The sequence below is a fragment of the Cupriavidus necator genome (assembly GCF_013141915.1).
GTDB classification, from domain to species: Bacteria; Pseudomonadota; Gammaproteobacteria; order Burkholderiales; family Burkholderiaceae; genus Cupriavidus; species Cupriavidus necator_B.
This window is the reverse complement of the sequence record NZ_SROX01000001.1, coordinates 1-112,357: the sequence shown is the minus strand read 5'-3', so window position 1 is coordinate 112,357 and position 112,357 is coordinate 1. Positions and strand designations below refer to the sequence as shown.

Annotated in this window: 105 protein-coding genes, 1 rRNA gene and 1 pseudogene (1 of these 107 cut by a window edge); 67 read left to right on the top strand and 40 right to left on the bottom strand. The window is 69.0% G+C overall.

What is annotated here, in order from left to right:
- Both E5S69_RS00535 and E5S69_RS00530 read left to right on the top strand, forming a co-directional pair.
- Nucleotides 1-215, top strand: the 3' portion of a protein-coding gene (locus E5S69_RS00535) for a metalloregulator ArsR/SmtB family transcription factor (RefSeq protein ID WP_171513075.1). 142 nt of this gene lie to the left of the window's left edge; 215 of the gene's 357 nt are visible here — the last part of the coding sequence; its start codon lies off the left edge, out of view; it ends in the stop codon at nt 213-215.
- Entirely contained in the window at nt 205-690 is a 486-nt protein-coding gene (locus E5S69_RS00530; RefSeq protein WP_171513074.1) for an SRPBCC family protein, read from the top strand. The genes E5S69_RS00535 and E5S69_RS00530 overlap by 11 nt, the downstream gene beginning before the upstream one ends.
- Before the next feature lie 108 nt (nt 691-798).
- Here the strand turns inward: E5S69_RS00530 and E5S69_RS00525 are convergent, their stop codons facing one another.
- The 6 genes from E5S69_RS00525 to E5S69_RS00500 form a co-directional block, all read right to left on the bottom strand.
- Nucleotides 799-1,824: a porin gene (locus tag E5S69_RS00525; RefSeq protein ID WP_171513879.1), complete on the bottom strand. Its 1,026-nt coding sequence runs from the start codon at nt 1,822-1,824 to the stop codon at nt 799-801.
- A gap of 55 nt (nt 1,825-1,879) precedes the next feature.
- Nucleotides 1,880-2,884 carry a Bug family tripartite tricarboxylate transporter substrate binding protein gene (locus E5S69_RS00520; RefSeq protein WP_171513073.1) on the bottom strand — a complete coding sequence of 335 codons (1,005 nt, stop codon included), beginning with the start codon at nt 2,882-2,884 and terminating at the stop codon, nt 1,880-1,882.
- Between the two features lie 97 nt (nt 2,885-2,981).
- The gene (locus tag E5S69_RS00515) at nt 2,982-4,127 is read right to left on the bottom strand and encodes an acyl-CoA dehydrogenase family protein (RefSeq protein ID WP_171513072.1); all 1,146 of its coding nucleotides are present in this window, start codon (nt 4,125-4,127) and stop codon (nt 2,982-2,984) included.
- Nucleotides 4,128-4,170: 43 nt separating this feature from the next.
- Nucleotides 4,171-5,394 carry an acyl-CoA dehydrogenase family protein gene (locus tag E5S69_RS00510; RefSeq protein WP_171513071.1) on the bottom strand — a complete coding sequence of 408 codons (1,224 nt, stop codon included), beginning with the start codon at nt 5,392-5,394 and terminating at the stop codon, nt 4,171-4,173.
- Between the two features lie 12 nt (nt 5,395-5,406).
- Nucleotides 5,407-6,093: an enoyl-CoA hydratase/isomerase family protein gene (locus tag E5S69_RS00505; protein WP_171513070.1), complete on the bottom strand. Its 687-nt coding sequence runs from the start codon at nt 6,091-6,093 to the stop codon at nt 5,407-5,409.
- On the bottom strand, nt 6,090-7,313 hold the full coding sequence (locus E5S69_RS00500; protein ID WP_171513069.1) for a CaiB/BaiF CoA transferase family protein: 1,224 nt from the start codon (nt 7,311-7,313) through the stop codon (nt 6,090-6,092). Before E5S69_RS00500 ends, E5S69_RS00505 begins: the two co-directional genes overlap by 4 nt.
- Nucleotides 7,314-7,511: 198 nt before the next feature.
- On the opposite strand from E5S69_RS00500, the gene E5S69_RS00495 reads away from it, so the two are divergent.
- The 5 genes from E5S69_RS00495 to E5S69_RS00475 all read left to right on the top strand — a co-directional run bounded on the left by E5S69_RS00495 (nt 7,512) and on the right by E5S69_RS00475 (nt 13,557).
- Nucleotides 7,512-8,444: a LysR family transcriptional regulator gene (locus E5S69_RS00495; protein ID WP_171513068.1), complete on the top strand. Its 933-nt coding sequence runs from the start codon at nt 7,512-7,514 to the stop codon at nt 8,442-8,444.
- A gap of 220 nt (nt 8,445-8,664) precedes the next feature.
- Nucleotides 8,665-9,918 carry an alkyl sulfatase dimerization domain-containing protein gene (locus E5S69_RS00490; RefSeq protein ID WP_171513067.1) on the top strand — a complete coding sequence of 418 codons (1,254 nt, stop codon included), beginning with the start codon at nt 8,665-8,667 and terminating at the stop codon, nt 9,916-9,918.
- Nucleotides 9,919-9,927: 9 nt separating this feature from the next.
- Complete coding sequence (locus E5S69_RS00485) at nt 9,928-10,962, top strand: Bug family tripartite tricarboxylate transporter substrate binding protein (protein WP_171513066.1); 1,035 nt, start codon at nt 9,928-9,930, stop codon at nt 10,960-10,962.
- Nucleotides 10,963-11,072: 110 nt separating this feature from the next.
- On the top strand, nt 11,073-11,369 hold the full coding sequence (locus tag E5S69_RS00480; protein ID WP_216621176.1) for a hypothetical protein: 297 nt from the start codon (nt 11,073-11,075) through the stop codon (nt 11,367-11,369).
- A 175-nt stretch (nt 11,370-11,544) separates the two neighbouring features.
- Entirely contained in the window at nt 11,545-13,557 is a 2,013-nt protein-coding gene (locus E5S69_RS00475) for an alkaline phosphatase D family protein (protein WP_171513065.1), read from the top strand.
- Between the two features lie 31 nt (nt 13,558-13,588).
- Here the strand turns inward: E5S69_RS00475 and E5S69_RS00470 are convergent, their stop codons facing one another.
- Nucleotides 13,589-14,518 carry a 2-hydroxyacid dehydrogenase gene (locus E5S69_RS00470; RefSeq protein WP_171513064.1) on the bottom strand — a complete coding sequence of 310 codons (930 nt, stop codon included), beginning with the start codon at nt 14,516-14,518 and terminating at the stop codon, nt 13,589-13,591.
- A gap of 2 nt (nt 14,519-14,520) precedes the next feature.
- Nucleotides 14,521-15,291 (bottom strand): class II aldolase/adducin family protein, encoded by a 771-nt coding sequence (locus tag E5S69_RS00465; protein WP_171513063.1) that lies wholly within the window; start codon nt 15,289-15,291, stop codon nt 14,521-14,523.
- A 145-nt stretch (nt 15,292-15,436) separates the two neighbouring features.
- Between E5S69_RS00465 and E5S69_RS00460 the strand changes: the two genes are divergently transcribed.
- Both E5S69_RS00460 and E5S69_RS00455 read left to right on the top strand, forming a co-directional pair.
- Complete coding sequence (locus tag E5S69_RS00460; RefSeq protein ID WP_171513062.1) at nt 15,437-16,117, top strand: Crp/Fnr family transcriptional regulator; 681 nt, start codon at nt 15,437-15,439, stop codon at nt 16,115-16,117.
- A 140-nt stretch (nt 16,118-16,257) separates the two neighbouring features.
- The gene (locus E5S69_RS00455) at nt 16,258-16,656 is read left to right on the top strand and encodes a hypothetical protein (RefSeq protein WP_171513061.1); all 399 of its coding nucleotides are present in this window, start codon (nt 16,258-16,260) and stop codon (nt 16,654-16,656) included.
- Nucleotides 16,657-16,850: 194 nt separating this feature from the next.
- Here the strand turns inward: E5S69_RS00455 and E5S69_RS00450 are convergent, their stop codons facing one another.
- Nucleotides 16,851-18,155, bottom strand: coding sequence for an MFS transporter (locus E5S69_RS00450; protein WP_171513060.1), 1,305 nt, complete (start codon nt 18,153-18,155; stop codon nt 16,851-16,853).
- Between the two features lie 75 nt (nt 18,156-18,230).
- Complete coding sequence (gene psrA, locus E5S69_RS00445) at nt 18,231-19,322, bottom strand: iron-containing alcohol dehydrogenase PsrA (protein WP_171513059.1); 1,092 nt, start codon at nt 19,320-19,322, stop codon at nt 18,231-18,233.
- A 246-nt stretch (nt 19,323-19,568) separates the two neighbouring features.
- Here psrA and E5S69_RS00440 point away from each other — a divergent pair, with 246 nt between their 5' ends.
- Nucleotides 19,569-20,438, top strand: coding sequence for a LysR substrate-binding domain-containing protein (locus tag E5S69_RS00440; protein ID WP_171513058.1), 870 nt, complete (start codon nt 19,569-19,571; stop codon nt 20,436-20,438).
- Here E5S69_RS00440 and E5S69_RS00435 read toward each other — a convergent pair.
- From E5S69_RS00435 to pedF, 3 genes are all read right to left on the bottom strand, one after another.
- The gene (locus tag E5S69_RS00435) at nt 20,360-21,358 is read right to left on the bottom strand and encodes a YihY/virulence factor BrkB family protein (protein WP_171513057.1); all 999 of its coding nucleotides are present in this window, start codon (nt 21,356-21,358) and stop codon (nt 20,360-20,362) included. The genes E5S69_RS00440 and E5S69_RS00435 overlap by 79 nt on opposite strands.
- 225 nt (nt 21,359-21,583) lie before the next feature.
- A complete protein-coding gene (locus E5S69_RS00430) occupies nt 21,584-22,489 on the bottom strand; it encodes a substrate-binding periplasmic protein (RefSeq protein ID WP_171513056.1) in 906 nt (301 codons plus the stop codon).
- 77 nt (nt 22,490-22,566) lie between these two features.
- Nucleotides 22,567-23,046: a cytochrome c-550 PedF gene (pedF, locus tag E5S69_RS00425; RefSeq protein ID WP_171513055.1), complete on the bottom strand. Its 480-nt coding sequence runs from the start codon at nt 23,044-23,046 to the stop codon at nt 22,567-22,569.
- Nucleotides 23,047-23,317: 271 nt separating this feature from the next.
- Here pedF and E5S69_RS00420 point away from each other — a divergent pair, with 271 nt between their 5' ends.
- The gene (locus tag E5S69_RS00420; RefSeq protein ID WP_171513054.1) at nt 23,318-25,324 is read left to right on the top strand and encodes a sigma-54-dependent Fis family transcriptional regulator; all 2,007 of its coding nucleotides are present in this window, start codon (nt 23,318-23,320) and stop codon (nt 25,322-25,324) included.
- Nucleotides 25,325-25,349: 25 nt separating this feature from the next.
- Here E5S69_RS00420 and E5S69_RS00415 read toward each other — a convergent pair whose 3' ends face one another.
- Complete coding sequence (locus E5S69_RS00415; RefSeq protein WP_171513053.1) at nt 25,350-26,309, bottom strand: MBL fold metallo-hydrolase; 960 nt, start codon at nt 26,307-26,309, stop codon at nt 25,350-25,352.
- Nucleotides 26,309-27,247 (bottom strand): alpha/beta fold hydrolase, encoded by a 939-nt coding sequence (locus tag E5S69_RS00410; protein ID WP_171513052.1) that lies wholly within the window; start codon nt 27,245-27,247, stop codon nt 26,309-26,311. Before E5S69_RS00410 ends, E5S69_RS00415 begins: the two co-directional genes overlap by 1 nt.
- Nucleotides 27,248-27,331: 84 nt before the next feature.
- Here E5S69_RS00410 and pqqA point away from each other — a divergent pair, with 84 nt between their 5' ends.
- The 5 genes from pqqA (at nt 27,332) to pqqE (ending at nt 30,496) form a co-directional block, all read left to right on the top strand.
- Nucleotides 27,332-27,406, top strand: a complete 75-nt coding sequence (gene pqqA / locus E5S69_RS00405) for a pyrroloquinoline quinone precursor peptide PqqA (protein WP_012355514.1) — start codon at nt 27,332-27,334, stop codon at nt 27,404-27,406.
- 82 nt (nt 27,407-27,488) lie between these two features.
- The gene (gene pqqB / locus E5S69_RS00400) at nt 27,489-28,406 is read left to right on the top strand and encodes a pyrroloquinoline quinone biosynthesis protein PqqB (protein ID WP_171513051.1); all 918 of its coding nucleotides are present in this window, start codon (nt 27,489-27,491) and stop codon (nt 28,404-28,406) included.
- Nucleotides 28,403-29,095, top strand: coding sequence for a pyrroloquinoline-quinone synthase PqqC (pqqC, locus tag E5S69_RS00395; RefSeq protein WP_171513050.1), 693 nt, complete (start codon nt 28,403-28,405; stop codon nt 29,093-29,095). The genes pqqB and pqqC overlap by 4 nt, the downstream gene beginning before the upstream one ends.
- Complete coding sequence (pqqD, locus tag E5S69_RS00390; protein ID WP_171513049.1) at nt 29,092-29,364, top strand: pyrroloquinoline quinone biosynthesis peptide chaperone PqqD; 273 nt, start codon at nt 29,092-29,094, stop codon at nt 29,362-29,364. The genes pqqC and pqqD overlap by 4 nt, the downstream gene beginning before the upstream one ends.
- Complete coding sequence (pqqE, locus tag E5S69_RS00385) at nt 29,336-30,496, top strand: pyrroloquinoline quinone biosynthesis protein PqqE (RefSeq protein WP_171513048.1); 1,161 nt, start codon at nt 29,336-29,338, stop codon at nt 30,494-30,496. Before pqqD ends, pqqE begins: the two co-directional genes overlap by 29 nt.
- Nucleotides 30,497-30,612: 116 nt before the next feature.
- On the opposite strand, the gene E5S69_RS00380 is transcribed toward pqqE, so the two are convergent.
- The 9 genes from E5S69_RS00380 to E5S69_RS00340 form a co-directional block, all read right to left on the bottom strand.
- On the bottom strand, nt 30,613-30,936 hold the full coding sequence (locus E5S69_RS00380) for a c-type cytochrome (protein ID WP_171513047.1): 324 nt from the start codon (nt 30,934-30,936) through the stop codon (nt 30,613-30,615).
- 98 nt (nt 30,937-31,034) lie between these two features.
- Nucleotides 31,035-32,789 carry a PQQ-dependent methanol/ethanol family dehydrogenase gene (locus E5S69_RS00375; RefSeq protein ID WP_171513046.1) on the bottom strand — a complete coding sequence of 585 codons (1,755 nt, stop codon included), beginning with the start codon at nt 32,787-32,789 and terminating at the stop codon, nt 31,035-31,037.
- Between the two features lie 195 nt (nt 32,790-32,984).
- Nucleotides 32,985-33,929: a quinoprotein relay system zinc metallohydrolase 1 gene (locus E5S69_RS00370; RefSeq protein ID WP_171513045.1), complete on the bottom strand. Its 945-nt coding sequence runs from the start codon at nt 33,927-33,929 to the stop codon at nt 32,985-32,987.
- The gene (locus E5S69_RS00365) at nt 33,926-34,726 is read right to left on the bottom strand and encodes a quinoprotein dehydrogenase-associated SoxYZ-like carrier (RefSeq protein ID WP_171513044.1); all 801 of its coding nucleotides are present in this window, start codon (nt 34,724-34,726) and stop codon (nt 33,926-33,928) included. Before E5S69_RS00365 ends, E5S69_RS00370 begins: the two co-directional genes overlap by 4 nt.
- The gene (locus E5S69_RS00360) at nt 34,723-35,535 is read right to left on the bottom strand and encodes an ABC transporter permease (RefSeq protein ID WP_171513043.1); all 813 of its coding nucleotides are present in this window, start codon (nt 35,533-35,535) and stop codon (nt 34,723-34,725) included. The genes E5S69_RS00365 and E5S69_RS00360 overlap by 4 nt, the downstream gene beginning before the upstream one ends.
- Before the next feature lie 19 nt (nt 35,536-35,554).
- Entirely contained in the window at nt 35,555-36,733 is a 1,179-nt protein-coding gene (locus tag E5S69_RS00355) for a branched-chain amino acid ABC transporter substrate-binding protein (protein ID WP_171513042.1), read from the bottom strand.
- Nucleotides 36,726-37,745 (bottom strand): PQQ-dependent catabolism-associated beta-propeller protein, encoded by a 1,020-nt coding sequence (locus E5S69_RS00350; protein ID WP_171513041.1) that lies wholly within the window; start codon nt 37,743-37,745, stop codon nt 36,726-36,728. Before E5S69_RS00350 ends, E5S69_RS00355 begins: the two co-directional genes overlap by 8 nt.
- On the bottom strand, nt 37,742-38,518 hold the full coding sequence (locus E5S69_RS00345) for an ABC transporter ATP-binding protein (protein ID WP_423766605.1): 777 nt from the start codon (nt 38,516-38,518) through the stop codon (nt 37,742-37,744). The genes E5S69_RS00350 and E5S69_RS00345 overlap by 4 nt, the downstream gene beginning before the upstream one ends.
- A gap of 5 nt (nt 38,519-38,523) precedes the next feature.
- Nucleotides 38,524-39,507 (bottom strand): tripartite tricarboxylate transporter substrate binding protein, encoded by a 984-nt coding sequence (locus E5S69_RS00340; RefSeq protein ID WP_171513039.1) that lies wholly within the window; start codon nt 39,505-39,507, stop codon nt 38,524-38,526.
- Nucleotides 39,508-39,877: 370 nt separating this feature from the next.
- On the opposite strand from E5S69_RS00340, the gene E5S69_RS00335 reads away from it, so the two are divergent.
- The 19 genes from E5S69_RS00335 to ccmI all read left to right on the top strand — a co-directional run bounded on the left by E5S69_RS00335 (nt 39,878) and on the right by ccmI (nt 56,487).
- Nucleotides 39,878-42,331: a TonB-dependent receptor gene (locus E5S69_RS00335; protein WP_171513038.1), complete on the top strand. Its 2,454-nt coding sequence runs from the start codon at nt 39,878-39,880 to the stop codon at nt 42,329-42,331.
- Nucleotides 42,332-42,449: 118 nt separating this feature from the next.
- Nucleotides 42,450-42,644, top strand: a complete 195-nt coding sequence (locus tag E5S69_RS00330) for a hypothetical protein (protein WP_171513037.1) — start codon at nt 42,450-42,452, stop codon at nt 42,642-42,644.
- Nucleotides 42,645-42,741: 97 nt separating this feature from the next.
- Entirely contained in the window at nt 42,742-43,269 is a 528-nt protein-coding gene (locus E5S69_RS00325; protein ID WP_171513036.1) for a hypothetical protein, read from the top strand.
- 82 nt (nt 43,270-43,351) lie between these two features.
- A complete protein-coding gene (gene serA, locus E5S69_RS00320) occupies nt 43,352-44,596 on the top strand; it encodes a phosphoglycerate dehydrogenase (protein ID WP_236901145.1) in 1,245 nt (414 codons plus the stop codon).
- Between the two features lie 177 nt (nt 44,597-44,773).
- The gene (locus E5S69_RS00315) at nt 44,774-45,118 is read left to right on the top strand and encodes a hypothetical protein (RefSeq protein WP_171513035.1); all 345 of its coding nucleotides are present in this window, start codon (nt 44,774-44,776) and stop codon (nt 45,116-45,118) included.
- A gap of 222 nt (nt 45,119-45,340) precedes the next feature.
- Nucleotides 45,341-45,505: a periplasmic nitrate reductase, NapE protein gene (napE, locus tag E5S69_RS00310; RefSeq protein ID WP_171513034.1), complete on the top strand. Its 165-nt coding sequence runs from the start codon at nt 45,341-45,343 to the stop codon at nt 45,503-45,505.
- A 103-nt stretch (nt 45,506-45,608) separates the two neighbouring features.
- Nucleotides 45,609-45,923, top strand: coding sequence for a chaperone NapD (locus E5S69_RS00305; protein WP_171513033.1), 315 nt, complete (start codon nt 45,609-45,611; stop codon nt 45,921-45,923).
- Nucleotides 45,920-48,415 (top strand): periplasmic nitrate reductase subunit alpha, encoded by a 2,496-nt coding sequence (gene napA, locus E5S69_RS00300; RefSeq protein WP_171513032.1) that lies wholly within the window; start codon nt 45,920-45,922, stop codon nt 48,413-48,415. Before E5S69_RS00305 ends, napA begins: the two co-directional genes overlap by 4 nt.
- 24 nt (nt 48,416-48,439) lie before the next feature.
- The gene (locus tag E5S69_RS00295) at nt 48,440-48,940 is read left to right on the top strand and encodes a nitrate reductase cytochrome c-type subunit (protein WP_171513031.1); all 501 of its coding nucleotides are present in this window, start codon (nt 48,440-48,442) and stop codon (nt 48,938-48,940) included.
- A gap of 12 nt (nt 48,941-48,952) precedes the next feature.
- Nucleotides 48,953-49,540 carry a NapC/NirT family cytochrome c gene (locus tag E5S69_RS00290; protein WP_171513030.1) on the top strand — a complete coding sequence of 196 codons (588 nt, stop codon included), beginning with the start codon at nt 48,953-48,955 and terminating at the stop codon, nt 49,538-49,540.
- Complete coding sequence (gene ccmA / locus E5S69_RS00285; RefSeq protein WP_171513029.1) at nt 49,537-50,184, top strand: cytochrome c biogenesis heme-transporting ATPase CcmA; 648 nt, start codon at nt 49,537-49,539, stop codon at nt 50,182-50,184. Before E5S69_RS00290 ends, ccmA begins: the two co-directional genes overlap by 4 nt.
- A complete protein-coding gene (gene ccmB / locus E5S69_RS00280; RefSeq protein WP_171513028.1) occupies nt 50,181-50,858 on the top strand; it encodes a heme exporter protein CcmB in 678 nt (225 codons plus the stop codon). The genes ccmA and ccmB overlap by 4 nt, the downstream gene beginning before the upstream one ends.
- Nucleotides 50,855-51,646, top strand: a complete 792-nt coding sequence (locus E5S69_RS00275; RefSeq protein WP_171513027.1) for a heme ABC transporter permease — start codon at nt 50,855-50,857, stop codon at nt 51,644-51,646. The genes ccmB and E5S69_RS00275 overlap by 4 nt, the downstream gene beginning before the upstream one ends.
- Complete coding sequence (gene ccmD / locus E5S69_RS00270) at nt 51,643-51,786, top strand: heme exporter protein CcmD (protein WP_171513026.1); 144 nt, start codon at nt 51,643-51,645, stop codon at nt 51,784-51,786. Before E5S69_RS00275 ends, ccmD begins: the two co-directional genes overlap by 4 nt.
- Nucleotides 51,783-52,256, top strand: coding sequence for a cytochrome c maturation protein CcmE (gene ccmE, locus E5S69_RS00265; protein ID WP_171513025.1), 474 nt, complete (start codon nt 51,783-51,785; stop codon nt 52,254-52,256). The genes ccmD and ccmE overlap by 4 nt, the downstream gene beginning before the upstream one ends.
- A complete protein-coding gene (locus tag E5S69_RS00260; RefSeq protein WP_171513024.1) occupies nt 52,253-54,283 on the top strand; it encodes a heme lyase CcmF/NrfE family subunit in 2,031 nt (676 codons plus the stop codon). The genes ccmE and E5S69_RS00260 overlap by 4 nt, the downstream gene beginning before the upstream one ends.
- Complete coding sequence (locus E5S69_RS00255; protein ID WP_171513023.1) at nt 54,280-54,822, top strand: DsbE family thiol:disulfide interchange protein; 543 nt, start codon at nt 54,280-54,282, stop codon at nt 54,820-54,822. Before E5S69_RS00260 ends, E5S69_RS00255 begins: the two co-directional genes overlap by 4 nt.
- Nucleotides 54,815-55,285, top strand: a complete 471-nt coding sequence (locus tag E5S69_RS00250) for a cytochrome c-type biogenesis protein (RefSeq protein WP_171513022.1) — start codon at nt 54,815-54,817, stop codon at nt 55,283-55,285. Before E5S69_RS00255 ends, E5S69_RS00250 begins: the two co-directional genes overlap by 8 nt.
- Nucleotides 55,282-56,487 carry a c-type cytochrome biogenesis protein CcmI gene (gene ccmI / locus E5S69_RS00245; RefSeq protein WP_171513021.1) on the top strand — a complete coding sequence of 402 codons (1,206 nt, stop codon included), beginning with the start codon at nt 55,282-55,284 and terminating at the stop codon, nt 56,485-56,487. Before E5S69_RS00250 ends, ccmI begins: the two co-directional genes overlap by 4 nt.
- Before the next feature lie 4 nt (nt 56,488-56,491).
- On the opposite strand, the gene E5S69_RS00240 is transcribed toward ccmI, so the two are convergent.
- Nucleotides 56,492-57,448 carry an L-threonine 3-dehydrogenase gene (locus E5S69_RS00240; RefSeq protein ID WP_171513020.1) on the bottom strand — a complete coding sequence of 319 codons (957 nt, stop codon included), beginning with the start codon at nt 57,446-57,448 and terminating at the stop codon, nt 56,492-56,494.
- Nucleotides 57,448-58,647 carry a glycine C-acetyltransferase gene (gene kbl / locus E5S69_RS00235; protein ID WP_171513019.1) on the bottom strand — a complete coding sequence of 400 codons (1,200 nt, stop codon included), beginning with the start codon at nt 58,645-58,647 and terminating at the stop codon, nt 57,448-57,450. The genes E5S69_RS00240 and kbl overlap by 1 nt, the downstream gene beginning before the upstream one ends.
- Nucleotides 58,648-58,751: 104 nt before the next feature.
- Here kbl and E5S69_RS00230 point away from each other — a divergent pair, with 104 nt between their 5' ends.
- The gene (locus E5S69_RS00230) at nt 58,752-59,348 is read left to right on the top strand and encodes a helix-turn-helix domain-containing protein (protein ID WP_171513018.1); all 597 of its coding nucleotides are present in this window, start codon (nt 58,752-58,754) and stop codon (nt 59,346-59,348) included.
- A gap of 35 nt (nt 59,349-59,383) precedes the next feature.
- On the opposite strand, the gene E5S69_RS00225 is transcribed toward E5S69_RS00230, so the two are convergent.
- Genes E5S69_RS00225 through E5S69_RS00190 form a run of 8 tightly spaced genes read right to left on the bottom strand, consistent with a single transcriptional unit; the run spans nt 59,384 to nt 68,111 of the window.
- Entirely contained in the window at nt 59,384-60,553 is a 1,170-nt protein-coding gene (locus tag E5S69_RS00225) for a 2Fe-2S iron-sulfur cluster-binding protein (protein WP_171513017.1), read from the bottom strand.
- A gap of 9 nt (nt 60,554-60,562) precedes the next feature.
- The gene (locus E5S69_RS00220) at nt 60,563-61,390 is read right to left on the bottom strand and encodes an FAD binding domain-containing protein (protein ID WP_171513016.1); all 828 of its coding nucleotides are present in this window, start codon (nt 61,388-61,390) and stop codon (nt 60,563-60,565) included.
- Nucleotides 61,391-61,393: 3 nt separating this feature from the next.
- Entirely contained in the window at nt 61,394-63,790 is a 2,397-nt protein-coding gene (locus tag E5S69_RS00215; RefSeq protein WP_171513015.1) for a xanthine dehydrogenase family protein molybdopterin-binding subunit, read from the bottom strand.
- 46 nt (nt 63,791-63,836) lie between these two features.
- On the bottom strand, nt 63,837-64,463 hold the full coding sequence (locus E5S69_RS00210; RefSeq protein WP_171513014.1) for an isochorismatase family protein: 627 nt from the start codon (nt 64,461-64,463) through the stop codon (nt 63,837-63,839).
- A gap of 2 nt (nt 64,464-64,465) precedes the next feature.
- The gene (locus tag E5S69_RS00205) at nt 64,466-65,521 is read right to left on the bottom strand and encodes a 2,5-dihydroxypyridine 5,6-dioxygenase (protein ID WP_171513013.1); all 1,056 of its coding nucleotides are present in this window, start codon (nt 65,519-65,521) and stop codon (nt 64,466-64,468) included.
- A gap of 16 nt (nt 65,522-65,537) precedes the next feature.
- Entirely contained in the window at nt 65,538-66,365 is an 828-nt protein-coding gene (locus E5S69_RS00200; RefSeq protein ID WP_171513012.1) for an alpha/beta fold hydrolase, read from the bottom strand.
- Between the two features lie 9 nt (nt 66,366-66,374).
- Nucleotides 66,375-67,127 carry a maleate cis-trans isomerase family protein gene (locus E5S69_RS00195; RefSeq protein ID WP_171513011.1) on the bottom strand — a complete coding sequence of 251 codons (753 nt, stop codon included), beginning with the start codon at nt 67,125-67,127 and terminating at the stop codon, nt 66,375-66,377.
- Between the two features lie 21 nt (nt 67,128-67,148).
- Entirely contained in the window at nt 67,149-68,111 is a 963-nt protein-coding gene (locus E5S69_RS00190) for an amidohydrolase family protein (protein ID WP_171513010.1), read from the bottom strand.
- A 440-nt stretch (nt 68,112-68,551) separates the two neighbouring features.
- Between E5S69_RS00190 and E5S69_RS00185 the strand changes: the two genes are divergently transcribed.
- The 10 genes and pseudogenes from E5S69_RS00185 to E5S69_RS00140 all read left to right on the top strand — a co-directional run bounded on the left by E5S69_RS00185 (nt 68,552) and on the right by E5S69_RS00140 (nt 78,568).
- Complete coding sequence (locus E5S69_RS00185; RefSeq protein ID WP_171513009.1) at nt 68,552-70,156, top strand: MFS transporter; 1,605 nt, start codon at nt 68,552-68,554, stop codon at nt 70,154-70,156.
- Between the two features lie 170 nt (nt 70,157-70,326).
- The gene (locus tag E5S69_RS00180) at nt 70,327-71,544 is read left to right on the top strand and encodes an ABC transporter substrate-binding protein (protein ID WP_171513008.1); all 1,218 of its coding nucleotides are present in this window, start codon (nt 70,327-70,329) and stop codon (nt 71,542-71,544) included.
- A gap of 7 nt (nt 71,545-71,551) precedes the next feature.
- Nucleotides 71,552-72,358: an ABC transporter ATP-binding protein gene (locus E5S69_RS00175; protein WP_171513007.1), complete on the top strand. Its 807-nt coding sequence runs from the start codon at nt 71,552-71,554 to the stop codon at nt 72,356-72,358.
- On the top strand, nt 72,355-73,092 hold the full coding sequence (locus E5S69_RS00170; protein ID WP_171513006.1) for an ABC transporter ATP-binding protein: 738 nt from the start codon (nt 72,355-72,357) through the stop codon (nt 73,090-73,092). Before E5S69_RS00175 ends, E5S69_RS00170 begins: the two co-directional genes overlap by 4 nt.
- A gap of 11 nt (nt 73,093-73,103) precedes the next feature.
- The gene (locus tag E5S69_RS00165; protein WP_171513005.1) at nt 73,104-73,988 is read left to right on the top strand and encodes a branched-chain amino acid ABC transporter permease; all 885 of its coding nucleotides are present in this window, start codon (nt 73,104-73,106) and stop codon (nt 73,986-73,988) included.
- The gene (locus tag E5S69_RS00160; protein ID WP_171513877.1) at nt 73,988-75,034 is read left to right on the top strand and encodes a branched-chain amino acid ABC transporter permease; all 1,047 of its coding nucleotides are present in this window, start codon (nt 73,988-73,990) and stop codon (nt 75,032-75,034) included. The genes E5S69_RS00165 and E5S69_RS00160 overlap by 1 nt, the downstream gene beginning before the upstream one ends.
- A gap of 82 nt (nt 75,035-75,116) precedes the next feature.
- On the top strand, nt 75,117-75,422 hold the full coding sequence (locus tag E5S69_RS00155; protein ID WP_171513004.1) for a non-heme iron oxygenase ferredoxin subunit: 306 nt from the start codon (nt 75,117-75,119) through the stop codon (nt 75,420-75,422).
- An 11-nt stretch (nt 75,423-75,433) separates the two neighbouring features.
- On the top strand, nt 75,434-76,714 hold the full coding sequence (locus E5S69_RS00150) for an NAD(P)/FAD-dependent oxidoreductase (RefSeq protein ID WP_171513003.1): 1,281 nt from the start codon (nt 75,434-75,436) through the stop codon (nt 76,712-76,714).
- Nucleotides 76,715-76,726: 12 nt separating this feature from the next.
- Nucleotides 76,727-78,016, top strand: a pseudogene (locus E5S69_RS00145) (aromatic ring-hydroxylating dioxygenase subunit alpha).
- Nucleotides 78,017-78,052: 36 nt separating this feature from the next.
- Nucleotides 78,053-78,568 (top strand): aromatic-ring-hydroxylating dioxygenase subunit beta, encoded by a 516-nt coding sequence (locus E5S69_RS00140; RefSeq protein ID WP_236901144.1) that lies wholly within the window; start codon nt 78,053-78,055, stop codon nt 78,566-78,568.
- A 39-nt stretch (nt 78,569-78,607) separates the two neighbouring features.
- Here E5S69_RS00140 and E5S69_RS00135 read toward each other — a convergent pair whose 3' ends face one another.
- Both E5S69_RS00135 and E5S69_RS00130 read right to left on the bottom strand, forming a co-directional pair.
- Nucleotides 78,608-79,138, bottom strand: a complete 531-nt coding sequence (locus E5S69_RS00135; RefSeq protein WP_216621203.1) for a MarR family winged helix-turn-helix transcriptional regulator — start codon at nt 79,136-79,138, stop codon at nt 78,608-78,610.
- 77 nt (nt 79,139-79,215) lie between these two features.
- Nucleotides 79,216-79,899 carry an ankyrin repeat domain-containing protein gene (locus tag E5S69_RS00130; protein WP_171513876.1) on the bottom strand — a complete coding sequence of 228 codons (684 nt, stop codon included), beginning with the start codon at nt 79,897-79,899 and terminating at the stop codon, nt 79,216-79,218.
- A gap of 244 nt (nt 79,900-80,143) precedes the next feature.
- On the opposite strand from E5S69_RS00130, the gene E5S69_RS00125 reads away from it, so the two are divergent.
- The 11 genes from E5S69_RS00125 to E5S69_RS00075 all read left to right on the top strand — a co-directional run bounded on the left by E5S69_RS00125 (nt 80,144) and on the right by E5S69_RS00075 (nt 94,640).
- The gene (locus E5S69_RS00125) at nt 80,144-80,611 is read left to right on the top strand and encodes a deaminase (RefSeq protein ID WP_171513001.1); all 468 of its coding nucleotides are present in this window, start codon (nt 80,144-80,146) and stop codon (nt 80,609-80,611) included.
- Nucleotides 80,612-80,937: 326 nt separating this feature from the next.
- Complete coding sequence (locus E5S69_RS00120; RefSeq protein ID WP_171513000.1) at nt 80,938-81,147, top strand: hypothetical protein; 210 nt, start codon at nt 80,938-80,940, stop codon at nt 81,145-81,147.
- A 64-nt stretch (nt 81,148-81,211) separates the two neighbouring features.
- The gene (locus tag E5S69_RS00115) at nt 81,212-81,907 is read left to right on the top strand and encodes an intradiol ring-cleavage dioxygenase (RefSeq protein WP_171512999.1); all 696 of its coding nucleotides are present in this window, start codon (nt 81,212-81,214) and stop codon (nt 81,905-81,907) included.
- A gap of 296 nt (nt 81,908-82,203) precedes the next feature.
- Nucleotides 82,204-83,346, top strand: coding sequence for a TRAP transporter substrate-binding protein (locus E5S69_RS00110; protein ID WP_171512998.1), 1,143 nt, complete (start codon nt 82,204-82,206; stop codon nt 83,344-83,346).
- Between the two features lie 18 nt (nt 83,347-83,364).
- Nucleotides 83,365-83,994, top strand: a complete 630-nt coding sequence (locus E5S69_RS00105) for a TRAP transporter small permease subunit (protein WP_171512997.1) — start codon at nt 83,365-83,367, stop codon at nt 83,992-83,994.
- Nucleotides 83,991-85,931, top strand: coding sequence for a TRAP transporter large permease (locus E5S69_RS00100; RefSeq protein WP_171512996.1), 1,941 nt, complete (start codon nt 83,991-83,993; stop codon nt 85,929-85,931). The genes E5S69_RS00105 and E5S69_RS00100 overlap by 4 nt, the downstream gene beginning before the upstream one ends.
- Before the next feature lie 42 nt (nt 85,932-85,973).
- Nucleotides 85,974-87,440: an MFS transporter gene (locus E5S69_RS00095; RefSeq protein ID WP_171512995.1), complete on the top strand. Its 1,467-nt coding sequence runs from the start codon at nt 85,974-85,976 to the stop codon at nt 87,438-87,440.
- A 528-nt stretch (nt 87,441-87,968) separates the two neighbouring features.
- On the top strand, nt 87,969-89,378 hold the full coding sequence (locus tag E5S69_RS00090) for an HlyD family secretion protein (protein WP_171512994.1): 1,410 nt from the start codon (nt 87,969-87,971) through the stop codon (nt 89,376-89,378).
- A gap of 34 nt (nt 89,379-89,412) precedes the next feature.
- Entirely contained in the window at nt 89,413-90,750 is a 1,338-nt protein-coding gene (locus E5S69_RS00085; protein ID WP_236901203.1) for a hypothetical protein, read from the top strand.
- A gap of 2 nt (nt 90,751-90,752) precedes the next feature.
- A complete protein-coding gene (locus tag E5S69_RS00080) occupies nt 90,753-92,714 on the top strand; it encodes a glycosyltransferase (RefSeq protein WP_171512992.1) in 1,962 nt (653 codons plus the stop codon).
- A gap of 36 nt (nt 92,715-92,750) precedes the next feature.
- Complete coding sequence (locus E5S69_RS00075; RefSeq protein ID WP_171512991.1) at nt 92,751-94,640, top strand: efflux transporter outer membrane subunit; 1,890 nt, start codon at nt 92,751-92,753, stop codon at nt 94,638-94,640.
- Nucleotides 94,641-94,668: 28 nt separating this feature from the next.
- Here the strand turns inward: E5S69_RS00075 and E5S69_RS00070 are convergent, their stop codons facing one another.
- Nucleotides 94,669-95,889: a DUF1624 domain-containing protein gene (locus tag E5S69_RS00070; RefSeq protein ID WP_216621175.1), complete on the bottom strand. Its 1,221-nt coding sequence runs from the start codon at nt 95,887-95,889 to the stop codon at nt 94,669-94,671.
- Nucleotides 95,890-95,899: 10 nt separating this feature from the next.
- Nucleotides 95,900-98,023, bottom strand: coding sequence for a TonB-dependent siderophore receptor (locus tag E5S69_RS00065; protein WP_171512990.1), 2,124 nt, complete (start codon nt 98,021-98,023; stop codon nt 95,900-95,902).
- Between the two features lie 99 nt (nt 98,024-98,122).
- On the opposite strand from E5S69_RS00065, the gene E5S69_RS00060 reads away from it, so the two are divergent.
- Together E5S69_RS00060 and E5S69_RS00055 are read left to right on the top strand one after the other, a co-directional pair.
- Nucleotides 98,123-98,545: a Fur family transcriptional regulator gene (locus tag E5S69_RS00060; protein WP_171512989.1), complete on the top strand. Its 423-nt coding sequence runs from the start codon at nt 98,123-98,125 to the stop codon at nt 98,543-98,545.
- Nucleotides 98,546-98,679: 134 nt separating this feature from the next.
- Nucleotides 98,680-99,555 (top strand): EamA family transporter, encoded by an 876-nt coding sequence (locus E5S69_RS00055; RefSeq protein WP_171512988.1) that lies wholly within the window; start codon nt 98,680-98,682, stop codon nt 99,553-99,555.
- Nucleotides 99,556-99,575: 20 nt separating this feature from the next.
- On the opposite strand, the gene E5S69_RS00050 is transcribed toward E5S69_RS00055, so the two are convergent.
- Nucleotides 99,576-100,157 carry a GNAT family N-acetyltransferase gene (locus E5S69_RS00050; protein ID WP_171512987.1) on the bottom strand — a complete coding sequence of 194 codons (582 nt, stop codon included), beginning with the start codon at nt 100,155-100,157 and terminating at the stop codon, nt 99,576-99,578.
- Nucleotides 100,158-100,235: 78 nt separating this feature from the next.
- Between E5S69_RS00050 and E5S69_RS00045 the strand changes: the two genes are divergently transcribed.
- The 8 genes from E5S69_RS00045 to E5S69_RS00010 all read left to right on the top strand — a co-directional run bounded on the left by E5S69_RS00045 (nt 100,236) and on the right by E5S69_RS00010 (nt 112,051).
- Nucleotides 100,236-100,721, top strand: coding sequence for a winged helix-turn-helix transcriptional regulator (locus tag E5S69_RS00045; RefSeq protein WP_171512986.1), 486 nt, complete (start codon nt 100,236-100,238; stop codon nt 100,719-100,721).
- 342 nt (nt 100,722-101,063) lie between these two features.
- Nucleotides 101,064-102,383 (top strand): MFS transporter, encoded by a 1,320-nt coding sequence (locus tag E5S69_RS00040; protein WP_171512985.1) that lies wholly within the window; start codon nt 101,064-101,066, stop codon nt 102,381-102,383.
- Between the two features lie 63 nt (nt 102,384-102,446).
- Nucleotides 102,447-105,008: a nitrite reductase large subunit NirB gene (gene nirB / locus E5S69_RS00035; RefSeq protein ID WP_171512984.1), complete on the top strand. Its 2,562-nt coding sequence runs from the start codon at nt 102,447-102,449 to the stop codon at nt 105,006-105,008.
- A 26-nt stretch (nt 105,009-105,034) separates the two neighbouring features.
- Entirely contained in the window at nt 105,035-105,418 is a 384-nt protein-coding gene (gene nirD / locus E5S69_RS00030; RefSeq protein ID WP_171512983.1) for a nitrite reductase small subunit NirD, read from the top strand.
- 55 nt (nt 105,419-105,473) lie between these two features.
- The gene (locus E5S69_RS00025; RefSeq protein WP_171512982.1) at nt 105,474-106,715 is read left to right on the top strand and encodes an NAD(P)/FAD-dependent oxidoreductase; all 1,242 of its coding nucleotides are present in this window, start codon (nt 105,474-105,476) and stop codon (nt 106,713-106,715) included.
- 41 nt (nt 106,716-106,756) lie between these two features.
- Nucleotides 106,757-109,495, top strand: coding sequence for a molybdopterin-dependent oxidoreductase (locus tag E5S69_RS00020; RefSeq protein WP_171512981.1), 2,739 nt, complete (start codon nt 106,757-106,759; stop codon nt 109,493-109,495).
- A 129-nt stretch (nt 109,496-109,624) separates the two neighbouring features.
- The gene (locus E5S69_RS00015; protein WP_171512980.1) at nt 109,625-110,632 is read left to right on the top strand and encodes a tripartite tricarboxylate transporter substrate-binding protein; all 1,008 of its coding nucleotides are present in this window, start codon (nt 109,625-109,627) and stop codon (nt 110,630-110,632) included.
- A 270-nt stretch (nt 110,633-110,902) separates the two neighbouring features.
- Nucleotides 110,903-112,051 carry an MFS transporter gene (locus E5S69_RS00010; RefSeq protein ID WP_171512979.1) on the top strand — a complete coding sequence of 383 codons (1,149 nt, stop codon included), beginning with the start codon at nt 110,903-110,905 and terminating at the stop codon, nt 112,049-112,051.
- 83 nt (nt 112,052-112,134) lie between these two features.
- On the opposite strand, the gene rrf is transcribed toward E5S69_RS00010, so the two are convergent.
- Nucleotides 112,135-112,247, bottom strand: a 5S ribosomal RNA gene (rrf, locus tag E5S69_RS00005).
- Nucleotides 112,248-112,357 lie beyond the last annotated feature (110 nt).

The window sequence follows — 112,357 nt, the reverse complement described above, 5'->3', positions numbered from 1 at the left end:
CCTCGTTCATGAAGCACCTGCAGGTGCTGGAGCGCAGCGGGCTGATTCGTTCGCGCAAGAGCGGGCGCGTGCGCACCTGCGAACTGGTGCCGCAACCGCTGTCCGACGCGCAGCAATGGCTGGCCGACCAACGCGCCGTGTGGGAGGCCCGTACCGACCGCCTGGCGGCTTTTGTCGAAGCACTTCACCAAGAGGAACCGTCAGATGACGAATGAAAACGCCGCCAGCCCGGAAAGCCAGGACCTGGTCATCTCGCGCCTGCTCAAGGCGCCGCGCGCCAAGGTGTGGCGCGCCTGGAGCGATCCGCAACTGCTCAAGCAATGGTGGTGCCCCAAGCCCTGGACCACCGAGGTCCGTGCCTTCGACATGCGCCCCGGCGGCGCCTTCCATACCTTCATGCAGGGCCCCGACGGCGGCACCAGCGACAACCCGGGTTGTTTCCTCGAGATCGTGCCGATGGAGAAGATTGTCTCCACCTCGGCGCTGCTCGCCGGCTATCGGCCCGCCACGCCGTGGCTGTCGATGACCGCGGTCATCACCATGGCCGATGAGGGCGATGGCACCCGCTACATTGCGCGCGTGATGCATCCGGACGAGGCCACGCGCAAGCAGCATGAGGAGATGGGGTTCTACGAGGGCTGGGGGATCTGCATGACGCAGCTGGAGGAATTTGCGCAGCAGTTGAAGTAGGCTGGGGTCTCTGCATGCTGCCGGTGTGCTCCCCTCTCCCGCGCGCGCGCGAGGGGAGCGAATGCAAGGGGCGGCAGCACTGGCCGAGTTTATCGTCCCCCCTGCGCTTCAAAACCGATGCCGCAACCCCACGCTCACCGACTTCGCATCATCTCCGCTGCCTGGATCGATCACGATGCTGTTGTTGCTGACGCTGCCGCCGGCGCTGTTGTGCACCAGCACCGCGCGCAGGTAAGCGGTGGTGCGCTTGCTTAGGTCGTGGTCCCAGCCCAGCGTCAGCGCCAGCGGCCGCTGGCCGCCGCCGAGGATCTGCCGCTTGAGCGCGACCGCCTTGACGGTGTCGTGCTGCGTCACGGCCCAGCTGAAGGTCACGCCGTAGTGGCGGGCCGAGCGGGTCTCGGGCCGGTCGCTGCTGGCCGCGCTGAACAGCAGGCCGATCTCCACCGGCTTGAAGCGGTAGGACCCGCCGACGAAATGGTTCGATGTCAGCGTCGGCTCCACCGGCACGCTGGCCCCCGAATACATGCCCTGGTAGCTGTAGAAGGCGTAGGCGTTGCCCGCTTCCCAGGTCGCGTTCATGCCGAAGTTCAGTCCCGAGCGCGTCGACCCCGGCACCTCGCCCGGCGCCACCGCCGCGCCGAAGGCAAAGCCGCCCCACTTGGGCGAGAAGTACTGCACCGCGTTGTCGAAGCGCGCGCCATAGGCCACATGTCCCGTGCCCTGCGAAGCCGTCGCGCTGAGCAGGTTGAACGGCGACACCGCGCCATTGAGCAGGAACGGGTCCAGCCGCAGCAGCGCATAGAACGATGGCGTGTACTGCCGCCCCAGCCGGAACTCGCCCCAGCTGCCCGACAGGCCCAGGTAGGCCTGCCGCCCGAACAGCCGGTTGTTGCCGAAGAACTCCGTGCCGGTGTCGATATTGAAACCCGACTCGACCAGGAAGTTGGCCTTGAGCCCGCCGCCGAGGTCTTCGATGCCGCGGATGCCCCACCGCGACGCGGCCTGTTGGCCTTCGCGCATGCGCACCACGCTGTCCGAGCCCTTGGCGTATTCGATCGAGGCGTCGACCACGCCGAACAACTGCATCGTCCCCGCCGCGGCATTGCCCGCGGCCAGCGCCGCGCCCATCACCATCCACTGTCTTGCCTTCACGCGCTCTGTCTCCCGTTTTCGTTGTTGTGGACCCGCCCTACTTCGCCTGCAGCCCCGCGACCTTCACCACCTCGCCCCATGCGGCAAGGTCGGCGCTGACCAGCTTGCCCAGGTCGGCCGGGCTCGACGGCGCCGCCGGCTGCAGGTTCATGGCGGCGAATTTCTCGCGATCGGCCGGCGTCTGCAGGATGCGGTTGACCTCGGCATTGAGCCGGTTGACGATCGGCGCGGGCACGCCCTTGGGCCCGAAGATCGCAACCCAGCTGGCCTGCTGGAACGGCACGCCCTGCTGCGACATGGTGGGCACGTCCGGGGCGGTCAGCAGGCGCTCCGGGCCGGACACCGCAATGCCGCGGATGCGGCCGGACTTCAGGTGCGGCACCGAAGAGATGGCATCGGTAATGCCGATGGTGACGTGGCCGGCGGCCAGGTCGTTGCTGCACTGGGTGGCGGTCTTGTACGGGATATGGCGCAGGTGGATGCCGGCCTTGGCCTTCAGGTATTCCATCGCCAGGTGGCCGCCGGAGCCGACGCCCCACGAGCAGTAGGCCAGTTCCGTCTTGCTGGCCTTGGCATAGGCAATCAGTTCCTGCAGGTTGTGCACCGGCACGCTGGCGCTGACCGCCAGCAGGTTGCCGCCGGGCTGGCTGGGACGCGCGATCGGCGTGAAGTCCTTGACCGGGTCATACGGCAGCGACGGCGTGGTCCACGGGTTCACCGTCATGGTCGCGGCATAGGTGAACAGCAGCGTGTAGCCGTCGGGCGCGGCGCGGGCCACGGTCTCGTTGGCGATGATGCCGTTGGCGCCGTGCCGGTTGTCGATCACCACCGGCTGCCTGAGGGCGGCGGTCAGGCGCTCGGCCACCAGCCGCGCGGTCTGGTCGGTCACGGTGCCTGCGCCCGATGGCAGCACCATGCGGATGGGCTTGCTGGGGTATGGTGCCTCGGCGTGCGCGCTGGCGGCGCCCGCCAGGGTCAGCGCCGCGGCCAGGGCCGTGCGCGTGGCACGCGCCCTGCGGGCGCCAGTGTGCTGGCTGCTCATATTGCTGTCTCCGTTGCGGCGCATTGGCCGCGCATGCCGGTACGTTGCCGGCTTGTCATCTGGGCGCCGGCTGTCAGGGCGCCCGCGCTGAACCGGCTCAGGCTTGCGCCTGCGCCGCGTGATCGAGTGCCGCGAGCCGCTCGTAGTGCCAGTCGGCATCGCCGAACAGGTTGGCATGCGCCGCCAGGCGCTTGTAGCAGTGGCCGACTTCGACCTCGTCGGTCATGCCCACGGCGCCGTGCAGCTGCACCACGTCCTCGCCCAGCGCGCGCCCGGCGTCCGAGACAAAGGCCTTGGCGTGCGACACCGCGCGCATGCGCGCCACCGGCTCGCCCTGCAGCGCCGCGGCCGCGGCTTCGGTAATGGCACGGGCCTGCTCGACGCTGACATACAGGTCCACCAGCCGGTGCCGGATCACCTGGCTGGCGGTCAGCGGCCGGCCGAATTGCTCGCGTGCCGCCAGGTAGTCGCGGGTCAGGTCGAAGGCGCGCGACATGGTGCCGACGGCCTCGGCGCAGGCCATCACGGTGGCGTGGTCGATGGCGGCTTCCAGCAGCGGCCATGCACCGTCGACCGCGCCGATGCGCGCGCGGTCCGGCACGATGGCGCGGCGCAGCGTCACGCTGGCGGTCTGGCGGCCGTCGTAGGTGGGCAGGGCATCGATGCTCACGCCGCGCGTGGCGGCCGGCACCGCGAACAGGGTCAGGCCATGGCGGTCGCGGCGCTGGCCGCTGGTGCGCGCCAGCACCAGCAGCAGGTTGGCGCTGCCGCCGCCCAGCACCAGCGTCTTGCGCCCGTCCAGCGCCCACTGCCCCGCCTCATGCGCATGCGCGCTGGTGCTGACATCGAAGGCGTCATAGCGCCCCTGCGTTTCCCATGCGGCCAGCGCCAGCATGGCGCCGCCCCCGGCCATCGCCGCCGCGCTGGCGGCGTGGACCGGATCGCCGCAGCCAGCCAGCAGCGGCGCGCACAGCGCGGCATTGGCCAGCCACGGCTCGGCGGGCTGGGCGCGGCCCAGTTCCTCGGCCAGCAGCGCCTGGTCCATGGCATCGCCCAGGCCGCCGCAGGCTTCCGGCAAACCCACCGCAAGCCAGCCCATCTCGGCAAACGCCTGCCAGTGCCTGCGCGAGAAGCCTTCCGGCTCGGCCAGCGCCGCGCGGCGCTGGTCGAAGCCGTAGCCGCGCTCGACATAGCGCCGCACGCTGTCCCGCAGCATGCGGCGATCGTCCGTTGCATCGCTCATGTGTTCCTTTCCTTGTCCAGGGTTGCGGCGACAGTCGCGGGCACTACAGGCCCAGCACCTGCTTGGCCAGCAGTTCGTGCTGGATTTCGCTGGAGCCGCCGGCGATGGTGTAGCCGCGGGTGACGAAGCGGCGTGCCGACGCCGCCGCGGCGTAGGCGGACTGGCCCGCCGGCGGCACGGCGGGCTCGAAGTGGGCGGCGCGGTCATAGGCCAGCGTGTCCGGGCCGAGCGCGTCGACCGCCAGGTTTTCGATGTCCTGGATCAGCCGGCTGCCCAGCAGCTTGAGCATGCCGGTCTCGGGCCCCAGCGCCTGCCCCGCGCGCGCCTGCCGCCGGAAACGCAGCACGGTGGCGGCCAGCGCCTCGAGCCGGACCTCCAGCGCGCGCAACCGGCGCGCGAACCACGGCCGCTGCAGCAGCGGCTGGCCGCCCTCCTCCAGCTCCGCGCCGATGGCGCGCACCTTGGCCAGGCGGCGGCGGTTTTCGGCCACGCGCGCCAGGTTCAGCCGCTCGTGCTCGAGCAGCGACTTGGCGATCGACCAGCCGGCGTTCTCGTCGCCGACGCGGTTGGCCACCGGCACTTCCACCTCGTCGAAGAACACCTGGTTGAACAGGTGCCAGCCATGGATGCCGACCAGCGGCCGCACGCTCACGCCGGGGCTGCGCATGTCAATCAGCAGGAAGCTGATGCCCTGCTGCGCGCGCGCCTCGGTATCGGTGCGCACCAGGCAGAAGATCCAGTCGGCGTACTGTGCGTAGGAAGTCCAGATCTTGCTGCCGCTGACCACGTAGACCTCGCTGCCGTCCGGCCGCGTCTTGCGCACCGCGCGCGTCTTCAGCGAGGCCAGGTCCGAGCCGGCATTGGGCTCGGAATAGCCCTGGCACCACCAGTGCTCCTGGTTCAGGATGCGCGGCAAAAAATACTGCTGCTGCGCCGGCGTGCCGTAGCGGATCAGGATCGGCCCGATCATCTCGAAGGTGATGCCGCCGCTCTCGGGCGCGTGCGCCAGCACCAGTTCTTCCTGGAACACGGCGCGGCGCTCCGGGCTCCAGTTGCAGCCCTGCCATGCGGCGGGCCAGTGCGGCACCAGCCAGCCGCGCTCGGCCAGCCGGTGCTGCCAGTCGATCAGCTCCTGCTTGCTGACCTCCAGCCCGAGCCGGACTTTCTCGCGCACGGCATGGGGCAGCGCGCGCGCGACGAACGCCCGCACTTCGGCGCGGAACGCCTGCAGCGAAGCATCGTCGTCGCTGGTGATGGAATCAGTCATGGCGCCTTGCCTTTAAAGAGTGGAGTCGCGCGCGGAGGCCATGCGCGTGGTGGCGGCGCGCATGCCGCCCTTGATCGCGGCCACACCTTCGGCCGGAAAGCCGCCGATGGTGGCGGCCAGCCCGCGCGCGCGGTCCAGCACCGCGGTGTCGTCGACCAGTTCGGTGGCAATGCCCAGGCGCAACAGTTCCGGCGCGGGCACGCGGTCGCCCAGCAGGCACAGCCGCGCGGCCACGGCTTCCGGGTGGCGCAGCGCCAGCCATTCGGCATTGCGCGGCGCGGCCATGCCCAGGCGGATCTCGCCGATCTGCAGGAAGGCCCCGGCGCCGCACACCAGCAGGTCGCCGGCCAGCGCCAGCGCCGCGCCGCCATTGATGGCATGGCGCTCGAGCGCCACCACCCAGGCCTTGCGGCTGTGCCGCAGGCCCTGGTGCACGCGCTCCCACACCGGCGCAAACGCCGCCAGCCCGCCCGCTTCGGCTTGCAGCGCCTGCAGGTCCAGGCCGGAACAGAAGCCGCCATCGGCGCCGCGCAGCAGCACCGCGCGCACGCTGTCGTCGGCGGCCAGGGTCTCGATGGCGTCCCCCAGCGCGCGCGCCAGCGCCATGTCGATGGCATTGCGGCGCGCCGGGCGGTTCAGCACCAGTTCGGCCCAGCCGGCGTGGCGCTGCAGCAGCACGGGCAACTGTGGCGCGCTCATGCCGCCTCCCGCTGCGCTGCTTCCACGCCGATCGCGCGCGCATGGGCCATGGCGCCGATCTCTGCCGTGGTGTAGCCCAGTTCGGCCAGCACCTCGGCCGTATGCTGGCCGAGCCGCGGCACCGCCGGCATGCCGCCCGCGGGCAGGCTGTCCATGGTGAACGGCAGCCCGGGCAGTTCAACCTGGCCGCCCTCGCCGTCGTCAACCGGCCGCAGGATGCCGCTGGCGCGCACGTCGGCGCTGGCGCCGACCTGGTGGTAGTCGCGCACCACGCCCACCACCACCTGGTGGCGTTCCAGCAGCGCGCGCGCGGCATCGCCGCTCAGGTGGCGCAGCGCGTCGTGCAGGATCGCCAGCAGCGCGGCGCGGTTGCACACCCGCAATGCGTTGCTGGCAAAGCGCGCGTCGTGCGCCAGCGCCGGCTGGCCGATGGCCTCGCACAGGCGCGTCCAGTGCTCGTCCAGATAGGCCGACAGCACGATATGGCCGTCCGCCACCGCGATCACGTCGGCGGCCGGCGCGGCCTTGGGCTGGCTGTTGCCGCTGCGCACCGGCAGCGCGCCGGAGCACTGGTACTCGGCCCACAGCTGGGCCTGCAGCTGCACGCCCACCGACAGCAGCGAGGTCTCGATGGTCTCGCCGGCGCCAGTGCGCTCGCGCCGGAACAGCGCGGCCAGGATGGCGTTGCCGGCAGCCAGCGCGGTGGCCGCGTCGATCAGCGCGAAGCCAGCCTTGAGCGGCTGCCCGCCGGCCTCGCCGGTCACCGACATCATGCCGCTCTCGGCCTGCGCGGCAATGTCCAGCCCCGGCCGTGTGCGCGAAGGCCCGCGCGTGCCGAAGCCGCTGATGGAGGCGTGGATCAGGCCGGGGCGCGCCGCGCGCAACGTGGCGGCGTCCAGCCCCAGCGTTTCCATCACGCCGGCGCGGGTGTTGTGCAGCACCACGTCGCTGGCCAGTGCCAGCCGCCGCGCGGCATCCAGCCCGGCGGGCGTGCGCAGGTCCAGCGCGATGCCGCGCTTGCCGCGGTTGTACGCCAGGAACATCGGGCTCTGCGGGCTGGTGCCGTCAAAGCGCCGCGCGCTGTCGCCGCGCAGGGCTTCCACCTTGACCACGTCCGCGCCCAGGTCGGCCAGCATCATGGCCGCGCCCGGCGCCGCGATGAACTGCCCGAACTCCGCCACGCGTATGCCTGCCAGCGGCAGGTCTTGCCGGTTCGCCATGCGGTTTCACTCCTTCGAAGAAGCCGGCGCGGCCGGCGGTTTGCGTCGATGTGGAGCGATCATGCGTTAGCACCGCGCATCACGGCAGATGCCAAAACGGCTGCGGTGCAAACCATGGGTTAGCACCTCGGGTTATCCCGAGGCTCGCGGATTGCCGCTATGCTGTGCGCCCGGGGCATCGTCTGAACGGGACCATCCATGCGTCTGAGCCAACTCCAGGACTTCATCGCCGTAGCCGAGCACGGCAGCATCCGCGCCGGCGCGCGCGCCCGCGACGTGTCGGCGCCGGCACTCACCAAGAGCATCCGCCAGCTCGAGGAAGAGCTGCATGTGCCGCTGCTGACGCGCACCACGCGCGGCGTGGTGCTGTCGCGCTATGGCGAGGCCTTCCTGCGGCGCGCGCGCCTGATCGCCACCGAGGCGCGCAAGGCCAGCGACGAGATGAGCCAGATGCTGGGTGCGCGCAACGGCGTGGTGCGCGTGGGCGCCACCGGGGGCCCGGCGCACCTGCTGCTGCCGTCGGTGCTGACGCGCTTCCGCGCCCAGCATCCCGATGTGCTGGTGTGCATCGACAGCGGGGTCTACCCGACCCACCTCGACAACCTGCGCGCCGGCGTGATGGACATGGCGGTCAGCCCGGTGCCGGACGAGGGCATCGAGCGCGAGTTCACCTGCGAGCCGCTCTACAACAACGATTCGGTCGTGGTGGCGCACCGCGAGCATCCGCTGCGGCATGCGCGCCGGCTGCGCGAGCTGATCGGCTCGGACTGGGTGCTGACCGGCCAGCGCATGCAGGGCCCCGGCGCGGCCATCCTCGACGCGTTCCGCGAGCACGACCTGCCGCTGCCGCGCGTGGCGGTGCGCTGCGACACCATCGGCATGATCCAGTCGCTGCTGCAGGACCGCCACCTGCTGTGCATGCTGCCGCGCCAGCTGGTGCCGGGGCAGCTTGCCGCCGCCGGGCTGGTGCCGCTGCCGATCGAAGACAAGCTGCCCAGCCACCGCGTCAGCCTGATCTACCGCGCCGATTCGCCGATGACGCCGGTGGCCGCGCAGTTCGCCACGCTGCTGCGCCGCGAAGTCCACTACCTGACCCATCTGCCGGACAGCCCGTTGCGCCGGCCCGCCTGAGCGCGCCGCTAGCGCAGTGCGCGGCGCTGGGGAACTCCCGCTGCAGGCACGGTGCTAACCAGCGGTTTCCACCTGAAATTCCTGAACCGCCCCGTTGCCGCGCCGGCGCTGCATTTGCGGGCGGCATGCCGCGGCCCGGCGGGACTTTCCCCAATCCCTGCGCAGCGCCTTCTTGCCCGACAGTGATGCCGACACCAAGCGGAGCACACGGGAGGCAAGCATGCAGGACATCGAAGAGCGGCCATCGGCACTGGTCACGGGCGCGGGGATCGACAGCGCCGGCGACGGCGTATGGCTGCTGCACGGGCAGGGCCAGAGCTTTGTCGCGGACGTCGGCGACGGCCTGCTGGTAGTCGACAGCGGCCCCGGCGGGCGCGTCACGCGCGGCATGATCGAGGCGCTGCGTACGCAGACCGATTTGCCGGTGCTGGCAATCTGCTACAGCCACGGCCATCTGGGCTACAACGCCGGCCTGCAGCAATGGCTGGACCACGCCGCCGCGCGCGGCGAGCCCGCGCCGCGCGTGCTCGCCCACGTCAACGTGCTGGCGCGCCAGGCGCGCTACCGCGAGACCCGGCGCATGCAGGAGCGCATGGCCGAGATCCAGTTCCGCCAGCCGGCCGGCGCGCTGGCGGGCAAGCTGGTCCATGTCGAACCCACCGAGACCTTTGCCGACGGCCTGACGCTGGGCCACGGCGAGCGCCGCGCGGAAATCCTGTGGGCGCCGTCCGAAACCGACGACGCCGTGGCGGTCTGGCTGCCCGGCCGGCGCCTGCTCTATGGCGGCCCGGCGGTGATCGACTCGATCCCGAACATCGGCACGCCCTTCCGCACGATGCGCGACACCGTGCGCTGGGCCGACACGCTGGAGCGCCTGGCGGCGCTTCAGCCGCGCGCGGTGGTGCGCGAGTTCGGCGCCACCGTGCAGGGCGAGGCGGAATGCCAACGCGTGCTGGGCGAGACCGCCAGGGCCTTGCGCTGGCTGCGCGCCGAGGTGGTGCGGCTGATGAACGCCGGCTGCAACGAACGCCAGATGCTGACTGCGCTGCAGCCGCCCGCGGCGCTGTTCGACCAACCCTGGATGCGGCCCACCTACGGCGACCCGACCTATATCGCGCGCGACATCTACCGCTCCGAGAACGGCTGGTGGGACCGCAACGCCACCACGCTGCATCCGGCGCCGCCGCAGCAGGCCGCGGCCGAGATCGCCGCGGCGGTGGCGGACCATGGCGCGCTGATCCGCCACGCACAGGCGCTGGCCGAGCGTGGCGACACGCAACTGGCCTTGCACGTGATCGACGTGCTGGCGCTGGCGCCGGACCAGACCCCGACGGTGCGCGAGGCGCGCGCACTCAAGGCGGCGTGGCTGCGCCAGCGCGCCACGCAGGTCCGCAGCTATGTGTCGCGCAGCCTGTATGGCGCCGCTGCCGATGCGATCGAGAGCGATGCGGTGGACAACTTCGGCCTGCACTAGGAAGACACCATGACAGACACCGTGCCACGCACACCCTTTGCCGCACCGGCCGCCTTGTCGACGGATCCGCGCCGGCGCGCGCTGCTGCGCGGCCTCGCCGCGCTCGGCCTGGGCGCCATGGCGGGCCCGCTTTACGCCGGCAACGCCTGGCCGGCGAGGCCGATCCGGCTGGTGGTGCCGGCGCCGCCGGGCGGCGGCACCGACCTGTTCGCGCGCACGCTGGCGGCATCGCTGGGCAAGGCGCTGGGCCAGACCATCGTGGTCGACAACAAGCCGGGCGCGACCGGCATCATCGGCAATGACACCGTGGCCAAAGCCAGTCCCGACGGCTACACGCTGCTGTTCACCTATGCCGCCGCGGTAGTGATCAACCAGACGCTGCAGCCGAAACTGCCGTATGACGGCCTGCACGACCTGGTCCCGGTGGCGCAGATCGGCTCCGGCGGCAATTTCCTGGTGGTGACGCCGGACTTCCCCGCGCGCACGCTCAGGGAATTTGTCGAACATGTGCGCAAGCGCCCCGATGCCTTCGACTACGGCTCATGGGGCATCGGCTCCGGCGGCCACCTGACCATGGAAGCGCTCAGGATGCAGACCGGCATCAAGCTGCGCCACGTGCCGTACAAGGGCGTGGCGCCAATCCTGGCGGACCTGCAGGGCGGCGTGATCAAGGCCGCCTTTGTCGATACCTCGTCGTCGCTGCCGCTGATCCGCGCCGGCAAGCTACGCGCGCTGGCGGTCAGCGGCACGCGCCGCGCGCCGGCCACGCCGGACGTGCCGACCATGACCGAACAAGGCTATCCGTTCGACACCGACAGCTGGTATGGCCTGTTCGCGCCGGCCGGCACCAGCGCGGCGATCGTGCAGCGGCTCAATGCCGAGGTCAACCGCCTGCTGGCGGATGCGCCGATGCGCGAGCGCTTCCTGCAGCTGAACATGGGCATGGCGCCGGCCAGCAGCCCCGAGCAGTTCGCGCGGACCGTGCGCGCCGACGTGGGCGCGTGGGGCAAGGTGATCGAGGCCAACCACATCACCGTCGACTGAGGCCGGCACACGTGCGGCTGGTGTTGCCCCGGCGCGGCACGCGCGCTGCTGGCGTGTCCGGCGGGGTTCTGCGTGTCGATGGCGGCGCTGCCGCTGGCCGCGGCCTCGCCGTGGCTGCTGCTGCCGGCGCTGATGGTGGCGGCGCGCTCAGCTGGTCGCTCTTGCCCATCGTGCAGAACTTCCTGGTGCGGCAGGCGCCCGCTGGCGCCGATCTCCAGGTCGGCATCAACGTCGCCGCGATGCATGTGGGCGTGGCCGGGGGCCTGGGCCGCGTGATGGTGGCGCGCGGCGCGCTCGCACATGCGCCGTGGCTTGGCAGCGCCATGGTTGCGCTGGCATTCATGCTGGCGCTGGCGGCAGTGCGCGGGCCCAGTTGGCGCGCTGCGTTGCAAGGGCCGGGGGGATAGCCCAACACCCGACTTCCTCCTATATCCATGTCGGAGCCTCACCGACAGCGGGCACACAGTCCAGCCACTAGTATCCATTCAGAAAAACAGCACGCCCCACGACAGCCGGTGCCGCAAGCGGCATCCGGGCGCGGCTGCGCGCTGCATGGACGACAGCAACAACAGGAGGAGCGCCATGGACCGCCGCCAGTTTCTCAAGTGGGGGAGTTTCCTGACCGTCACAGTTGCCACCGGCGGGCTCAGCGCCTGCGGCGGAGGCGGCGACAACCCGGAGCCGGATACCGGCAACCCCGAAAACTTCAATTTCGTGCATGGCGTGGCGTCGGGAGACCCCCGCCCCGACAGCGTGATCGTGTGGACGCGCGTGGAAGGCAGCAACGGCAAGCGGCCGGTGGTGGTGCGGCTGCAGGTGTCGACGCAGCAGGATTTCGCGCCGCCCACGCTGTTGGTGAATCAACCGCTGATGGCGCTGCCGGACTGGGACTACACCATCCGCAACAAGGTCACGGGCCTGAGCCCGGGCACGCGTTACTACTACCGTTTCCTGCTCGGCGACCGCCCCAGCACCACGGGCCGCACGCGCACCGCCGCCGCGGCCGGCACGCCGCTGTCAGAGCTGCGCTTTGCCTTTGTCAGCTGCCAGGACTGGAATGCCAACCACTGGGCCGGCATGGAGGAACTGGTGCAGCAGGACCTGGACTTCATCGTCCATGTCGGCGACTACATCTACGAAGCGGTGCCGGGCGGCTCGCGCGCGGGCAATGTGGAAGACCGCCACACCGCGCTGCAGTTGCCCAACGGCACCGCGCTCTCCGACGGCAGCATCTACGCCACCACGCTGGACGACTACCGCTACCTGTACCGCAGCTATCGCACCGACGCACGCTTGCAGGCACTGCATGCCGCGTTCCCGATGATCGCGATCTGGGACGACCACGAATTCTCGGACAACTGCTGGCAGGACCGCCAGACCTACACCATCACCGACGACCAGACGCCGCGCACCGCGCGCCGGCGCGCCGCCAGCCAGGCCTGGTTCGAGTTCATGCCGGCCGATGTGACGCTGGACCTGAACAACCCGTCGTTTCAGAACATCCAGATCTATCGCTCGTTCACCTTCGGCAATCTCGCCACGCTGCTGATGACCGACGAGCGCCTGTACCGCGCCGACCACGTCATTCCCGAGACCTCGGTGGGTCGCTCGATCGGCAGCCTGTACTTCGTGCCGCAGGCGACGCTGGCCGCGGCCGAGGCGCAGAAGATCGCGGCCGCTGGCAACGTGCTGACGCCGGTGTCGATGCTGGGCGACAACCAGCGCGCATGGTGGCAGGACCGCATCGGCGCCGACGCCACCACCTGGAAGCTGTGGGGCAACCAGCTGTCGCTGCTGCGCATGCAGGTCGACGTAATCCAGGCGGTGGCGCGGCTGATCGCGCGGGCGCTGGTGCTGGCCAACAGTGCACTGTCCTCGCTCGAGACCGCCATCGCCAACGCGCTGGCCGACGACTTGCGCGCGGCGAAGGCGGCCGGCACCTATGTCAACCTGGCCTTCACGGCGCTGCGCAACGTCCTGTCGCAGGTCGGCATCGACAGTGCCAGCTTCGACGCCACCATCAAGCCGCTGATAGAAAGCCGGCTGCCGGCGATCGCGCTGCTCGACCGCTTTATCCTCAATGCCGACCAGTGGGATGGCTTCAACGCCGAGCGCAAGAACCTGATGGCGTTCCTGAAGACCAACGGCATCCGCAACGTGGTGGCGTTGAGCGGGGACATCCACGCCTTCTTCGGCGGGCAGGTGATGGACGACTACGATGCCGCGACGCCGGCGCCGGTGATGGTCGACCTGGTCACCGCCGGGCTGTCGAGCAACACGCTGCTCAGCTCCTTCCGCACCGTGGTCGACAGCGACCCGGCCTTTGCCGCGTTGCGCGAGCTGATCTACAGCGACGTGGGCGGCACCCTCGTCAATACCTTCGATGCCACGCTGCGCGCCTTCAATCCGTGGATGCGGCATGTCGACACCAACGCCGAAGGCTACGCGCTGGTCACGCTGACGTCGCAGAAGCTGAGCTGCACTTTCCACACCATGAAGCCGCTTGCGGGCGGCTCGGCGCCGGCACAGCCGGCCACGGCCAGCACGCGGTTGCTGGAAGTGGCCGCGGGCACCGCGGATGTGACCGTGACCTAGCCGCGCCGTGGGCGGGCCCGGCGGCCTGGCTTCAGTAGCCGGCCTGCCGGTCCACCCGGTTCAGCAGCGGGCGTCCGTCGCGCGCGCGACGCAGGTTTTCGATGCATTGCCGGGCCACCAGCGGGTACGACGGGTCGGCGGCGATATGCGGCGTGGCTTCGATGCGCGGATGGTTCCAGACCGGGTCGTCCGGTGCCGGCGGTTCCTTGGCAAACACGTCCAGCGCGGCGCCGGCCAGGTGGCCTTCATCGATCAGCGCGACCAGGTCGGGCTCGACCACATGCTCGCCCCGGCCGACATTGATGACGTACGCGCCCCGCGGCAGCCGCGACAAAGTGCGCCGGTCGAGCAGGCCCTCGGTGCGCGGCGTCAGCGGCAGCGTGCAGACCAGGATGTCGCTTTGTGCCAGCATGGCTTGCAGGCCGTCGTCGCCGGTGAAGTCGGTCACCCCCGGCAGATGCTTCGCGGCGCGGCTCCAGCCGCTGACCGGGTAGCCGAGGGCGGCAAACATGCGCGCCACCTCGCTGCCGATCTCGCCCAGCCCGAGCACGCCCACGCGGCATTGCGCGGCATCGCGCCCCGGATGGCGCTTCCATTCGCCGCGGCGCTGCTGCTCGGCGTAGAGGGCCAGCGCGCGGGTATGGCGCAGCGCCATCGCCAGCACGAAGCGGGCGATGCCGGCCTGCTGGCCGGGATCGACGATACGCGTGACCGGCACGTGCGCAGGCAGGTCGGGGGCGGCCAGCAGCTTGTCGACCCCGGCGGTGGCGGCGCAGACCAGACGCAGGTTCGGATAGGCCGGCACCACGCCGGGCTTGAGGCCCCACGCAATGATGGCTTCTACCTGTTCCGCGACCGCGGCCTCGCGGCCGTTCCACACGGTGATATCCGGCGCCGCTTCGCGCAGCAGCGCGGTAATGGGAACCGCCATGAACGACGGCAGGTGAACGAGGATGGCCATGGTCAGTTGCGGTAGTCGGGGTTGATGCGGTCGAGACGGCGCAGCAGGCCCGGCCAGGCCAGGTTCGAACCCTTGCCCTTGGTGGCCTGGCGCGCTTGCTGGCCCATGTTGGCGCTGGCGGCTTCCGGCACCAGCGTCAGCGCCGTGCCGCCGCTTTGCGCCAGGATCTGGATGCGGCACGCCGACTCCAGCGTGTACATCGTGAGGAACGCATCCGGCACCGTGCGCCCGCAGGTAAGCAGGCCGTGGTTGCGCAGGATCATCTGCTTGCAGCGGCCCAGGTCCGCCACCAGCCGCGCCTTTTCATCCTCGCGCAGCGCCACGCCCTCATAGTCGTGATAGGCCAGCCCGGTCAGCGCGAACATCGCCTGCTGCGAGATCGGCAGCAGGCCGTCCTGCTGCGCGGACACGGCGACCCCATGCGAAGTATGCGTGTGCATCACGCAGCCGACTTCCGGGCGCGCCTCATGCACGGCGCTGTGGATGATGAAGCCGGCCGGGTTGACGTCATACGGCGTTTCCAGCACGGGCTGCCCGTCGTGATCGACCTTGACCAGGCTCGATGCCGTGATCTCGTCGAACATCATGCCGTAAGGATTGATCAGGAACTGGTCCGGCGCATCGGGCACGCGCGCCGAGATATGCGTGAAGATCAGGTCGTCCCAGCCAAAGTGGGCCACCAGCCGGTACGCGGCCGCCAGGTCCACGCGCATCTGCCATTCTGCGTCGGAGACGCGGTCTTTTACGGATTCGACTAGCTGGACTTGCGCCATGCGGGGCCTCCGGGGGGTAAATGAGTCATTGGATCGCTGCATTGTCCCGGCGTGCCGCGCCAAAGTCTGTTAAGTGGTGGACAATCTCGGCTCCGGCAAGGAGAGCAATGTGAAGGGTCAGGCGAAGGGTCGGCACAAGGATGCCTTGAAAGCGGTCGAACCCGCGCGCACGCTGCCGCGCGGCGTGCTGGCCAGCGGCTGGCTGCGCAACGCGCCGCCGCGCGTGCTCGATGCCGTGGCGCATGCCGCACGCCGCCAGCGCTTTGGCGACGGCGAGATGATCTTCGCGCGCGGCGATCCGCCCACGTATTTCTGCATGGTGGTGTCCGGGCGCGTGCGCATGAGCCGGGTCAGCAGCGGCGGGCGCGAGTCGGTGTACGCGGTGATCGGGCGCGGACGCTGGTTCGGCGAGATCTCGCTGCTCGACGGCAAGCCGCGCACGCATGACGCCTTTGCCGTCGGCAACACCGAGCTGCTGGTACTGGGGCAGCGCGATTTCCACCGCATCCTGGCGACCCACCCGGAAGGCATGCAGCTGATCGTGCAGCAGATCTGCGCGCGGCTGCGGGTGGCCTTCGACCACGCGCAAAGCGCGGCGCAGGCGCCGATCGACGCGCGCATGGCGGCACGCCTGCTGGAACTGGCCGATCGCACCGACCCGGTCGTGCGCATCAGCGCGGAGGACCTCGGCGACATGGTCAACCGCTCGCGCCAGACCGTGGCCAAGTACCTGCAGGCGTGGGAAGACGCGGGCCTGATCCGCCGCGAGTACCGGCAGATCGAACTGCTCGATGCCGCGGCGCTCAAGCGCCTGGCCCGGCGCTGACCGACGCGCGCGCATTTAACCGGTGCTGGCCTGGATGGCAAGACTGGTTAACGACCGTTGCAAAAACAAACAGAATGTCAGGTGCCCCGGCGCTACAGTGGCCTTTCCCTTGCCTGTAGGCGTTTCTTGGAGGTACACGAATGAAGCAACATCTGGCGAAATCCCTGGTCCTGGCTGGCGCGATGATCGCGTCGTATCCGCTGTTCGCACAGCAGTCCCAGCCCCTGCAGCCGGGCCAGCCGATGACGCAGCCGATGCAGCCGATGCAGTCCGCCCAGCCGATCCAGTCCGCCCAGCCCGTGCAAGCCATGCCCGCGGCAGCGCCCTCGGCGCAGATGGCCCCGGCAGCCCCGGCCGCCGGCGGCAGCTATGCGCAGGCCCCGGTGCCGCCGGCCCAGCCCGGCATGGCGCCCGCGCCCGCCGATCCGTCGCTGGCAGGCGGCGCGGTCCCGGCCGCGGACTCCGCCAGCATGAGCCTGGCGCCCGATGCGCTCGGCACGCGCCTGGGCCAGCGCAGCGCGTTCCTCGACGGCGCCTGAGCGCCACCGGCGCGGGCCCGCAGCGCGCGGGCCGCGCGCCCGCACGCATCACGCCCCCCCTTTTCCGGCAGGCGCGCTCCGCTTCAGTCTTGCGCGGCCGCCTCGCCCTGCTGCCGCAGCCATTCCAGGAAGGCGCGCAAGTGCAGCGGCTTGTCCGCATCGCGCGCTGCCGGCGCGTGGCCGGCCCGCGGGGTTCAGCGGCGGATAAAGGCGGCGATCATGGCGCTGATGATGCAGCTGGTCGCCACGATCGGGAACACCAGCGAGGTATTGCCCGAGTGGTCCAGCATGCGGCCGATCAGCGGCTCGCCCAGGCCGGCGAGCAGGTAGGAAAAGAAATTCAGGATGCCGGTGGCGGTCCCCGCGCGCTGTGCCCCGACCAGGTCCGGGCACAGCGCCCAGAACGACGACGCCGGGCCGTAGACGAAGAAGCCGGCCAGGAACAGCGCGACGATGGCACCCATGCCGGTGGGCAGCCTGAACATGACCATCGAGGCCACGGCACCCAGCACCATGTAGAGCATGATCGCCTTGCTGCGGCTGGAGCCGAACAGCCGGTCAGAGATCCAGCCATTGGACAGTGCGCCGAGCGCCATGCCGACCGGCAGCGCCACCGAGATCCAGGCCGGGTCGATCAGCGTGTCGGCGTGCTTCCAGTCCTTGCCCAGGAAGTGCACCGGCACCCAGACGATCAGGCCGTAGCGCGCCGCATTCTGGAATCCGATCGACAGCCCCGCGATGATCAGGCGCGGATTGCGCAGCACCGCCTTGTAGCGCGACCATGAGCTTTCGTCAGCGTCAGTTTCGATGGCGGTGGCCTGGTCGGCGTCGTCGCGATGGGCCACGCCCGTGTCCGGCGACTTGAAGCCAAGCTCTTCAGGACGCTCGCGCACGACCAGGTAGAAGGTGATGCCGCCCAGCAGCATCAACAGCACCGGCAGGCGGAAGATCCAGCGCCAGTCCAGGTGCAGGATGTTCACCACCACGATGGAAGTCACGAACGACAGCACCGAGGCGCAGCCGGCCGCAAACACATAGAAGCCGTAGACCTTGCCGCGCTCGCCGGCGCCCCACCAGTTCGACAGCAGCCGGCTGCCGGGCGCCCAGCCCAGCGCCTGGAAGTAGCCGTTGATGCCCCATGGAATCGCCAGGCTCTTGAAGCCCACGGCGAAACTCACCACCCAGTTGGCCGCGCATGACAGGATCGCGCCGGCGGTCATCACGCGGCGCCCGCCGAATTTGTCGCCGAGGTTGCCGTTGATGGCCTGCCCGATGGCGTAGCACCACAGCAGGCAGGTGGAGGCCCAGCCCAGCACTTCCTTGGACAGGCCGAATTCATGCTGGATGCCGGGAATGGCGAAGCCGAAGGTCTGCCGCCCGGTGTAGAAGAAGAAATAGCAGAACATGGCGGCCAGCAGCATGCGCCACTGCGCGCGCCGGAACGATTGCTCGGCCGGGGCGACGAACGCCCCCACCTGGATGCGGTCAGCTGTTTCCATGGTTGTCTCCTTTTGTATTGTCGGCCCGTCGATCGGGCTCGTGTGGCCGGGTAAACCTGTGGCCGTGGGGAAGCGCTAGGCCGGCACGGCGCCGATAAAGTTCTTGCCGCGGGCGCCGTCCAGCGCACGCGCGATCATGGCGCCGGCCTCATCGTCACTGACGCCGTAGTCCGCAAACTCGGTCTTCACGCCCAGCCCTTGCAGCAAGGCACGCAGGCGCTGCTGTCCGCCCACCAGCGACGGCCCGAACAGCCGCTGCAGCGTGCGGTCGCGGTCGGGGCGGCGCGCCCACGCCTTTTCCAGCACCAGCGGCAACGTGAACGAGCAGGCAATGCCGTGTGGCAGGCCGTGGCGCAGCGTCATTTCGTACGAGATCGAATGCGCCAGCGCGGTCTTGGTGTTGGAGAACGCCAGTCCGGCCTTGAGTGCGGCCAGTGCCATGCGTTCGCGCAGCGACAGGTCGTCGAGGTTCCGGGCCAGCTGCGGCAGCGTGTCGAAGATGTCCTCGACCGCCGCCACCGCGAACGTGTCCGAGACCGGATTGGCGTTAACGTTCCAGATCGATTCGAGCGCGTGGGACAGCGCGTCGAGGCCCGTGGCAATAGTGGTGCCGCGCGGCACCGACAGCATCAGCGCGGCGTCGACGATGGCCGCTTCGGGCCAGGTCTCGGGCAGGTGCAGCGAGTACTTCTTCTGGTTCGCCGCATCCCAGATGGTGGCCCACGGCGTGACTTCGCTGCCGGTGCCGGCGGTGGTCGGCACCGCGATCAGCGGCTTGACCTGCGCCGGCGCGAACGGCTTGCCGGTCGCCAGCAGGCTGACCAGCGAGTCGAACCGGCCCGATCGGGTGCCGACCATCAGCGCCTTGGCGGTATCGATGGCGCTGCCACCGCCGACCGCGACGATGGCGTCGCAGCGGTCGGCGTGTTCCCAGAAGCGGTTGTACAGGCCGGCCAGCTGCGCCACATCCGGGTTGGGCTGCACGTCTTCGACCAGCCCGGCCAGGTCCGCGCCCAGGAGGGCCTCGATCCGTGCCACCAGTCCCAGCGCGCGCGCTTCCGGAAAGGTCACGACCAGCGCGCGCCGGCCGTGCAGCAAGGCCGGCAACCGGTCGAGCGCGCCGGCCCCGCAATGGATCGACACGGGGTTGTGGTAAGCATGGGTCATGGGGTCTCCTCGGTCCTGGCTCGGGTTGCGCTGGCGGCGGCTGGTGCCGCGCGCCTGGTTGCCAGCAGTGTGGGAGACGCCCAACCCCCGGTCCAATCGCATCTTTGACGCCCGGGTGCGCCAAAACCGATGGATCGCCGCAGCGCTGCGCCGGCCTCGGGGAAACCCTGTACGCATCGGCCAGCGGCTGTGGGAGACTCGCCGGACACGCCGCCCAGAACGGCGCCCAGCCCCTATCGAGACCCCATGTTCCACCAGTACTACAAGTCGATCCGCTGCTTCCACGCGGTGGCCCGCACTGGCGGCTTCACCGCCGCGGCGCAATACCTGCATATCGGGCAGCCCACCGTGACCGACCAGGTCAAGGCGCTGGAGACGCGCTTCGGCGTGGAGTTGTTCCTGCGCGGCGGGCGCACCGTGCGCCTGACCGAGACCGGCGAGCGGCTCTATGCGATTACGCAGGGGCTGTTCGGGCAGGAAGAAGAGGCCATGCAGTTCCTGCACAGCGCGCACAAGCTCAAGACCGGGCTGGTGCGGGTGGGCGCGGTGTCACCGCCGATCGCGCTGGGGCTGGCGCGCAGTTTCCGCGGCGTGTATGCAGCGCTGGAACTGACCGTCACCATCGGCTCGGAAGCCTCGGTGCTGCGCGGGCTGCAGGATTTCGACATCGACGTCGGCATCCTCGCCGAGCCCGACCCGGTGGCGGGCCTGCATATCGCGCCCTATCGCAGGGAACGCATCGTCGCCGTGATGCCGGCGGGCCATCCGCTGGCCGCGCGCGCGGCGGTCACGCTGCACGATCTTGCCGGCGAACCCGTGATCGTGCGCGAGCCGGGCTCGAAGACGCGCGACCGCGTCGAGCGTGCCTGCGCGCAGCATGGCGTGGCGCTGCACGGCGTGATGGAGATCAACAGCCGCGAGGCCATCCTGCATGCCGTAGCCAGCGGCATGGGGCTCAGCTTCGTCACGCAGATCGAATGCATCCCGCTGCCGGGGCTGCAAGTGGTGCCGGTGGACGAGCCACTGCTGTCGATCGACTATTCCCTGTGCTGCCTGGCGGTGCGCAAGGAGCGGCCGTTGATCTCGGCGCTGTTCGCGGTGGCGCTGGGCGTCTGAGCGGGGGACTCCTTGCGCTTGGCCTCGGCCTCTGCCGCGGCCTCGTGCCGGCGCGAGCCGTAGCGGCGCGCGTACTGCCACGTGAACTCCGCGCCCAGCAGGAAGATCTGCGCGGAGTAGTACACCCACAGCAGCAGCACCACCAGCGAGCCGGCGGCGCCGTAGCCGTTGGCCACGCCGCTCTTGCCGATATACAGGCCGATCAGGAACTTGCCCAGCGTGAACAGCAGCGCGGTCACCGCCGCGCCCAGCCATACGTCGGGCCAGCGCACCTTGGCGCGCGGCATGATCTTGTAGATCATGGCAAACACCACCGTGATCAGCACCAGGCTGACCACGGTGTCGAGCGCATGGCCGATTACCTCCTCGGCGCCAAACAGCGGCCCCCACAAGCGATTGAGCGCGGAGATGCCCGCGCTCAGCAGCAGCGACACCACCAGCAGGAAGCCGATGCCCAGGATCATGCCGAACGACAACAGCCGCGCGCGTAGCAAGGCGAAGATGCCGGAGCTCTTGCGCCGCTCGGGCACCTCCCAGATCCGGTCCAGCGCGGACTGCAGTTCGGCGAACACCGTGGTCGCGCCGACCAGCAGCACCACCACGCCGACCACCGCCGTCAGCGCGCTGGCCGCGGGCTTACTGACCGCCAGCAGCATGGCTTCCACGGTCTTGGCGCCCTCCGGCCCGAGCAGCCCTTGCAGCTGCGCCACCACCTCGCCACGCGCCGCGTCGTGGCCGAACACCAACCCGGCCACCGAGATCACGATCAGCAGCAGCGGCGCGATCGAGAACACCGTGTAGTAGGCCAGCGCGGCGCCCATGCTGGGCGCATAGTCTTCCACCCAGGCGTTGACGGTATCCCGCAGCAGCCCATAGAGCGCGCGGGGCGAGGACAGCAGGACCGACGGGAGGGAAGGCATCGCTGGACCCCGGTAACGATACTGCCCGAGCCCCGCAATTCCCGTTCCTACTCGCGGCAATGTGCTGCGGCGATGGCAAGGGCGCCGCCGGAACACCGCAAACCCGCACCAGGCTTGGGCTGGCGGTCCATGCACACGCCCGTCTCGCGGCGCTGCGTGGCCGGCTCGCATGCATTCTTTACAACGCCCCGCCAGTCAGCCAGGGCGGCGCCGGGGCCGTCCTGCTCACGGCGCCTGCATCGATACGCCGTAGCCGCCAAAGATGCGCGCCAGCTCGCCGTTGCCGCGCAGGGAGTCCAGCGCCGCCTGCAGGGCTTCGGCCAGCTCGCGTTCGCCGGCCTTGACCGCCATGCCGACCGCCCAGCCGCGCGGCGGCAGCAGCGGCGCGCTGATATCGGTGGCGGCATAGCGGCTGGCGGCGTGGCCGCCGGCCTTGAGCGCGCTTTCATACTGCGCGCGCGTCACCAGCGCCGCGGCGATCTCGCCGGCGAACAGGGCATCCAGCGCGGTGGCGGCTTCGGGATAGATCTTGACCCGATCCCGCAGCGCACCGCCGCCCGCTGACAGCAGCGCATTGGCCCCGGCCGAACCGGCGGCCGCGCCGGTGGGCTGGCCGGCCAGGTCTTCCAGGCCGCGCACGTCGGGGACACGCTCGCGGTCCTGCACCAGCACGAAGGTCTCGCGGTAGTAAGGGGCGATGATCAGCGCCTTGTCGTTGGCGCGCATGAAGGCGCGCTCGACCGGCACGTGCAGCATCACGTCGGCCGGCCCGTAGCCCAGGTAATGGCCGCGCCAGACCATCGCGCGCAGGTCGTCCGACATGTTCTCGTCGGCATCGAACGGCATCAGCGCCACCGACAGGCCCAGCGCCTTGCCCAGCGCCTGCGCCAGCGCCACGTCGATGCCGGCGTACTGGCTGCCGGCCATCGATGAGAACGGCGGCAGGCCCTTATACACCGCCACCTTCAGCGTGCCGGCCTGGCGGATCCGGGCCAGGTCGGCGTGCGCCGGCGACCCGCCAAGCAGCGCGGCGCCGGCCAGCAGTAATGGGCCGAGCCAGCGCAGGACACGCGGCGCCGCCGCAAGGGTGGGCAAGGTAAGCCGCGGACCGCGGCCAGGGCTGGCAGGCATTGGGATCTCTCCAGACAGACGAAGGGGCCCGGCCGCCGCGTGCCGGCACCGGGGCATGGATGGCGCTGACGTTGCGCTTATTCGTGGCGCGATTCCAGGTAGGTCTTGATGGCCCACACCGCCTCCTGGCTCAGCACGCCGTCGAACGGCGGCATGTAGACGCGGCCGTCGCGGGTACGGCCCTTGCGCACGGTGGTGGTGTAGTACTGCGAGATCTCGCTCAGGCATGCCTGCTTTTTCTTGGGATCCGCGAGGGCGGCACAGTCGCTGTCCAGCTTGCGCAGGTCGGGCGCAATCCCGCCCGAGACCGCCTCCAGCCCGTGGCAGCGCGCGCAGTTCTGGTTGTAGGCCGACGAGCCGATGCGCAGCGCCTCTTTGTGCGCATCGCCGCTGCGGTAGGGATTGTCCGGACGCCATTCGTCGCCCAGCTGTGGTAACGCTTTGGTATCGACGGCCTGGGGCGTGACATCGCCGTGGGCCAGCACCGGGCCGGTGGAAAAAGCGGTCAGGGATGCGCAAAGCGAAAGCAAGGCGAGCAGGCGGCGCTGCGTTTTCATGGATGTCTCCTACAGTGATGAGGCTGGTTTTGGTTTCCCTCATTTCCGCAAGAGCCATACCAACGCGGCGGCAGGGCAAAATGCCGGGTTCAGCGGGCCTTTTGCGAGGCTTTGGCGGGCCGGCGGCACCCGCGCCACGCCGCGGTGTCCCGGAATGCCACACCCTGGCAAGTGTTTTGCTTCAACACGCAACACTGTCGAGCACGCGCTGGCGCGGCCGGCAGCGACCCGCGCACAGATCGCGGGCGGACTTTCCACAGGAGACCGAGACATGACCATCCAGCCGGATCCGGCCCGTGCGCAAGCGGACGTCCCCGTTGATGCCGCGCAGCACGAGCGTGCCGGGCTGATCGCCCAGGCCCACCAGCGCTCGGAGTCTTATGGCCTGCGCCCCTATGAATCGCCCGATTTCTGCCCGGTGCTGCAGAGCGAGCTGAAGACCCGGATCGAACGCAGCCAGTCGCTGTTCACCTATGCGCTGCCGGTGATGGAGACGCTCCACGACCAGATCGTCGACACCCAGAGCATGATCATCCTGACCGACGCCGATGGCCTGATCCTGCACGCCATGGGCGACGATGACTTCCTGGCCCGCGCCGACAAGATCTCGCTGCGCCCCGGCTCGGAGTGGTCGGAGGCGCGCCGCGGCACCAACGCGATCGGCACCGCGCTGGCCGAGAACCAGGCCACGCTGGTCCACGGCGCTGACCATTACCTGGAGGCCAACCAGTTCCTGACCTGCTCGTGCATGCCGATCCTGGATCCTTACGGCAAGACCGTGGGGGCGCTGGACGTGACCGGCGACCAGCGCAGCTTCCACAAGCACACTATGGCGCTGGTGCGGATGTCGGCGCAGATGATCGAGAACCAGCTGTTCGGCAATACCTTCCGCGACATGGTGTGCGTCCGCTTCCATTCGCGCGCGGAGTTCCTCGGCACGCTGGTCGAGGGCATCGTCTCGTTCACGCCCGGCGGGCGCTTCCTGTCGGCCAACCGCAGCGGCCAGTTCCAGCTTGGCCTGTCCAACGGCGCGCTGCAGGCGCATACCTTTTCGTCGCTGTTCGGGCTGTCGATGTCGCAGTTGTTCGACGCGGCGCGCGCGGCCCATGCCGGCATCGTGCAGCTGCACTTGCCCAGCGGCGTCAAGGTCAGCGCGCGCGTGGAATGGAAGCCGCCGGCCGCGGCATTCCCCGGCGGCACCGAGGCGCGCCACGCGGGCACGGCCGGCGCCACGGCCGCGCCGCGCAGCCTGGCAGCGGGGCCGGCGCCCTCGCCCGGGCTGGATGAACTGGACACGGGCGACGCCCAGATCCGCGCCGTGATCGGGAAGCTGCGCAAGGTCATCGGCAAGGACATCCCGGTAATGGTGCTGGGCGAAACCGGCACCGGCAAGGAACTGATGGCGCGCGCCATCCACGCCGACAGCGGGCGCCGCACCGGCCCCTTCATCGCGGTGAACTGCGCCTCGATTCCGGAAAACCTGATCGAGTCGGAGCTGTTCGGCTACGAGGAAGGCGCCTTCACCGGCGCCCGCAAGAAGGGCGGCATCGGCAAGATGCTGCTGGCCAACGGCGGCACGCTGTTTCTCGACGAAATCGGCGACATGCCGCTGCACCTGCAGGGCCGCCTGTTGCGCGCGCTGCAGGAGCGCGCGGTATCGCCGCTGGGCAGCAGCAAGGTGATCCACATCGATGTCTCGGTGGTGTGCGCCACCAACCGCAACCTGCGCGAGCTGGTCGCCAACGGCCAGTTCCGCGAAGACCTGTACTACCGTCTCAACGGACTGGTGGTGCGGCTGCCGGCCCTGCGCGAGCGCAGCGACCTCGACGTGGTCGCCGCCAGGCTGCTGCGCCAGGACCACGGCGGCAACGCGGCCGACGAGCCGCCCCGCATCAGCGACGCGGTGATGGCGCTGTTCCGCCGTTACCACTGGCCCGGCAATATCCGCCAGCTGGGCAACCTGCTGCGCACCGCGCGACTGATGGCCGAAGGCGAAGCCGAGATCACCGCGGACCACCTGCCCGACGACTTCCTCGACGACCTGCGCGAGCCGGCGGCTGGCATGACCGCGGCGACCGCGCCGGCCCTTGCGCCCGGCGCCATGTTGCCGGGAGCGCAGCCGACGCGGCTGGCCGAGGTCGAGGCGATGGCGATCGTGGCCACGGTCAAGGCCCACAACGGCAATATCTCGGCGGCGGCAAAGGCGCTGGGGATCTCGCGCAACACCGTCTACCGCAAGATGGAGGAGGCGCGCGGGCTGCCGCACCAGGCCGGCTGAGCTTGCGGTGCACTTGCCGCCTCCGTCAGCCTGGCGGTTCGCCCTGCATCCACGAGTCTTCCAGCTGGCGCCAGGCGCGCTGCACGTTGAGTGGGTGGCGCGCCTGGAAATGGCGCCAGTGGCGGAACGGCCCTGCCGCCACGGCGTCGAGGGCATGCGAGGCATCATGGCCCGCGGCCAGGGCGGATTCGATGCCGTCGGCCAGCGCATCGAGATACGCCAGCGTCGGCACCAGCGTCTGCGCGGGCGTGCCGGCCGCGGTGGCGACAACCGTGTCCGCCGCCAGCGCGCCCAGCTGACGCAGCGCATGGCGCCAACCCTGCAGCGAAGCTTCCTGCATCTCCGGCACGCGTTCGCGGTACGCCAGGCCGCCCACGCATAGCAGCCGCAGCTGCGGCGCATACAGCACGGTATCCGACGCACTGTGCGCCGGCGCGTGCAGCTGCACCTGCCACGCGGTCTCGCCGGTCTGCAGCCAGCCGCCGGCTTGGAGCGCCGGCTCCGGCAACACGATGGCGGTGCCGCGCATGGCAGCGCGGCCGAGCTGTGCTGTCAAATGGTCCAGGCAGTCCGCGCACCGTTGCCGCATCAACGCGGCGGTGGCGGCGGACGCCAGGAACGCCGGCCGCGGGCGCAGCCCGGCAAAGGCGGCGTTGGCCAGCACATGCTCCGGATGGGCGTGGGTGTTGACCACCCAGCGCACCGGCTGCGGCGTCAGCGCCCGGATTGCGCCGAGCAGCGCGTTGCCCCATGCCGCGTGCGGCCCGGGATCGACCACCAGCACGCCCGCGCGCGTGACATGGACCAGGCTGGGCACCACCGCGCCGGCGTTGGCGCGCAGGACTTCGGCATTGTGGGCGCGGGCGACGTAGACGCCTGGCTGCAGCCGGGACAGCGTCACACGCGCGCCTGCGGCAGCGGGCTGCCAGGCAGCAAGCCCCAGCGCCAGCGTGGCCCCGAGAAAACCGCGCCGCGTGGCAGCCATCAACGCTGCCAGGCCGACGCACGGATGGCGGCCGCCAGCGCGTCGCGCATGGCGCCCTCGGCCAGGTGCCCGCCGTCCACCCATTGCAGCCGCGCCGCCGGCATGGCTTGCTGCAGCCGCCACGCATTGGCGGGTCGGCAGACCGCGTCGGCACGGCCATGCAGCAGCGTCACCGGCATGCCATGCGCGGCGATGTCCCGTGCCGCGCGCAGCACGGCCGGCTTGCCCAGCCCGGCGCGGTGGCGCAGGTAGTGCGCCTGGATGCGGTACTTGCGCACCGTGGCCAGCCGCTCGCGCGCGGCCGGCTTGCGTCCCGGCGCGACCCCGCGCAGGCCAAGCCGGTCCAGTTCAAGCCTGCGCCACGCCGCCGCGGTGTCCTGTTTTTGAACAGCCGTCCCACTTTGGAGCAGTCGTGACACGGTGAGCAGCCGCGCGCGCGCTTCGGGCAGGCGCTCGCCCGCCGGCGCAATGCGGCGCAGCATGCCGGCGCCGCCGGCGCGCGGCGCGAACAACCCGAGCACGTCGTCGCGCCCGGTGAGGAAGGCGCCGCGCACAACCAGCGCCGCCACCGCATGCGGGCAGCGCGCGGCGTAGGCCAGCGCCAGCGCCGCGCCCCACGATCCCCCTGCCACGCCCCAGCGCGCGATGCCCAGCGCGCGGCGCAACTGTTCCAGGTCGGCCAGCAGCGCGCCGACGTTATTGCGCCGCAGGCCGCCCGCCGGCGTCGAGCGGCCGGCGCCGCGCTGGTCGGGCATCACCACGCGGTGCCGTTGCGGGTCGAACCATGCCGCCATCGACGCCGCGCAGCCGCTGCCCGGCCCGCCATGGAGCACCAGCCAGGGCTCGCCCTGTGGCGGGCCGACAAGCCGCACGTGCAGGCGCTGGACGTCCGGGGTGCGCAGGTAGAAGGCGGTGCGGGTCAGGGTATGGTCGGGCATGGTTGTTGCCTTTCAGGGCATCGCGGCAGCCACGCTGCCATGCCGCGACGATATTCACTAACCATGCCACCCAAGGAGACCACCATGACCTGGACCACGCCCGCCTACACCGAGCTGCGGCTCGGCTTTGAAATCACGATGTATATCGCCAACCGCTGACCCGCCGCGGCTTTCCCCGCAAGAGGCGCCGCTGCCGGCGCCTGCGCGGTGAAGCCGAAAGGCACCCTCGAGCGCTCGCGCCATGACCACCATCCGGGTTCTGGGATCCGCCGCCGGCGGCGGCTTCCCGCAATGGAACTGCAATTGCCGCAACTGCGACGGCGTGCGCCGCGGCACCATACGCGCCACGCCGCGCACGCAATCGTCGATCGCACTGAGCGGCGACGGCCCGGAAGCCATCCTGGTCAATGCCTCGCCCGACATCCTGCAGCAGTTGCGCCAGACACCCGCACTGCAACCCGGCCGCACCGCGCGCGACACCGCGATTGCCGCGGTGCTGCTGATGGACGCGCAGATCGACCACGTCACCGGGCTGCTGATGCTGCGCGAACACCGCCAGGCGCTGCCGCTCTATGCCACCGCCAGCGTGCTCGAAGACCTGGCCGATTCGTTCCCGCTGACCCGCATCCTGTCGCATTACTGCGGCCTGCAGCAGCATGCGCTGCCCGGCGACGGCACGGCGTTCCCGGTGCCGCCGCTCGACGGCGTGGCCCTGACCGCGATACCGCTGCAAAGCAAGGCCCCGCCCTATTCCCCCAACCGGCGCGCGCCGCGCCCCGGCGACAACATCGGCCTGCGCATCGAAGACCGGCGCAGTGGCCGCAGCGCCTTCTACGCGCCCGGCCTGGGCCAGGTCGACGACCACGTCTTCGCGCAACTGCGCAGCGTCGACGTGGTGCTGGTCGACGGCACCTTCTGGCGCGACGACGAAATGCAGGCCCTGGGCTTCTCCGGCAGCAGCGCTGCCGACATGGGCCACCTGGCCTTGTCCGGGCCGGGCGGGATGATCGAGGTCCTGGACCGGCTGCCCGCCAGCCGCAAGATTCTTATCCATATCAACAATACCAATCCGGTGCTGGCCGAAGACTCGCCCGAACATGCCGAGCTGGCCCGGCATGGCATCGAACTGGCCTACGACGGCATGGAAATCACGCTATGACAGCCACCGTTGCATGGACCCCGGCCGAGTTCGAGGCGCGCCTGCGCGCGCGCGAAAGCGGCTACCACATCCACCATCCGTTCAACCGGCGCATGGCGGCGGGCGAATGTAGCCCCCAGCAGATTCGCGCCTGGGTGGCCAACCGCTTCTACTACCAGGCCAGCATTCCGCTGAAGGATGCCGCGATCCTGTCCAACTGCCCGGACCGCGCCACGCGCCGCGAATGGGTGGTGCGCATCCTCGACCATGACGGCACCGACACCCGACCGGGCGGCATCGAGGCCTGGCTGCGGCTGGGCGAGGCCGTCGGCCTGGAGCGCGACGCGCTGCTGTGCCACCGGCAGGTGCTGCCCGGCGTGCGCTTCGCCGTCGACGCCTATGTCAATTTCGCGCGCCGTGCGCCGTGGCAGGAGGCGGTGTGCTCGTCGCTGACCGAGATGTTCGCGCCGAAGATCCACCAGGAACGGCTGGCCGGCTGGCCCTCGCACTATCCGTGGATCGAGGCCGGCGGGCTGGATTATTTCCGTTCGCGCATCCCGCTGGCGCAGCGCGACGTCGACCACGGCCTGCGCGTGACGCTGGACTACTTCCGCAGTGCCGCAGAACAGCAACGCGCCCTTGACATCCTGCAGTTCAAGCTCGACGTGCTGTGGTCGATGCTCGATGCGATCCAGCTCGCCCACCCATGACAGCCAGCACGCAAGACCTCGCCACGCCGACCCTGCACCGGACCTTCCGCCTGCAGTGGGAAGCCTCGCAGCAGAGCTGGGTGCTGCTGTATCCGGAAGGGATGGTCACCCTCAACGACAGCGCCGCCGCCATCCTGCAGCGCTGCGACGGCAGCCATACCCTCGACATGCTGATCGACGACCTGCAGGCCGCGTTTGGCGTGCAGGGCATCGCGCCGGAGGTCCACGCCTTTGTCAAACATGCCACCGAACGCGGCTGGCTGGTCTGAGCCGGCGCCGCCCGGCCCGCCGCTGTGGCTGCTGGCGGAACTGACCTACCGTTGCCCGCTGCACTGCGCGTTCTGCTCCAATCCGGTCGACTATGCCCGCCATGCGGAGGAACTGGACACCGCGCAGTGGTGCGACGTGTTCAGCCAGGCGCGCGCGCTGGGCGCGGTGCAGCTGGGCCTTTCCGGTGGCGAGCCGCTGCTGCGCAAGGACCTCGAGGCGCTGGTGCGCCATGCGCATGGCCTCGGCTTCTACACCAACCTGATCACCTCCGGGGTGGGGCTGACCGATGCCCGCCTGGCCGCGCTGCGCGAGGCGGGCCTGGACCATATCCAGCTCTCGTTCCAGGACTCGACGCGCGAACTCAATGACTTCCTGTCCAGCACGCGCACGTTCGAACTGAAGCAACGCGTGGCCCGGCTGATCAAGGCGCACGGCTACCCGATGGTGATGAACTGCGTGCTGCACCGTCACAACCTGCCGCACGTCGGCACCATCATCGAGCTGGCCCTTCAGCTGGGCGCCGAATACCTGGAGCTGGCCAATACGCAATATTACGGCTGGGCCTGGGAAAACCGGCAGGCGCTGATGCCGACCCACGAACAGCTGCGCGAGGCCGAGGCCGTGGTGCAGCAGTACCGCGCGCGCATCGGCAGGCAGTGCCAGATCCTGTTCGTGGTGCCGGATTATTTCGAGGCGCGGCCCAAGAAATGCATGAACGGCTGGGGCACCACCTTCCTGGGCGTGGCGCCGGACGGCACCGCGCTGCCATGCCACGCGGCCCGCATGCTGCCGGACCTGGCGCTGCCCAGCGTCAAGACCGAAACGTTGCGCGACATCTGGCACGACAGCGACGCGTTCCGCCGCTTTCGCGGCAAGCAATGGATGCCGCAGCCGTGCCGCTCCTGCGAGCACAGCGAAGCCGATCTCGGCGGCTGCCGCTGCCAGGCCTTCCTGGTTACCGGCGATGCCGCCGCGACCGATCCCGTTTGCGCGCAGGCGCCCGCGCACGGCAGGATCGCGGAAATCGTGCTGGAGGGGCGCCTGGCAGCAGCGCAGGCGCGCGAATATCCGCTGGTGTTCCGTAGCGACGGCAACTCATTGCGGTTAAGCGGGGCACGCAGGGACGATTGAGCCGGGGGCATCAGCGTCTTTGGCGCCGCCGCCGCAGGCGGGCCCTGCGCCGGCCCCCGACGCCGGCGCCGGCCCCGCGTCCGACGCAGCGGCCGCCGCCAACGCGCCGTCCCGGCTCAGCCGACGCCCAGCACCCACTCCGCCAGCTTCTTCGCATCGTCCTCTCCCAGGTTGCCATGCGCCGGCATGGGAATCCTGCCCCACGCGCCCTTGCCGCCCTCCCGGATCTTTTTCGCCAGCGCGGCGGCCGCCTGGCCGTCGCCCTTGTAGCGGACCGCTACCTCGGCAAAGCCAGGGCCCACCAGCTTCGACTGCATGCCATGGCAGGAAAAGCAGCCGCTCTTGTCGGCCAGCCCCTGCATCTCCGCCGCGGTGGCGGCCAGTGCCGCGCCCGGCAGCATCGCGCCAGCCGCGGCCAGCGCCATCCATTCCTTCTTCATACCTGTATCCCGATCGGATGCTGTTGCTATCGTCCCCGGCGCACGCCCCGCATCGACGTGGCGATGGCGTGCGCCGGGCTGGGTCACCGTCTTCCCGCTCAGCTCTTGTGCAGCTTGAACACCCACACCGAGCCGCCCTGCTCCAGGAAATTCACGCGCTTGGCCACCTCGCCGCCCCACAGCGGCACCGCGCCGCCCCAGCCGGAGACCACGGCGACGAACTGCTCGCCGTTCTCTTCCCACGTGACCGGCGGCGCGACCACGCCGCTGCCGGTCTGGAACTGCCACAGCTCCTTGCCGGTCCTGGCGTCGGCGGCCTTCAGGTAGCCTTCCGGCGTGCCCCAGAACACCAGCCCGCCGGCGGTGGTCATCGCGCCGCCCCACAGCGGCGCGCTGTTCTTGGCTTCCCAGACGATCTTGCCGGTCTTCGGGTTGATCGCGCGCAGCGAACCGATGTAGTCCTCGTTCAGCGGCTGGATGGTAAAGCCCGCGCCCAGGAACGCGGCGCCCTTCTTGTAGCTGACCGGTTCGTTCCAGATGTCCATGCCCCACTCGTTAGCCGGCACGTAGAACAGGCCGGTCTGCGGGCTGTAGGCCATCGGCTGCTGGTTCTTGCCGCCCAGGAAGCCCGGCGCCGCGAACACCGACTTGCCCTTTTTCTCGCCGTTGCCGGCGGCCGGGTCGCCGGGGCGGCCCTCGGCGGCGTAGTTGGGGCGGCCGCTCTTCAGGTCGATGCCGGTGGCCCAGGTGATCTTCTTGACGAAGGGGAAGGCATTGACCAGCTTGCCGCTGCGCGCGTCGTTGACGTAGAAGAAGCCATTGCGGTCGGCCTTGCCGCCCATGCGCTTGCCGTCCAGGTCGAAGGTGACGAACTCATTCACGCCGTCGAAATCCCAGCCGTCGTTCGGCGTGTTCTGGTAGTGCCAGACGATCTTGCCGGTGGCGGGGTCGAGCGCCACGGTCGAGGCGGAATAGAGGTTGTCGCCCTTGCGGATGTGGCTGTTCCACGGGCCGGGATTGCCGGTGCCGAAGTAGGCCAGCCCGGTCGCCGGATCATAGGTGCCGCCCAGCCACGTGGCCGCGCCGCCGGTCTTCCAGGTCTCGCCGGGCCAGCTGGCGTTCAGGGTGCCGGTCATGCCGATCTCGGTCTTGTTGCCATCCTTGTCGTACTTGTAGCCCATGTGGCCTTCGACCACCGGCCGCGACCACACCAGCTGCCCGGTCTTGGCGTCGCGCGCCTCGACGCGGCCGACCACGCCGAATTCGCCGCCCGAGATGCCGGTCAGCACCAGGCCCTTGGCCACCAGCGGCGCGGCCGTGTACGAATAGCCGGCCGCGTAGTCTTCCAGCTTCTCCTTCCACACCACCTTGCCGCTGGTCTGGTCCAGCGCCACCAGCTGCGCGTCGAGCGTGCCGAAGATCACCAGGTTGTCGTACAGCGCCGCGCCGCGGTTGACCACGTCGCAGCACGGCATGATGCCTTCGGGCAAGCGGTGCTCGTACTTCCACAGCTTGCGCCCGGTCTTCGCATCGAGCGCGTAGATGCGCGAGTACGAGGCGGTGACGAACATCTTGCCGTCATGGATCAGCGGCTGCGCTTCCTGGCCGCGCTGTTTCTCGCCGCCGAACGAGAACGACCACGCCGGCACCAGCTGGCCCACGTTCTTCGTATTGATGCGCGTCAGCGTGGAAAAGCGCTGGCCCTGCGGCCCCATGCCCCACGACAGCACGTCGCCGGGACTCTTCGCGTCGTTCTCGATCATGGCATCGCTCACCGCCGCTGCCTGCGCGGCCACGCTTGCCGCGGCGGTCGCGATTGCCGCGACCGCCAGCCCTACTCGTAACGTCCTCATTGCCATCTCCTCATTGTTTTGGATCTCGCTGGTGCGCCACTGCGCCACACACCAGCACGCAAATGGCAAATCCCATGCCAGTGGGCTGGCGGCCTGCACCGGCGCCGCGCCGCCCGCCGACCCGGCCACGGCCCGCGCCAGCGTGCAACACTGCGTTGCAGCTGCGCCAGAATTGAACAGGCGCCGCCAGCCCCTTCACTGGCCCAGCACGGCTTCCTCGTGCGCCGGATAAAGATGGGTCACGTTGCGCAGGTACTCGGCTGGCAGCGCGCCCCAGCGCGCAAAGGGCTCCGGCACCGGCATGGCCATCACCTCGGCCAGGTCGCGCCCCTGCGACGCTGCCTCGCGCAGGCGCGTATCGAGCCATTGCAGGTAGGCGCGCGTCTGCGCGATGGCTTCCGTGCCGCCCAGCGCGGGCCCGTGGCTGGGAACCAGCACGCGCGCCCCGCTCTGCTCCATCAAGGTCTGCAGCCGCGCGAGGCTGTCGAGCCAGCGGCCGATGTGCGCGTGCGGCGTGGTCGGAATGCGCTGGCGGAACACCAGCCCGCCGGCAAAGACGATGCCGGCGGCGCGGTCCAGCAACACCAGGTCGGCATCGGTATGGCCTTCGAGGCGAATCAGTTCCAGCGTACGGCGTCCGATCGTGCGGGGGCCGGGCGCCAGCGCGTGCACCGGCGGCGCGGGCTCGGTGCCGCGCATCCAGTCGCCGCACAGGCGGTAAAGGTTGTCGGCGTAGGCCGCGCCTTCGCGGCGCGCGCCGTCGATGGTGCCGGGCAGCGCGCTGCCGCCCACGTCGGCATAGGCCTGGTTGCCGAAGAAATAGTCGGGGTGCTGGTTCAGGTTAAGCACCAGCCGTACCGGCGCGCCGGTGACCGCGGCAATGGCGCGGCGCTGCTGCGCGCCGTACTCGCGCGACGGACCGGTGTTGATCACCACCACGCCATCGCCGGTGTCGATGAAGGCGGTATTGATGATGTTGCAGCCATTGGCCGGCGCGAAGTCGGCATTGGCGCCTTCCAGCAGCCACACGCCGGCGGCGATCTCGCGCGGGGCCAGGCGGTAGTCGGGCGGCTGCGCGGGCGCTGCGTGGGCCAACGTGGTGCCCAGCCACAGCAGTAGCGATGGCCATACCCGCTTCATGGCGACACCCGCGCCGCGATGCGGTTGCCGTTGTTGTCGTGCCCGGCCAAGGTCATGCCGGGCACCACCGCCTCGCGCAGGTCGATCGAGAAAATCGGGTTCTCCGCCACGGGCTCGTGCAAGGCCAGCCGCAACAGCGGCTGCCTGGCGGCGTCGGCCAGCACCAGGGTCTCGATATGGAACGCGGGGATGCCGGCCACCAGGCCGGTGTCCATTGGGTGCATCACGCGCAGCCGCACGCGCGCGCCGGCATCGCCCAGGCCCGGAAACACGCGCGCCTCGACCCGGTTGAGCGTGCGGCTCCAGCTGCCGTCTCGGCGGCTGGCGCCGGGCACGGTGCAGCCACCGCCGCCGGCGTCGACCCAGGCGCTGCCGACATGCCAGGTGCCGTCGCGCGTGCGCGCCGCCACCCGCACCGGCGAGGCCTGCTCCAGCTTGAAGCGGAACGACAGCGACGGCCGCACCCGCAGCGGCTCGAACACCAGCACCGGACGGATCGGGTTGCGGTCCACCGCCACCACGATGCGGTCGACCTCGCCCAGCGCCGACGCGTCAAAGGCAATCGGCACGCGCATGGGGTCTTCCGCGAAGGCCGGTCCGGTGACCTTGACCCGGTTGTCGAACACCACCGGGCCGTGCTCCAGCAGCTCTTTGTGGATCCACGCCCATTGCGGTGACTGCAGCGGATCGCTGCGCGCGAGCACGGCATCCGTGGCGGCGGCCGCCGGTGCGGCCAGGCTGGCAAGGCCCAGCCATGCCAGCGCCAGCAGCGCCATGCCTTGCCGGCGGCCCGTCATGCCGGCTGCCCGCGGCGCGCCATGCCGCGCTGCGGATCGTAGCCCCACAGCGCCAGCAGGAAGCACACCACCGCGCTGCCCGCGACAATGGCCAGGCTGTGCAGCGCGAGCTGCCCGTACAGCGCAAAGCGGATCGCCTCGACCGCATGCGTGAACGGGTTCAGGCGCGCCAGCTGGTACACCGCCTCGGCGCCCGCTTCCTGCAACCGCCACAGCGGATACAGCGCCGAGCTGATGAAGAACATCGGGAAGATGACGAAGTTCATGGTGCCGGCAAAATTCTCCAGCTGGCGCACATGGACCGAAAGCAGCAGCCCGAGCGCGCCCAGCATCAGCGCGGCCAGCGTCATCGCGCCCAGGCCGGCCAGCAGGTGCTGCGGCGCGAAGCGGATGCCGAAGGCCGCCGCCACCAGCAGGAACGCCGCCATCTGCAGCAGCGACAGCACCGTGCCCGCCACCAGCTTGCAGCCCAGCAGCCAGCCGCGCGGCAGCGGCGCGGTCAGCAGCAGCCGCATCACGCCCATCTCGCGGTCATACACCATGGCCAGCGACGACTGCATGCCGTTGAACAGCGCGATCATGCCCAGCAGCCCGGGCGCGACATAGACCTGGTATTCGATGTAGGTGTCGTACGGCGGCGCGATGGCGACCCCCAGTGCATTCTGGAAGCCCGCGGCAAACACCAGCAGCCACAGCAGCGGGCGCACCAGTGACGACAGCAAGCGGCCGGGCTGGCGCAGGTACTTGCGCAACTCGCGCCCGCAAACCGCGCGCAGCGCGCGCCAGCGATGGCTCAGGACCGGGGGCATGGGGTCTGGCATGGGAAGGTCATGTGGGGGCGCGGCATGCCGTGTCGGCTTCGTCCGCGCCCAGGGTGTCGAGGTTGTTCTTCGGATGGAGCACGCCTTCGGCCGGCGCCGTGCCGACCACGCCGTCCGGGTGGGCCAGCAGCAGCGGCTGGCGCAGCTGCCGGTCCCAGCGCCGGAACGACAGCGGCGGGCCCTTGAAGCCGTCCACCACCACCCGCCCCGCGGCCAGCGCCTGTGCCTGCGCGGCAAAGCCCGCGGGCTGCCGCACCACGCTCTCGGCAATGGCCTTGACCGCGACCCAGGCGGCCCAGTCGTAGCCGGTCATGGGCCGGCCCGCGGCGCGGGCGAAGCGCCGGTTGAGCTGCGGCCCGCCGTTGCGCTCCCAGGCCCAGTGCCAGGCCTGCGCGCCCAGGCCGCTGGCGCCTACCACCGGGCGCGGCAGCTGCGTGGCGTAGGGCAGGCCGCGCGCGAACTCGCCGTCGGCGTCGGCCACCACCACCACGTCGTAGTCCACGCCGCCGCTCAGCAGCCTGACATTGGCCTGGTCGCGCTCGCGCGGATCGTTGGACAACCGGAAGGCGCGCTGGCCGGCCCACGCGATGCCGAAGCGACGCGCCGCGCCCACCAGCGCGTCGCGCTGCGCGGCGTCCGCCGGGGATGGCCCGCTCAGCAGCAAGGCGCGGCGCCACTTGCGCGCGGCCAGGTACTGCATCAGCGCGTCGGCGCGCATGCGCAGGCTCGGCAGCGTATGCAGCAGGACCGGCGCGCAGGCGGCGCCGCGCAGCGCATCGTCGTCGGCCGAGACATTGAACAGCAGCGCCTCGCCCGGCTTGACCGCGCCCGCCGCGGCCCGCACCGAAGCCGGCGGCAGGTCCAGCAGGATAAAGCGCGTACCCTGGCGCGCCAGCGCCGCGACCAGCGTGGCCACCTCGGCTTCGGTGCTGGCCTGCTGCCCCTCGACGCTGAGCGACTGGCCCGCAGCCGCCAGCGCAACGCGTGCTTCCGCCGCCGCCACCTGGGCGCCGTCGAGCGCACGGCCCTGCGGCTGGTCGGGATAGCGCAGTGCCAGCCGCCGCGGCGCATAGCGGGCATCATCGGCCAGCGACACCACTGCCACGCGCACCGCCGCGGCCTGCAGCGGGGCCGGCAACGCCAATGCAAGCGCGCATGCCAGCATGGCCAGCGCGCGCTCAGTCATCGATCGCCACCGAATGCGGCACGCGGCCCGCCTTGAGCGTGGCCACCGCCTTGCGGCTGGCGGTGTCGACCACGCTGACGTCGTCGGACAGCCCGTTGGCGACGTAGAGCCGGGCGTCGTCGCGGCTCAGCGCCAGGCCCCAGGCGCGCCGGCCCACCAGCACGTAGTCCTGCACGCGGCGCGACGCCACCTCCACCACCGCGACATGGTTGGCGCGGCCCAAGCCGATATAGGCATGCGTGCCGTCGCCGGCCGCCGCCATCCCCACCGGGGTCACGTCCTCGGTGCGCATGCCGCGCGGCGCGAAGGCAATGGTCTGGACCACCTCCAGCGTATCGGTGCGGATCACGCTGACACTGGCCGACAACTCGTTCGACACCCACAGCTCCTTGCCGCCGCGCACCAGCAGCAGCCGGCGCGGCCGGTTGCCGACGCGGATATTGCGCACCACCTTGCGCGTGGCCACGTCGACCACATGGACCAGGTTGGCGACCTCGGAGGCCACATACACCTGCCGTCCGTCCGCGCTGACCCTGACGCCTTCGGGCTCCTCGCCCACCCCGACCGCGAACACGCGCTTGCCGGAGCCGGTGTCATAGGCCGACAGCAGCGCGTCCGCTTCGTTCGAGACATAGAGGGTGCGGCCATCGGGGCTGAGGTCGAACAATTCCGGATCGTCGCCGACCGGCAGTGACGCCACGGTCTTGCGCGTCGCCACGTCGACCACGTCGACGCGGTGGTCGTCGCTGCAGGCCACGTACAGCCGCGCGCGGTCGGGCGACAACTGCAAGTGGCGCGGGCGCCGGCACTGGCGCCATGCCGCCAGCTGCTGGCCACTGCGGGCATCGTAGACTGTCAGCGCGTCGTCCTTTTCGCTGGAGACAAAGACCTGCCGGGTCGCGGCGCGCGCGGCGCCACCCTGCGCGCCCTCGGCCAGGCCGGCGGCGACCAGCAACGCGGTGGCCAGCAGCCAGGCGCCCGCAAACCAGACAGGGGACGGCATCGGCTTCATGCGGGTATCTCCGTTGGCGCCGTCGCGGCGGCGCGGACTGGCGGCGTCATGGCCAGGAAGGCGGCTTCGAGCGTGGTGGCCGCGGTGGCGCCCAGCAGCGCGGCCGGGGTGCCGTCGAAGCGCACCGCGCCGCGGTCCAGCACGATCACGCGGTCGGCCTGCTCCACCTCCTGCACCAAGTGCGTAGCCCAGAGCACGCCGGCCCCGGCTTCCCGCGCCAGCCGCCGGGCCTCGGCCAGCAATTGCACGCGCGAGGCCGGGTCCAGTCCCACCGTGGGCTCGTCGAGCAGCAGCATCGCCGGTTCGTGCAGCAGCGCGCGCGCCAGCTCGACCTTGCGCCGGCTGCCGCCCGACAGCTCGCGCACCGGGGCCTGCGCGCGCGCCGCCAGGCCGAAGGCCTGCAGCAGGCGCGCGCTGCGCTGCGCCGCCACGCGGCGCGGCAGCCCATGCAGGTCGGCATGGAAGCGCAGGTTGGCCAGCACCGGCAGGTCCAGGTCGATGGCGGGCTGCTGGAACACGATGCCCAGCTGCGCCAGCGCGCGCACCGGCTCGCGCCGCATGTCGCAGCCCATCACCGTGACCTGCCCGGCATCGGCGACGAACAGGCCGCTGAGGATCTGGAACAGCGTGGTCTTGCCCGCGCCGTTGGGCCCCAGCAGCGCCACGAACTCGCCGCGCCGCACACACAGCGAGACCCCGTCCAGCGCCATGCGGGCGCCGAATGCCTTGCGCACGCCGTCGCAGGCGAGCGCCGGCGCTGCCAGGGATGGCATTGCGCTCATAGCTGCGCCTTCGCCCGCGCCGTGCCCGCGCGTTCGGCGAAGGTCCGTTCGGTCTCCCACGCCTGGCGCAGGAAGGCTTCATATTGCGCGGTGCCCAGGTAAGTCAGCGCCTGGTCGTAGCGGGCCAGCTCGGCCAGATGGCGCGGCTGCTGCATGGCAATGCGGAACGCGTCGTGCAGGCGCCGGACGATGGCCGCGTCGGTACCGCGCGGCACGCCGATGCCATAAGGCGAGTTGTGGACGGCGTCGTCAAAGCCCAGCTCGGCCACGGTCGGCACGTCGGGCCAGCGCGCCGAACGCTGCGCGCTGAACACCGCCAGCAAGCGCAGCTTGCCGGCCTCGACGAACGGCGCAAAGCCGGTGGAATTGACGCCCGCCATCAGCGAGCCGTTGGCCACCGCCAGCATCTGGTCGGCGGTGCCGTGGTACGGCACGTGGAGGTAGCGCACGCCGCTGCGGCCAAGCACGTCTTCCATCGCCAGGTGGGCAGTGGTGCCGATGCCGGTGGAACCCACCGTCAGCTGGCCCGGGTGCGCGCGGCCCCAGGCAATCAGGTCGTGCAGCGAGCGCCAGGGGCTGCTGGCAGGCACCACGATGCCGAAGGTATAGCCGGAGATCATCAGCACCGGCTGGATGTCGCGCAGCGGCTGCCAGGCGGTCTTTTGCTGATGCGGGAACCGGTACACCGTCAGTGGCAACTGGCCGATGGTGTAGCCGTCGGGCCGGGCCGCGGCCAGCAGGCCGCCCACCAGCGTGCCGCCGGCGCCGGGGCGGTTCTCCACCACGATCGGCTGCCCCAGTTCGCGCCCGGCCAGTTCGGCCAGGATGCGCATCGAGATATCGGTGGCGCCGCCGGCTGGCCACGGCACCACCAGCGTGACCGGGCGCGACGGGTAGGCCGGTGCGCCCTCGGCCCGCGCGGTGCCCGCCACGACCAGGCCGAGGCATAAGGACAGCAGGCAGGCAAGGCAGCGGAACATGGCTGGGCACCAGACAGGGTTGCGATGTGGAGTGACTGAGCAAAGCCGATACCAGCTGCGGCGCAGCACGGCATCGCGCCCGTGGCCGGGCCCTTGCAGGGCCGGGGCGCGCGCCCCTGCAGGCCGGCGCGCCCCGGCCCTGCGTGGTGCGGTGCGCCGCGCACCACTGTGTCGTGGCGGAACACTGGCCCGCGGGCGGCAACGCTCGACTGTCCTGTTTTGTGACAGGCGAGCCGGCGCCGTGGCCCGGCGCAGCGTCGCTGCCGGGGTCGCAGCCGGCCCGGCCGCGGCACGGTACGAAAACTGCTGGATGCCTGCGCACAGGCGCGACCCGATGCAGGTACGCGCCGCCTATCCGGAGGAGACGGACATGCCAGCCATCCCGCGCCCTGCGCCGCCAGGCCAGCGGCAACCCACGCCCCCATGCGAGGCCCCGGCACGCCAGCGCCGCCGCGCGGGCCCGCGTGCCGCCATGCTGGCCGTGGCCATCGCGCTGCTGTTCCAGCGCGCCGCTGTGGCGCAACCGGACGGCGCTGTGCCAAACCAGGACAGCGCCATGCTGCCCGAAGTGCTGGTGGTGGCCGCCGCGCCGCTGCCCGGCATCGGCGTGGCCAGCGACCTGGTGCCCTACACCGTGCAGACCGTGCGTGGCGACGACCTCGGCGGCGCGCGCGCCGGCAATTTGGCCGATTACCTGAACCGCAACCTCGCCGGCGTCAATGTCAACGACATCCAGGGCAGCCCGTTCCAGGCCGACATCACCTACCGCGGCTTTCGCGCGTCATCGATTCCCGGGGTGCCGCAGGGCCTGTCGGTGTACCTGGACGGAATCCGCGTCAACGAACCCTTCGGCGACGTGGTCAGCTGGGACATGATTCCCGAGGCGGCGCTGGCGAGCGCGTCGCTGGTGTCCAGCGCCAATCCCGCCTACGGCCTCAACACCCTCGGCGGCGCGCTGGCCATGACCACGCGTTCGGGGCTGGACTCGCCCGGCTTCACCGCCGATCTTTCCTACGGCAGCCGGGCCCGCAAGCGCGCCGACCTGTCCGGCGGCGTGCGCAGCGACAGCGGCTGGCATGCGTTCGCGGCCGGCACGCTGTTTCAGGAGCACGGCTGGCGCGACCACTCCGAAGGCCGGCTCGGCAACGTCTTTGCCAAGGCCGGCTACGCCGGCGCAACCAGTCGCTGGGACGTCTCCGTGCTGCACGGACGCAGCACCCTGACCGGCAACGGCCTGGTGCCCGGCTATCGCGCCGCCGACGGCGGCACGCTGCCCGAGCTCTACCAGGCCAACCGACGTGCCATCTACACCTACCCCGACCAGACCCGCAACCAGGTCACGCAGGCCGCGCTCAACGGCCGCCACTGGTTTGACGACAACACCAGCGCCGCCGCGCTGGCCTATGTGCGCAACAGCCGCCGCGACACCGCCAACGGCGACGTGAACCCCGGCTACGAAGCCTATGCCGAAGACTGCGAGGCTGGCTTCAACGCCGACGGCAGCCCGCGCGGCGACGGCTGCGGCATGACCCGCGCCGACGGCGCGGCGCTGCACCCGGCGGTACTCAACACCAGCCATATGCGGCAGCAGACCGTCGGCATGGCGCTGAGCGTGGCGCGCGAGACCGAGCGCCATGTGCTCAATGCCGGGGTGACGCTGGACCGCAGCCGCCTGACCTATGCGCAATACGCACAGCTTGCCGCCTTTACCGACGACCGCGGCGTGGTAGCCGACCCCGCCGAGGCCAACGCGCTGTTCTCGGGCGTCAGCGGCAACGCCCGCACGCTGGGGGTTTACCTGTCCGATACCTGGTCGCTGACGCCGACCACCTTCCTGACCGCCTCGGCGCGGTGGAACCACGTCACCGTCAGCAATACGCTGCGCAACAGCGACGGCAGCGAACAGCCGCGCGAGCGCTTTACCTATCGCCGCCTCAACCCGGCCTTGGGGCTGGCGCAAAAGCTGGGCGGCGGCGTCACGGTGTTCGGCGGCTACGCGCAGAACAACCGCGTGCCGACCGTGCTCGAACTCGGCTGCGCCGACCCGGACCGGCCCTGCCGCCTGCCGGCGGGCCTGCAGGCCGATCCTTACCTGAAGCAGGTGGTGTCCCACTCCTACGAGGCCGGCGTGCGCTGGCACCCGCGCCAGGACACCGAGGTCACGGCTTCGCTCTACCGCATCGACAACCACGACGACATCCTGTTCCTGCGCGCGCCGAACACGCAGCTCGGCTACTTCGCCAACTTCGATCGCACCCGCAACCAGGGGCTCGACCTGACCGCCCGGCAGCGCCTGGGTGCGGTCACGCTGCGGCTGGCCTACAGCTACCTGCAGGCCACCTACCAGTCCGCCGGGCAGCTTGCCGCGGGCGAACGCACCATCGACATCCGCCCGGGCATGCGCATGGCCGGCCTGCCCCGCCATACGCTCAAGCTGGGCGTGGACTGGCAGGCCATGGCCGGGGTGACGCTGGGCGCCGACCTGGTGGCGGTGTCGGGCTCGGTCTCCAGCGGCAACGAGGACGGCCTGCGCAGCGACCCGCAGTCCGGCGCCGCGCCGAAGACCGCCGACTGGAGCACGCCCGGCTACGCCACCGTCAACCTGCGCGCGGCGTATCAGGTCAGCAAGCGGTTCGAGATCTACGCGCGCGTGGCCAACCTGCTGGACCGGCGCTATGAAACCTACGGCCAGATCGCCAACGACCTGTTTCCCGGCGGCAGCCTGGTGCGGCCGCACGTGGCCCCCGGCGATGCGGCCAGCGCGCTGTTCGTGGCGCCGGGCGCGCCGCGCAGCTTCTGGCTGGGGCTGGTATTCCGCATGTAGGCTGGGACGGTGTCCATGGCATGCACCCCTCGCGGCGTTCACGATTCCTTACAGACAACCACACTGGCACAATCTATTCTCCTGTCGCAAACGGAATCCCCACAACAAGGAGAATGCAATGAAATCCATCCTCGCCCTTCTGGTCGCGTGCAGCGCACTGCTCGGCGGCTGCGTGGTAGCCCCTTATGACGACTACGGCGGCGGTCCGCAGGGCTGCCCGCCGGGCCAGGCCAAGAAAGGCAATTGCCGCATCGACCCGTACGGCAACGAATCGTTCTGCCCGCCGGGCCAGGCCAAGAAGGGCCGCTGCTAAGCCCGCGCCGGCAGCGCTGCCGGCCGGTGTTGCCGGGACCGGCCCGCCAGCCGGACAATGGCCACTGCGGATCTTTCTCCCTCCGCAGGAGCGCGCCATGACAGCCTGGTTCCTATCCCCCCGACGCCTCGGCGGCCTGTGCGTTGCCGCAGTCCTGTCGGGCGCCTGCGCCACCCTGCAGCCGGAACAGACCGGCAGGCAGATGATCGGCAGCCCTGAAAGCGCTGTGCGCAACACTTTCGGACCACCGACCGAGACCCACCGCCTCGCCGATGGCACCACCCGCTGGCTCTGGTCGCGCCAGCCGTTCGGCCATGAGGTCTACGCCGCCGACTTCGACGCCGCCGGCAAGCTCACCCGCTACCGCCAGATGCTGACCGAGGCCGAGATCTATCGCGCCCAGGTCGGGGTCTGGACCAAGCAGGACGTGCAGCAGCATTTCGGACTGCCACGGGAGCCGGTGCAGTATTACCCGCTGATGCAGCGCGAAGCATGGTCCTGGCGCATGTACAAGGACGGCCTGCAGACGGCGCACTTCAGCTGCTACTTTGACAATGCCGGGGTGCTGCGACAGACCATGATCATCGTCGATCCGCTCGGGGGCGACGCCCGCCACGCGCGCTGACACCGCGGCCGGTGCCAATGCCGGCAGCAGGGGCTCCCCGGCCCGGCTTGCGTTTTGCGCGCAGAATGGGGGCGATGCGGCAATGCCCGCCCACCTTTTCCTGCGGAAAACCAACGTGACCACAGCCATCCTGCTCGAGAACATCCACCAGAGCGCCAACGCCCGGCTGGCCGAAGCCGGCCTGCAGGTCGAGCGCCGCCCCGGCGCCCTGGCCGGCGCCGAACTGCGCCAGGTGCTGGCCAGCCATGACGTGATCGGCATCCGCTCCGCCACCCACCTGCGTGCCGACGACATCCACAGCGCACCGGAACTGCTTTCGATCGGCTGCTTCTGCATCGGCACCTCGCAGGTCGACCTGGATGCAGCCACCGCCGCCGGCATCCCGGTGTTCAACGCGCCCTTTTCCAACACCCGCTCGGTGGCCGAGCTGGTGGTGGCCGAAGCGGTGATGCTGCTGCGCCGGATTCCCGAGAAGAACACGCTGGCGCATGCCGGCCAATGGGCCAAGGGCGCCAGCGGCGCGTTCGAGGCGCGCGGCAAGACCATTGCCATCGTCGGCTACGGCAACATCGGCTCGCAGGTGGGCGTGCTGGCCGAATCGATGGGCATGCGCGTGGTCTACTACGATGTCTTGGCGCGGCTCTCGCACGGTTCGGCGCGCGCCGCCGGCTCGCTCGAAGAAGCGGTGTCGCAGGCCGACGTAGTGACCCTGCACGTGCCGGCCACGCCGCGCACGCGCAATATGATCGATGCCAACATCCTGGCGGCGTGCAAGCCGGGCGCGATCCTGATCAACGCCTCGCGCGGCAGCGTGGTCGACATCGCGGCGCTGGCCACGGCGCTGCGCGACAAGCGCCTGGGCGGCGCGGCCATCGACGTGTTCCCGGAAGAGCCCAAGACCAACCAGGATCCGTTCACCAGCGAGCTGCAGAACCTGCCCAACGTGCTGCTGACCCCGCACGTCGGCGGCAGCACCGAAGAAGCGCAGGAAAACATCGGCACCGAAGTGGCGGCCAAGCTCGCGCATTTCCTGGCCACCGGCGGCACCATCGGCGCGGTCAACTTCCCCGAGGTCGATCCCGGTCCGCTGCATGCGCCGGCGCGCCTGCTCAACGTGCACGGCAACGCGCCGGGCGCGCTCGCTGCGCTGAACACGCTGCTGGCGCAGGAGGGGGTGAATATCACCGGCCAGCACCTGCAGACGCGCGGCCACACCGGCTACGTGGTCACCGACCTGGACCGCGTGCCGTCCGCGCAGCTGATGCAGGCATTGCAGACCCATGCCGGCTTTGCCCGCTCGCGGCTGATCCTGCGCGGCGCGGCGTAGTCACGGGCAAGCGCCGGGCGGATCCCCGCAACTTCCACCGAACTGTCTTAAGCACGGAAAGCCGTCTGGACGCGGGGCTATGCTGAAGTCAGCCCACACGCGAATTGGTGGGCCTGCACGGTACGCGATGAGCATGGCGGCCCGGTCGGCGCCGCACTAACTATCGTGAGGTCAGACATGTCGCTTGAACGGAGCAGGAAGGCCGCCGCCATGGCGGGCCGGCTCGCCGCAGCCACGGTGCTGTCGATCGCGGGAATCGACGGCGCTGCCGCGCAAACCGGCACCATCACATTCCTGGGGGCGATCACGTACCCCTCATGCGACTTCCGGCAGTCTGCCGGCCAGCTGCAGGCCAGTTGCCAGCAGCCAACGGGGCAGGTCGTGTCGGCGCCCTTTGCCGTGACACCCGGGCCGCTGCAGGGGCTGACACGAATCGGCGTGGCCAGCCTGGAAGTCCAGGCTGCGCGCGCCACCACGGGCAGCGCGGCACCTGCCTACCTGGTCTTGGTGACCTATCACTAGCAGACCTATCACCAGGTGATATATCCGCCCGCGGGTGGCCTGGCGCCCGCTACCGCAATTGGGGGATTGCGTTGCCGGCATTGCGGCCCCTGCCGCATCTTGCGCCCGTCACGGCTTGCCCGCCGTGAGTGCAGTCTTGACACCTTGGCTTGCGCTTCCTTTAATGGTGTAACGCGTCGCGTGCCGCGCCCGATCCCTTCCTGCCGAAAACGTCAACCCACAATGGAAACCGGTGAAGCCCACGACCCGCAGCGCAAGCAAGAAGAACTGCGCAGTTTCCTTTTCCTGACCACTGTCATGGTGCCGGTACTGTCCGTCATCATCGTTGCGGGCTATGGGTTCATCGTATGGATGACCCAGCTGATCAGCGGTCCCCCGTCACACTAGGCGACCGGCAGGCCGGTGCGGCTGGCTCGCCGCCACCGGGGCATTTGACAGATAAAAACAAGCTGCAGCCCAGACTGAAACGGCATCGAACCGGAGCTTGCGCATGCCCGCAGCAAGACGCGCCATCCCCATCCAGCCCCTGCCCGCCGGCGCAGAGTGGCATATCGCCGGTATCGTCGTCCATGCCCTGCCCGGCAAGGTGGCCCGGGTCCGGGCCGCGATCGACGGCATCACCGGCGCCGAGATCCACGCCGCCAGCGACGCCGGCAAACTCGTCGTCACCATCGAAGCGCCCACCTCGCGCGCCATTGCCGCGCACCTGACCTACCTGCACCAGCTCGACGGCGTGCTGTCCGCGGCCCTCGTTTACCAGCACAACGAAGACGCCGAGGCAATGAACGAGGAGATCGCCCGATGAATATCTCGCGTCGTGACTTCATCAAGCAGACCGCGGTGGCCGCCACGGCGTCCGTCGCCGGGGTCGCGCTACCCGCCGGGGCCGCCAACATGGTGACCGACAGCGAAGTAACCAAGCTGAAGTGGTCCAAGGCGCCATGCCGCTTCTGCGGCACCGGCTGCGGCGTCACGGTGGCGGTGCGGGACAACAAGGTGGTGGCGACCAACGGCGATCCGCAGGCCGAGGTCAACAAGGGCCTGAACTGCGTCAAGGGCTATTTCCTGTCGAAGATCATGTACGGGCAGGACCGGCTGACCAAGCCTCTGCTGCGCATGAAGAACGGCAAATTCGACAAGAACGGCGAATTCGCCCCGGTCACGTGGGAGCGCGCCTTCGACGAGATGGAGCAGCAATTCAAGCGCGTGCTGAAAGAGAAAGGCCCGACCGCGGTAGGCATGTTCGGCTCGGGCCAGTGGACCGTTTGGGAAGGCTATGCCGCGTCCAAGCTGATGAAGGCGGGCTTTCGCTCCAACAACCTCGATCCCAATGCGCGCCACTGCATGGCGTCGGCCGTACAGGGCTTCATGCGCACCTTCGGCATGGACGAGCCGATGGGCTGCTACGACGACTTTGAAGCCGCCGACGCCTTCGTGCTGTGGGGCTCGAACATGGCCGAGATGCACCCGATCCTGTGGACGCGCATCACCGACCGGCGCCTGAGCCATCCGAAGACCCGCGTGGCGGTGCTGTCGACCTTTACGCACCGCTCGTTCGACCTGGCCGACATCCCGGTCATCTTCAAGCCGCAAACCGACCTGGCGATGATGAACTACATCGCCCACTACATCATCAAGAACAACAAGGTCAACAAGGACTTCGTCAACAAGCACACCGTGTTCAAGGAAGGCGTGACCGATATCGGCTATGGCCTGCGACCTGAACATCCGCTGCAGAAAGCCGCCAAGAACGCGGCCGATCCGGGCGCGTCGCGCCCGATTTCCTTCGACGACTTCGCGCGCTTCGTCGCCAAGTACGACGCCGATACCGTCAGCAAGCTGTCGGGCGTCCCCAAGGCCAAGCTCGACCAGCTGGCCGAGCTCTATGCCGACCCCAACATCAAGGTGATGTCGCTGTGGACCATGGGCTTCAACCAGCATACGCGCGGCAGCTGGGCCAACAACATGGTCTATAACCTGCACCTGCTGACCGGCAAGATCGCCACGCCGGGCAACAGCCCGTTCTCGCTGACCGGGCAGCCGTCGGCGTGCGGCACCGCACGCGAGGTGGGCACCTTCTCGCACCGGCTGCCCGCCGACATGGTGGTGACCAACCCCAAGCACCGCGAGGAAGCCGAGCGCATCTGGAAGCTGCCCGCCGGCACCATCCCCGACAAGCCCGGCTACCACGCCGTGCTGCAGAACCGCATGCTCAAGGACGGCAAGCTCAACGCCTACTGGGTGCAGGTCAACAACAACATGCAGGCCGCGGCCAACCTGATGGAAGAAGGCCTGCCGGGCTATCGCAACCCGCAGAACTTCGTGGTGGTGTCCGACGCCTATCCCACCGTGACCGCGCTCGCTGCCGACCTGATCCTGCCCAGCGCGATGTGGGTGGAAAAGGAAGGCGCCTACGGCAATGCCGAGCGCCGCACGCAGTTCTGGCACCAGCTGGTCGATGCGCCGGGCGAGTCCCGCTCCGACCTGTGGCAGCTGATGGAGTTCTCCAAGCGCTTCAAGGTCGAGGACGTCTGGCCCGCCGACCTGATCGCGAAAAAGCCCGAGTACCGCGGCAAAACCCTGTTCGACGTGCTCTACCGCAACGGCCAGGTCGACAAGTTCCCGCTCAAGGAGATCGACGCCGACTACCAGAACGCCGAGGCCAAGGCCTTTGGCTTCTACGTGCAGAAGGGGCTGTTCGAAGAGTACGCCAGCTTCGGCCGCGGCCACGGCCACGACCTGGCCCCGTTCGATGCCTATCACGAGGCGCGCGGGCTGCGCTGGCCGGTGGTCAACGGCAAGGAAACGCGCTGGCGCTACCGCGAGGGCAGCGACCCGTACGTCAAGGCCGGCACCGGCTACCAGTTCTATGGCAACCCCGACGGCAAGGCCGTGATCTTCGCCCTGCCCTACGAACCGCCACCCGAAGCGCCCGACCAGGAATACCCGTTCTGGCTGGCCACCGGCCGCGTGCTGGAGCACTGGCACTCCGGCTCGATGACGCGGCGCGTGCCCGAGCTGTACCGCGCCTTTCCCAACGCGGTGGTGTTCATGCATCCGGAAGACGCCAAGGCCATGGGATTGCGCCGCGGCGTCGAGGTCGAGGTGGTGTCCCGGCGCGGCCGGATGCGCTCGCGCATCGAAACCCGCGGGCGCGACGCGCCGCCGCGCGGCCTGGTGTTCGTGCCGTGGTTCGATGCCAGCCAGCTGATCAACAAGGTGACGCTGGACGCCACCTGCCCGATCTCGCTGCAGACCGACTTCAAGAAGTGCGCGGTCAAGATCGTCAAGGTCTAGCCCGCAACCGAACAGGGAGACGCCATGAAGCCAAGCCGATCCTGGATGCCGCTGCTGGCCGTGTGCGCACTGCTGCTGGCCGTGCTCGCGCCGCAGGCCGCCGGCCCCGCGCACGCACAGGGGGTCGTCGACGCGATGCGCGGGCCCACGCCCATCGCCAATGAAGCCAAGGCGCCGCTGCTCTACCCCACCGAGAACAAGGACATCCGCCGCACCCGCAACTACACCATGCAGCCGCCCACGATCCCGCACAAGATCGACGGCTACCAGCTCGACAAGGACTTCAACCGCTGCATGTTCTGCCACGCCCGCACCCGTACCGAAGAGACCCAGGCGATCCCGGTCAGCATCACCCACTATATGGACCGCAACAACAACGTGCTGGCCGACGTCTCGCCGCGCCGCTACTTCTGCACGCAGTGCCACGTGCCGCAGGCCGACGCCAAGCCGCTGGTGGGCAACAGCTTCGTCGACGTCGAGCAGCTGCTCAAGCGCAAGCCCGGCACCAAGGGCTCGTCCAACTAGCGGGTGCGCGCCATGCTCGACCTGATCAAGCGTTACTGGCGAACCATCAACCAGCCAAGCGCGTACTTCAGCCTGGCCTTCCTGACGCTCGGCGGCTTTATCGCCGGGGTGGTGTTCTGGGGCGCATTCAATACCGCGCTGGAACTGACCAACACCGAGCAGTTCTGCACCGGCTGCCACGAAATGCGCGACAACGTCTACCAGGAGCTGCAGGGCACCATCCATTTCACCAACCGCAGCGGCGTGCGCGCCAAGTGCTCGGACTGCCATGTGCCGCACAACTGGACCAGCAAGATGGCGCGCAAGATGCAGGCGTCCAAGGAGGTCTGGGCCAAGATCTTCGGCACCGTCGACACCCGCGAGAAATTCCAGGCGCACCGGCTCACGCTGGCGCAGCACGAGTGGGCCCGCTTCAAGGCCAACGATTCGCTGGAATGCCGCAACTGCCACGACTACCAGTCGATGGACTTTACGCGGCAGAGCCCCCGCGCGCAGGCCATGCATTCGACCTACCTGGCCAACAAGGAGAAGACCTGCATCGACTGCCACAAGGGCATCGCCCACCATCTTCCCGACATCTCCAAAGCCGAGGAGCAATGACGCGTGCCGCTGCGCCCGTGCTCAGCGCCAGCGGCCTGGCGGTGTCGCGTGCCGGCCGTCCGGTATTACATGGCATCGACCTCGGCCTCGCACCGGGCGGGCTGCTGCAGGTGCTGGGCGCCAACGGCAGCGGCAAGACCACCCTGCTACGCGTGCTGTGCGGCCTGGCCAGCGCGGATGCCGGCACGCTGCACTGGCACGGCCGCCCGCTGCGCGCCGCCGACCCGGATTTTCAGCAGGCGCTGGCCTACCTTGGCCACGCGAACGGCATTGACGTCGACCTGACCCCGGCCGAGAACCTGCGCTTTGCCGCCCGCCTCGCGGGTCGCCATGCCGATGCCGGCCAGCGCGCCGACAGCGTCGCGCGCGCCCTCGCCGCGCAAGGGCTGGAGCGGGTCGCGCAGGTGCCGGTGCGCACGCTCTCGCAAGGCCAGCGGCGGCGCGTCGCGCTGGCGCGGCTGGCGCTGGCGCCGCGCGCCTTGTGGCTGCTGGACGAACCGGTCACCGCGCTGGACGCCGAGGCGTGCGCGCGCTTCCAGCACCAGCTTGACGCGCACCTGGCCGCGGGCGGCATGGCCGTGATCGCCACGCACCAGCTGCTGCCGGCCGCCGGCGCGGTGCTGCGCCTGGGCGGATCGGCATGATGCGCACGCTCGCCGCCATTGTCGCGCACGATGTCTCGCTATCGTGGCGGCGGCGCGGCAGCCTGCTTGCCGGGGTGGTGTTCTTTGTCATGGCCGCGAGCCTGTTCCCGCTGGCGATCGGCCCCGAACCGCAGCAGCTGCGCGCGCTGGCACCAGGCATCTTGTGGGTGACGGCGCTGCTGGCCTCGATGCTGTCGCTGTCGCGGCTGTTTGCGCAGGAGTATGCCGACGGCAGCCTGGACCAGCTGCTGCTGTCGCCGCATCCGCTGGCCTTGCTGGTGCTGGCCAAGATCGCCGCGCACTGGCTGACCAGCGGACTGCCGCTGCTGTTGCTGACGCCGCTGCTGGCCCAGCAGTACGGGCTGCCGTTCGGCGCCGCGCTGCTGCTGGCGGCGTCGCTGCTGGTCGGCACGCCGGCGCTGAGCCTGATCGGTGCGGTCGGCGCGGCGCTGACGCTGGGTGTGCGCGGCGGCGCGGTGCTGCTGTGCATCCTGGTGCTGCCGCTGTGCGTGCCGGTGCTGGTGTTCGGCGCCGGCGCCGCAGCCGCGGCCGATGCCGGGCTGGACGTGACGGCGCAGTTCTCGCTGCTGGGCGCGTGCCTGGCGCTGTCGCTGTTCCTGTGCCCGCTGGCCGCCGCCGCCGGGCTGCGCATTGCCATGGAGACGCCGGCATGAGCCAGCCGCTGCCATCAGTGCCACACCGCATCCCGCCACGCGCTCGCGCCCCACGCACCTGGCTGGCCTACGCCGCGCCGGTGCGCTTCTATCCGCTGGCCGGGCGCATGGCGCCGTGGTGCTTCGCCGCGGCGGCGCTGTTCGCGCTGGCGGGCTTGTGGACCGGCTTTGCCGTGGCGCCCACCGACGCCCAGCAGGGCGAGGTCTACCGCATCATCTTCATCCATGTGCCGGCGGCATGGATGTCGATGTTCATCTACCTGGTCATGGCTGGCTATTGCGCGCTGGGGCTGGTGCTGCGCACGCGGCTGTCGTCGATGATGGCGTCGGCGCTGGCGCCTACCGGCGCGCTCTTCACCGTGCTGGCGCTGTGGACCGGCGCGCTGTGGGGCCAGCCCACCTGGGGCACGTGGTGGGTGTGGGACGCACGGCTCACCTCTGAGCTGATCCTGCTGTTCCTGTACCTGGGCTTTATCGCGCTGGAAGCCGCCATCGACGAGCCGCGCCGCGCCGAACGCGCCTGCGCGGTGCTGGCGCTGGTGGGGGTGGTCAACATTCCGGTGATCTATTTCTCGGTGCAGTGGTGGAACACGCTGCACCAGGGCGCCTCGGTCAGCCTGACCGCGGCGCCGTCGATGGCCGCCACCATGCTGGCCGGCATGCTGCTGATGACGCTGGCGTGCTGGATGTACACGGTGGCGGTGGCGCTGGTGCGAGTGCGCTGCATCCTGCGCGAGCGCGGCGAGGCGCCGCATGGCTCCGCCATGGTTTCCGGAGAGAAGTCATGACGCTGTCCACGCTGCTGCCCTACGGGCACCACGGCATCTTCATCGCCGGCGCCTTTGGCGTGAGCGCGCTGCTGCTGGCGCTGGAGCTGGTGCTGCTGGCCCGCCGCTGCCGTGCCGCCCGCCTGGAAGCCGGCCAATGACACCACGCCAGCGCCGCTTCGGGCTGCTGGCCGCGGCACTGGCCTGCTGCGGCATCGCGGCGGCGCTGGTGCTCAATGCCTTCCGCTCCAACCTGGTGTTCTTCTTCAGCCCCAGCCAGGTTGCCGCGCACGAGGCACCGGTGGCGCGCAGCTTCCGGCTGGGCGGGCTGGTCGCGCCCGGCTCGATCCGGCGCGAGGGCGACGGCATGACGGTGCGCTTCGTCGTGACCGACACCGCGCGCCAGGTGCCGGTGCAGTATCGCGGCCTGTTGCCCGACCTGTTCCGCGAAGGCAAGGGCGTGGTCGCGCGCGGCCAGCTGCAGGCGGACGGCACCTTCATCGCCAGCGAGGTGCTGGCCAAGCATGATGAAAACTACATGCCGCCTGAAGCCGCCGACGCGCTCAGGCAGGCGGAACCGGTGAACCGCCGCATGGCGGAGGCCGCGCCGGCCCAGGGAGTACGCCAGTGATCGCCGAGCTCGGCCACTTCACGCTGATCGTCGCCCTGCTGGTGGCGCTGGTGCAAGCCGTGGTGCCGCTGGCCGGGGCGGCGCGCGGCCGGCTGGCGTGGATGGCGCTGGCGCGCCCCGCCGCGCGCGTGCAATGCCTGCTGGTGGCACTGTCGTTTGCCGCGCTGACGTGGTCTTTCATCAGCAATGATTTCAGCGTGCGCTACGTCGCCGCCAACGCCAACAGCGCGCTGCCGCTGGCCTACCGCATCGCCGCGGTGTGGGGCGGGCACGAAGGCTCGATGCTGCTGTGGACCCTGATGCTCGGGCTGTGGTCGCTGGCGGTGTCGGTGTACAGCCGGCAGCTGCCGCTGGCCGCCGTGGCCCGCGTGCTGGCCGTGATGGGCGCGATCAGCGCCGGCTTCCTGGCATTCCTGCTGTTTGCCTCCAACCCCTTCGTGCGGCTGCTGCCGCCGGCGATGGAAGGCCGCGACCTCAACCCGCTGCTGCAGGACCCGGGCATGGTGTTCCACCCGCCGCTGCTGTACATGGGCTACGTCGGCTTCTCGGTGACCTTTGCCTTTGCCGTGGCCGCGCTGCTGGCCGGGCGCGTCGATGCCGCCTGGGCGCGCTGGTCGCGGCCGTGGACCACCGTGGCATGGGCCTTCCTGACGCTGGGCATCATGCTGGGCAGCGCCTGGGCCTACTATGAGCTGGGCTGGGGCGGCTGGTGGTTCTGGGACCCGGTCGAGAACGCCTCGTTCATGCCGTGGCTGGCGGGCACCGCGCTGATGCATTCGCTGGCGGTGACCGAGAAGCGCGGCGCCTTCCGCGCCTGGACCGTGCTGCTGGCGATCTTCACCTTCTCGCTGAGCCTGCTGGGCACTTTCCTGGTCCGTTCCGGCGTGCTGACCTCCGTCCACGCCTTTGCCGTGGACCCGAAGCGCGGCATCTTCATCCTCGCGCTGCTGGGGCTGGTGACCGGGCTGGCACTCGCGCTGTATGCGTGGCGCGCGCCGCGGCTGGCACGGCGCGTGGCGTTTGCGGCGGTGTCGCGCGAATCAATGCTGCTGGCCAACAACGTGCTGCTGGCGGTGGCTGCCGCTACGGTCCTGCTGGGCACGCTCTACCCGCTGCTGGTCGATGTACTGGGGCTGGGCAAGATCTCGGTCGGCCCGGCCTATTTCGAGCAAGTCTTCGTGCCCTTGATGGCCCCCGCGGTGCTGTTGATGGGCGCCGCGCCGCTGGCGCGCTGGCGCCACGGCAGCCTCCCCGACATGGCGCGCCGCCTGCGCTGGGCCGCCCTGGCCAGCGCGGCCATCGGGCTGGGGCTGCTGCTGGTGCTGCGCAATGCATCGGCGCTGAGCGGGCTGGGGCTGCTGCTGGCGGCGTGGTGCGTGCTGAGCGCCGTGGCCAGCCTGGCGGCGCGTTTGCGCCAACCGCAAGGGCGCCGCCTGGCCGCGCTGCGCCAGTTCACGCCAAGCTACTGGGGCATGCTGCTCGCCCACGCCGGCGTCGGCATCTTCATCGCCGGCGTGACGCTGGTATCCGGCCAGGAAAGCCTGCGCGAACTGCCCATGCGCGCCGGCGACAGTGTCAGCGTGGGCGGCTATGACTTCCGCTTTGCCGGCGTGAGCCAGGCCGGCGGGCCCAACTACGACGCGCTGCGCGGCACGCTGGTGGCCTCGCGCGATGGCAAGCGGGTGGCACTGCTCCACCCCGAGCGCCGCATCTATCGCAGCCAGGACATGCCCACCACCGAGGCCGCGATCGACAGCGGCCTGGCGCGCGACCTCTACGTGGCGCTGGGCGAGCATGTCGGCAACCACGCCGAAGGCAGCGCCTGGGCCGTGCGCATCCATGTCAAGCCGTTTGTCGACTGGATCTGGGCCGGCTGCGTGCTGATGGCGCTGGGCGGGCTGCTGGCGGTCTGCGACAAGCGCTACCGGCTGCGCCGCCGCGCCGCCAATCCAGCCACCGCGCCAGCCGCACCGGATGCGCCCGCAGTGCCGGCATTGGCCAGCGTCCATGAGGAGACGCCCGCATGACGCGTTTCCTGCTGCCGCTGGCCGCTTTCCTCGCCCTTGCCGTCGCGCTCGCCGCCGGGCTGCGCCACGACCCGCGCGAACTGCCGTCGCCGCTGGTCGGCAAGGCCGCGCCGGCGTTCCGCCTGCCGCTGCTCGAACCCGAAGGCCGCACGCTGGCCAGTGCCGACATGCGCGGCAAGGTCTGGCTGCTGAATGTGTGGGCATCGTGGTGCGCGGCCTGCCGCACCGAGCATCCGCTGCTGGTGGATTTTGCCGCGCGCTCGCCGGTGCCGCTGTATGGCCTCAACTACAAGGACGAGACCGGCGCCGCGCGCGACTGGCTGCAGCGGCTGGGCAACCCCTATGCCGCTTCGCTGGTCGACGCCGACGGCCGCGTCGGCATCGACTACGGCGTCTACGGCGTGCCCGAGACCTTTGTCATCGACCAGCATGGCGTGGTGCGCTACCGCCAGGTGGGCCCGGTCACGCGCGAGGTGCTGGAACGCAAGCTGATCCCGCTGATCGAGCAACTGGAACGGCAGGCAGGCAGCCATGCGTAGCCGGATCCGCGCGACGCTTGCCGTGTGGCTTTGCTGCGTGTCGCTGCAGGCGATGGCACTGACGGAAACCGAACTCGATGCCCGCGTGCACGCGCTGTCCAACGCGTTGCGCTGCCTGGTCTGCCAGAACCAGTCCCTGGCCGACTCCAACGCCGAGCTGGCGGTCGACCTGCGGCGCCAGATCCGCGCGCAGTTGCGCGGCGGCGCCAGCGACGAGGCCGTGAAGGACTACCTGGTACAGCGCTATGGCGACTTCGTGCTGTACAAGCCGCCGCTGCGGCCGCTGACGTGGCTGCTGTGGTTCGGCCCGCTGCTGCTGCTGGCCGGCGTCGCGGCTGCCATCGTGCGTGCGCGCTCGCGCGGCCGCCAGGCCGAGGCCACGCTCGACGCCAGCGCGCAGCGCCAGCTTGCGGATTTGCTGGACGAATCCGCCGCGACACCCGTAGAGCGCCGCCAGCCATGACTACCTTCTGGCTGCTCGCTGCCGCGCTGATCGCCGCCGCCACGGCCTGCCTGCTGTGGCCGCTGCTGCGCCGCCGCGCAGCGCCAGACCCGGGCACGCCGGAACGCAGCTTGCTGGTGGACCTGTACCACGACCAGCTGCGCGAGCTGGACACCGACCTGCGCGGCGGCACCCTCACCGCGGCGCGCCACGCCGGAGCCCGCGACGAGCTCGGCCGCCGGCTGCTCGATGACGCCGCCGTCGCTGCCACCGGCACAGGCCGGGCCGGCACCTCGCCCCTGCTCGCCGCGCTGCTGCTCGCGTTGCTTCCCAGCGCCGCCATCCTGCTCTACCTGCACCTTGGCAACCCGGTCGCGCTATGGCGTGCCGACGACCTGCCCGAAAGCACCGGCAGCGAGCACCAGCTGAGCGGCGCGCAGGTCGAGGGCATGGTGAACCAACTGGCGCAGCGCCTGCGCGAGTCGCCCGGCGATGCGCAGGGCTGGGCCATGCTGGCGCGCTCATACAGCGTGCTGGAGCGCCATGCCGACGCCGCCGCGGCGTACGCGCGGGCCGTCGAACTGGCGCCGGACGTGGCCGCGCTGCGCTCCGACTACGCCGATGTGCTGGCCAGCCTGAACGGCGGCTCGCTGGAAGGCCCGCCCATGGCACAGGTGCGCCAGGCGCTGGCGCTGGACCCGGACGACCCCAAAGCGCTGGCGCTTGCTGCCAGCGCCGCGGCCGAACGCGGCGACAAGCAGGCTGCCATCGGATATTGGGAGCACCTGTACCGGCTGCTGCCGGCGGATTCGCAGACCGCGGCGCGCATTGCCGCCAACCTCGCGGCCGCGCGCGGCACGGCTGCCGCGGCGCAAACCCCGAAGATCACCGGCATGGTCATGCTCAGCGAGAAGGCCGGGCGCACGCCGCAACCGGGCGACACGCTCTTTGTCTACGCGCTGCCCACCGACGGCTCGCGCATGCCGCTGGCGGTGCTGCGCCGCCAGGCGCGCGACCTGCCACTGTCGTTCACGCTGGATGATGCGATGGCGATGCGGCCCGACCACCGGCTGTCAGGGCAGCAACAGGTCATGCTGGAAGCGCGGATTTCGGCCAGCGGCAGCGCCTTGCCAAAAGCCGGAGACCTGGTGGGGCGCACCGGACCGGTGGCAGTCGGCACCGAGAGCATCCGCATCGCCATCGACGGCGCGATTGCCCCGTAGCGGCTCAGGCGGGCAGCGTCGCCTTCAGGTTGGCCAGCATGTCCGCCACCATTTCCTTAAGGCCGTATTCCGCCTTCCAGTCCCAGTCCGCGCGCGCAACCGAGTCGTCGATCGAATCCGGCCAACCCTGTGCAATCGCCTGGCGATAGTCGGGTTCGTAGCGGATCTGGAAGCCTGGCACCTGCTCGCGGATGGCCGCAGCAATCTGCGCCGGCGTAAAGCTCATGCCGGCGATGTTGTAGCTGCCACGCTCGCTCAACTGCGCCGCGGGCGCTTCCATCAGTTCGATGGTGGCGCGGATGGCGTCGGGCATATACATCATCGGCAGGGCCTCGTCTTCCTTCAGGAAGCAGGTGTAGGGCTCGCCCTTCACCGCCGCATGGAAAATGTCGACCGCATAGTCTGTGGTCCCGCCGCCGGGCGGGGTCTTGTGCGAAATCAGGCCCGGATAGCGCACGCTGCGCACATCCACGCCGTGGTTGACGTGATACCAGCGGCACCAGCCCTCGCCCGCCTGCTTGGAGATGCCGTAGACCGTGGTCGGCTCCATCACGGTCTGCTGCGGCGTGTGCGCGGCAGGCGTGGTCGGGCCGAAGGCGGCGATCGAGCTGGGCCAGAACACCCGCTCCAGCCCGGTCTGCCGTGCCAGTTCCAGCACGTTAAGCAGGCTAGTCATGTTGAGGTTCCACGCCCACTGCGGGGCCTTCTCGCCGGTGGCGGACAGCGCCGCGGCCAGCAGGTAGACCTGGGTGATGCCATGGCGCTCGACCACGGTGGCCAGCTCGCCCCGGTCGGTGGCGTTGAGCATCTCGTGCGTCAGGTGCACGTGTCGGCCGGTGGGCACCACGTCGGAGGTGATCACGCTGGTGCGCCCGTAGCGCTCGGCCAGCGCCAGTGCCAGTTCAGACCCGATCTGGCCGTTGGCGCCGACGATCAGGATCTTGGGTTGGCCCGATTCCATCAGATCAGCCCCAGTTCGCGGCCGGCCTGCCCAAAGGCGTCCAGCGCCGCCTGCAGCGTGGCCTCGTCATGCAGCGCGCTCATCTGCACGCGGATGCGCGCCTGGCCCTTGGGCACCACCGGGTAGAAGAAGCCGACCACGTACACGCCCAGCTCAAGCAGGCGCTGCGCGAGCTGCTGCGCCTTGTCGGCGTCGTAGACCATGATCGGGACGATGGGGTGGTCACCGGCCTTGACGTCGAAGCCCAGCTGGTCCAGCCCGGCGCGGAAGAACTTCGTATTGCGCTCGAGCCGGTCGCGCAGCTCGGTGCTGGCCTCCAGGATATCGAGCACGGCGATCGACGCGCCCACGATGGCCGGCGCTACGGTATTCGAGAACAGATACGGCCGCGAGCGCTGGCGCAGCAGCGCTACCACTTCCTTGCGCGCACTGGTGAAGCCCCCCGAAGCGCCGCCCAGCGCCTTGCCCAGCGTGCCGGTGATGATGTCGATCTTGCCGAACACGCCGCGCGCCTCGTGCGTGCCGCGGCCGCGCGGTCCCATGAAGCCGGTGGCATGGCATTCGTCGATGCCCAGCAGCGCGCCATACTCGTCGCAGATCGCGCGCATCTCGTCCAGCCGCGCCACGGTGCCGTCCATCGAGAACACGCCGTCGGAAAACACCAGCGTGTAACGCGCGCCGTCGGCCCGCGCCTGCTCCAGCTGCACGCGCAGGTCGTCCATGTCGTTGTGCTGGTAGCGGTAGCGGCGCGCCTTGGACAGGCGGATGCCGTCGATAATCGAGGCATGGTTGAGCGCATCGCTGATGACCGCGTCTTCCGCCCCCAGCAGCGTTTCGAACAGGCCGCCATTGGCGTCGAAGGCCGAGCCGTAGAGGATGGTGTCCTCGGTGCCGAGGAAGGCCGACAGCCGCGCCTCCAGCGTCTTGTGCAGGTCCTGCGTGCCGCAGATAAAGCGCACCGAGCTGAGCCCGTAGCCATGCGTGCGCAAGGCCTCGTGCGCGGCCTCGATCACCCGCGGGTGCGACGACAAGCCAAGGTAGTTGTTGGCGCACAGGTTGATGACCTCGCGGCCGTCGGTGGTGCGCACCCGCGCACCCTGCGGCGTGGCGATCACGCGCTCATGCTTGAACAGCCCCGCCTCGCGGATGCTTTCGAGTTCAGTGCGGATGGATGCATAGAATGCCTCGGCATTCGACATAACTTGGCTCCCGTTGGTGTGCGAGGGATGTGCTAGGATTCGATCGATAAATCGAACACGTTCTGTATATCGAACATTTTGCGCAATATAACGAACATCCATCCATGACGCAAGCCCTCGCCCAGACCCCGCAGGCCGATGGCCCGCCCGCCGTCGGCATGGCGCTGCAGGCGCTGCGTCAGCAACAACGGCTGTCGCTCGATGAACTGTCGCGCCGTGCCGGGGTTTCCAAGTCGATGCTGTCGCAGATCGAACGCAACCTGGCCAACCCCACCGTGGCGGTGCTGTGGCGCCTGGCCAATGCGCTGGGCGTCAGCCTGACGGATTTCCTGGCCGGCGGCGCGGCAGAGCGGCCCGGCGGCGGCATCACCGTGATCCCGCCACATGCCGCGCCGTCGCTGAAAAGCCCCGATACCCGCTGCGACCTGCGCATCCTGGGCCCGATCGACCTGGCCGGGCGCTTCGAGTGGTATGAGCTGACCATCCAGGCCGGCGGCGTGCTGGCCTCCGAGCCGCACGAGGCCGGCACCCAGGAACACCTGTCGGTGCTGAGCGGATCGATGACGGTGCGCGCGGGCGCCGATGAGAAGAAGCTGAGGCACGGCGAGACCGCGCGCTATGCGGCCGATGTCGCACATGCGATCTCCAATGGCGGCAAGACCACTGCCACCGCACTACTGGTTGTAGTGCATCCGGGCTGACACGGGCAAGGGATGCGACAGCCCGGCGTGCGGGTTCAGCCGGCGCCGAACCACCGTTTGACCCGCTCCCACAGCACACCGAAGAACACCGCCACAGGATTGAGGCGTACCGCCTGGTTGCGTTCGGCATCGCTCAGCGTCGGGTCCATCCGGCGCGCCACCGACTTGCCGAAATCCGCAATCATGCGCCGCACGAAATCGCGCACCAGCCCCGACCGCGAGAACTGCGCCAGCGGCCCCTGCAGCGAATACTGCAGGTCTACCGCGACCTCGGTATCGTGCGCGGCAAGCGCCTTCAGCTGGTAGGCGATGTCGCCCGCGGCCTTGGAATTGCTGAGCGAGTCCTGCCCCGCCCCCTTCAGCACGCCGCGCTTGTTCGCATCGTCGCGCTGCAGGCGCGCGGCGCCGTCGAACCTGGCGGACATCGGGCCGAACTTGATGGCGATATGGCCCCTGACCTTCTCCCCCTCCATTTCAGTGAGCACCGCGCCCGGCAGGCAGCCCGCCACGGCCGGCAAGTCGGCCATGAAGGCCCATACCGCGTCGAGGGCGTAGGGGACGGTGAAGCTGCCTTCGATGCGCGACCAGCCCTTGCGGTCGGCTGACCGTTCCGCCTCGGCGCCGGTGTTGGCGGCCAGGTGAGGCAGCGTGCCGAGCGCTTCGTCCGCAACGGCAAAACCGGTGAACGGCGCTTCGGCCAGCGCCGCGCCCGCGGCGTGCCGCGCAATCACGCCGGCTGCGGCGCGGCGTGCGTCCAGTACCGAGCGGATGGCGGCGACGATCCCCATATAGCCGGTGCAGCGGCACAGGTTGCCCGACAGCTCGTGACGGATGGTGGCGTCGTCGGCGTCGGGCAGGCGCAGCACGATGTCGCGCGCGGTCGCCAGCATGCCCGGCGTGCAGAAGCCGCACTGCAGCGCGTGGTGCTGGTTGAACGCCGCGCGCAGGTCGGCCATCACGGCATCGTCCTGGTAGCCTTCGACGGTGACGATGTCGGCGCCCTGGCAGGCGGCCGCGAAGGTGATGCACGAGCGCACCGGCTTGTCGTCCAGCAGCACGGTGCAGGCGCCGCACACGCCGTGCTCGCAGCCGAGGTGGGTGCCGGTCAGCCGGTGCGTGTCGCGCAGGAAGTCGCCCAGGTGCGTCCGGTCCGCGCACGCGCCGGAAACCCGGCGGCCGTTGACATTGAATTCGATGGTCTGCACGGGCGCTCCTCAGTTCAGCATTTGCGTGACGCAGCGCATCACGACGGTACGGTAAAGCTTGCGGTCGATGGCGTCCTTGCCAGGCGCGGCCTGCGCTACCGCTTCGTCCACGGCACCGGCGGTGAGCGCCGCGGCGCCTTGCGCGGCGACCGCGCGCGTGAGTCCGGGCAGCACCACCGGCGGCCCGTCCAGCGCGCCGAGCACGATGCGTGCGAAGCGGCAGCTGGCATCGAAGTACGCGGCGCAGCTGGCCTCGGCAAACTCGCCGGTCTTGCGGCACAGCTTCTGGTAGCCCCAGCGGCTGTGCACGGTGGCATGCGGCACGCGCACGGCGGCGATCAGTTCGCCGTCGGCCAGCACCGTGGTGTAGGCGCCGATCATGAAGGCTTCCATGGGCACCTCGCGCGTGCCGGTGCCGGATGCAATCTCGATGCGCGCGCCCAGCGCGGTCATCGCCACCACCCAGTCCGCGGCCGGATCCGCATGGGCCAGGCTGCCGCCCACGGTGCCGCGGTTGCGGATCGCGCGGTAGGCAATGCCGCCCGCCACGGCCTGCAGCATGGTGCCGCGCAGCGGCGCGAACACCCCGTCCTCGATCTGCGCATGGGTCACGCAGGCGCCGATGCGGATGCCAGCGGGGGTGGACGCCACTTGCCGCAGTTCGGCCAGCCCCGACACATCGACCACCGTGTCAGGGCGGACCAGCCGCAGGTTCAGCATCGGGCCGAGCGACTGGCCTCCGCCCATGGTCTTGGCGACATCGGTGCCCGCGCCAAGGCGGGCCAGCGCGTCCTGCAGGGAGCCGGGCGCATGATAGGAAAAAGCGACGGCTTTCATCGGTCAGGCTGCCTTCTTGCTTTGCGCGCCGGCTACTGCCGCATCCAGCGCTTCAAGGATCTTCCTCGGGGTCAGCGGCGTTTCCTGCAGTTCGACACCGAAGTCGCGCAAGGCGTCGTTCACCGCGTTGAAGATCGCCGCCGGCGGTGCGATGGCACCGCCCTCGCCCATGCCCTTGGCGCCGAATTCCGTGTGCGGCGACGGCGTCTCGAAATGATGGATGCGGATCGACGGAATCTCGGTCGGCCCGGGCAGCATGTAGTCCGCCAGCGTGGAGGCCAGCGGCTGTCCGTTGCCGTCATAGCGCATCGCTTCGAACATCGCGGTGCCGATGCCCTGCGCCACGCCGCCATAGGTCTGGCCCTCGACCACCATCGGATTGATCATGGTGCCGCAGTCTTCCACCACCACGTAGTCCAGGATCTCGACATGGCCGGAATCGATGTCGACTTCCACCGCGACCGCGTGCGTGGCGTAGGTGAAGCTGCCGGTATCGACCGCGGGCTTGAAGCCCATGGTGACCTCCAGCCCTTGCGCATCCACGTCGGACGGCAGCAGGTGGGGATTGATATACCAGGCGTCGGCAATGCGGCCGATATCGATGACGTTGGCATCGCCTGCACGAACCGCGCCGGCTAAGAACGCTACCGCCTCAACCGGCTGCCCCAGCATATGCGCGCCAATCTTCTGCAGCCGCGGCAGCAGTGCCTTGCACGCCCGCGACACCGCGCCGCCCGACATCACCAGCGAACGCGAGGCATAAGTGCCGGTGGAGAACGGCGTCAGCCCGGTATCGCCGTGCACCAGCTTGATCCGGCCGATATCGATGCCCAGGATCTCGTGGGCAATCTGCGCGAAGGTGGTCTCCATGCCCTGGCCATGCGAATGCACGCCGACACGCACTTCGAGCCCGCCGTCCGGCGTGATGCGCACTGTGGCCGAGTCGAAGCCGGGGATCACCGGCGTGCCCCAGGCCGCGAATACCGAGGTGCCATGCGCCGACTGCTCGGTGTAGGTGCCAAAGCCCACGCCGAGGTAGCGGCTGCCCTGCGGACCCGCCTGCTGCCGCGCGCGGATCGCAGGCAGGTCGATCATCTCCATCGCCTGGCGCACGCTGGCCGGGTAGTCGCCGCCGTCGAAGTGCTTGTTGGTCACGTTGATGTAAGGCATGGCCTGCGGCGGCACCAGGTTTTCGCAGCGCACTTCCCACGGCTCGCGCCCGACCTCGCGCGCGATCGCGTCGATCATCAGTTCCATGGCGAAGCAGACGCCAGTCCGCGCGACACCGCGATACGGCACGAAACCCGGCTTGTTGGTCGCCACGCAGGTGGTTTCGCAGCGGTACCCGTCAAAGGCATAGGGCCCGGGCAGATTGCCGATCGCCTGGCCTGGCTCAAGCCCGATGGTGAATGGCCAGACCGAATAAGCACCGCCGTCGATGGCGATCTTCGCGTCCAGCGCCAGCAGGCGGCCGTGCGTGTCGGCATAGGCAGTCAGTTCGTAGTGGTGCTCGCGCGAGTTGGCGCCCGCGGTCAGGTGCTCGCGCCGGTCCTCGACAAAGCGGAACGGCCGCTTGTAGGTCAGCGCCAGCCAGGCGATACAGAGCTCTTCCTGCTGCAGCACGCATTTGTAGCCGAAGGCGCCGCCCACGTCCGGCGAGATCACGCGCACGCGCGCCTGGTCCAGGTCCAGGCAGTGGCTCAGGATGGTCCGGATCATATGCGGCACCTGGGTGGCGCTGTACACCACCAGCTGGTCGAACTGGTGGTCCCAGTAGGCCAGCACCGCCTTGCCCTCCATCGGCACCATGCACTGGCGCGCCAGGTTGACCTTGCGGTGGACGACTACGGAGGCCTCACGCTGGCGCGTCTCGAAGTTCTTGTCGATATTCAGCGTCAGGAAGGTGTTGTCGCGCCAGTGTTCGTGCACGCGTACTTCGCCTGCGAGCTGGCGGGCCTGCGCCACGTCGGTCAGCGCGGGCAGCTCGTCGAACTCGGCCACTACCTGCTCGGCGATGTCCTCGGCTTCGGCGCGCGTGGGGGCAAAGGCCATGGCAACGGGCTCGCCGACAAAGCGCACCTTGCCGCTGGCCAGCGGCGCCTGCGCCGACGGCTGGTAGGACGGGAACGCCGAATCCGCGACGATGTCCCGCGCCGCCGCCATGTCCTCGCGCACGATCACCGCTTGCGCGTGGCGCGCGGGCTTGGTCACGGACAACAGCCTGGCATGCGCCACCGGGCTACGCAGGAAGGCCACCTCCTGCAGGTCGGGCATGGCGATGTCCGCGACAAAGCGGCCCTTGCCGTGCAGGTGCCTGGCGTCTTCCTTGCGCGCCACACGGGCACCCACGCCCTGGCCGCGTCCGGCCTCCGAATGATCCGCTTCCGTCGACGATGTCATTGCTCTGTCCGTCCCGATGATTCCGTCTTGTTAATCATGCAAGCGCTCATTCGCGCACCCCGATGGCGGCCAGCCCTTCTACGCGCGTGGCCACTGTCGCATACTTCTGCCCCATGTCGAACAGGTTGGCCTCATGCGGTCCAAGCGCCCGGTCGCCCACGCAATCCGACAGCACCAGCGGCCGGAAGCCGTACTGCATGGCGTCCACCACACTGGCGCGCACGCAGCCGCTGGTCACCGCGCCGGCCACCACCAGCGTGCGCACGCCGCGCTGCGTCAGCCAGGCGGCCAGCGACGTGCCGAAGAATGCCGACGGCACGGTCTTGCGCACCACCAGTTCGCCCGCCCGGGGCGTCAGTTCGTCGACGATGGCGCTGTTGCGTTCGCGCTCCTGCAGCGACAGCATGTTCGGTACCTTCATGGAGAAGATGTTGTGGTCCGAACCATCGTCCGCAAAGACGATGCGGCTGTGCGCGATCGCCCAGCCTTCGCGCCGTGCCACGGCCAGCAGCGGCACGGTGTTGGCGATGGCCTCGCGGATATTGCCGCCGCCGAACACCTGCGGATCGGCAAAGCCGTTGACGAAATCCACCACCAGCAGCCCGAACGGGCCGGCCAGTTCCAGGTCGTTGCCGAAGCCCTGGCGCTGGTACGCGCCGATCTCCTTGTGCATGGCTACTTCTCCTCCGGGTAGCGGAACCCGTCCGTGACCTTGCCGCGGGTCACCACATCCGCGCCGTCCAGACGGACGGTGCAGTTGCGCACGGGAATATCGATATGGCAGGCCGTGGTGCGGCTGCCGCCGGCTTCGTTATTGGGACCGAGCGAGAACAGGAAGTTGCCCTCGAAGGCGCGCGCGTCCATGCCGATGGTGGCCTCGCGATCGTACAGCCCCAGCGTGGACCAATGCGCGCGCGGCTGCAGTCCCCAGCCGATATGCGAAATGGCATAGGCCTGCGGGTCGTTGAAGGAAGCCATGTACTCGCTCAACAGTTCGGCGTGCAGGCCGCCTTCGATGCGCGTGGCAAAGCCGCCCTCCACCGTCAGCATGACCGGCTCGGTGACGTAGGTCTTCTGCGGCAGCAGGATGTCGCCGCGCTCCAGCACGATGGTGCCGTTGGCAGCGCCTTCGTTGGGCCAGGTCAGCGCGAAGCCGCTGGGCCAGTGGTCCCAGCGCCCGGGCTCGTCGACAAAACCGTACTCGCTGATGGCCGGGAACTCGCCCAGCGGGCAGCGCAGGTCGGTGCCGGCCGGCGACACCACATGCATTTCCCTGGCGCGGGCCAGCCGCTCGGAGGCGGCCTTGACGCGCTCGCGGTCGGCCTCGCAAGGCACCAGGCGCGCCAGCACCTCGGGCGGCTCGACGGCCAGCAGGATTCTGGTGCCGCCCTTCAGGATGTCGTGCTGCTCGGGGGAGAACAGCAACGTCATCAGGTCAAGCACCAGGTCGCTTTCCCTGAGCGCGGCAATCGCGGCCCGGTTGCCCGTGAGCGGGGTCGTGCCCAGGTAGGCCAGCGCGTCGCGGCTCAGCGCCTTCTCGCCGTTGACGGGCGGCAGGTCAAGCCGGTTGACGATGGCACCCATCGCCTGCGTGGCGACCAGCGCGGTGGAGAGCGTCTGCGGGTGGGTCGCGGCGCTGGTCAGGATGGTGACGGTCTGCCCCGGCTCCAGCCGGGACAGCTTCAGCACCTTGCGCCAGGCCTCGATCATCTGGTGGTCACTTACCGGCATGTCGGCTCCTTGAAGGTCATCGCGTCAGCGGCGCGCCGAGGAAATCCCCCAGCGCCGCGTAAAAGCCCGCTTCGTCATCCCACGGGATCATGTGGCCGGCACCGGCAACGTGGCTGACCAACACGCCCGGCAGCAGCGTGCGGATCTCCGCCACGTCTTCAGCGCGCACCACGTCGCCGCGCCCGGCGGTCAACAGCAGCGTCGGCACCGCGACCCGGGGCAGGTCCGCATGGATGTCGTCGCGATGGAAATCCTCGAAACTGCGCACCACGGCGTCTTCGTTGCAGGTATGCAGCCATTCGGCACGCAGGCGCAGCTGCTCGTCGGTCCAAGTGGGACAGAAGCGGCGCATGCCTTCCACGTCGGTGCCCTGGCGCGACAGGCGGATGGAATCCACGTACCACGGCAGTTGCGCGGGATATGCGCGGCGCCCGGGCCCGGACACCGGTGGATCGACCAGCACCAGCCGCGCCAGCCCGGCGGGCCGGCCCGCCGCGGCGCGCACGCCGATGCGCGCGCCCATCGAATGGCCGACCACGCTGTAGCGGCGCAGGCCGAGCGCCTCGGCAAAGGCCACCAGGTCGCGAGCCTGGGCGTCGAGGCTGTAGTCCAGCCCGGCCTCGGCCGATGACAGGCCACGCCCCCGCACGTCCAGCACATAGGTATCGAAACTGGCGCCAAAGCACTCGCCGACAAAGCCCCAGGTGATTGCCGGGCTGGTAATGCCCGGCACGATGATCACGGGATCGCGCGCGGCACGCGCACCGTCATTGCCGCCATAGCGCAGGTAGTGCTGGCGAATGCCGTTGGCATGGACATGGCCACCATAAAGGAAGGTGCTCATGGCATGCCCTCAGTAGGCGCCCGACAGCAGCGCGCCGGCGCCCGGCACGACCGGCTCCAGGTCCAGCGCCTTGAGCATGGCGTAGGCGGTGGCGATAGCGGCGGTGATGACCGGCTTGCCCGTCATCGCCTCCACCTTTGCTACGGCCGGCAGCGACGGCATCTGCACGCAGGCCGACAGCACGATCGCATCGGCATCAGCCAGGTTCATCTGCGACACGATGGCCGGCAGCCGCGCCGGATCGTGGCGGCCGACCTCCAGGTTGTCCGGGATCTCCAGAGCACGGTAGTCCACCACCTCATAGCCCTCGTTGCGGATGTAATCCACCACCAGCTCGGTCAGCGGCTTCATGTATGGCGCCACCACGGCGATGCGGCGCGCGCCGATCACGCGCAGCGCATCCACCAGCGCACCGGCGCTGGTGATGACCGGTGCGTCGCCGCCATTCTCGATGGTGTGGGCCTTCAGCCGCTGCTCCGACTTGCGGTGATAGCCGTGGCCCATGGCCATGATGGCGACCAGGCAGGCGTAGCCGAGCACGTCGACGCGGGCGTCGCTGAGCTCCACCGCGCAGCGGTCGGATTCGGCATCCATGGCGGCCAGTTCTTCCTTGACCACCTTCTTCATGCGCATGCGGCTGGAGTGGAAGGTAAAGCGTTCAGGACGGATCTGCTGGCGTGCCAGCAGCATGGCGGGGATCTCCGTTTCCATCGTCGTGTTCGAGCTGGGAACGATCTGGCCGATGCGAAAGACGTTTTGCATGAGGGTCCTCGGGTTGTACGGTTACAGCTTGAGCAGGCGTTGCGCGTTGCCGTGGCAGACCAGCGCGCGCGTGGTGTCGTCTAGCGGCGCGTCCTCAATGAACTTCGCCGCCACTTCGGTGGATTCGTAGGGATAGTCGACCGAGAACATCACGGCTTCGGGGCCAAGCTCGGCAATGGCACCGGCCAGCGCACCGTGCGAGCACAGCCCCGACGTGGTGATGACGATATTGGTGCCGATGTATTCCGAAGGCGCGCGCGCCAGCCGGACGCCGTGCGAATAGACCGCAAAGCGGCTGTCGAAGCGCCAGCGTTGGTACGGCAGGCCCTCGCCCATATGGCCGAGGATGAGCTTCAGGCGCGGGAAGCGGTCGAACACGCCGCCGAACAGCAGCCGCAACGCATGCGATGCGGTCTCGACGCCCCAGCCCCATGCTGCGCCGGTCAGCTCGGGGTGGCCCGCCAGGACCTGCGGCTGAACCAGCGCATCGGTCGGGTGCAGGTACATGGGCACGTCCAGCGCCTGCATGCGTTCCCAGAAAGCATCGTATGCAGGGTCGTCGTAGTAGCGCCCGTGGGTATGGCCGTTCACCAGCGAGCCCTTGAAGCCAAGCTCGCGCACGGCGCGTTCCAGCTCGCGCGCGGCCTGTTCCGGGTCGTGCAGGGGCAGCGCGGCAAAGCCGGCAAAGCGCGTGGGGTGGCGCGCGATCTGCGCAGCCAGGAAGTCATTGCTCTCTCGCGCGCGCGCCACGGCGAGGCCGGCATCGGGCTCGCCCTGCACGCCCGGACCAGTCTGCGACAGCACCGTGATGTCGATGCCGGCGCGGTCCATCTCGGCGAGGCGGTCCTCGTCGAAATCGGCGAGGCGGCGGCCCAACTCGGCAAACACCGCCGGATCGATATGCTGCGTGAACGCCTTGGAATAGGCCTGGAAACCCGGCGTCATGAAATGCTCTTCGAGGGCGATCTTCTTCACTTTGGTCATGCTGGTGGGGGCTCCTGATTGGTGAAATCGCTTCGCTGCGGGGCGTGTGCTGCATGGCATGCGGCATGCGCCGATGCAATTACTCAGTACACTGATTAGTTTCGGATTCTAGTCAGCGAATTTCCAAAAGTCTAGAAGCGGCGCGGAGGGTTAACACCTATAACGATGGCCATACACCCTCAGTACACTGAGCCCAGATGCTCAGTATGCTGACGATGTTAAAAGACCATTTAAATAGGCGATTTCGGCCATCCCGGCACATTATGGACTGGCCCACATTTTGCTCAGCATACTGCGTTTCTCATCAGCACACTGACTGATGCACCGCAAGGATGCGGCGCTGCGCTGCGCGAGGGACCGACAGGCCCTGGCCAGCGGTGCCGGCACCGCCGGGACGAGCAGACATATAGAGACAATAGCCAGACCAAAGGACCCCCGCCATGACGATCAGCCTGACTCGCAGCGAGACACGCGCCCCCGCCTCCGGCATGACAGCCGAGGAGCGCAAGGTCATCCTTGCCTCTTCCTTCGGCGCCCTGATGGAGTGGTACGACTTCTACATCTACGCCGCGCTGGCGGTGTACTTCGGCGCACTGTTCTTCCCCAAGGGCAATGAGACTGCCGCCTTCCTGGCCAGCCTGGCCACCTTCGGCGCGGGCTTCCTGATACGGCCGGTGGGCGCGCTGCTGTTCGGTCGCCTGGGCGACCTGATCGGGCGCAAGTACACCTTCCTGGTCACCATCCTGCTGATGGGTGTTGCCACCGTCGGCGTCGGCGTGCTGCCCACGTATGAGCAGATCGGCATCACCGCCACGGTGCTGCTGGTGTTGCTGCGGCTGCTGCAAGGCCTGGCGCTGGGCGGCGAGGTCGGCGGCGCGGTCACCTACGTGGCCGAGCACTCCCCCGTGCACAAGCGCGGGCTGTACACCAGTTCGCTGCAGACCACGGCAACGCTGGGCCTGCTGTCCTCATTGCTGGTCGTCTACCTGCTCAAGACCTTCCTGACCGAGGCCGAGTTCCGTGACTGGGGCTGGCGCATTCCCTTCATCGTGTCGCTGGTGATGCTGGTGATCTCGGTCTACATCCGCGGCAAGCTGCATGAATCGCCGGTCTTTGCCCGGATGAAGGCTGCCAACACCACCTCCAGGGCGCCGATCCGCGACAGTTTCACCAACTGGAAGAACCTCAGGTCCGTGCTGCTGCTGTTCGTGGTGGCGGCAGGCCTGGGCGCCATCTTCGGCACCGGCCACTTCTACTCGATGTTCTTCCTCAACAAGACGCTGCACGTGCCGCTCGAAACCGTCCACATGCTGATCGGGATCGCGCTGGTGGTGGCCACGCCCTGCTACCTGCTGTTCGGCTGGCTGTCCGATCGCATCGGCCGCAAGTACATCATGATGGCCGCCTGCCTGCTGGCAGCGGTGTGCATCCAGCCGGTGTTCAAGGGCCTGACGCACTATGCCAATCCGGCGCTCGAACAGTTCCAGCAGCAAGGCGCCGTGCAGGTGACGGCCGGCGACTGCAAGGCGCGCCTGTTCGGCGAGCCGGTGTCCGCCTGCGACAAGATCCGCGGCTACCTGACCGACCTGGGCGTGGGCTACACCTTCGTGCCGGCCACCGATCCGGTGCGGGCGGAAGTGCGCATCGCGGATCGCACGCTGCAGGGCTTTGACCGCGACGCCATCAAGAGCGCGCTGGTGGCGGCCGGCTGGCCGGAGCGCGCCTACCCCGCGAAAATCAACACGCCGATGGTATTCGTGCTGCTGCTGGTCCCGATCCTGTTCCTGGCCATGGTGTACGGGCCGATGGCGGCCTTCATGGTGGAACTGTTCCCGGCCCGGGTGCGCTACACCTCGCTGTCCCTGCCCTTCCACCTCGGCGCGGGCTGGGTCGGCGGCATGCTGTCCTTCGTGGTCACTGCCATGAACGTGGCAAGCGGCGACGTCTACTTCGGCCTGTGGTACCCGGTGATCATCGCCGGCCTGGCCTTCGTCATCGGCATGCTGTTCGTGCCGGAGACGCGCGGCCGCGACCTGGCCACCTGAGCGGCATTACGCGTGAAGCTGAAGGGCGGATCTCTCCGCCCTTTCTTCCGGCCAACTATTCAGCACACTGAGCTTATCCGCGCTACCGCGGCGCAGGGATGGTGCCGCGGTCAGCCGCCGCAGCCATCGCAACCATTCCAATCTTTCGCGTAGACAACTTGGAGCCCCTGATGTCCACCTCTCGCATCCTCCGCACCCTCGCTGCGTCCTCCGCCCTGCTGGGCCTGGCCGCCGCCACGCCCGCACTGGCCGACGCCAATGGCGTGAAGATCGGCGTCATCACCGATATGTCCGGCTCCTATGCCGACCTCTCCGGCAAGGGCTCCGTGCTTGCCGCCCAGATGGCCGTGGAAGAGTTCGGCGGCAAGGCACTCGGCAAGCCGGTGACGGTGCTTTCCGCGGATCACCAGAACAAGGCGGATATCGCCTCGTCGCTGGCGCGCCGCTGGTTCGATACCGATGGCGTCGACATGGTGATCGACTTCCCCAACTCGTCGACCGCGCTGGCGGTGCAGGAGGTGGCGCGGCAGAAGCAGAAGATCGACATCGTCTCGACCGGCGGCGCCATGGCGCTGACCAACCAGAACTGCTCGCCCACCGGCTTTCACTGGGCCTGGGACACGTATTCGGTGTCTTACCCGCTGGTGCGGCGCATGATCGAACAGGGCCGCAACAGCTGGTACTACATCACAGTGGACTACGCCTTCGGCCAGTCGCTGGAGGCAGATTTCCGCAAGGCCGTGGACGCCGGCGGCGGCAAGAACGTGGGCGCCACCCGGCATCCGCTCAACGCCAGCGATTTCAGCAGCCCGGTGGTGGCCGCCTCGGCTTCCAAGGCCAAGGTCGTGGTGCTGGCCAATGCCGGCAACGACATGATCAACGGCGTCAAGGCGGCCGGCGGGTTCGGCCTGATCAAGGCGGGCCAGACGGTGATCACGCCCTCCACCTTCATCACCGACCTCAAGAGCCTGGGCCTGAACGCTGCGCAGGGGCTGACCTATGTCGACCCGTTCAAGCTCGACCTGGATGGCAAGTCGAAGGACTTCGTCGAGCGCTACTACAAGCGCCACAAGGCCTATCCCACGCATGGCCAGATCGGCGTCTATTCCGGCGTGCTGCATTACCTGAAGGCGGTGGAGGCAGCGAAGACCGTGGAAGGCCCGGCCGTGGCGGAGAAGATGCGCGCGCTGCCCGTCAACGATGCCTTTGTGCGCAACGGCAAGGTGCGTGCCGACGGCCGCATGGTGCATGACATGTACCTGGCCCAGGCCAAGACCCCGGCCGAGTCCAAGGGACCGTGGGACCTGGTCAGGTACATCGGCACGATCCCCGGCGACGAGGCCTTCCGTCCGCTGTCGGCCAGCGACTGCCCCCTGGTGAAAAAGTGAGCATGCCATGCCTGACACCGATGTAATCCTGCAGACGCAGGGACTGACCAAGGCGTTCAAGGGCTTTACCGCAGTCAGCGATGTCAGCCTGTCTGTGCGGCGCGGCTCGATCCATGCGCTGATCGGCCCCAACGGCGCCGGCAAGACCACCTGCTTCAACCTGCTGACGAAGTTCCATGCGCCCTCGTCCGGATCGATCCATTTCAACGGCGCCGACATCACCGCGCTGCGCCCGGCCCAGATCGCCCGCATGGGGGTGATCCGCTCGTTCCAGATCTCGGCGGTGTTTCCGCAACTGACGGTGCTGGAGAACGTGCGCATCGCGCTGCAGCGCCGGCTCGGGAGCTCGTGGCATTTCTGGCGCGGCATGCGCTCCCTGTCGCGGCTGGACGGCCGCGCCATGGAACTGCTGGATGCGGTCGGCCTGGCCGGCTTCGCGCACCTGGGCACGGCGGAACTGGCCTACGGGCGCAAGCGCGCGCTGGAACTCGCCACCACGCTCGCGACCGACCCGGAACTGATGCTGCTGGACGAACCGACGCAAGGCATGGGCCATGAAGACGTGGAGACCGTCACCGCCCTGATCAAGCGCGTTTCGGCGGGGCGGACGGTGCTGATGGTGGAGCACAACATGAGCGTGGTGTCGTCCATCGTGGACCGCATCACCGTGCTGCAGCGCGGCGCGGTGCTGGCAGAAGGGACCTATGACGAGATCTCACGCAATCCGCAGGTAAGGGAAGCCTATATGGGAACCACCGACGAACCCGAAGACCGCCACGCAGCCGCGGCGGCGCTGAGCGCGGAGGCATCATGACCAGGACGACCTCCCCTGCCCTCGAACTCCGCGGCCTGCACGCCTGGTATGGCGAGTCGCACATCCTTCACGGCGTGGACCTGACCGTCAACCCGGGCGAGGTGGTGACGCTGCTCGGCCGCAACGGCGCCGGACGCACCACCACGCTGCGCGCCATCATGGGCCTGGTCGGCATGCGCAAGGGTTCGGTGCGCGTGCAGGGTCGGGAAACGATCGGCATGAAAACGCACCGCATCGCGCCGCTGGGGCTGGGCTACTGCCCGGAAGAACGTGCCATCTTTGCCAGCCTGTCCTGCGAGGAGAACCTGCTGCTGCCGCCGCAATTTGCCTGCGCCCCGGGCGCAGTCGGACTGCGCGAGCCAATGACCCTCGGTGAGATCTACGAGATGTTCCCCAACCTGCACGAGCGGCGCAAGAGCCAGGGCACGCGCATGTCGGGCGGGGAGCAGCAGATGCTGGCGGTGGCCCGCATCCTGCGCACCGGCGCCAGTGTGCTGCTGCTAGACGAGATCTCGGAAGGCCTGGCGCCCGTGATCGTGCAAAAGCTGGCGAAGATGATCGCCATGCTGCGCAGCCGCGGCTACACCATCGTCATGGTGGAGCAGAACTTCCGCTTCGCCGCGCCGCTGGCGGACCGCTTCTTCGTGATGGAGCACGGCCGCATCGTCGAGGCGTTCGCCGCCGATGAGCTCGAACGAAAGATGCCCACGCTCAGCGCCTTGCTGGGCGTTTAAGGAGACTTTTCATGGAATTGTTTGGAGTGCCCCTGCCAGCGCTGCTGAGCCAGTTGCTACTGGGGCTGGTCAACGGCTCGTTCTACGCGATCCTGAGCCTGGGGCTGGCCGTGATCTTCGGCCTGCTCAACGTGATCAACTTTGCGCACGGCGCGCTGTTCATGCTCGGCGCGGTGCTGGCCTGGATGGGCCTGAACTACCTCGGGCTGAACTACTGGCTGATGCTGGTGCTGGCACCGCTGGTGGCCGGCGCGCTCGGCGTGGTGCTTGAGCGCACCATGCTGCGCCACCTCTACCGCTTCGACCACCTGTACGGGCTGCTGCTGACGCTGGGCATCTGCCTGCTGATCGAAGGCGCGTTGCGCTCGGTCTACGGCGTCTCCGGCCTGCCCTATCCCACGCCGGAAGCATTGTCTGGCGTGAGCCACCTGGGCTTCATGGTGCTGCCCAACTACCGCGCATGGGTGGTGCTGGCGTCGCTGGCGGTGTGCTTTGCCACCTGGTTCATGATCGAGAAGACCCGGCTGGGCGCCTACCTGCGCGCCGGCACCGAGAACCCGCGCATGGTCGAGGCCTTCGGCGTCAACGTGCCGCTGCTGGTGACGCTGACCTACGCGTTCGGCGTGGGCCTGGCCGCGCTGGCGGGCGTGCTGGCCGCGCCGGTGATGCAGGTCTCGCCGCTGATGGGCCAGAACCTGATCATCACGGTCTTCGCCGTGGTGGTGATCGGCGGCATGGGTTCGATCCTTGGCTCGATCTTCACCGGACTTGGGCTGGGCGTCTTCGAGGGCATCACCAAGGTCTACTACCCCGAAGCTTCCGCGACCGTGGTCTTCGTCGCCATGGTGTGCGTGCTGCTGGTGCGCCCCGCCGGGCTCTTTGGAAAGGAAAAATGATGGCAAGCGGAAAGCGTGCAACCTTCGCCTACGGACTGCTGCTGGCGGTCCTGCTGCTCGCGCCCTGGCTGGGCGCCTACCCCGTGCTGGTGATGAAGCTGCTGTGCTTCGCGCTCTTTGCCTGCGCCTTCAACCTGCTGCTGGGCTACACCGGGCTGGTGTCGTTCGGCCATGCGGCCTTCTTCGGCGGCGCCGCCTATGCCTGCGGCTATGCGATGAAGTTCCTGCAGTTGACGCCGGAGCTGGGCCTGCTCGCAGGCACCGCCTTCGGGGCCCTGCTCGGGCTGGTGTTCGGGGCCTTGGCGATTCGCCGGCAGGGCATCTACTTCGCCATGATCACGCTGGCGCTGGCGCAGATGTTCTACTTCTTCTGCCTACAGACGCCCGCGACCGGTGGCGAAGACGGCCTCCAGGCAGTGCCACGGGGCGACCTGTTCGGCGTGCTGCCGCTGGCGTCGGACCACACCATGTACTACGTCGTGCTGCTGATTACCGCCGCAGCTTTCCTCGGCATCATGCGCATCGTCAACTCGCCGTTCGGGCAGATCCTGCGCGCGATCAAGGAGAACGAGCCGCGTGCCATCTCGCTGGGGTATGACGCGGATCGCTTCAAGCTGCTGGCGTTCGTGCTGTCGTCGGCACTGGCTGGGCTGGCGGGCGCGCTCAAGACCCTGGTGCTGGGTTTTGCCACGCTCACCGACGTGCACTGGATGATGTCGGGCACGGTCATCCTGATGACCCTGGTCGGCGGCATGGGCACGTTGTCGGGCCCGCTGGTGGGCGCGCTGGTGATCGTGGCGCTGGAAAACAAGCTGGGCGACGCCGGCAATGTGCTCGCGGCCCTGACCGGCATCGGCTGGTTCGAAGCGCTGGGCGAATCGGTCAGCATGGTGACGGGGCTGATCTTCGTGGTGTGCGTGCTGACGTTCCGCCGCGGCATCATGGGCGAGATCCGGGCTCGCTGGCAGGCGCGCCCGTCGCGGCCGGCCGGCGCGCCCGCGGTGGGGCCAGCCCGATCCGGCGCGGCCAACCCAGGCCAGGGTTAACCAGAATACTGCGAGCAAAAAACATCAGTACACTGATCTTATATATTCAGCATACTGACAAATCTAATTCACGGAGATCGCCATGGCATGGATTGAAATCGACGTCGCGCACGGCCTGCAGAACGACGAGGTAATGCCGCTGACGCTGGGAGACCGCCAGCTCGCCGTCTATCGCAGCGACGACCAGTTCTTCGTCACCGACAACGTCTGCACGCACCAGTACGCGCTGCTGTCCGACGGCTACCTGGAAGACGGCTGCATCGAGTGCCCGCTGCACCAGGCTCGCTTCGATATCCGCTCCGGCAAGGCCATGTGCGCGCCTGCCACCAGCGACATCCGCACCTACCCGGTCAAGTTCGAAGACAGCCGGGTGTGGGTCGAGCTTTGAAGGTGCCGAGCATGCCACAAGACACCCCCATCCTGATTGTCGGCGCCGGCCAGGCTGGCGCGATGGCCGCTGCCGAACTGCGCAGGCTGGGCCATGACGGGCGCATCGTCATGGCCGGCGGCGAGCGCCATGCACCGTACGAACGCCCGCCGCTGTCCAAGTCCGTGCTCACCGACGCCGCGCAGGACGGCAAGATCGGCGTGCACCCCCCCGGCTTCTATGCCGGGCAGGAGATCGAGCTGCGGCTTGGCACCACGGTCACCGCGCTGGACCCCGCACGCAGCGTGGCGCACTGCGCCGATGGCAAGGCCATTCGCTACGCCGCCTGCCTCCTCGCCACAGGCGGCAATGCGCGCATCCTGCCCGCGCTGCCGCCGGGCACGCCCCACGTGCACTACCTGCGCACGCTCGACGACGCCGCCCGCCTGCGCGATGCCATGCGGCGCGCGCGTGAGGTGATCGTGATCGGCGGCGGCTTCCTTGGCCTGGAAACGGCCTCGACCGCGGCCGGCCTCGGTCTGGGGGTCACGCTGATCGAAAGCGCCGGCCGGCTGCTCGGCCGCGCGGTGCCGCCTGAGCTTGGCAACTGGCTGGCGCAGCGCGTGCTTGCACAAGGCGTTGCGCTGCGGCTCGACTGCGCCATCGCGGCGCTGGTGCCGCAGGCCGATGGCGTGCAGGTGCGGCTTGCGGATGGCGAGGTGCTGCAGGCGCCGCTGGTGGTCGTCGCGATCGGGCTGACGCCCGAGGTGGCGCTTGGCGCCGCCGCCGGCCTGGCACTGGACCCCGCCAACGGCGGCATCCGGGTCGACCCGCAGGGCCGCACCAGCGCGGCCGGCATCTATGCCGCGGGCGATTGCTGCAGCCAGTACCAGCCCCGCTTCGGCGCCCACATGCGTCTGGAATCCTGGCAAGGCGCCAACGAGCAGGCGCGCATCGCCGCCGCGGCCATGCTGGGAACGCAGGCCGAACCCGCGGCGATGCCGTGGTTCTGGACCGACCAGTTCGGCTGCAACGTGCAGATGCTCGGCGCCGCCACTCCCGATACCCGCTATGCCTGGCGCGGCATCGCCGCCAGCGACGCGCCGTGCCCCAGGTTCATGTTGCTTGGCACCCGGCACGGCCGGCTCAGCCACGCCATCGCCATCAATGCCGGCGGCGACTTGCGGCCGTTGCGCGCGCTTTTCGGCCATGCCGTCGAAGACCTGCTGCCACGGCTGTGCGACGACGCCTTGCCGCTGCGACAGCTGATGCGCGAGGTCCCGACGGCAGCGGCGAGCCCCACTACACTCTGAAAGGACTCCCACATGTACCAGACACAAGCGGTAATCCAGCACACCCTGGGCAAGAAAGACGCCGGCCTGGCCGAATGCCGTTGACCCGAAGACAGCCTGCACTACATCCCGGACTGGGTCTATACCAGCAAGGAGGTGCACGACCTGGAGCTGCAGAAGATCTTTCGCGGACGCTCCTGGAACTACGTCGCGCTCGAAGCGGAGATCCCCAACGCCGGCGACTACAAGCGCTCTTATGTCGGCGCGACGCCGGTGGTGGTGTCGCGCGCCGAAGATGGCTCGGTCAACGTCTTCGAAAATCGCTGTGCGCACCGCGGCGCCGAGTTCTGCCGCCACAGCCAGGGCAATGCGAAGGAATTCGTCTGCCCCTATCACCAGTGGTCCTACGACCTCAAGGGCAACCTGCAGGGCGTTCCGTTCAAGCGCGGCGTCAATCGCGCGGGCGGCATGCCCAGGGACTTCCGCAACGAGGACCACGGCCTGGTCAAGCTGAACGTGGCCACGCGCAACGGCGTAGTCTTCGCCTCGTACGCGGCGGACATGGAAAGCCTGGAAGACTACCTGACGCCGGAGATCCTCAAGGACTTCGACATCGTCTTCAACGGCAAGCCGCTCAAGGTGCTCGGGTACTACAAAAACGAACTCCCGTGCAACTGGAAGATGTACCACGAGAACCTCAAGGACCCGTACCACGCCACGCTGCTGCACTCCTTCCTGGTGGTGTTCGGGCTGCTGGTGGCGGGCAATGAAAGCGCCATGATCGCCGATCCGGTGCACGGGCGGCACGGCACCATGGCGTCGGCGAAGAAGGAAGACAAGTACGCGGCCGTCAGCGACGAGAACAAGAAGGAGATGCGCTCATACCATGAGGGCATGCGCCTGGAAGACGAACGCTTCCTGGAGTATGTGAAAGAGTTCGATTCGCCGTGGTCGGTGACGATGCAGACGATCTGGCCGAACCTGGTCGTGCAGCGCGAAATGAACACCCTCGGGGTGCGCCAGATCGTGCCCAACGGGCCGGACAGCATGCTGATGCTGTGGACCATGTTCGGCTACGAGGACGATACCGAGGAGATGACGCAACACCGCCTGCGCCAGGGCAACCTGATGGGGCCCGCAGGATTCCTGGGGCTGGAGGACAACGAGGCGATGAAGTTCGTGCAGGAAGGCGTGCGGCGCTCCAGCAGCGACCTCAACGTGCTCAAGCTCGATCCCGGCCAGATCGGCACATCCAGCTCGCTGATCTCCGAATCCGCCATCCGCGCGATGTACCAGTATTACCGCGGCGTGATGGGGTTCTGAAAGAACCAACAACGGGATTTTCCGAACATGAAACCGATGAACTACTCCCTGTATCGCGAGAGCGCGCTCGGTGCCGCACGCGCCATCGAACTGCGCCTGGAGATCGACGCCTTCCACGCAGACTATTGCGCCGTGCTCGACGCCGGCCTGGTCGAGCAATGGCCCCGCTTCTTCACCGACGACGCCCTCTACCGGATCACCGCGCGCGAGAACGCCGAACGCGGGCTGCCGGTGGGGCTGGTCTATGCGGAAGGCATCGGCATGATGCGCGACCGCGCCTCGGCCATTGCCAATACCCAGATGTTCGCGCCTCGCTACAATCTGCATCTGGTCACCAACACGCGCGTCAGCGACGAAACCGCGGACGGCGACATCCTGGCACAGGCCAACTACATGCTGCTGCAAACGCTGGTGGAAGGCCCCACCACCATCCACCTGGCGGGGACCTACTACGACCGCTTCCGCCGCCAGGGTGGCAGGCTGCTGCTGCGCGAGCGGCAGGCAGTCTACGATACCACCATCATTGCCAACGACCTGGTCTACCCGGTCTAGGCCACTTTCCCGCGGCGGGCCTTGCGCCCGCCGCCGGGCTTACATGCTGCGCAGCACGGTGCGGCTGTACTGGTTGTTGGCTTCCACCAGCGTCGCCAGCAGGTCCATGAACACTTCGCGCTGAGCAGGCTTGAGCGGCGCCAGCATGCGCTCCTGCGCACGCGCCATGTCGGCACGCAGCGCCGTGACCACGCTCTTGCCTTCCCGCGTCAGGTAGACATGGCGGGTGCGCCGGTCGGCTGGGTTGTCGCGGCGCTCTACCAATCCACGCTCTTCAAGTCGGCGGACGACGTCGGCGGTCGTGGTCCGGTCCAAACCGACCTCCTGCCCGAGCGAGGTCTGATCCAGCCCCGGCAGCACCGATAGCACCGTCAGGATGGCATATTGCACGGGCGTGATATTGGGCGACTTGCACTCCTCGAAGAACATCGCGACGTGGATCTGGTGCAAGCGCCGCACCAGGAACCCTGGACGGGCCCAGAGCAGTTCCTTTGCCGGATCGGCTTCCGGCACGGTATCCGTCACCTCATTACTGCCGCTCGTTGCGTTGCGTTTCGCTCTCGCAGACATCGCCTTCACCAATTTTGTATGCACACTGACAGTATATATGAGGCAGACGAGAGCAAGCCGCCTTGCGGCGCAAAGGTTCAGCGCGCATCAGCGGCAAAGAGGATCTGTTCGATCCGCGCATAGCCGCGCTGGCGCGCATGCTGCAGCGGCGTCACGCCGTCGCCGTCGGCCAGGTTCACGTCGGCACCCGCCTTGACCAGCAGGCGCACGATCTCGGTATGGGCCGGCCCCCCGTTGCCCAGGATGATGGCCTCGAGCAAGGCCGTCCACTTGAGCTTGTTCACATGGTTCACCGCCACGCCGGCCGCGATCAGCGTGCGCACGGTCTCGACGTGGCCGCGCTCGGCCGCCGGAATCAGCGCGGTGCCGCCGTAGCGGTTGGTGCTGCGCAGGTCGGCCCCGTTAGCCAGCGTGAGGCGCAGGATCTCGTTGTAGCCGCGCGCACCGGCATAGAGGTAGGGACTGTCGTGGATGGCGTCCTGCGCGTTCACGTCCGCACCGGCGTCGATCAGCACCCGCGCCGCCTGCACGCGGTTGTGGTGCGTGGCCAGCAGCAGCGCCGTGCGCCCCTGCGCGTCGCGGGCGTCGATGGTGGCGCCCTGGGCCAGCAGTGCGCTGACCTGCTTGGCGTTGCCGCGCGCCGCGGCCTCGCGCAGTTGCTGCTCAGGCGTCGCGCTAGCGGCGGCGGGGACAGGTGTCAGCATGGCGATGACCAAGGCAAGGGAAAGGGAAAGGCAACGGAACAGGCGCGCCAACAGCATGTGGATGCCTCCCTGCGAATGCGTCAGGGGAAAGGTATAGGGATACATCGGCCGCATTCTGGCACGCTGCCCTCGGCACGCGAAGTTAAGGATGCAAATGCGCGCCAGTGCCTCCCGCAATAGCGTCCGGCGCCCGAATACGCTCTATAACAACCCGCGCCACCCTCCCTGCGCACGCTGGCCTATATTCGCGAGGCCCGCATCACGTTTGCCTGCGCGGGCCAGGCCTGACAGGAGACAACGCGTGTCGACCACCGAAGCCTATCTGCTGGATGCCATCCGCCTCGCCATGGAGAACGTGCGCGAGCGCAATACCTGGCCCTTTGGCGCCGTGGTGGTCAAGGACGGCACGGTGCTGGCCCGCGCGGTCAACGAAGTCGATGCCACCTGCGATCCCAGCGCGCATGCCGAGATGCAGGCGGTGCGCGCCGCCAGCCGCGCGCTGGGCAAACCCGACCTGAGCGGGTGCACCGTGTACGCCAGCGGCTATCCCTGCCCGATGTGCCTGACGGCGATGTACCTGGCCGGCGTCGAGTCGGTCTACTACGCGTATTCCAACGAGGACGGCGCTCCTTACGACCTGTCCGCCGAGCGCGGCTACGTCGAACTGGCCCGGCCGCTGGACCAGCGCGAGATGAAACTGGCCTACGTTCCGGCGCGCGACGAAGGCGTCGACCTGTACCATGCCTGGCGCGCACGGCAGGAACAGTAAAGGCGGCGGGGCGCGGTCGGCTGCCGCGCCCTTGTCCACGACGCCGGCATGGCCATCGTATTGTCACCCGATCGGGCTAGTATGGTCATGACGGCAATGCGACGCCGCGTCACATGTAACGGCCTGCGGTAGCGAGGAACCGTACGCAGCCCATCCCGTCAAACCAGTGGATTGCGCGGGACTCGCGGCGGCGCTGCAGCATTGCAGCGCAACATGCGCAGCGCATGTGCCGCGTTGTCTCCACGATCGTGTTTCGCCTTCCCCGCCGGCGCGATGCCGCCGCGCAGACTCCCAGCAAACGCCCCCCTCTAACCAAGGAGACGAACGTGCTGAGCCCGCATGAACTTGCCACGCTGCTGTTGCTGAGCGACGGCCCCGATTCCCTCGATTCCAGCGATTCCCGCCAGATCGACCCCACCGACCTCAAGGCCCTGGTCGAAAAGCAATTGGTACACCTGGAGGTCCTGCACGGTTGCCGGCAGGCGCCGCGCATCACCAGCCACGGCTATTCCATGCTGAAGGCCATGGGACGCTGAGGCCGCGGCCCAGCGTGCCGTGGCAAGCGCCGCCCGGCCCACTCGCAACACCACGGAGGCCACCATGACCACGGCCCCGGCGCTTGGCGCCGGTGTTCCGGCAGACCCCGACGGCGCGCGCCGTCGCTTCCTGCGCGACCTGGGCCTGCTGGCTGCGGCCGGCATCGCGCCGGGCATGGCCGCAGCGGCAACGCCCGCCGCGTGCCTGCTGACACCGGCCGCCACCGAAGGCCCTTTCTATCTGGACGACGCCCTGGTGCGGGCCGATATCCGCGACGGCCACCCGGGCCAGCCGTTGCGGCTGCACATCCGGGTCGTCGATGCCGGGCATGGCTGCGCACCCGTGCCGGGCGCCCTGGTCAGCGTCTGGCACTGCGATGCACAAGGCCACTACAGCGGCGAAGGCCACGGTGACCGTCAGGCGCGCTTCCTGCGCGGCGTCCAGCCCGCAAGCAGCGACGGCGTCGCCACCTTCACCTCGATCTATCCCGGCTGGTACCCGTCGCGCGCCATCCATATCCACTTCAAGGTGCTGCTCGGAAGCGCCGAAGCGCTGACCAGCCAGTTGTACTTCAGCGACGCGCTCAACCGCGAGATCCTTAGCAGCCATCCGGCCTATCGCGCGCACGGCGTGCCGTCGCGCGCCACCGCGCAGGACCCCATCGCGGGTGCGCGCCCTAACCTGATGGAGGTGCGCCAGACCCCCGATGCCGCGGGGGTGCTCGAAGCCCGCTTCACGGTCGGCATCGCGCGCGCCTGAGCTGGCGGCAGGCACGCCAGCCGCGTTCGCCGCGTAGCGCAGCCACAAAGTGCGCCGGCGCACACCGCGCGGGTAATCCCTAGATTGTGGTTGTCTGTGCCTTTCCTACCATGAAGGGAATCACGGGCCACCTGCCCGGCAACCCCTGCCTGTCCGCAGGACTGCCGCGCGTCCGCTGGCACCGCATGCTCCAGTTTTTCCCGACTTTTCCGGTGTTCGCGTCAGTGGCGAGCGGCCTAGGCCCCATGGCCGGCACGCTCGCGGGGTAGTCCCACACTCAGCAAAGGGAGACGGTCATGGCATCCAGGGCGAGCAAATCAGATGGGCGGAGCAGCGGGGTGTCCCGGCGCGGCTTCCTGGGTGGCGCCGCCGGCGCCGCCGCCGGTGCGGCGGCAATGGGCTTCCCGGCCATCGTCAAGGCGCAGGGGCCGGTCACGATGCGCTGGCAGAGCACCTGGCCGACCAAGGATATTTTTCACGAGTTCGCCGGCGACTTCGTCACCAAGGTCAACGACATGTCGGGCGGCGACCTCAAGATCGAGCTGCTGCCCGCGGGCGCGGTGGTCAAGGCCTTCGACCTGATCGACGCGGTCAGCAAGGGCACGCTGGACGGCGGCCATGGGGTGATCGCGTACTGGTACGGCAAGAACTCGGCGCTGGCGCTGTGGGGCTCGGGGCCGGCCTGGGGCATGGACCCGAACATGCTGCTGGCCTGGCACAAGTACGGTGGTGGCAAGGAGCTGCAGCAGGAGATCTACCGCAGCCTGAACCTGGACGTGGTGTCGTTCCTGTACGGGCCGATGCCGACCCAGCCGCTGGGCTGGTTCAAGAAGCCCATCACCAAGCCGGAAGACTTCAAGGGCCTGAAGTTCCGCACCGTCGGCCTGTCGATCGACATCTTCACCGGCCTCGGCGCCGCGGTGAACGCGCTGCCGGGCGCCGAGATCGTGCCGGCGCTGGACCGCGGGCTGCTCGATGCGGCGGAGTTCAACAACGCCAGCTCCGACCGCGCGCTCGGCTTCCAGGACGTGTCCAAGGTCTGCATGCTGCGCAGCTTCCACCAGTGCTCCGAGCAATTCGAGATCCTGTTCAACAAGAAGCGCTACGACGCGCTGCCGCCGAAGCTCAAGGCGCTGATCGGCAATGCGGTGGAGGCGGCCTCGGCCGACATGTCGATGAAGGCCATCGACCGCTACTCCAAGGACTACCTGGCGCTGCAGCAGCAAGGCGTGAAGTTTTACGCCACCCCCAACTCCGTGCTGCAGGCGCAGCTGAAGATCTGGGACGAGATCGTCGCGCGCAAGGAAAAAGAGAACCCCATGTTCAAGAAGGTCAATGATTCGATGAAGGCCTTCGCGCAGCGCTCCACGCGCTGGCAGAACGACACTAACGTCGACTACCGGCTGGCGTCCAGCCATTACTTCGCCAAGCGCAGCTGAGCCCGCGGGATACGCGCCGTGCAACGCCTGCTGCTGCGTATCGACTGGGTCAGCACCTTCGTCGGCCAGGCCGCGTCGTGGCTGATCATCGGGCTCACGCTGATGATCAGCTACGAGGTGTTCTCGCGCTATGCGCTGGGCGCGCCGCACGCATGGGTGTTCGATGCCAGCAACATGCTGTACGGCACGCTCTTCATGCTGGCCGGCGCCTACACGCTGGCCAAGCGGGGCCACGTGCGCGGCGATATCCTCTACGGCTTCCTGACGCCGCGGATGCAGGCCAGCATCGACCTGGTGCTGTACCTGGCCTTCTTCTTCCCCGGCGTGATCGCGCTGGCCTGGGCCGGCATCGACTTCTTCCAGGTCTCGCTGGCGCAGAACGAACACTCCTCGGTCGCCGCCGATGGCCCGCCCATCTATCCGTTCAAGGCGGTGATTCCGGTGGCCGGCGCGTTGCTGCTCCTGCAGGGCATGGCCGAGACCATCCGCTGCATCCTTTGCCTGCGCAGCGGCCACTGGCCGCCGCGCGAGGGCGATGTCGAAGAGGTCGACGTCGACAAGCTCAAGGAGATGGTGCAGGGCACGCCCACGGTCGAGCTGGCTGAATCCCTGCCGCCGCGCGACCAACCGCCGGGAGCCGGCCGATGAGGAAGGAACTGTGGTTCGGTGTGGGGCTGATGGCGCTGATCATCGGTGCCGTGGCGTGGTTCATGCCCGCCCCGGCGAACTGGACCAACGGGCACCTGGGCCTGTTGATGCTGGCGCTGATTGTGGTGGCGATCATGCTGGGCTTCCCCACCGCGTTCACGCTGATGGGCATGGGCGTGCTGTTTTCCTGGCTGGCGTACCGCCACGCCAACCCGGAGATCGCGGTACAGCAGACGCTGGACCTGATGGTGCAGCGCGCTTATGCGGTGATGACGAACGATGTGCTGATCTCGATCCCGCTGTTTGTGTTCATGGGCTACCTGGTCGAGCGCTCGAACCTGATCGAGAAGCTGTTCCGCAGCCTGCACCTCGCGCTGGCATGGATCCCGGGCTCGCTCGCGGTGGCCACGCTGGTGACCTGCGCGATCTTCGCCACCGCTACCGGCATCGTCGGCGCGGTGGTCACGCTGATGGGGCTGCTGGCCTTCCCGGCGATGCTGCGCGCGGGCTACAGCACGTCGCTGTCGGCCGGCGCGGTGACCGCGGGCGGCTGCCTCGGCATCCTGATCCCGCCATCGGTGCTGTTGATCGTCTACGGCGCCACCGCCGGCGTATCGGTGGTGCAGCTCTATGCGGGCGCGTTCTTCCCCGGCCTGATGCTGACCGCGCTCTACATCGTCTACATCCTGCTGCTGGCCAAGCTCAAGCCCGCACTGGCCCCGCCGCTGCCGGAAGCAGAGCGGGTGGTGCCGCTGCCGCCGCTGGCGCGCACGCTGGAAGCCCGTGGCGCCTCCCATGCGCTGCCTGCGCTGGGTAGCGGCCTGGTGCGCGCGCTCAAGGGGCCGCGCAACGCCGAGCTGCCCACGGCCGTGTTCGCGCGCCAGCTCGGCATTGTCCTGCTGCCGGCGCTCGCCGTGGCGTTGGTGATGGGCACGATCTACAGCGCCGTTACCGCCCCGGCCGCCAGCATCTCGGCGGAATCGCCACTGTCGCTGGGTGGCGCCGAGGAAAGCAGCGCGGCGGTGGACGAGCTGGCGGCTCCGCCGGCCGAGGATGCCACCGCGCCCGCGGCAGAGCCGTCGCAAGCCGCACCCGCGGCACCCGCAGCGCCGGCCGCCGCCAAGCCTGCCGCGCCGGCCACCGCGCAAGCGGATGCGGGGCCAGCCCCGGCGGCGACCGCGATCTCGGCACCGCGCTGGTTCTGGATCACGCTGGCGGTGGTGGGGCTGGTGCTGGTGTACTTCTACTGGCGCTTCAGTTTTGCGCGAGTGGAAATCTTCAAGATGCTGCTGTCGTCGTTCTTCCCGCTCGCGCTGCTGATCGTCGCGGTGCTGGGCTCAATCGTGTTCGGGCTGGCCACGCCGACCGAGGCAGCCGCGGTCGGCTCGCTCGGCGGTGCGCTGCTGGCTGCCGCCTACCGGCAGCTCAACTTCCGCGTGGTCAAGGAATCGGTGCTGCTGACGGCCAAGACCAGCGCCATGGTGTGCTGGCTGTTCGTGGGCTCGTCGATCTTCTCGGCCGCCTTCGCGCTGCTCGGCGGGCAGGCGCTGGTCGAGCATTGGGTGCTGTCGATGAACCTGTCGCCGGTGCAGTTCATGATCCTGGCGCAGGTCATCATCTTCCTGCTGGGCTGGCCGCTGGAGTGGACCGAGATCATCATCATCTTCATGCCGATCTTTATCCCGCTGCTCGACAACTTCGGCATCGACCCCCTGTTCTTCGGCCTGCTGGTGGCGCTGAACCTGCAGACCGCGTTCCTGTCGCCGCCGGTGGCAATGGCGGCGTTCTACCTGAAAGGCGTGGCGCCGCCGCATGTCACGCTGAACCAGATCTTCCTCGGCATGCTGCCGTTCATGGGCATCCAGCTGATTGCGCTGGTGCTGCTCTACGTCTTTCCCGGCATCGGCCTGTGGCTGCCGACGGTGCTGTACCGCTGAGCACCGCGGCACGCTGGCGCCCGTTTCCTATACTGGTTGGCAATGCCAACCGATACCGCCCTCGCCAGCCCGTCGCCCGATACCACCTTCCGCACCGACATTCCCGGGCGGCTTGACCGGCTGCCGTGGTCGCGCTGGCACTGGCGCGTGGCGATCGCGCTGGGCGTCGCCTGGGTCCTCGATGGCCTCGAGGTCACGCTGGTCGGCTCGGTCGGCGCCGTGCTGGAACGGCCCGATACGCTCGGGCTCACCGCGACCCAGGTCGGCTGGTCGGGCTCGCTCTACATCGCGGGGGCGGTGGTGGGTGCCCTGGTATTCGGGCGCATGGCCGACCGGCTCGGGCGCAAGCGCCTGTTCCTGGCCACGCTCGCGGTCTACATGGTGGCCACGCTGGCGACTGCGTTCGCGCCCGGCTTTGCCTTCTTTGCCGCGTGCCGCTTCTTCACCGGGCTGGGTATCGGCGGCGAGTATGCGGCCATCAATTCCGCCATCGACGAACTGATTCCCGCGCGCGTGCGCGGGCGCGTAAACCTCGCCATCAACGGCAGCTTCTGGCTCGGCGCGGCGCTGGGCGCGGGACTGAGCCTGGTGCTGCTCGATGCGCGCGTATTCGGCCCAGTATGGGGCTGGCGGGCCTGCTTCGCGCTGGGCGCGGCGCTGGCAGTGGCGATCGTGCTGGTGCGCCGGCACGTGCCGGAAAGCCCGCGCTGGCTGGCCACGCATGGCCGGCTCGAAGAAGCCGAACGCGTCATCGCCGCGATCGAGGCCGAGGTGCGCGCCGGCCATGGGCCGCTGCCGCCAGTGTCGCCCGATTGCGCCGCGGTGGCGATGCGCCGGCGCGCCGCGCCGGGCGTGGGCGAAGTGATGCGCCTGCTGCTGCGGCGCTATCGCCAGCGCAGCCTCATCACGCTGGCGCTGATGGTGGCGCAGGCCTTCTTCTACAACGCGATCTTCTTCACCTATGCGCTGGTGCTGTCGCGCTTCTACGGGGTGCCGGAGGCGCGCGTGGCGCTGTACATCTTCCCGTTCGCGCTCGGCAACGCGCTGGGGCCGCTGCTGCTCGGCCCGCTGTTCGACCATGTCGGGCGCCGGCGCATGATCGCCGCCACCTATGTGCTGTCCGGCATCGGCCTGGCACTGACCGGCTGGGCCTTCGTGCAAGGCTGGCTCGACGCGCGCACGCAGGCGCTGTGCTGGTCGGCGGTGTTCTTCCTCGCTTCCGCCGCAGCCAGTTCCGCCTACCTGACCGCGAGCGAGGTGTTTCCGCTGGAAATGCGCGCGCTGGCGATCTCGGTGTTCTACGCCGTAGGCACCGGCACCGGCGGCTTCATCGCGCCGCTGCTGCTGGGCGCGCTGATCGAAAGCGGCAGCCGCGAAGCGGTGGCGGCGGGCTACGGCTTCGGCGCGGCACTGGTGATCGTGGCCGGACTGCTGGCGCTGCGCTTCGGCATCGATGCCGAGCGCCGCCCGCTGGAGCACATCGCGCCGCCGCTCGGCAGCGACGACTAGCTTCGCTGCACGGCCATTCGGTGCTCGGGCACACCCGCCGGCGCAGCGTGAAACCGCATCTACCTAGGCTCTGTGCGCTCCCTACCGGCGGTGAAGCGCATGCCATGTTAATGCCGTATTAAGCAGTGCTACAGCCTGCTCTTACACATTTTTACAGCAAGCGAAGGGGCAACTGACTAGCCTTAACTCACCTGCGGCGGCCTGAGTGCGGGAATCTTTGCTTCAGCGGGCTGCCATTTCTTGGCCATGACTGGCCATTGTTCAACTCTGCCTGGATGAAGCCGGGCAAATCCACGGGCCGCGTGGCGCTGCATGCGGTATCTCGGCCCGATTGCAAAGTGCGCCGATACGGCTCAGCCACATCGCGCGCGCTGCAGACAACAAGCTGAATTGGGGACTTGCAAGCCGGGCCACGCGCGACAGCCCTTGCGCGATGCCGCCCGCTTGCCAGAAGAACACGCTCGTCCGACATCCCGCATGGATGCCGGCGGGGATGCTTTTTGACTTTGCTTGCGGGAGAACAACACCATGGCCGACCAGCGCAACAATCCACCACCCAGACCACATCCGCTGACGCCGGCCCCGCTGCGCCACCCCCATGGCGACGGGCTGGTACAACGCCCCCAGCCCGTCGCCGTGCCGCTCTGGCATATCGTGCCGCGCATGGCGGGCTATGGCGTGGTGCTGTTCATCATCTGGGCCGTGCTGACGATCATGTTTCCAAATGTGTTTACGCGGTCGTCGGAACGCGCGGTGGTGAACAGCCCCGTCAGCCTGGTGACGTCGCCGGTGGAAGGCATGGTGATGAAGCAGATGGTGGCCGCGGGCCAGCCGTTCACGGCCAACCAGGCGCTGATGGTGGTGCAGAACCCCAACATCGACCGTGCGCTGCTGGTCGACCTGACCGGCAAGAAGCTCGACAACCAGCAGCGCTATGACTCGGCCAAGGCGCGGCTGGAAAGCAACCGCCGGCTGATGGCCGCCACCGACGAGGACCTGCAGCGCTACAACAGCGCCGCGCAACGCGAGCACGCCACGCGCGTGCGCGCGCTGGAAGCGCGCCTGGCTTCGGCCCGGGCGCAGGAAGACCAGCAGCAAGAAGTGGTCAACCGCAACCAGAGCATGCAGTGGGCGGGCGCGGTCAGCGAGGCCTATACCAATGCCTCGCGCTACCAGTTGTCGATGCTGTCCAACGCCAAGGCGGCGGCCAAGGCCGAGCTCGACAACGCCATCGGCGAAAGCCAGGCCTCGCGCAACAAGGTCTATGCCTCGTCCACCGACGGCCCCAGCGCCACGCTCGCGCAGCGGCGCCAGGTGCTGGGCGCCGAAGCGGCGCAGCTGACCGCGGAGCTGGAGCAACTGGAAGCCTACGGCAAGTCCGTCGACGAGATGATCGCCACCGAGCAGGAACGCATCGAGCGGCTTTCGAACCTGGAAATCCGCTCGCCCGAGCCCGGCACCATCGAAGACTTGATCGCGCAGCCGGGCATGCGCGTCGCCGCCGGCGCCACGCTGGCTCGCGCCAGCAATTGCGCGCAGACGCGCGTGGTGGCGGTGTTCCCGCGCAGCCTCAGCGATAACCTGTTGCCCGGCGCGCGCCTGAACGTGCAGGTCGACGGCTTGCCCACGGCGCTGCCGGCCTCGGTGGCGGAGGTGCTGCCGCGCGCGCCGGACGGCGACCAGGCGCGCTATTTCGTGCCGTTCCCGCCGATCGAGAAGAACGAGATCTACGTGATCGCCAAGCTCGACCGCCCGCTGGGCAACCTGCCGGCAAAGGCCGGTGCCGCCTCCGGCAGCGCTGCCACGCCTGGCACCGCAGGCACGGCCGCGGCGGCGACGCCAGCAGCGCCGGCGCAGTCCGGACACTGCGGCATGGGTCGCTGGGCGCGCGTCACGCTGAACCAGAGCTGGCTGGGCCAATTGCGGGCATCGCTGTAGGCGCCCGCGCAGGCAAAAGGAGAACCGGATGCGACTGCCGATCCTGACTAAACGCCTGCCCCGCATGGTTGCCGGCGCGCTGCTTCCCGCCGTGCTGGCGCTGGCGTCAGGCGTAGTGCGCGCCGACGATGCCGAGCAGCAGGCGCTGCTGGCCGAAGGGTGCAAGGCGCTGGCCGAGCAAGTCGGCCGCGCCGGGGGCAACGGGCCTCTCTTCCTCGCCAGCTATGAACCCGCGCCGGGCGGCGAGCCGCTGGCGCCGGCGCTGCGCAATGCCGCCTTCGTCTACGACAACGCGCTGGCCGGCATCGCGCTGGTTGCGTGCAAGCGGCCCGCTGAAGCCCGCCGCATTGCCGATGCGGTGCTGCAAGCCACCCGCCAGGACCGCCACTTCCGCGACGCGCGCCTGCGCAACGCCTACCGCGCGGGGCCATTGCCCGCAGGCCCGGCGCCGCTGCCCGGCTGGTGGGACGAACCCAGCAAGCGCTGGTTCGAAGATGCCTACCAGGCCGGCACCGCCACCGGCAACGTGGCCTGGGCCGCGCTGCTGCTGCTGGCGGTGCATGACGCCACGCGCGATGCGCGCTATCTCGACGGTGCCGCGGCGCTGATGGGCTGGGTGCATGCCACTGTGCCGGATCCCACCGCCCCGGCCGGCTATATCGGCGGCTTCTTCGGCCATGAGCCAAAGCAGACCCGCCAGGGCTGGAAATCGACCGAGCACAATGTCGACACCTATGCCGCCTTCAGCTGGCTGGCCAGCCTGCGCAACGATCCGCGCTGGCGCGACGGCGCGGCGCGCTCGCGCGGCTTTGTCAGCGCCATGTGGCAGCCGCGCGAGGGCCGCTTCATCATCGGCACGCATGACGACGGCCGCGCCCCCAATGCCGGCCCGTCGGCGCTGGACGCCGTGCTGTGGCCGCTGATCGCCTTCCCCGACCCGCCGCAGGACTGGCGCCGCAACCTGGCCTGGGTCGAAGCGAAGCACCGCGCCGGTGCCGGCTACGGCTTCAAGGGCAGTCCCGACGGCATCTGGACCGAAGGCACCGGACAGGCCGCGCTGGTGCTGCAGGCCGCGGGACTGGCGCAGCAGGCCGCACCGCTGTGGTCGCTGCTGCGCGCGCAGCGTGCGCCGTCCGGCATGCTCTACGCCACGCCGCAGGCGCGTGTCAGCACCGGGCTGTCGATCGGTCCCACCTCCACCACGGAGGACTTCCACTACTTCCACCTGCCGCACCTTGGCGCCACCGCATGGGCGGTGCTGGCCGCCGCGCGCTGGAACCCGTTCCGCCCGGGCGGCTGCCTGGACCCGTCCTGCCCGCCGCCGGCCATCGCCGCCTCCGGCCCTGCCAGCACTGCCATCAACAAGGACTGACGATGTTCGCCCTCTTCCTGGAAAACCAGACGCTGCTGATCATCAACGGCGGCGTGCTGCTGGCAGTGGTGCTGCTGTCGCTGCTGTGCCGGCATGAACGGCCGGCGGACCGCATCCTGTTCGGCGGCGTCACCGCGCTGCTGCTCGGCGTGTACCTGACCTGGCGCCTGCGCGAAACCCTGCCCGACTGGCAGATGACCTTCGCCAGCGTCTGGGCCCATCTGTTCTTTGCGTTCGAATGCATCACGCTGGCCTACACGCTGCTGTCGATCGTGGTGCTGGCCCGCACCAGCAATCACACCCCCGCCGCTGACGCGGGCGAAGCCGCGCTGCGCCGCGCGCAGCAGGTGCCGCCGGTGGACATCTTCATCGCCACCTACAACGAGGGGCTCGAGATCCTGGAAAAAACCATTGTCTCCGCGCTGGCGATCGACTATCCGGATTTCCGCGTCTGGGTGCTGGACGACACCCGCCGCGACTGGCTGCGCGAGTTCTGCGAGCGCGTCGGCGCACACTACGTGACGCGCCCGGACAACGCCCACGCCAAGGCTGGCAATCTGAACAACGGCCTGCGCCACAGCGCCGCCGCCGGCGGCGCGCCCTACATCCTGGTGTTGGACGCGGATTTCGCGCCCCACCGCAACATCCTGCTGCGCACCGTGGGCCTGTTCAGCGACCCGCGCGTGGGGGTGGTGCAGACGCCCCAGTTCTACTACAACGCCGATCCGATCCAGTACAACCTGCGTGCCACCGAATGCTGGGTCGACGAGCAGCGCGCGTTCTTCGACGTGATGCAGCCGGCCAAGGATGCCTGGGGCGCGGCGTTCTGCATCGGCACCTCGTTCGTGGTGCGGCGCGACCTGATCGACCTGATCGGCGGCTTCCCCACCGGCACGGTGACCGAGGATATTCACCTGACCTACCGGCTGCTGCCGCACGGCTATGTCACGCGCTGGCTCAACGAGCGCCTGAGCGTGGGCCTGTCCGCCGAGGGCCTGCCCGAGTACATCAGCCAGCGCAGCCGCTGGGGGCTGGGCACGATCCAGGTGGCGCTGACCGCCGACGGGCCGCTGCGCGGGCGCGGCTACACCGGCATGCAGCGCCTGCACTATGTGCACGGGCTGCTGCACTGGCTGTCGCGGCCGTTCACGCTGATGCTGCTGGCGGGGCCGCTGCTGTACTGGTACTTCGGCGTCTCCACGCTCTACGGCGAGCCGCTGCAGTTCCTGGCCTACGGCCTGCCCGCGCTGGTGGCGTACTGGGCGTACAGCATCTGGATCACCGGGCAACGCGCGCTGCCAATCTTTACCGAGGTGACGCAGATCGTCGCGGCGCTGGCTGTGACGGCCTCGCTGGTCAGCGCCATGTTCAAGCCGTTCGGACGGCCGTTCAAGGTGACCAACAAGGGGCTGGACCGGTCCAAGCTGGTGATCCACGGCAAGTTTGCTGCGTTGTACGCGGGCTTGCTAGGGTTCTCAGCGCTCGGGCTTGGCCGCGCGCTGATGGTGGACCCCGATGCGCAAGGACTGGCCTTCAACACGATCTGGACCGGGGTGGCGCTGATGCTGTATCTGGCCTCGTTGCTGGTGTGCGTGGAACTGCCGCGGCCGCGCAAGGAAGAGCGCTTTCCGCACCATGCCGCGGCGCTGCTGCGCGTCGACGGGCGCGAGTACCGCGTCACCACCAAAGACCTGTCCTGCAACGGCGTAGCCGTGACCACGCCGCTGGCGCCGGCCTTGCGCCCCGGCGCCGAAGGCGCGCTGTGGCTGGCGCAGACCGGCTGGATCCCGTGCCGCGTAGTGCGCCGCGACGGCCAGCTGCTCGGCATCGCGCTGCATACCAGCATGGCCGCGCGCCACGCGCTGATCCGGCTGCTGTTCACCGACCCCGCCCACAACATTGCCCGACAGGGGCAGCCCAGGCTGGCGATCTCGCGCTTTATGCGGCGCGCGCTGATGGGCTGACCCTGCTGCTCTCCTTCTCTCTCTCCGGAACGATACATGCGAAGCCTGCCCCGCCCCCGCCGCCGTACCCACCTGCCGCCGCCGCGCCTGCTGCTGCCGGGCGCCCTTGTGCTGGCCCTTGCGGCCTGCACGCTGGAGCCGCAATACCAGCGCCCCGAAGCCCCGGTCCCGTCGGCATGGCCCGACGGCGCGGCCTACCGCACCACGCAGGCCAAGGCGGCCAACGGCACGGCGCAGCCGGGGCAGCCGGCGCAGCGCCCCGGCCCCTCCGCCGCTGACCTGGGCTGGCGCGATGTCTTCATCGATCCGCAAATGCGTCAGCTGATCGAACTGGCGCTGGCCAACAACCGCGACCTGCGCATGGCCACGCTGGCCATCGACGAAGCGCGCGCGCTGTACCAGATCCAGCGCGCCGCGCAGTTCCCCACCGTGGAGGGCAGCGCTGGGGTGGTGTCGCAGCGGCTGCCGCAACGGCTGCATTCGCCGGGCCAGCCGTCGCAGATCACGACCTACAACGCGGGCATCGGCCTGACCGCGTTCGAGCTGGATTTCTTCGGCCGCGTGCGCAGCCTCAAGCATGCCGCGCTGGAGGAATACATGGCCACCGAAGAGGCGCGGCGCAGCGCGCAGATCAGCCTGGTGGCGGAGGTGGCCAACGCCTACCTGACGCTGCGCGCCGACCGCGCGCTGCTGCGGCTGTCGCAGGACACGCTCAAGACCCAGCAGGACGCGGCCGAGATGATCCGGCGCGGGCACCAGGTCGGCGCGATGGCGCAGCTGGACCAGCATCGCGCGCAGACCCAGGTGCAGACCGCGCAGGTGGGCGTTGAGCAGTACACCCGGCAAGTGGCGCAGGACGAGAACGCGCTGGCGCTGCTGATCGGCGGCCCGCTGCCCATGTCGGTAACCGATGCCGGTGCCGCGCTCGCCAAGCCGAATGCCCCCACGCCGGATCCGCTCGACGCGCGCATGCTGGTGAGCGAGTTCCCGGAAGGCTTGCCGTCCAGCGTGCTGGTGCGCCGGCCCGACATTCTCGACGCGGAGCACCGGCTCAAGGCGGCGAACGCCAATATCGGTGCCGCGCGCGCGGCCTTCTTCCCACGCATCTCGCTGACCGGCGCGCTGGGTGTGGCCAGCAGCAGCCTGGCCGGTTTGTTCTCGGGCGGCATGGCGTGGGTATTCGCGCCGCAGCTGACGGTGCCGATCTTCGACGCCGGCCGCAACCGCGCCGGCCTCGATGCGGCCAACGTGCGCAAGGACATCAACGTCGCCAATTACGAGAAGACCATCCAGACCGCATTCCGCGAAGTGGCCGACAGCATGGCGGCACGCGCCACCTATGAGCGCCAGGTGCAGGCGCAGGAAGCGCTGGTGCGCGAAAGCGGCGAGACCCGGCGGCTGTCGGAGATGCGCTTCAAGAACGGCGTGGACGATTACTTCGGCGTGTTCGATGCGCAGCGCCAGCTCTACACCGCGCAGCAGGCGCTGATCACCTACAAGCTAGCCGGGCTGACCAGCCGCGTGTCGCTGTACAAGGCGCTCGGAGGCGGTTGGCGCGAGGTGACCGAAGCCGCGCCGGTCGCCAACGGCGGGGCCCAGGCGGTGCCCGCCACGCAGCCGCGAGCGGCGGCACGGCCCCAGGTGGTGGCCCCACCACAGGCGACAGCCCGGCCGCAGGCGGTCGTCCAGCCACAGGCAGTGGCGCAGTCTCAGGCCGTGGCGCAGCCGCAAGCCGTCATGCGACCACAGGCCACCGCGCAGCCGCAGGCAGTGGCGCAGCCTCAAGCCGTGGCGCAGACGCAGATGGCCCCCGCGCCCGCGCCGGCCCAGCCGCAGGCCGTGGCGCCACAGCAGGCGCCGTCGCCCTCCACGGCACCATCGCCGGCAACGGTGCAGCCGGCTGCGGCCGCACCCGCCCAGCGCTGAGGCCGCGTGCGGCAGATCCAGGCGCTGGTCAGAAGTACTTCAGCCAGCGCCAGTTCCGCCGTATCGCTTTCAGCGCCGCGAACCAGCGCACCGCCGGCCACAACGCCAGCGCCAGCATCGCTGCCACCAGCCATAGCTGCCAGACCTGGCCGAAGCCGAACACGCGTCCCTGGTTCAACCCCCAGCGGTGCACGCAAAGCTGGTACAGGGCCTGCAGCACGTACAGGTGCAGCAAGTAGAAGAACATTGGTACCGCGCCGAACACGGCCAGGCGTCGCGCGAGCCGGCCGCCTTGCGCGCGCTCCAGCCACACCAGCAGCAGGCAGCCGGTGCCTAGCGTCAGCAGCAGGAACAGCAGCGAGGGCGGGTACTTGGTGACGTTGAGAAAGCTCATCGCGGTATGCAGGGCATCCGCGCCGGGCAGCCATTTCTGTTCCTGCCCGTAGCCGTTGAACGCGCGCAGCCACGCAAACCCGGACAGCGCCGCCAGGCCGCACCCGGCCAGCCGCAGTTGCCTCGCCCGGTCAGGCATGGCCGTGGCAAACCATGGCCCCGCCGCATAGCCCAGCGCGATCACGCCGATCCACGGCAGCACCGGATACGAGGTGCGTACCCGCAAGCCACCGGCCACCTCGAGCCAGGTGCGGTCGTGCAGGATCGCCCAGGGCACGTGCCAGGCACTGTCAATCGGAAAGTGCAAAGGGCTCAGCAGGTTGTGCCCCGCCACCAGTGCAAGGCCCAGCGCGACCAGCGCCGCGCGCGGCAACCACAGCAGTGCCGCCAGCGCCACCATGCTCAGGCCGATGGCCCAGATCACCTGCAGGTAGATCACCTGCGGCGGCAGCCGCCACGTCCAGGCAAAGCCCACCAGGGTCAGCTCCAGCAGCACCAGGAACAGGCCACGCTTGAGCAGGAAGCCGCTGACCGCGCGCCGGTCATGACCGGCGTTGCCGTAGAGCCAGGCCGAGACGCCCGCCAGCCAGATAAACACCGGCGCGCACAGGTGGGCCAGCAGCCGCGAAAAAAACAGCGCCGGCGAGGTGGCGGCGACATCCATCGGATCGGCGACCGGTACGTGTAGGAAGAACATGTCGCGCACATGGTCCATCAGCATGATCAGGATCGCCAGCCCACGCAGAGCGTCGATCGACAGCAGCCTGCCGCTGGCAGGCCGCGCCAGCGCGGCAAACGCGGGCATGGCCGGCACGGTTCGGGACGCGGCGGTCCGCGCCAGGGGTCTCGGCATCATCGATCCCTCGTCAGTAGCTCAGCTGCACGCCCAGCCGCACGCTGCGGCCCGTGCCCGGCGCTACCCACAGGCTGCTGTACGAGCTGGCGTAATAGGTCTTGTCGAACAGGTTGCCGACGTTGAGCGACACGCGCACGTGCCGGCTGTACTGCCAGTAGCCGTGCAGGTCCACCAGCACGTAGGCCGGCAGCGAGAAGCTGTCCTGCCCGTCGCCCGGGCGCCGGCCGACGTAGCGCACGCCGGCGCCGGCGCCATAGCGCTGCCCCACCGGCGCCGCGTCTTCGTACATTGCCAGCAGGCTGGCGCTGGTGCGCGGCACATTGGACAACGGTGTGCCGGCGGCCAGGCGGGTGTCCTGCGTGATCTCGGCATCGGTCAGCGCGAAGCTGCCCGACACGCGCCAGTGCGTGCCAAGCTGGCCGGCCACATCGAGCTCGACGCCGCGGCTGCGCGCTTCACCGGCGGCGAGATAGAACGACGGATCGGCCGGGTCCGCGGCTAGCACATTGCGCTTGCGGATCTCGAACACGGCCAGCGTGGCGCCGGTGCGGCGGTCATCGCTGTCGAACTTGATGCCGGCCTCCAGCGCGCGGCCGCGCTCCGGGTCGAACGGCTGGCCGGCGGCATCGGTGCCGGCATTGGGGCGGAACGACTGGCTGGCATTGGCGAACAGGGACAGATTGTGGCTGGCCAGATAGCTCACGCCCACGCGCGGCGACACCGCGTTGTGGTGCTGCGTGCTGCGGGTGCCGCGCAGATGGTCGTCCAGCACCTGGCTGAAACTGTCGAAGCGTACGCCGGCCAGCACGCGCCAGCGCTCGCCCAGGCTGATCTGGTCCTGTGCGTAGGCGCCAAGATTGTGCTGGCGCTCGTAAGTGTCCATGTTCCACGCGAGCGGCGGCGCCGGCTGGCCATAGACCGGCTGGTAGATGTCGATCGCGTACGGCGCCGCGGCGCTGGGATTCTTGCGCAGGATCGCCATGGTGTTGCCGAAGCGGTAGGCGTCCACGCCCAGCAGCAGTTCATGCCCAACGGTGCCAGTGCTGAACTTGCCGGTCATGCTGGCCTGCAGCGAGACATCGTCAGACTGGAAATCGCGGTAGCGATGCTGGCGCCATAGCGTGCGGCCATCGGCCGCGAGCGAGGTGGCCTCGCTCGAATGCCCGGCCAGCGCGCCGCCGCGATACGACAAGCCGAGCCTGCCTTTCCAGTTCGGCGAAAACTGGTGCTCCACGCTGAACTGGTGCGACTGGCTGTCCAGGCGCATGCTGCCGTCGCCCGCTTCGCCCAGGAAGCGCGAGCGCGGGATGCGGCCGAGCTGACCGTTGACGGCCACCACGCCACGGTCCATCGGCGTGGTGTAGCGCTGGAATTCCGCGGCATATTGCAGGATGGTGTCGTTGCCGAGCATCCACGTGAACGATGGCGCGACCAGGTAGCGCTGGCTGTGGATGAAGTCGCGCGTGCTGCCCTGGTGGTCGGCCACCGCGATCAGCCGGCCGGCGACGTTTTCGCCGAGCGCACCGGTGACGTCGGCGCTGGCGCGGTAGCCGTCGCGCGTGCCCAGCTCGAAACCATAGCGCTGCGCGGGCCGGAACTGCGGCTGGCGCGTGACCACGTTGAAGGTGCCGCCAGGTTCGCTGCTGCCGTACAGCGACGAGGTCGGGCCCTTGAGCACTTCCACGCGGTCGATGGTGGCGGCGTCCAGCGGCGCGGTATAACCGCGATTGGCGGCGAAACCGTTGACCAGGTAGCCGGCGCCGGTGTTCTCGTTGCCGGTAAAGCCACGCATGGCAAAGTTGTCCCACAGCCCGCCAAAGTTGTTTTGCCTCGCCACGCCGCTGATGTAGTCGAAGGTCTGGTCGAAGCGGGTCGCGGCGATGTCGTCGAGCATGGCGCGCGGCACCACGCGCACTGACTGCGGGATGTCGCGCAGTGGCGTGTCGGTGCGGGTCGCGCCCGCGGCGTCGGGCGGGTTGTATGATGCGGTGGCCGTGCCGGTGACCGACACCGCAGGCAGGGTGATATCGGCGGCTTCGGCCGCCTCGGCCAGGCCAGAGACCGCCAGCATCAGGGCGGGCAGGGACGAAAATGGCGCGCGGCGCCGGGCGCGGCTGGGCTGCGCAAGCAGCATAAGGGACACCCCAAAAAACGAGTCGCCGCGGCGGCCATCCGACTGGCAAACCGCGGCGACTCTCGCTAATGATAATGAATTCTCACTAAGATTTTAGGCATGGAACGCATGACCCGTCAACGCGGCGCCGTGATCGACGCGCTGCGCGAAGCCGGCCGGCCGCTGAGCCCGGCCGAGATCCTGGCCGCGGCCCAGCGCCAGGTGCCATCGCTGGGCCTGGCCACGGTCTATCGCAATCTCCGTGCGCTGCTCGACGATGCGCAGGTGCACGCCGTGGAATTGCCGGGCCAGGCGGACCGGTATGAACTCGCCGAGGAGCCCGGCGCCGTGACGCATCGCCACTATTTCCAGTGCCTGACGTGCGACCGCGTGTTCCCACTGGATGGGTGCCCGGGGCACCTGGAAGAAATTACGCCGCCGGGCTTTGTGGTGGAGCACCATGAACTGACGCTGCTGGGCCGCTGCCCGGATTGCGCCGGCGGGTCCGGCAAACTGCGCAAGGCCGCCGCACGGGACCACTGAACCGCGCCCCATGGCGCGCGTATCGCACAACTGTACTGAGCCCCCTGCGCACACCTGTATATGGCGCCGGCGCCGCGGTTGCCGCATGATGCGGCTGCATTCGCGCCGCCCCCTTACCCATACAGGACCCGACCTTGCCGCACGCCGCCGCCCACCGCCGCTCGACCCTGATCGCCGTACTGGCCCTGACCGGTTCGATGGCTTCGCTGTGCATCGGCACCTCGTTTGCCAAGAGCCTGTTCTCGGCGCTGGGCGCGCAAGGCACCACGGCGCTGCGGGTCAGCTTTTCCGCGCTGATCCTGCTGTGCGTCTGGCGTCCGTGGCGCATGCCGCTGACGCGGGCCAACGCCCGCGCGATCGCGCTGTATGGCGCGGCGCTGGGCGTCACCAACTTGCTGTTCTACATGTCGTTGCGGACCATTCCGCTGGGGCTGGCGATCGCCGTCGAGTTCACCGGGCCGCTGGCGGTGGCGGTGCTGTCGTCGCGGCGCGCGATCGATTTCCTGTGGATCGGCTTTGCGGTCACCGGGCTGCTGCTGTTGCTGCCGGTGGGCGATGCCGCCGGCACGCTGGATCCGGTCGGCATCGCCTTCGCGCTGGCCGCGGGCGTGGGTTGGGCGCTGTATATCGTGTTCGGGCAGATGGCCGGCAACGCCCACGGCGGGCAGGCAACCTCGCTAGGGCTGACCATGGCCGCCCTGGTGGTGCTGCCGTTCGGGCTGGCGCATGCCGGCACCGCCATGTTCAGTCCGACGCTGCTGCTGTTTGGGCTGGCGGTCGGCCTCCTGTCCAGCGCGATTCCCTATTCGCTGGAGATGGTCGCGCTCAAGCGCCTGCACCGGCGCACCTTCGGCATCCTGCTGAGCATGGAGCCGGCCATGGGCGCGCTCGCCGGGCTGGTGTTCCTGCATGAACAGCTGAGCACGGTGCAGTGGCTGGCGATCGCCAGCATCATTACGGCCTCGGTCGGCTGCACCATGACCTCGCGCGGCAAGCGCGAAGCCGGCTGAGGTGCCGGGCGCGCGGCAGTTCAGCGCGCGCTGAACCAGTCCGCCGGCAGGCATTGCGGGCTGCGCGCCGGCTGAGACAGCGCCATGGTGACTTCATGCAGGTAGCTGTCCTGCGGATTGCGGTGGCTGGCAAAGCCCAGCCCCCGCAGGATAGCCAGCATGCGCCGGTTCTCGCTGAGCACGTCGCCGCGCAGGCCGTGCAGGCCCGCCGTGCGCGCCAGCTCGCACAGCCTGGCGATCAGGCGCCGGCCCAGCCCCTGCCCCTGCCAGGCATCGGCCACCACCACGGCGAACTCGGCAACCTGGCCGGACACGACATATTCGGCGCTGGCAACGATGGCCTGCCTGCCGTCGTCATCCGGAGCCACCACGACCAGCGCCGCGCCCCCGTCCCGCGGTGCGGCGAGGCTGGCGACGATCTCGTCCACCACCCGCCCCCCGGTCAGGAAGCGGAAGTAACGGCTCTCCCGCGACAGCGCATCGACCATCGCGCGCAGCGCCGCAACATCGTGCGCCCGGGTGCGGCGCAGCGTCACCTGCACGCCCCGTCCCACCGTCCAGCGTTCCGACACGCCTTCACTTGCCAAGCCTTGGATATCCATCCCCGCCACCTCTGGATTCATAATTTGTAGCCAGAGTATAAGAGATAACCTGACTTTTTCAAATGAAGTCAGCATGCTATGCTTCCCCGCATCATGACCCTCACTGCGTCCGATCTCCGCCATTGCTCGATTGCCTCCACGCTGTCGCTGATCGGCGAAAAGTGGACGATCCTGATCCTGCGCGACGTTTTCCACGGCGTGACGCGCTTCGATGACTTCCTGCGCCGGCTGGAATGCTCGCCGGCGGTGCTGTCGGCACGGCTCAAGACGCTGACCGATGCCGGCCTGCTGCGCAAGGTCGGCTACCGCGAGCCAGGAGAGCGAGAACGCTTCGAGTACCGCCCCACCCGCGCCGCGGTGGAGCTGCTGCCGGTGCTGGTCGGCCTGATGCAATGGGGGGACTGCCACATGGCCGCGGATGGCGGCCCGGTTGAGATCCGCTCGCGCGCAAACGGCAAGCGGGTGCGCGCGGCGCTGGTCGACGAGGATGGCGCGGAGGTGTCGCCGCGCGACATGCAGATCATTCCCGTGGCCGCTTCCCCCTCCCCGGGTTCCGGCAACTAACCCCTTGCCGCACGCGGTGCCCCGCGCACCAGCGTAGTCCGCCGCACTGCACCATGAGCGTGCCGCGCGCCGCTCACCCGCCCCACCAGAGCGCATGGGTGCCCCGCCGCACGTGCGGCCGCGTGCCCTTCCCCGCCCTTATGCGCCCTCACCCCCCTTGCTCGTCACTCGCTGGGGTTGGCACACCCCTTGCGTAATAGCGTCCGGGCCCGTCAACGGCGACCGGCCCACCCCCACACACAGTCCCTATTCCATGTAGTGGCTGTCAGGACAACGGCGTCCCCTGAATCGGCTTAACCGCCGGTTTGCGGGACGCCATTTGTTTTCTTGGAGCAAGTGACGATGACCGGCAAAGCCACCCGCATCGAGCTGCTGAGCTTGAGCACTCCGCAGATGCGCGCCTTCCACCTGACCTGGATGGCGTTCTTCGTATGTTTCTTCGCGTGGTTTGCCTGCGCGCCGCTGATGCCGGTGCTCAAGGGCGAGTTCGGCCTGAGCGCCGGCCAGATCGCCAACATCAATATCGCGGCGGTGGCGGTGACGATCCTGGTGCGCTTGGTGATCGGCCCTATGTGCGACCGCTTCGGCCCGCGCAAGACCTACACCGGGCTGCTGGCGCTGGGCGCACTGCCGGTGCTGGGCGTAGCGCTGGCGCAGAACTACGAGACTTTCCTGGTGTTCCGGCTGCTGATCGGCGCGGTCGGCGCGAGCTTCGTGATCACGCAGTACCACACCTCGGTGATGTTCGCGCCCAACGTGGTCGGCACCGCCAACGCGGCCTCGGCCGGCTGGGGCAATGCCGGCGGGGGCGCCGCGCAGGCGCTGATGCCGCTGGTGCTGGCAGCGGTGCTGATGATGGGTGCGGATCACGCCCTCGGCTGGCGCATCGCGCTGCTGGTGCCGGGCGTGCTGATGCTGATCATGGCCGTCGTGTACTACCGCTTCACGCAGGACTGCCCGGAAGGCAACTACTCGGAACTGCGCGCCCGCGGCATCGAAATCAGCGGCAAGGATGGCGCCAAGGGCGGCGGCTGGGCCAGCTTCCGCGCCGCCAGCGCCAACTATCGCGTGTGGCTGCTGTTCATCACCTACGGCGCCTGCTTCGGCGTGGAGATCTTCATCCACAACATCGCCGCGATGTACTACGTCGACCGCTTCGGCCTGAGCCTGAAGGCCGCCGGCCTGGCCGCCGCCAGCTTCGGCCTGCTGGCGCTGTTTGCCCGTGCGCTGGGCGGCTGGCTGTCGGACAAGGCGGCGCGCCGCCGCGGCCTGGATGCGCGCGCCTCGCTGCTGTTCGTGCTGATCCTGGGCGAAGGGCTGGGCCTGCTGTGGTTCGCGCAGGCCGGCAGCGTGGCGCTGGCGGTGGTGGCGATGCTGCTGTTCGGCCTGTTCACCCATATGGCCTGCGGCGCGACCTACGCCCTGGTGCCGTTCATCGACCGCAAGGCGCTCGGCGGCGTGGCCGGAATCATCGGCGCGGGCGGCAATGTCGGCGCCGTCGCCGCGGGCTTCCTGCTCAAGGGCCTGGGCAACGTGCAGCAGACGCTGATGGTGCTAGGCGTGATGGCCACCATCGCCGCGCTGTGCGCCATCGCCATCCGCTTCAGCGCCGAGCACAAGGAACGCGAGCAGGCGCTGTACGACAGCGCCCTGGCCAACTGATTTCGCAGCATTGCCCCACAGCACAACAAGCAGCACAGACTGACTCCGGACAAGGAAAGCATCATGAAACTGATCATCGTCGGCCACGGCATGGTAGGTCACAAGTTCCTCGAATGCCTGGCGCAAGCCGGCGCACAGAACGTCGAAGTGACCGTGCTGTGCGAAGAACCGCGTCCGGCCTACGATCGCGTGCACCTCTCCGAGTTCTTCGCCGGCAAGTCGGCCGAAGACCTGTCGCTGGTGCCCGCGGGCTTCTTCGAGCAGCACAACAACATGCTGCTGCGGCTGAACGCGCGCGCGGTGGAAATTGATCGCGCCACACGCACGGTCAAGGTCTCCACCGGCGAGACCCTCGCCTACGACAAGCTGATCCTGGCTACCGGCTCCTATCCCTTCGTGCCGCCGGTGCCGGGCAAGGACCGCAAGGACTGCTTCGTCTACCGCACCATCGAAGACCTGGAAGCCATGCGTGAATGCGGCGCGCGCGCCAAGACCGGCGTGGTGGTCGGCGGCGGCCTGCTCGGCCTGGAGTGCGCCAAGGCGCTGCGCGACATGAACCTCGACACCCATGTGGTGGAGTTCGCGCCGCGGCTGATGGCGGTGCAGGTCGACGAAGGCGGCGGCCGCATGCTGCGCCAGAAGATCGCAGGCCTGGGCGTGACCGCGCATACCGGCAAGAACACCGTTGAGATCATCGACGGCGAAGCCGGCACCCACCGCATGGTGTTTGCCGACGGCACCCATCTCGACACCGACATGATCGTGTTCTCCGCCGGCATCCGCCCGCGCGACGAACTGGCGCGCGCCAGCGGGCTGGCGGTGGGCGAACGCGGCGGCATTGCGGTGGACAACCACTGCCGCACCTCCGACCCCGACATCTACGCCATCGGCGAATGCGCGCTGTGGCAAGGCAAGATCTACGGCCTGGTCGCGCCGGGCTACGACATGGCCCGCGTTGCCGCGCGCCATCTGCAGGGCGAATCCGTTGAGTTCAGCGGCGCCGACATGAGCACCAAGCTCAAGCTGATGGGCGTGGACGTGGCCAGCATCGGCGACCCGCACGGCACCGTGCCGGGCGCGCGCTTCTACCAGTTCTGCGACGACCGCAAGGAGGTCTACAAGAAGCTGGTGGTGTCCGACTGCGGCAAGTACCTGCTGGGCGGCGTGCTGATCGGCGATGCCAGCGAGTACGGCACGCTGCTGCAGATGATGCTGAACAAGATCGAGCTGCCCGAGTCGCCCGAGTTCCTGATCCTGCCCGACAGCGGCGGCAAGGGCCGTCCGGCGCTGGGCGCCGACGCCCTGCCCGACACCGCCCAGATCTGCTCGTGCAACAACGTGTCCAAGGGCGAGATCTGCGCGGCCGTCTGCGACGGCTCGACCAGCATCGGCGCGCTCAAGAGCTGCACCAAGGCCGGCACCGCCTGCGGCGGCTGCGTGCCGCTGGTGACGCAGATCATGAAGGCCGAGATGAAGAAGCAGGGCATGGCGGTCAATAACCATCTCTGCGAGCACTTCCCCTATTCCCGCCAGGAGCTCTACCACCTGGTGCGCGTGGGCCAGCACAAGACCTTCGACGCACTGCTGCATGCGCACGGCAAGGGCCTGGGCTGCGATATCTGCAAGCCCACCGTGGGCAGCATCCTGGCCTCGTGCTGGAACGAGTTCGTGCTGAAGGAAGAGCACGCCAGCCTGCAGGACTCCAACGACTACTACCTGGCCAATATCCAGAAGGATGGCACCTACTCGGTGGTGCCGCGCATGCCGGGCGGCGAAGTCACGCCCGAAGGCCTGATCGCGGTGGGCCAGGTCGCCAAGAAGTACGGCCTCTATACCAAGATCACCGGCGGCCAGCGCGTGGACCTGTTTGGGGCGCGCGCCGAGGAACTGCCCTATATCTGGGAAGAGCTGATCGCCGCCGGCTTTGAATCGGGGCATGCCTACGGCAAGGCGCTGCGCACGGTGAAGTCGTGCGTGGGCTCGACCTGGTGCCGTTATGGCGTGGGCGATTCGGTGGGCCTGGCGATCGAACTGGAAAACCGCTACAAGGGCCTGCGCGCGCCGCACAAGATCAAGTTCGGCGTGTCCGGCTGCACCCGTGAATGCGCCGAGGCGCAAGGCAAGGACGTGGGCGTGATCGCCACCGACAAGGGCTGGAACCTGTACGTGTGCGGCAACGGCGGCATGAAGCCGCGCCATGCCGAACTGCTGGCAAGCGACCTCGACCACGACACGCTGGTGCGCTACATCGACCGCTTCCTGATGTTCTATGTGCGCACCGCCGACCGCCTGCAGCGCACCAGCGTGTGGCGCGACAACCTGGAAGGCGGCCTGGACTACCTGAAGGCGGTGGTGCTGGACGACAAGCTTGGCCTCGCCGCCGAACTCGAGGCCGAGATGCAGCACGTGGTCGACACCTATGAAGATGAGTGGAAGAAGGCCGTGACCGACCCCGAGACGCGCAAGCGCTTCCGCCACTTCGTCAACAGCGACCGCCGCGACGACAACCTGGTGTTTATCGAAGAGCGCGGCCAGATCCGCCCGGCCACGCCGGAGGAACGGAACTTGCAACGCTCCCGGCTGAGCCACATTCCCGTGGTGTCCATGCCCGCGAAAGCAGCCTGACCGTGCCCGCAAACAAGGAGAACGTGATGAGCCATTCCCACCATGCCGAAACCTGGACCGCCATCTGCACCGTCCGCGATATCGTGCCCAATACTGGTGTGTGCGCGCTGGTCGATGGCAAGCAGGTCGCCGTATTCCGCATCGGCCGCGGCGACGAGGTCTACGCCATCGACAATTTCGATCCCAACGCCCAGGCCGCGGTGCTGTCGCGCGGGCTGGTCGGCAACCTGGGCGAGCGCCTGGTGGTGGCTTCGCCGATCTACAAGCACCACTTCGACCTGCGCACCGGCGAATGCCTGGAGGCGCCCGAGCAGTCGGTCAACGCCTACGCCGCGCGCGTCTATGACGGCAAGGTCTGGATTGCGGCCGACATGGTAGTGCGCGAGGCCGAAGAAGAACTCGCCGCCTGACGCCAGCGCCCCGATATTCCCCAGTTACAACCGCCCCGCTAACGGAGATGCCGGCATGACGCCTTCCGCCAACCCCCAAGCCCGCCCGCGCCTGGTCGTCGTCGGCAACGGCATGGCCGGCATGCGCACCGTCGAGGAACTGCTGAGGCTGGCGCCGGACCTGTACGACATCACGGTGTTCGGCGCCGAGCCGCACGGCAACTACAACCGCATCCTGCTCTCGCCGGTGCTGGCCGGCGAAAAGACGGTGGCGGACATCATGCTGAACACGCGCGAGTGGTACGCCGAGCATGGCATCGAACTGCTCGCCGGCGACCCGGTGGTGGCCATCGACCGGCCGCGCCGCATCGTGCGTTCGGCCTCGGGGCGCGAGGTACGCTACGACCGCTTGCTGCTGGCCACCGGTTCCAAGCCGTTCATCATCCCGGTGCCCGGCCACCAGCTGGACGGCGTGATCGCCTTCCGCGACATCCAGGATGTGCAGACCATGCTCGACGCCGCCCGCAACCACCGCCACGCGGTGGTGATCGGCGGCGGCCTGCTCGGGCTGGAGGCGGCCAACGGCCTGCTGCGCCAGGGCATGGACGTGACCGTGGTGCACCTGGCCGACTGCCTGATGGAGCGCCAGCTCGACAAACCGGCCGCCACGCTGCTCAAGGGCGCGCTGGAGCGCAAGGGCCTGCGCTTCCTGCTGAGCGCGCAGACCGCCGAAATCCTTGGCACCGAGCGCGTCACCGGCGTGCGCTTCCAGGACGGCAGCGAGATCCCCGCCGACCTGGTGGTGATGACCGCCGGCGTGCGTCCCAATATCGACCTGGCCGCCGGCGCCGGCCTGCACTGCGAGCGTGCCATCGTTGTCGACGACACGCTGCAGACCTACGATCCACGCATCTACGCGGTAGGCGAGTGCGTGCAGCATCGCCAGGCCACCTTCGGCCTGGTGGCGCCGATCTGGGACCAGGCCCGCGTGTGCGCCGCGCACCTGGCCGGCGCCGGGCATCGCCGCTATGTGCAGCAAGCCACCGCTACCAAGCTGAAAGTCACCGGCGTCGACCTGTACTCCGCCGGCGACTTCATCGGCGGCGAAGACAGTGAAGACCTGGTGCTGCGCGACGCGCGCCGCGGCGTCTACAAGCGCCTGGTGCTGCAGGACGGCCGCCTGGTGGGCGCCGTGCTGTATGGCGACGTGCAGGACGGGGCCTGGTATTTCGACCTGATCCAGCAACGCACGCCGGTGGCGGCGCTGCGCCAGCGCCTGCTGTTCGGCAAGGCGCAGTGCGAAGCGCTGGCTGCATAGGACTTCCCGCAAAGCATTGAACGCCCCCGTACGGAGAACGCGTGAACCTGTCTGATATCCCGGTCGCAGTGATTTCGGCAACGCCGGCAACCCTGGCCACGACCACCGCCACCACCTGCCCGTACTGCGGCGTCGGCTGCGGCGTGCGCGCTAGCGTGCGCGCCGACGGCCAGGTCGAGATCGCCGGCGATGCACAGCATCCGTCCAATCAGGGCCGGCTGTGCGTCAAGGGCTCTGCGCTGGGCGAAACCGTGGACCTGGAAGGCCGCCTGCTCCATCCGAAACTGCGCGGCGGCGACGGCGCGCTGCGGCAGGTGTCGTGGGACCGCGCGCTGGACACCGTGGCCCAGGGCTTCGCCGATATCGTGCGCCGCCACGGCCCGGATTCGGTCGCGCTCTATGTCTCGGGCCAGTTGCTGACCGAGGATTACTACGTCGCCAACAAGCTGATGAAGGGCTTCATCGGCAGCGCCAATATCGACACCAACTCGCGGCTGTGCATGTCGTCGGCCGTGGCCGGGCACAAGCGCGCCTTCGGCGAAGACCTGGTGCCGGGCAACTATGAAGACCTGGAACTGGCCGACCTGGTGGTGCTGGTGGGCTCCAACACCGCGTGGTGCCACCCGATCCTGTTCCAGCGCCTGTCCAAAGCCAAGGAAGCGCGCCCGGAGATGAAGATCGTGGCGATCGATCCGCGCCGCACCGCCACCTGCGAGCTGGCCGACCTGCACCTGGCGCTGCGCCCCGGCACCGACGTGTGGCTGTTCAACGGCCTGCTGAGCTATCTGGCGCGCGAGGGACACGCCAACCCCGCCTTCGTCGCGGCAAGCACCGCCGGGCTGGATGAAGCGCTTCAGGCCGCCGACGCCAGCTGCGCCGATCCCGCCGCCGTGGCCCGCGCCTGCAAGCTCGATGTGCAGGACGTGCTAGCCTTCTACCAGCTGTTCGCGCAAACCGGGAAGACCGTGACGGCCTTCTCGCAGGGCGTCAACCAGTCGTCGGCAGGCACCGACAAGGTCAACAGCATCATCAACTGCCACCTGCTCACCGGCCGTATCGGCCAGGCCGGCATGGGCCCGTTCTCGCTGACCGGCCAGCCCAATGCGATGGGCGGGCGCGAGGTCGGCGGCCTGGCCAATATGCTGGCCGCGCACATGGAACTGGCCAACCCGCTGCATCGCGAGGTCGTGCAGGACTTCTGGCAATCGCCGGTGGTGGCAGACCGTCCGGGCCTGAAGGCGGTGGAATTGTTCGAGGCCATCGAAGCCGGCCGCGTCAAGGCAGTCTGGGTGATCGCCACCAACCCGGTGGTGAGCCTGCCCGACGCCGACCAGGTGCGCCGCGCGCTGGCCCGGTGCGAACTGGTGGTCAGCAGCGATATCATCGAGCACACCGACACCAACGCCGCCGCGCACGTGCTGCTGCCCGCGCTCGGCTGGGGCGAGAAGGATGGCACCGTCACCAACTCGGAACGGCGCATTTCGCGCCAGCGCGCGTTTCTGCCCGCGCCGGGCGAAGCGCGCGCCGACTGGGCCATCCTGTGCGAGGTGGCACGGCGCATGGGCTTCAGCGGCTTCGACTATGTCGGGCCGCACCAGATCTTCGACGAACACGCGCGCCTGAGCGCGTGGCGCAACGATGCCGCGCCGCGCGCGTTCGATATCGGCGGGCTGGCCGGTCTCGACCAGGCGCGATACGACGGCATGGAACCGGTGCAATGGCCCGTGCCCGCCCGTGGTCGCCGGGATTCCCGGCGCTTGTTCGGCGATGGCCGCTACGCCCACGCCGACGGCCGCGCCCGCTTTGTCGCCACACCACCGCGCGCGCCCGCCCACGCGCCCGATGACGACTTCCCGCTGATCCTGAACACCGGCCGCGTGCGTGACCAATGGCACACCATGACGCGCACCGGCAAGTCGGCCAAGCTGGCCGACCACCTGCCCGAGCCCTTTGTCGACATGCACCCGCAGGACGCGCTGCTGTGCGGGGTGGGCGAAGGCAAGCTCGCGCGCGTCAGCACGCGCTGGGGCGCGATGGTGGCACGGGTGCGGCATGGCGGCGGCATTCCGCGCGGCAGCGTGTTCGTGCCGATCCACTGGAACGGCCAGTTCAGCTCCGACGCGCGCGTCGGCGCGCTGGTCAATCCGGTGGTCGATCCCGTTTCCGGCGAGCCCGAGTTCAAGCACACGCCGGTGCGGGTGGAGCCATTTGGCGTGCACTGGCATGGCTTCATGCTGAGCCGCCGTGCGCTGCCTGCCGAAGCGCTGACCTACTGGACGCGCGTGCAGGGGCGCCAGTTCCAGCGCTATGAATTCGCTGGCCGCGACAGCGTCGCCGACCGGACCGCCTGGGCCCGCGCGCTGCTCGGCGTGGCCGACCCGGACGCGGACTGGCTGGAATACGAGGACCGCGCGGCGGGCGTCTACCACGCTGGCCATGTCGTCGGCGACCGGCTCGAGGCCTGCGTCTACGTGTCGACGCGCCCGGAACTGCCGTCGCGCGCCTGGCTCGCCGGCCTGTTCGGACGCGAGCGGCTGGAAGACGCCGACCGTATCGGCCTGCTGCTCGGCCAGCCGATGGAGAAAGGCGCCGACACCGGGCCGACGGTATGCTCGTGCTTTGGCGTGGGGCGCAACACCATCTGCGATGCGGTGCGCCAGCACGACCTGAAGACGCCTGCGGAGATCACGGCCTGCGTCAAGGCCGGCGGCAATTGCGGCTCGTGCGTGCCCGAGCTGAAGAAATTGCTGGTGGAGGTGCGCGTGGCCGAAGCGGCCTGAACTTTCACTACGGAGTAGGCATCCTTTACGAGAACCAGATTGCGGTCGCCGGGGCTTGCCGCCATGCTAGCCGCGCAACACCGACAAGCCGCCCCGGACCCACGGCGCGGCACCAATCTGGAGACAGCAATGAAGGATGCGAAGTATCGGCTCGCCAGTCCGCGATGGCTGGCAAGTGTGGTGGTGGCGGCCTCGGCCGTGACAGGCGCTTCAGGCGCGGCGGCGGCCGATGCCTATCCGGCCAAGCCGATCACCCTGGTGGTCCCCTACTCCGCCGGCGGCCCGACCGACGTCGTGGCACGTACGCTGGCACAGGCCATGTCGCAGGATCTCGGCCAGAGCGTGGTGGTGGAAAACCGCACGGGCGCCGGCGGCACCGTGGCCGCCGCCTTTGTCGCGCGCGCGCAGGCCGACGGCTATACGCTGCTGATCCACCACAACGGCATGGCAACTGCGCCGGCGCTGTACAAGAAGCTGTCGTATGCCCCGCTGAAGGACTTCGAGTACATCGGCCAGGTGGCGGACGTGCCGATGACCCTGATGGGCCGCAAGGACCTGCCGGCGAAGACGGTGCCGGAACTGATCCGGTACGTGACGCAAAACAAGGACAAGGTGTCGCTGGCCAACGCCGGATTGGGCGCGGTCTCCCAGCTTTGCGGACTGTTGTTTGAAGAGTCGGTGAACGTAAAGCTGAACGCGATTCCCTACCAGGGCGCAGGTCCGGCGCTGACCGCGCTGCTGGGCGGCCAGGTCGACCTGCTGTGCGACCAGACCACGGCCACGCTGCCGCATATCCAGGCCGATCGCGTGCGCCTGTTCGGCGTCACCACGCCAGCACGGATCAAAGCCCTGCCGAATGCCCCGACGCTGCAAGAAGGCGGCCTCAAGGGCTTTGACGTCAAGGTCTGGCACGGCATCTACGCACCCAAAGGCACGCCGTCAGCCGCGGTGGAGCGTCTCACCAAGTCGTTGCAGAAGGGCCTGAAGGATCCGGCCGTAATCAAGAAACTGGACGGCCTGGGCGCCGAGATCGTACCTGTCGACAAGCAAACGCCCGAAGGATTGCGTGCGCTGCTGAAGGCGGAAAGCGACAAGTGGCAGCCGCTGTTGAAATCGATGAAGGTAGAGGCCGACTGAGCCAGCGATCCGTTGCCGTCGGCGCCAGCGCGCCGGCCGGCAGCCGCCTTCCGCAATGCGTTAGAATCCCCACGTTCTCCGGGCGAGCTCCCTGATTCGTCCAATTCCGCCTTGCCGGTGCCCCGCGCACCCTCGCCCTTGCGCCCGATTCCGCGGCGCCATCCCTCCCCCAGATTTAGCCGGTTTTAGCCGATGATGCCGCCGCGTTGCGTCCACTCGCGCGCGCTTCGGTAGTGTTTGTCTCCGACATCAGCCCATGGAGCCTCCCGAATGCCATCGCCATTCCTCCTGGCTGTCCTGGCCCTTGCCGTCTGCATGGTCGGCGCCGCCGAATTCATGCTCGCCCCGCTGCTGACCCCGCTGGCCGTGGCCTTCGCCACGACCCCGGCGCGCGCCTCCGGACTGGTCTCGGCTTATGCTTTTTCCTACGCGCTTGCCGCGCCGCTGATGGGTTGGATCTCCGATCGCACCGGACGCCGCAGGGTACTGCTTGCGGCCATGCTTCTGTTCGCGCTGGATGGCATCGCGCTGACCTTGGTGCCCACGCTGCAGGCCGCCATGGCGCTGCGTGTCCTGGGCGGCCTCGCGGCAGCCGCGACAATCCCCACGGTCTTCGCATTGATCGCCGACAGGTTCCCGCCGGGAAAACAAACGGGTGCCATGGGTGTCGTCATGCTGGGCATGACTGTCGGGATTGCCGCCGGCCCGGCGGTGGCCGGATTGCTGGCCGGGGCTTGGGGCTGGCGCGCCCCGTTCCTGGTTACCGCCGGCGGTTGCCTTGCCGCCTTCGCAACAGGCTGGCGACTGCTTTCGCGCGATCTCCCGCGAGCGCCCGATATCGTCCGACCAAATCTCGACCTGGACTCCAAAGCGGCCATCTTGCGGCTATTGGCCGCGAAAGGCGCCTGGAATGGCAGCGCAGTGGCCGGCTATGTCTTCGTTGGAGAAATGCTGCGCTTGCGCTATGGCTTCAATGTGGCAAGCGTCGGCGCGGCCGTTTCGGTATTCGGTCTGGGGCTGGGTATCGGCAACGTATGCGCGGGGCGTGCCAACCGCGATGGTGCACAACTGGAAACCGTGGTGGTTTTGGCAACCGTGGTGGTCGCTGCTGCCATGATCGCTTTCATGGCGGCCCCCGTCGGCCTCCCGGCCGCACTGGTTTGCCTGCTGGCCTGGGGCACGGCGCTGGGCGTCGCGGCGCCTGCCAGCACGGCAATCCTCGCGCAACGGGCGGGAGTCCATAAGGGAAAGGTGCTGGCGGCATCGGAAAGCGTCAATAACCTGGCCGTACTGATGTTGATGCCCGTTGCCGCAAGCGCGGCGGCGACTCATGGCGGCACGTCGGCCGCCATGTGGCTTGGCGGAGTCTGCCTGTCTGGCGCCGCCCTGAGCGCCATGGCCCGCCGCAAGACAGCATAGCCAGTCATAGCGCGGTGCATTTGCCCGCGCCAAAGCAAAAACCCCTCGCAGCGAATGCTGTCGAGGGGTTTTGCACAATAAGAGCCTGGCGATGACCTACTTTCACACGGGTATCCGCACTATCATCGGCGCGGAGCTGTTTCACGGACCTGTTCGGGATGGGAAGGGGTGGTTCCAGCTCGCTATGGTCACCAGGCATGAGGGGTTGTGGCGCTGTCTGGGACAGCGCCACGAATCGGGATGTAGTGTAGGTTGTGTATTGACTGTGTCAACTGGCACAAGGCGAACCGCTCACCAGGCAAAACA

Bases quoted from the DNA above. Each gene is read 5' to 3' on its own strand.
- E5S69_RS00530 (WP_171513074.1), top strand. From the start codon at position 205: ATGACGAATGAAAACGCCGCCAGCCCGGAAAGCCAGGACCTGGTCATC.
- E5S69_RS00525 (WP_171513879.1), bottom strand. From the start codon at position 1,824: ATGGTGATGGGCGCGGCGCTGGCCGCGGGCAATGCCGCGGCGGGGACG.
- E5S69_RS00520 (WP_171513073.1), bottom strand. From the start codon at position 2,884: ATGAGCAGCCAGCACACTGGCGCCCGCAGGGCGCGTGCCACGCGCACG.
- E5S69_RS00515 (WP_171513072.1), bottom strand. From the start codon at position 4,127: ATGAGCGATGCAACGGACGATCGCCGCATGCTGCGGGACAGCGTGCGG.
- E5S69_RS00510 (WP_171513071.1), bottom strand. From the start codon at position 5,394: ATGACTGATTCCATCACCAGCGACGACGATGCTTCGCTGCAGGCGTTC.
- E5S69_RS00505 (WP_171513070.1), bottom strand. From the start codon at position 6,093: ATGAGCGCGCCACAGTTGCCCGTGCTGCTGCAGCGCCACGCCGGCTGG.
- E5S69_RS00500 (WP_171513069.1), bottom strand. From the start codon at position 7,313: ATGGCGAACCGGCAAGACCTGCCGCTGGCAGGCATACGCGTGGCGGAG.
- E5S69_RS00495 (WP_171513068.1), top strand. From the start codon at position 7,512: ATGCGTCTGAGCCAACTCCAGGACTTCATCGCCGTAGCCGAGCACGGC.
- E5S69_RS00490 (WP_171513067.1), top strand. From the start codon at position 8,665: ATGCAGGACATCGAAGAGCGGCCATCGGCACTGGTCACGGGCGCGGGG.
- E5S69_RS00485 (WP_171513066.1), top strand. From the start codon at position 9,928: ATGACAGACACCGTGCCACGCACACCCTTTGCCGCACCGGCCGCCTTG.
- E5S69_RS00475 (WP_171513065.1), top strand. From the start codon at position 11,545: ATGGACCGCCGCCAGTTTCTCAAGTGGGGGAGTTTCCTGACCGTCACA.
- E5S69_RS00470 (WP_171513064.1), bottom strand. From the start codon at position 14,518: ATGGCCATCCTCGTTCACCTGCCGTCGTTCATGGCGGTTCCCATTACC.
- E5S69_RS00465 (WP_171513063.1), bottom strand. From the start codon at position 15,291: ATGGCGCAAGTCCAGCTAGTCGAATCCGTAAAAGACCGCGTCTCCGAC.
- E5S69_RS00455 (WP_171513061.1), top strand. From the start codon at position 16,258: ATGAAGCAACATCTGGCGAAATCCCTGGTCCTGGCTGGCGCGATGATC.
- E5S69_RS00450 (WP_171513060.1), bottom strand. From the start codon at position 18,155: ATGGAAACAGCTGACCGCATCCAGGTGGGGGCGTTCGTCGCCCCGGCC.
- psrA (WP_171513059.1), bottom strand. From the start codon at position 19,322: ATGACCCATGCTTACCACAACCCCGTGTCGATCCATTGCGGGGCCGGC.
- E5S69_RS00440 (WP_171513058.1), top strand. From the start codon at position 19,569: ATGTTCCACCAGTACTACAAGTCGATCCGCTGCTTCCACGCGGTGGCC.
- E5S69_RS00435 (WP_171513057.1), bottom strand. From the start codon at position 21,358: ATGCCTTCCCTCCCGTCGGTCCTGCTGTCCTCGCCCCGCGCGCTCTAT.
- E5S69_RS00430 (WP_171513056.1), bottom strand. From the start codon at position 22,489: ATGCCTGCCAGCCCTGGCCGCGGTCCGCGGCTTACCTTGCCCACCCTT.
- pedF (WP_171513055.1), bottom strand. From the start codon at position 23,046: ATGAAAACGCAGCGCCGCCTGCTCGCCTTGCTTTCGCTTTGCGCATCC.
- E5S69_RS00420 (WP_171513054.1), top strand. From the start codon at position 23,318: ATGACCATCCAGCCGGATCCGGCCCGTGCGCAAGCGGACGTCCCCGTT.
- E5S69_RS00415 (WP_171513053.1), bottom strand. From the start codon at position 26,309: ATGGCTGCCACGCGGCGCGGTTTTCTCGGGGCCACGCTGGCGCTGGGG.
- E5S69_RS00410 (WP_171513052.1), bottom strand. From the start codon at position 27,247: ATGCCCGACCATACCCTGACCCGCACCGCCTTCTACCTGCGCACCCCG.
- pqqB (WP_171513051.1), top strand. From the start codon at position 27,489: ATGACCACCATCCGGGTTCTGGGATCCGCCGCCGGCGGCGGCTTCCCG.
- pqqC (WP_171513050.1), top strand. From the start codon at position 28,403: ATGACAGCCACCGTTGCATGGACCCCGGCCGAGTTCGAGGCGCGCCTG.
- pqqD (WP_171513049.1), top strand. From the start codon at position 29,092: ATGACAGCCAGCACGCAAGACCTCGCCACGCCGACCCTGCACCGGACC.
- pqqE (WP_171513048.1), top strand. From the start codon at position 29,336: ATGCCACCGAACGCGGCTGGCTGGTCTGAGCCGGCGCCGCCCGGCCCG.
- E5S69_RS00380 (WP_171513047.1), bottom strand. From the start codon at position 30,936: ATGAAGAAGGAATGGATGGCGCTGGCCGCGGCTGGCGCGATGCTGCCG.
- E5S69_RS00375 (WP_171513046.1), bottom strand. From the start codon at position 32,789: ATGAGGACGTTACGAGTAGGGCTGGCGGTCGCGGCAATCGCGACCGCC.
- E5S69_RS00370 (WP_171513045.1), bottom strand. From the start codon at position 33,929: ATGAAGCGGGTATGGCCATCGCTACTGCTGTGGCTGGGCACCACGTTG.
- E5S69_RS00365 (WP_171513044.1), bottom strand. From the start codon at position 34,726: ATGACGGGCCGCCGGCAAGGCATGGCGCTGCTGGCGCTGGCATGGCTG.
- E5S69_RS00360 (WP_171513043.1), bottom strand. From the start codon at position 35,535: ATGCCCCCGGTCCTGAGCCATCGCTGGCGCGCGCTGCGCGCGGTTTGC.
- E5S69_RS00355 (WP_171513042.1), bottom strand. From the start codon at position 36,733: ATGACTGAGCGCGCGCTGGCCATGCTGGCATGCGCGCTTGCATTGGCG.
- E5S69_RS00350 (WP_171513041.1), bottom strand. From the start codon at position 37,745: ATGAAGCCGATGCCGTCCCCTGTCTGGTTTGCGGGCGCCTGGCTGCTG.
- E5S69_RS00345 (WP_423766605.1), bottom strand. From the start codon at position 38,518: ATGCCATCCCTGGCAGCGCCGGCGCTCGCCTGCGACGGCGTGCGCAAG.
- E5S69_RS00340 (WP_171513039.1), bottom strand. From the start codon at position 39,507: ATGTTCCGCTGCCTTGCCTGCCTGCTGTCCTTATGCCTCGGCCTGGTC.
- E5S69_RS00335 (WP_171513038.1), top strand. From the start codon at position 39,878: ATGCCAGCCATCCCGCGCCCTGCGCCGCCAGGCCAGCGGCAACCCACG.
- E5S69_RS00330 (WP_171513037.1), top strand. From the start codon at position 42,450: ATGAAATCCATCCTCGCCCTTCTGGTCGCGTGCAGCGCACTGCTCGGC.
- E5S69_RS00325 (WP_171513036.1), top strand. From the start codon at position 42,742: ATGACAGCCTGGTTCCTATCCCCCCGACGCCTCGGCGGCCTGTGCGTT.
- serA (WP_236901145.1), top strand. From the start codon at position 43,352: ATGCCCGCCCACCTTTTCCTGCGGAAAACCAACGTGACCACAGCCATC.
- E5S69_RS00315 (WP_171513035.1), top strand. From the start codon at position 44,774: ATGTCGCTTGAACGGAGCAGGAAGGCCGCCGCCATGGCGGGCCGGCTC.
- napE (WP_171513034.1), top strand. From the start codon at position 45,341: ATGGAAACCGGTGAAGCCCACGACCCGCAGCGCAAGCAAGAAGAACTG.
- E5S69_RS00305 (WP_171513033.1), top strand. From the start codon at position 45,609: ATGCCCGCAGCAAGACGCGCCATCCCCATCCAGCCCCTGCCCGCCGGC.
- napA (WP_171513032.1), top strand. From the start codon at position 45,920: ATGAATATCTCGCGTCGTGACTTCATCAAGCAGACCGCGGTGGCCGCC.
- E5S69_RS00295 (WP_171513031.1), top strand. From the start codon at position 48,440: ATGAAGCCAAGCCGATCCTGGATGCCGCTGCTGGCCGTGTGCGCACTG.
- E5S69_RS00290 (WP_171513030.1), top strand. From the start codon at position 48,953: ATGCTCGACCTGATCAAGCGTTACTGGCGAACCATCAACCAGCCAAGC.
- ccmA (WP_171513029.1), top strand. From the start codon at position 49,537: ATGACGCGTGCCGCTGCGCCCGTGCTCAGCGCCAGCGGCCTGGCGGTG.
- ccmB (WP_171513028.1), top strand. From the start codon at position 50,181: ATGATGCGCACGCTCGCCGCCATTGTCGCGCACGATGTCTCGCTATCG.
- E5S69_RS00275 (WP_171513027.1), top strand. From the start codon at position 50,855: ATGAGCCAGCCGCTGCCATCAGTGCCACACCGCATCCCGCCACGCGCT.
- ccmD (WP_171513026.1), top strand. From the start codon at position 51,643: ATGACGCTGTCCACGCTGCTGCCCTACGGGCACCACGGCATCTTCATC.
- ccmE (WP_171513025.1), top strand. From the start codon at position 51,783: ATGACACCACGCCAGCGCCGCTTCGGGCTGCTGGCCGCGGCACTGGCC.
- E5S69_RS00255 (WP_171513023.1), top strand. From the start codon at position 54,280: ATGACGCGTTTCCTGCTGCCGCTGGCCGCTTTCCTCGCCCTTGCCGTC.
- E5S69_RS00250 (WP_171513022.1), top strand. From the start codon at position 54,815: ATGCGTAGCCGGATCCGCGCGACGCTTGCCGTGTGGCTTTGCTGCGTG.
- ccmI (WP_171513021.1), top strand. From the start codon at position 55,282: ATGACTACCTTCTGGCTGCTCGCTGCCGCGCTGATCGCCGCCGCCACG.
- E5S69_RS00240 (WP_171513020.1), bottom strand. From the start codon at position 57,448: ATGGAATCGGGCCAACCCAAGATCCTGATCGTCGGCGCCAACGGCCAG.
- kbl (WP_171513019.1), bottom strand. From the start codon at position 58,647: ATGTCGAATGCCGAGGCATTCTATGCATCCATCCGCACTGAACTCGAA.
- E5S69_RS00230 (WP_171513018.1), top strand. From the start codon at position 58,752: ATGACGCAAGCCCTCGCCCAGACCCCGCAGGCCGATGGCCCGCCCGCC.
- E5S69_RS00220 (WP_171513016.1), bottom strand. From the start codon at position 61,390: ATGAAAGCCGTCGCTTTTTCCTATCATGCGCCCGGCTCCCTGCAGGAC.
- E5S69_RS00215 (WP_171513015.1), bottom strand. From the start codon at position 63,790: ATGACATCGTCGACGGAAGCGGATCATTCGGAGGCCGGACGCGGCCAG.
- E5S69_RS00210 (WP_171513014.1), bottom strand. From the start codon at position 64,463: ATGCACAAGGAGATCGGCGCGTACCAGCGCCAGGGCTTCGGCAACGAC.
- E5S69_RS00205 (WP_171513013.1), bottom strand. From the start codon at position 65,521: ATGCCGGTAAGTGACCACCAGATGATCGAGGCCTGGCGCAAGGTGCTG.
- E5S69_RS00200 (WP_171513012.1), bottom strand. From the start codon at position 66,365: ATGAGCACCTTCCTTTATGGTGGCCATGTCCATGCCAACGGCATTCGC.
- E5S69_RS00195 (WP_171513011.1), bottom strand. From the start codon at position 67,127: ATGCAAAACGTCTTTCGCATCGGCCAGATCGTTCCCAGCTCGAACACG.
- E5S69_RS00190 (WP_171513010.1), bottom strand. From the start codon at position 68,111: ATGACCAAAGTGAAGAAGATCGCCCTCGAAGAGCATTTCATGACGCCG.
- E5S69_RS00185 (WP_171513009.1), top strand. From the start codon at position 68,552: ATGACGATCAGCCTGACTCGCAGCGAGACACGCGCCCCCGCCTCCGGC.
- E5S69_RS00180 (WP_171513008.1), top strand. From the start codon at position 70,327: ATGTCCACCTCTCGCATCCTCCGCACCCTCGCTGCGTCCTCCGCCCTG.
- E5S69_RS00175 (WP_171513007.1), top strand. From the start codon at position 71,552: ATGCCTGACACCGATGTAATCCTGCAGACGCAGGGACTGACCAAGGCG.
- E5S69_RS00170 (WP_171513006.1), top strand. From the start codon at position 72,355: ATGACCAGGACGACCTCCCCTGCCCTCGAACTCCGCGGCCTGCACGCC.
- E5S69_RS00165 (WP_171513005.1), top strand. From the start codon at position 73,104: ATGGAATTGTTTGGAGTGCCCCTGCCAGCGCTGCTGAGCCAGTTGCTA.
- E5S69_RS00160 (WP_171513877.1), top strand. From the start codon at position 73,988: ATGGCAAGCGGAAAGCGTGCAACCTTCGCCTACGGACTGCTGCTGGCG.
- E5S69_RS00155 (WP_171513004.1), top strand. From the start codon at position 75,117: ATGGCATGGATTGAAATCGACGTCGCGCACGGCCTGCAGAACGACGAG.
- E5S69_RS00150 (WP_171513003.1), top strand. From the start codon at position 75,434: ATGCCACAAGACACCCCCATCCTGATTGTCGGCGCCGGCCAGGCTGGC.
- E5S69_RS00140 (WP_236901144.1), top strand. From the start codon at position 78,053: ATGAACTACTCCCTGTATCGCGAGAGCGCGCTCGGTGCCGCACGCGCC.
- E5S69_RS00135 (WP_216621203.1), bottom strand. From the start codon at position 79,138: ATGTCTGCGAGAGCGAAACGCAACGCAACGAGCGGCAGTAATGAGGTG.
- E5S69_RS00130 (WP_171513876.1), bottom strand. From the start codon at position 79,899: ATGCTGTTGGCGCGCCTGTTCCGTTGCCTTTCCCTTTCCCTTGCCTTG.
- E5S69_RS00115 (WP_171512999.1), top strand. From the start codon at position 81,212: ATGACCACGGCCCCGGCGCTTGGCGCCGGTGTTCCGGCAGACCCCGAC.
- E5S69_RS00110 (WP_171512998.1), top strand. From the start codon at position 82,204: ATGGCATCCAGGGCGAGCAAATCAGATGGGCGGAGCAGCGGGGTGTCC.
- E5S69_RS00100 (WP_171512996.1), top strand. From the start codon at position 83,991: ATGAGGAAGGAACTGTGGTTCGGTGTGGGGCTGATGGCGCTGATCATC.
- E5S69_RS00095 (WP_171512995.1), top strand. From the start codon at position 85,974: ATGCCAACCGATACCGCCCTCGCCAGCCCGTCGCCCGATACCACCTTC.
- E5S69_RS00090 (WP_171512994.1), top strand. From the start codon at position 87,969: ATGGCCGACCAGCGCAACAATCCACCACCCAGACCACATCCGCTGACG.
- E5S69_RS00080 (WP_171512992.1), top strand. From the start codon at position 90,753: ATGTTCGCCCTCTTCCTGGAAAACCAGACGCTGCTGATCATCAACGGC.
- E5S69_RS00075 (WP_171512991.1), top strand. From the start codon at position 92,751: ATGCGAAGCCTGCCCCGCCCCCGCCGCCGTACCCACCTGCCGCCGCCG.
- E5S69_RS00070 (WP_216621175.1), bottom strand. From the start codon at position 95,889: ATGATGCCGAGACCCCTGGCGCGGACCGCCGCGTCCCGAACCGTGCCG.
- E5S69_RS00065 (WP_171512990.1), bottom strand. From the start codon at position 98,023: ATGCTGCTTGCGCAGCCCAGCCGCGCCCGGCGCCGCGCGCCATTTTCG.
- E5S69_RS00060 (WP_171512989.1), top strand. From the start codon at position 98,123: ATGGAACGCATGACCCGTCAACGCGGCGCCGTGATCGACGCGCTGCGC.
- E5S69_RS00050 (WP_171512987.1), bottom strand. From the start codon at position 100,157: ATGGATATCCAAGGCTTGGCAAGTGAAGGCGTGTCGGAACGCTGGACG.
- E5S69_RS00045 (WP_171512986.1), top strand. From the start codon at position 100,236: ATGCTTCCCCGCATCATGACCCTCACTGCGTCCGATCTCCGCCATTGC.
- E5S69_RS00040 (WP_171512985.1), top strand. From the start codon at position 101,064: ATGACCGGCAAAGCCACCCGCATCGAGCTGCTGAGCTTGAGCACTCCG.
- nirB (WP_171512984.1), top strand. From the start codon at position 102,447: ATGAAACTGATCATCGTCGGCCACGGCATGGTAGGTCACAAGTTCCTC.
- nirD (WP_171512983.1), top strand. From the start codon at position 105,035: ATGAGCCATTCCCACCATGCCGAAACCTGGACCGCCATCTGCACCGTC.
- E5S69_RS00025 (WP_171512982.1), top strand. From the start codon at position 105,474: ATGACGCCTTCCGCCAACCCCCAAGCCCGCCCGCGCCTGGTCGTCGTC.
- E5S69_RS00015 (WP_171512980.1), top strand. From the start codon at position 109,625: ATGAAGGATGCGAAGTATCGGCTCGCCAGTCCGCGATGGCTGGCAAGT.
- E5S69_RS00010 (WP_171512979.1), top strand. From the start codon at position 110,903: ATGCCATCGCCATTCCTCCTGGCTGTCCTGGCCCTTGCCGTCTGCATG.